Source organism: Rhodococcus sp. IEGM 1366 (assembly GCF_033142425.1).
GTDB classification, from domain to species: Bacteria; Actinomycetota; Actinomycetes; order Mycobacteriales; family Mycobacteriaceae; genus Rhodococcus_F; species Rhodococcus_F globerula.
Genome location: NZ_JAWLRZ010000007.1, coordinates 1 through 114,410, shown reverse-complemented (window position 1 = coordinate 114,410; position 114,410 = coordinate 1). Strand labels below are relative to the sequence as shown.

At 61.0% G+C, this 114,410-nt stretch carries 108 protein-coding genes, 2 pseudogenes and 1 riboswitch (1 of these 111 running past the window's edge); of the genes and pseudogenes, 50 read left to right on the top strand and 60 right to left on the bottom strand.

Annotated features, from left to right (window positions below; genetic code table 11):
* Together R4P64_RS21640 and R4P64_RS21635 are read right to left on the bottom strand one after the other, a co-directional pair.
* On the bottom strand, positions 1-2,033 hold the 5' portion of the coding sequence (locus R4P64_RS21640) for an FAD-dependent monooxygenase (RefSeq protein WP_317822664.1). It extends 121 nt beyond the left edge of the window; 2,033 of the gene's 2,154 nt are visible here — the first part of the coding sequence; its start codon is at positions 2,031-2,033; the stop codon falls past the left edge of the window.
* Positions 2,026-3,777 carry a carbon-nitrogen hydrolase family protein gene (locus tag R4P64_RS21635; protein WP_317822662.1) on the bottom strand — a complete coding sequence of 584 codons (1,752 nt, stop codon included), beginning with the start codon at positions 3,775-3,777 and terminating at the stop codon, positions 2,026-2,028. Before R4P64_RS21635 ends, R4P64_RS21640 begins: the two co-directional genes overlap by 8 nt.
* A gap of 153 nt (positions 3,778-3,930) precedes the next feature.
* Between R4P64_RS21635 and R4P64_RS21630 the strand changes: the two genes are divergently transcribed.
* Positions 3,931-4,701, top strand: coding sequence for an IclR family transcriptional regulator (locus tag R4P64_RS21630; RefSeq protein ID WP_084702421.1), 771 nt, complete (start codon positions 3,931-3,933; stop codon positions 4,699-4,701).
* 19 nt (positions 4,702-4,720) lie between these two features.
* Here R4P64_RS21630 and R4P64_RS21625 read toward each other — a convergent pair whose 3' ends face one another.
* From R4P64_RS21625 to R4P64_RS21565, 13 genes are all read right to left on the bottom strand, one after another.
* The gene (locus R4P64_RS21625) at positions 4,721-6,181 is read right to left on the bottom strand and encodes an aldehyde dehydrogenase family protein (RefSeq protein WP_317822659.1); all 1,461 of its coding nucleotides are present in this window, start codon (positions 6,179-6,181) and stop codon (positions 4,721-4,723) included.
* A 69-nt stretch (positions 6,182-6,250) separates the two neighbouring features.
* Positions 6,251-7,216, bottom strand: coding sequence for an ABC transporter permease (locus R4P64_RS21620; RefSeq protein ID WP_116103530.1), 966 nt, complete (start codon positions 7,214-7,216; stop codon positions 6,251-6,253).
* The gene (locus R4P64_RS21615) at positions 7,213-8,145 is read right to left on the bottom strand and encodes an ABC transporter permease (protein ID WP_045064474.1); all 933 of its coding nucleotides are present in this window, start codon (positions 8,143-8,145) and stop codon (positions 7,213-7,215) included. The genes R4P64_RS21620 and R4P64_RS21615 overlap by 4 nt, the downstream gene beginning before the upstream one ends.
* On the bottom strand, positions 8,142-8,429 hold the full coding sequence (locus tag R4P64_RS21610) for a hypothetical protein (protein ID WP_045064472.1): 288 nt from the start codon (positions 8,427-8,429) through the stop codon (positions 8,142-8,144). The genes R4P64_RS21615 and R4P64_RS21610 overlap by 4 nt, the downstream gene beginning before the upstream one ends.
* A 9-nt stretch (positions 8,430-8,438) precedes the next feature.
* On the bottom strand, positions 8,439-9,506 hold the full coding sequence (locus tag R4P64_RS21605; RefSeq protein WP_233364608.1) for an ABC transporter ATP-binding protein: 1,068 nt from the start codon (positions 9,504-9,506) through the stop codon (positions 8,439-8,441).
* Positions 9,503-10,567 carry an ABC transporter ATP-binding protein gene (locus R4P64_RS21600; protein ID WP_317541066.1) on the bottom strand — a complete coding sequence of 355 codons (1,065 nt, stop codon included), beginning with the start codon at positions 10,565-10,567 and terminating at the stop codon, positions 9,503-9,505. Before R4P64_RS21600 ends, R4P64_RS21605 begins: the two co-directional genes overlap by 4 nt.
* An 11-nt stretch (positions 10,568-10,578) precedes the next feature.
* A complete protein-coding gene (locus R4P64_RS21595) occupies positions 10,579-11,628 on the bottom strand; it encodes a class I SAM-dependent methyltransferase (protein WP_317822654.1) in 1,050 nt (349 codons plus the stop codon).
* Positions 11,629-11,713: 85 nt separating this feature from the next.
* On the bottom strand, positions 11,714-13,264 hold the full coding sequence (locus R4P64_RS21590) for an ABC transporter substrate-binding protein (RefSeq protein ID WP_317822653.1): 1,551 nt from the start codon (positions 13,262-13,264) through the stop codon (positions 11,714-11,716).
* A gap of 75 nt (positions 13,265-13,339) precedes the next feature.
* Positions 13,340-13,636, bottom strand: coding sequence for a hypothetical protein (locus R4P64_RS21585; protein WP_116103525.1), 297 nt, complete (start codon positions 13,634-13,636; stop codon positions 13,340-13,342).
* 62 nt (positions 13,637-13,698) lie between these two features.
* Positions 13,699-14,748, bottom strand: a complete 1,050-nt coding sequence (locus R4P64_RS21580) for a class I SAM-dependent methyltransferase (RefSeq protein ID WP_052683334.1) — start codon at positions 14,746-14,748, stop codon at positions 13,699-13,701.
* A gap of 346 nt (positions 14,749-15,094) precedes the next feature.
* Positions 15,095-16,303, bottom strand: coding sequence for a CoA transferase (locus R4P64_RS21575; RefSeq protein ID WP_317822652.1), 1,209 nt, complete (start codon positions 16,301-16,303; stop codon positions 15,095-15,097).
* A 107-nt stretch (positions 16,304-16,410) separates the two neighbouring features.
* Positions 16,411-17,880: a dihydroorotase gene (locus R4P64_RS21570; RefSeq protein ID WP_045064466.1), complete on the bottom strand. Its 1,470-nt coding sequence runs from the start codon at positions 17,878-17,880 to the stop codon at positions 16,411-16,413.
* A gap of 67 nt (positions 17,881-17,947) precedes the next feature.
* Positions 17,948-19,333: an FAD-binding protein gene (locus tag R4P64_RS21565; protein WP_317822651.1), complete on the bottom strand. Its 1,386-nt coding sequence runs from the start codon at positions 19,331-19,333 to the stop codon at positions 17,948-17,950.
* 304 nt (positions 19,334-19,637) lie between these two features.
* Between R4P64_RS21565 and R4P64_RS21560 the strand changes: the two genes are divergently transcribed.
* The 6 genes from R4P64_RS21560 to R4P64_RS21535 all read left to right on the top strand — a co-directional run bounded on the left by R4P64_RS21560 (position 19,638) and on the right by R4P64_RS21535 (position 25,007).
* The gene (locus R4P64_RS21560) at positions 19,638-20,426 is read left to right on the top strand and encodes an IclR family transcriptional regulator (RefSeq protein ID WP_045064464.1); all 789 of its coding nucleotides are present in this window, start codon (positions 19,638-19,640) and stop codon (positions 20,424-20,426) included.
* A gap of 2 nt (positions 20,427-20,428) precedes the next feature.
* A complete protein-coding gene (locus R4P64_RS21555; RefSeq protein ID WP_317822650.1) occupies positions 20,429-21,271 on the top strand; it encodes a CoA ester lyase in 843 nt (280 codons plus the stop codon).
* A 72-nt stretch (positions 21,272-21,343) separates the two neighbouring features.
* Positions 21,344-22,171: a cyclase family protein gene (locus tag R4P64_RS21550; protein ID WP_317541062.1), complete on the top strand. Its 828-nt coding sequence runs from the start codon at positions 21,344-21,346 to the stop codon at positions 22,169-22,171.
* A complete protein-coding gene (locus R4P64_RS21545; protein ID WP_317822649.1) occupies positions 22,168-23,589 on the top strand; it encodes an MmgE/PrpD family protein in 1,422 nt (473 codons plus the stop codon). Before R4P64_RS21550 ends, R4P64_RS21545 begins: the two co-directional genes overlap by 4 nt.
* A gap of 56 nt (positions 23,590-23,645) precedes the next feature.
* On the top strand, positions 23,646-24,710 hold the full coding sequence (locus R4P64_RS21540; RefSeq protein ID WP_045064456.1) for a class I SAM-dependent methyltransferase: 1,065 nt from the start codon (positions 23,646-23,648) through the stop codon (positions 24,708-24,710).
* 42 nt (positions 24,711-24,752) lie between these two features.
* Positions 24,753-25,007: a hypothetical protein gene (locus R4P64_RS21535; RefSeq protein ID WP_045064453.1), complete on the top strand. Its 255-nt coding sequence runs from the start codon at positions 24,753-24,755 to the stop codon at positions 25,005-25,007.
* A 251-nt stretch (positions 25,008-25,258) separates the two neighbouring features.
* Here R4P64_RS21535 and R4P64_RS21530 read toward each other — a convergent pair whose 3' ends face one another.
* The 3 genes from R4P64_RS21530 to R4P64_RS21520 all read right to left on the bottom strand — a co-directional run bounded on the left by R4P64_RS21530 (position 25,259) and on the right by R4P64_RS21520 (position 28,068).
* Positions 25,259-26,599: an HNH endonuclease signature motif containing protein gene (locus tag R4P64_RS21530; protein ID WP_317822647.1), complete on the bottom strand. Its 1,341-nt coding sequence runs from the start codon at positions 26,597-26,599 to the stop codon at positions 25,259-25,261.
* 139 nt (positions 26,600-26,738) lie between these two features.
* The gene (locus R4P64_RS21525) at positions 26,739-27,062 is read right to left on the bottom strand and encodes a DUF1330 domain-containing protein (protein WP_317822645.1); all 324 of its coding nucleotides are present in this window, start codon (positions 27,060-27,062) and stop codon (positions 26,739-26,741) included.
* 166 nt (positions 27,063-27,228) lie between these two features.
* Entirely contained in the window at positions 27,229-28,068 is an 840-nt protein-coding gene (locus R4P64_RS21520) for a helix-turn-helix transcriptional regulator (RefSeq protein WP_317822643.1), read from the bottom strand.
* 102 nt (positions 28,069-28,170) lie between these two features.
* On the opposite strand from R4P64_RS21520, the gene R4P64_RS21515 reads away from it, so the two are divergent.
* Positions 28,171-28,851, top strand: a complete 681-nt coding sequence (locus R4P64_RS21515; RefSeq protein WP_317822641.1) for an SDR family NAD(P)-dependent oxidoreductase — start codon at positions 28,171-28,173, stop codon at positions 28,849-28,851.
* Positions 28,852-28,876: 25 nt separating this feature from the next.
* Here R4P64_RS21515 and R4P64_RS21510 read toward each other — a convergent pair whose 3' ends face one another.
* The 4 genes from R4P64_RS21510 to R4P64_RS21495 form a co-directional block, all read right to left on the bottom strand.
* Positions 28,877-29,851 carry an HAD family hydrolase gene (locus R4P64_RS21510; protein WP_317822639.1) on the bottom strand — a complete coding sequence of 325 codons (975 nt, stop codon included), beginning with the start codon at positions 29,849-29,851 and terminating at the stop codon, positions 28,877-28,879.
* Between the two features lie 42 nt (positions 29,852-29,893).
* Complete coding sequence (locus R4P64_RS21505) at positions 29,894-32,251, bottom strand: arylsulfatase (RefSeq protein ID WP_317541056.1); 2,358 nt, start codon at positions 32,249-32,251, stop codon at positions 29,894-29,896.
* A gap of 370 nt (positions 32,252-32,621) precedes the next feature.
* Positions 32,622-33,542, bottom strand: a complete 921-nt coding sequence (locus tag R4P64_RS21500) for a DUF6226 family protein (RefSeq protein WP_317822637.1) — start codon at positions 33,540-33,542, stop codon at positions 32,622-32,624.
* A 36-nt stretch (positions 33,543-33,578) separates the two neighbouring features.
* The gene (locus R4P64_RS21495; protein ID WP_317822636.1) at positions 33,579-34,064 is read right to left on the bottom strand and encodes a nuclear transport factor 2 family protein; all 486 of its coding nucleotides are present in this window, start codon (positions 34,062-34,064) and stop codon (positions 33,579-33,581) included.
* Positions 34,065-34,181: 117 nt separating this feature from the next.
* On the opposite strand from R4P64_RS21495, the gene R4P64_RS21490 reads away from it, so the two are divergent.
* A complete protein-coding gene (locus tag R4P64_RS21490; RefSeq protein ID WP_187328513.1) occupies positions 34,182-34,355 on the top strand; it encodes a hypothetical protein in 174 nt (57 codons plus the stop codon).
* Positions 34,356-34,419: 64 nt separating this feature from the next.
* On the opposite strand, the gene R4P64_RS21485 is transcribed toward R4P64_RS21490, so the two are convergent.
* Positions 34,420-35,616, bottom strand: coding sequence for a PrsW family intramembrane metalloprotease (locus R4P64_RS21485; protein WP_317822635.1), 1,197 nt, complete (start codon positions 35,614-35,616; stop codon positions 34,420-34,422).
* Entirely contained in the window at positions 35,613-36,269 is a 657-nt protein-coding gene (locus R4P64_RS21480; protein ID WP_317822634.1) for a hypothetical protein, read from the bottom strand. Before R4P64_RS21480 ends, R4P64_RS21485 begins: the two co-directional genes overlap by 4 nt.
* A 282-nt stretch (positions 36,270-36,551) precedes the next feature.
* On the opposite strand from R4P64_RS21480, the gene R4P64_RS21475 reads away from it, so the two are divergent.
* Positions 36,552-37,460: a hypothetical protein gene (locus R4P64_RS21475; protein ID WP_317822633.1), complete on the top strand. Its 909-nt coding sequence runs from the start codon at positions 36,552-36,554 to the stop codon at positions 37,458-37,460.
* A gap of 32 nt (positions 37,461-37,492) precedes the next feature.
* Here R4P64_RS21475 and R4P64_RS21470 read toward each other — a convergent pair whose 3' ends face one another.
* Positions 37,493-37,951 carry a hypothetical protein gene (locus R4P64_RS21470; RefSeq protein WP_052683332.1) on the bottom strand — a complete coding sequence of 153 codons (459 nt, stop codon included), beginning with the start codon at positions 37,949-37,951 and terminating at the stop codon, positions 37,493-37,495.
* Between the two features lie 167 nt (positions 37,952-38,118).
* On the opposite strand from R4P64_RS21470, the gene R4P64_RS21465 reads away from it, so the two are divergent.
* Positions 38,119-40,077, top strand: coding sequence for an ABC1 kinase family protein (locus R4P64_RS21465; protein WP_317822630.1), 1,959 nt, complete (start codon positions 38,119-38,121; stop codon positions 40,075-40,077).
* A 63-nt stretch (positions 40,078-40,140) separates the two neighbouring features.
* Here the strand turns inward: R4P64_RS21465 and R4P64_RS21460 are convergent, their stop codons facing one another.
* Entirely contained in the window at positions 40,141-40,395 is a 255-nt protein-coding gene (locus R4P64_RS21460) for a hypothetical protein (protein WP_106939700.1), read from the bottom strand.
* A 263-nt stretch (positions 40,396-40,658) separates the two neighbouring features.
* Between R4P64_RS21460 and R4P64_RS21455 the strand changes: the two genes are divergently transcribed.
* From R4P64_RS21455 to R4P64_RS21445, 3 genes are all read left to right on the top strand, one after another.
* A complete protein-coding gene (locus R4P64_RS21455) occupies positions 40,659-42,095 on the top strand; it encodes an MFS transporter (protein WP_106939699.1) in 1,437 nt (478 codons plus the stop codon).
* A 143-nt stretch (positions 42,096-42,238) separates the two neighbouring features.
* Complete coding sequence (locus R4P64_RS21450; protein ID WP_033231617.1) at positions 42,239-43,936, top strand: 3-ketosteroid-delta-1-dehydrogenase; 1,698 nt, start codon at positions 42,239-42,241, stop codon at positions 43,934-43,936.
* Positions 43,937-44,261: 325 nt separating this feature from the next.
* A complete protein-coding gene (locus R4P64_RS21445) occupies positions 44,262-44,714 on the top strand; it encodes an SPW repeat protein (protein WP_174557321.1) in 453 nt (150 codons plus the stop codon).
* A 687-nt stretch (positions 44,715-45,401) separates the two neighbouring features.
* On the opposite strand, the gene R4P64_RS21440 is transcribed toward R4P64_RS21445, so the two are convergent.
* Positions 45,402-45,608, bottom strand: coding sequence for a hypothetical protein (locus tag R4P64_RS21440; protein WP_033231614.1), 207 nt, complete (start codon positions 45,606-45,608; stop codon positions 45,402-45,404).
* Positions 45,609-45,972: 364 nt separating this feature from the next.
* Between R4P64_RS21440 and R4P64_RS21435 the strand changes: the two genes are divergently transcribed.
* The 4 genes from R4P64_RS21435 to R4P64_RS21420 all read left to right on the top strand — a co-directional run bounded on the left by R4P64_RS21435 (position 45,973) and on the right by R4P64_RS21420 (position 49,810).
* Complete coding sequence (locus tag R4P64_RS21435; RefSeq protein WP_033231811.1) at positions 45,973-46,167, top strand: CsbD family protein; 195 nt, start codon at positions 45,973-45,975, stop codon at positions 46,165-46,167.
* A 188-nt stretch (positions 46,168-46,355) separates the two neighbouring features.
* Positions 46,356-46,526, top strand: a complete 171-nt coding sequence (locus R4P64_RS21430; RefSeq protein ID WP_317822626.1) for a hypothetical protein — start codon at positions 46,356-46,358, stop codon at positions 46,524-46,526.
* Between the two features lie 569 nt (positions 46,527-47,095).
* Entirely contained in the window at positions 47,096-47,527 is a 432-nt protein-coding gene (locus tag R4P64_RS21425; protein WP_411742696.1) for a MerR family transcriptional regulator, read from the top strand.
* 1,368 nt (positions 47,528-48,895) lie between these two features.
* On the top strand, positions 48,896-49,810 hold the full coding sequence (locus tag R4P64_RS21420) for a M23 family metallopeptidase (protein WP_317822625.1): 915 nt from the start codon (positions 48,896-48,898) through the stop codon (positions 49,808-49,810).
* Positions 49,811-49,934: 124 nt separating this feature from the next.
* Here R4P64_RS21420 and R4P64_RS21415 read toward each other — a convergent pair whose 3' ends face one another.
* Positions 49,935-50,438 carry a hypothetical protein gene (locus R4P64_RS21415; protein WP_317822623.1) on the bottom strand — a complete coding sequence of 168 codons (504 nt, stop codon included), beginning with the start codon at positions 50,436-50,438 and terminating at the stop codon, positions 49,935-49,937.
* 96 nt (positions 50,439-50,534) lie between these two features.
* On the opposite strand from R4P64_RS21415, the gene R4P64_RS21410 reads away from it, so the two are divergent.
* Positions 50,535-51,755 carry a DUF6461 domain-containing protein gene (locus R4P64_RS21410; protein WP_219112448.1) on the top strand — a complete coding sequence of 407 codons (1,221 nt, stop codon included), beginning with the start codon at positions 50,535-50,537 and terminating at the stop codon, positions 51,753-51,755.
* 147 nt (positions 51,756-51,902) lie between these two features.
* Here R4P64_RS21410 and R4P64_RS21405 read toward each other — a convergent pair whose 3' ends face one another.
* Positions 51,903-52,538, bottom strand: coding sequence for an isochorismatase family protein (locus R4P64_RS21405; protein ID WP_317822622.1), 636 nt, complete (start codon positions 52,536-52,538; stop codon positions 51,903-51,905).
* 145 nt (positions 52,539-52,683) lie between these two features.
* Between R4P64_RS21405 and R4P64_RS21400 the strand changes: the two genes are divergently transcribed.
* Positions 52,684-53,682, top strand: coding sequence for a GlxA family transcriptional regulator (locus tag R4P64_RS21400; protein ID WP_317822620.1), 999 nt, complete (start codon positions 52,684-52,686; stop codon positions 53,680-53,682).
* Positions 53,683-54,189: 507 nt separating this feature from the next.
* On the opposite strand, the gene R4P64_RS21395 is transcribed toward R4P64_RS21400, so the two are convergent.
* The 4 genes from R4P64_RS21395 to R4P64_RS21380 form a co-directional block, all read right to left on the bottom strand.
* Positions 54,190-55,086: an SDR family oxidoreductase gene (locus tag R4P64_RS21395; protein ID WP_317822619.1), complete on the bottom strand. Its 897-nt coding sequence runs from the start codon at positions 55,084-55,086 to the stop codon at positions 54,190-54,192.
* Between the two features lie 87 nt (positions 55,087-55,173).
* Positions 55,174-56,664, bottom strand: coding sequence for a trehalose-6-phosphate synthase (locus tag R4P64_RS21390; protein ID WP_317822618.1), 1,491 nt, complete (start codon positions 56,662-56,664; stop codon positions 55,174-55,176).
* Positions 56,661-57,173, bottom strand: a complete 513-nt coding sequence (locus R4P64_RS21385) for an STAS domain-containing protein (RefSeq protein WP_317822616.1) — start codon at positions 57,171-57,173, stop codon at positions 56,661-56,663. The genes R4P64_RS21390 and R4P64_RS21385 overlap by 4 nt, the downstream gene beginning before the upstream one ends.
* A 68-nt stretch (positions 57,174-57,241) precedes the next feature.
* Positions 57,242-57,733, bottom strand: coding sequence for a hypothetical protein (locus R4P64_RS21380; RefSeq protein ID WP_051730259.1), 492 nt, complete (start codon positions 57,731-57,733; stop codon positions 57,242-57,244).
* 442 nt (positions 57,734-58,175) lie between these two features.
* Between R4P64_RS21380 and R4P64_RS21375 the strand changes: the two genes are divergently transcribed.
* Entirely contained in the window at positions 58,176-59,174 is a 999-nt protein-coding gene (locus R4P64_RS21375; RefSeq protein WP_045064418.1) for a DoxX family protein, read from the top strand.
* A 64-nt stretch (positions 59,175-59,238) separates the two neighbouring features.
* Here the strand turns inward: R4P64_RS21375 and R4P64_RS21370 are convergent, their stop codons facing one another.
* The 4 genes from R4P64_RS21370 to R4P64_RS21355 all read right to left on the bottom strand — a co-directional run bounded on the left by R4P64_RS21370 (position 59,239) and on the right by R4P64_RS21355 (position 64,810).
* Positions 59,239-60,618, bottom strand: coding sequence for a glutamate decarboxylase (locus tag R4P64_RS21370; RefSeq protein ID WP_033231603.1), 1,380 nt, complete (start codon positions 60,616-60,618; stop codon positions 59,239-59,241).
* 84 nt (positions 60,619-60,702) lie between these two features.
* Complete coding sequence (locus R4P64_RS21365; protein WP_317822614.1) at positions 60,703-62,688, bottom strand: YhgE/Pip domain-containing protein; 1,986 nt, start codon at positions 62,686-62,688, stop codon at positions 60,703-60,705.
* Between the two features lie 3 nt (positions 62,689-62,691).
* The gene (locus R4P64_RS21360; RefSeq protein ID WP_230589996.1) at positions 62,692-63,429 is read right to left on the bottom strand and encodes a hypothetical protein; all 738 of its coding nucleotides are present in this window, start codon (positions 63,427-63,429) and stop codon (positions 62,692-62,694) included.
* A 100-nt stretch (positions 63,430-63,529) separates the two neighbouring features.
* Positions 63,530-64,810: a metal-dependent hydrolase family protein gene (locus R4P64_RS21355; RefSeq protein WP_045064413.1), complete on the bottom strand. Its 1,281-nt coding sequence runs from the start codon at positions 64,808-64,810 to the stop codon at positions 63,530-63,532.
* A 178-nt stretch (positions 64,811-64,988) separates the two neighbouring features.
* Between R4P64_RS21355 and R4P64_RS21350 the strand changes: the two genes are divergently transcribed.
* Positions 64,989-65,630 (top strand): hypothetical protein, encoded by a 642-nt coding sequence (locus R4P64_RS21350; protein ID WP_033231599.1) that lies wholly within the window; start codon positions 64,989-64,991, stop codon positions 65,628-65,630.
* Between the two features lie 165 nt (positions 65,631-65,795).
* Here R4P64_RS21350 and R4P64_RS21345 read toward each other — a convergent pair whose 3' ends face one another.
* Positions 65,796-66,785 carry a linear amide C-N hydrolase gene (locus tag R4P64_RS21345; RefSeq protein ID WP_317822609.1) on the bottom strand — a complete coding sequence of 330 codons (990 nt, stop codon included), beginning with the start codon at positions 66,783-66,785 and terminating at the stop codon, positions 65,796-65,798.
* Between the two features lie 874 nt (positions 66,786-67,659).
* Here R4P64_RS21345 and R4P64_RS21340 point away from each other — a divergent pair.
* The 4 genes from R4P64_RS21340 to R4P64_RS21325 all read left to right on the top strand — a co-directional run bounded on the left by R4P64_RS21340 (position 67,660) and on the right by R4P64_RS21325 (position 71,584).
* Positions 67,660-67,827 carry a DUF1049 domain-containing protein gene (locus R4P64_RS21340; protein WP_230589995.1) on the top strand — a complete coding sequence of 56 codons (168 nt, stop codon included), beginning with the start codon at positions 67,660-67,662 and terminating at the stop codon, positions 67,825-67,827.
* A 125-nt stretch (positions 67,828-67,952) separates the two neighbouring features.
* Positions 67,953-68,942, top strand: coding sequence for a linear amide C-N hydrolase (locus tag R4P64_RS21335; protein WP_033231596.1), 990 nt, complete (start codon positions 67,953-67,955; stop codon positions 68,940-68,942).
* A gap of 91 nt (positions 68,943-69,033) precedes the next feature.
* Positions 69,034-70,665: an MFS transporter gene (locus R4P64_RS21330; RefSeq protein ID WP_317822608.1), complete on the top strand. Its 1,632-nt coding sequence runs from the start codon at positions 69,034-69,036 to the stop codon at positions 70,663-70,665.
* Positions 70,666-70,813: 148 nt separating this feature from the next.
* Complete coding sequence (locus R4P64_RS21325; RefSeq protein WP_317822607.1) at positions 70,814-71,584, top strand: pentapeptide repeat-containing protein; 771 nt, start codon at positions 70,814-70,816, stop codon at positions 71,582-71,584.
* Positions 71,585-71,842: 258 nt separating this feature from the next.
* Here R4P64_RS21325 and R4P64_RS21320 read toward each other — a convergent pair whose 3' ends face one another.
* On the bottom strand, positions 71,843-72,469 hold the full coding sequence (locus R4P64_RS21320; RefSeq protein WP_317822606.1) for an NAD(P)-dependent oxidoreductase: 627 nt from the start codon (positions 72,467-72,469) through the stop codon (positions 71,843-71,845).
* A 112-nt stretch (positions 72,470-72,581) separates the two neighbouring features.
* Here R4P64_RS21320 and R4P64_RS21315 point away from each other — a divergent pair, with 112 nt between their 5' ends.
* Positions 72,582-72,950 carry a winged helix-turn-helix transcriptional regulator gene (locus R4P64_RS21315; RefSeq protein ID WP_033231804.1) on the top strand — a complete coding sequence of 123 codons (369 nt, stop codon included), beginning with the start codon at positions 72,582-72,584 and terminating at the stop codon, positions 72,948-72,950.
* Positions 72,951-72,974: 24 nt separating this feature from the next.
* Here the strand turns inward: R4P64_RS21315 and R4P64_RS21310 are convergent, their stop codons facing one another.
* The 3 genes from R4P64_RS21310 to R4P64_RS21300 all read right to left on the bottom strand — a co-directional run bounded on the left by R4P64_RS21310 (position 72,975) and on the right by R4P64_RS21300 (position 77,984).
* Positions 72,975-74,639 (bottom strand): hypothetical protein, encoded by a 1,665-nt coding sequence (locus tag R4P64_RS21310; RefSeq protein ID WP_317822604.1) that lies wholly within the window; start codon positions 74,637-74,639, stop codon positions 72,975-72,977.
* 148 nt (positions 74,640-74,787) lie between these two features.
* Positions 74,788-75,399, bottom strand: a complete 612-nt coding sequence (locus tag R4P64_RS21305) for a TetR/AcrR family transcriptional regulator (RefSeq protein ID WP_033231589.1) — start codon at positions 75,397-75,399, stop codon at positions 74,788-74,790.
* A 143-nt stretch (positions 75,400-75,542) separates the two neighbouring features.
* Positions 75,543-77,984 (bottom strand): glycoside hydrolase family 3 protein, encoded by a 2,442-nt coding sequence (locus tag R4P64_RS21300; protein ID WP_317822601.1) that lies wholly within the window; start codon positions 77,982-77,984, stop codon positions 75,543-75,545.
* A 211-nt stretch (positions 77,985-78,195) separates the two neighbouring features.
* On the opposite strand from R4P64_RS21300, the gene R4P64_RS21295 reads away from it, so the two are divergent.
* Positions 78,196-79,194, top strand: coding sequence for a hypothetical protein (locus tag R4P64_RS21295; RefSeq protein WP_317822599.1), 999 nt, complete (start codon positions 78,196-78,198; stop codon positions 79,192-79,194).
* A gap of 25 nt (positions 79,195-79,219) precedes the next feature.
* On the opposite strand, the gene R4P64_RS21290 is transcribed toward R4P64_RS21295, so the two are convergent.
* The 4 genes from R4P64_RS21290 to R4P64_RS21275 are packed head-to-tail and all read right to left on the bottom strand — an operon-like array spanning position 79,220 to position 81,691.
* Positions 79,220-79,624 carry a nuclear transport factor 2 family protein gene (locus tag R4P64_RS21290; protein WP_317822597.1) on the bottom strand — a complete coding sequence of 135 codons (405 nt, stop codon included), beginning with the start codon at positions 79,622-79,624 and terminating at the stop codon, positions 79,220-79,222.
* A gap of 35 nt (positions 79,625-79,659) precedes the next feature.
* Positions 79,660-80,400 (bottom strand): ABC transporter permease, encoded by a 741-nt coding sequence (locus tag R4P64_RS21285; RefSeq protein WP_095886942.1) that lies wholly within the window; start codon positions 80,398-80,400, stop codon positions 79,660-79,662.
* Positions 80,397-81,332, bottom strand: a complete 936-nt coding sequence (locus R4P64_RS21280; protein ID WP_317822595.1) for an ABC transporter ATP-binding protein — start codon at positions 81,330-81,332, stop codon at positions 80,397-80,399. The genes R4P64_RS21285 and R4P64_RS21280 overlap by 4 nt, the downstream gene beginning before the upstream one ends.
* Positions 81,329-81,691, bottom strand: coding sequence for a GntR family transcriptional regulator (locus R4P64_RS21275; RefSeq protein WP_095886940.1), 363 nt, complete (start codon positions 81,689-81,691; stop codon positions 81,329-81,331). Before R4P64_RS21275 ends, R4P64_RS21280 begins: the two co-directional genes overlap by 4 nt.
* A 192-nt stretch (positions 81,692-81,883) precedes the next feature.
* Between R4P64_RS21275 and R4P64_RS21270 the strand changes: the two genes are divergently transcribed.
* Positions 81,884-82,585, top strand: a complete 702-nt coding sequence (locus R4P64_RS21270; protein ID WP_317822593.1) for a hypothetical protein — start codon at positions 81,884-81,886, stop codon at positions 82,583-82,585.
* A gap of 502 nt (positions 82,586-83,087) precedes the next feature.
* Here the strand turns inward: R4P64_RS21270 and R4P64_RS21265 are convergent.
* The 3 genes from R4P64_RS21265 to R4P64_RS21255 all read right to left on the bottom strand — a co-directional run bounded on the left by R4P64_RS21265 (position 83,088) and on the right by R4P64_RS21255 (position 86,881).
* Positions 83,088-84,458: an NtaA/DmoA family FMN-dependent monooxygenase gene (locus tag R4P64_RS21265; protein ID WP_317822591.1), complete on the bottom strand. Its 1,371-nt coding sequence runs from the start codon at positions 84,456-84,458 to the stop codon at positions 83,088-83,090.
* Between the two features lie 23 nt (positions 84,459-84,481).
* The gene (locus R4P64_RS21260) at positions 84,482-85,567 is read right to left on the bottom strand and encodes an LLM class flavin-dependent oxidoreductase (protein ID WP_317822589.1); all 1,086 of its coding nucleotides are present in this window, start codon (positions 85,565-85,567) and stop codon (positions 84,482-84,484) included.
* Between the two features lie 51 nt (positions 85,568-85,618).
* A riboswitch (SAM riboswitch) is annotated at positions 85,619-85,732 on the bottom strand.
* Positions 85,733-86,182: 450 nt separating this feature from the next.
* A complete protein-coding gene (locus R4P64_RS21255) occupies positions 86,183-86,881 on the bottom strand; it encodes a type 1 glutamine amidotransferase domain-containing protein (RefSeq protein WP_317822588.1) in 699 nt (232 codons plus the stop codon).
* A gap of 447 nt (positions 86,882-87,328) precedes the next feature.
* Between R4P64_RS21255 and R4P64_RS21250 the strand changes: the two genes are divergently transcribed.
* Positions 87,329-87,760 carry a hypothetical protein gene (locus R4P64_RS21250; protein WP_317822587.1) on the top strand — a complete coding sequence of 144 codons (432 nt, stop codon included), beginning with the start codon at positions 87,329-87,331 and terminating at the stop codon, positions 87,758-87,760.
* Positions 87,761-87,993: 233 nt separating this feature from the next.
* Here the strand turns inward: R4P64_RS21250 and R4P64_RS21245 are convergent, their stop codons facing one another.
* The 3 genes from R4P64_RS21245 to R4P64_RS21235 form a co-directional block, all read right to left on the bottom strand.
* Entirely contained in the window at positions 87,994-88,380 is a 387-nt protein-coding gene (locus R4P64_RS21245; RefSeq protein WP_317822585.1) for a hypothetical protein, read from the bottom strand.
* Positions 88,381-88,789: 409 nt separating this feature from the next.
* Positions 88,790-90,277 (bottom strand): APC family permease, encoded by a 1,488-nt coding sequence (locus R4P64_RS21240; RefSeq protein ID WP_317822583.1) that lies wholly within the window; start codon positions 90,275-90,277, stop codon positions 88,790-88,792.
* Between the two features lie 9 nt (positions 90,278-90,286).
* On the bottom strand, positions 90,287-91,195 hold the full coding sequence (locus R4P64_RS21235; protein ID WP_317822581.1) for a phytanoyl-CoA dioxygenase family protein: 909 nt from the start codon (positions 91,193-91,195) through the stop codon (positions 90,287-90,289).
* Between the two features lie 499 nt (positions 91,196-91,694).
* On the opposite strand from R4P64_RS21235, the gene R4P64_RS21230 reads away from it, so the two are divergent.
* Positions 91,695-92,882 (top strand): NAD(P)/FAD-dependent oxidoreductase, encoded by a 1,188-nt coding sequence (locus R4P64_RS21230; protein ID WP_317822579.1) that lies wholly within the window; start codon positions 91,695-91,697, stop codon positions 92,880-92,882.
* Between the two features lie 123 nt (positions 92,883-93,005).
* Here the strand turns inward: R4P64_RS21230 and R4P64_RS21225 are convergent, their stop codons facing one another.
* Positions 93,006-93,578 carry a hypothetical protein gene (locus R4P64_RS21225; RefSeq protein ID WP_033231571.1) on the bottom strand — a complete coding sequence of 191 codons (573 nt, stop codon included), beginning with the start codon at positions 93,576-93,578 and terminating at the stop codon, positions 93,006-93,008.
* Positions 93,579-94,316: 738 nt separating this feature from the next.
* Here R4P64_RS21225 and R4P64_RS21220 point away from each other — a divergent pair.
* On the top strand, positions 94,317-94,763 hold the full coding sequence (locus R4P64_RS21220; protein ID WP_092802797.1) for a hypothetical protein: 447 nt from the start codon (positions 94,317-94,319) through the stop codon (positions 94,761-94,763).
* Positions 94,764-94,822: 59 nt separating this feature from the next.
* Here R4P64_RS21220 and R4P64_RS21215 read toward each other — a convergent pair whose 3' ends face one another.
* Complete coding sequence (locus R4P64_RS21215; protein WP_141484974.1) at positions 94,823-95,548, bottom strand: alpha/beta hydrolase; 726 nt, start codon at positions 95,546-95,548, stop codon at positions 94,823-94,825.
* Between the two features lie 170 nt (positions 95,549-95,718).
* A pseudogene (locus R4P64_RS21210) lies at positions 95,719-95,889 on the bottom strand (CorA family divalent cation transporter); the annotation flags it as partial.
* Between the two features lie 18 nt (positions 95,890-95,907).
* Here R4P64_RS21210 and R4P64_RS21205 point away from each other — a divergent pair.
* The 4 genes and pseudogenes from R4P64_RS21205 (at position 95,908) to R4P64_RS21190 (ending at position 101,109) form a co-directional block, all read left to right on the top strand.
* Positions 95,908-96,048 (top strand): hypothetical protein, encoded by a 141-nt coding sequence (locus R4P64_RS21205; protein WP_317822904.1) that lies wholly within the window; start codon positions 95,908-95,910, stop codon positions 96,046-96,048.
* A 329-nt stretch (positions 96,049-96,377) separates the two neighbouring features.
* On the top strand, positions 96,378-98,033 hold the full coding sequence (locus tag R4P64_RS21200; RefSeq protein WP_317541023.1) for an ABC-F family ATP-binding cassette domain-containing protein: 1,656 nt from the start codon (positions 96,378-96,380) through the stop codon (positions 98,031-98,033).
* A 592-nt stretch (positions 98,034-98,625) separates the two neighbouring features.
* A pseudogene (locus R4P64_RS21195) lies at positions 98,626-98,849 on the top strand (CsbD family protein).
* 91 nt (positions 98,850-98,940) lie between these two features.
* Positions 98,941-101,109, top strand: a complete 2,169-nt coding sequence (locus tag R4P64_RS21190) for a catalase (protein WP_317822576.1) — start codon at positions 98,941-98,943, stop codon at positions 101,107-101,109.
* A gap of 761 nt (positions 101,110-101,870) precedes the next feature.
* On the opposite strand, the gene R4P64_RS21185 is transcribed toward R4P64_RS21190, so the two are convergent.
* A complete protein-coding gene (locus R4P64_RS21185; RefSeq protein ID WP_155276674.1) occupies positions 101,871-102,029 on the bottom strand; it encodes a hypothetical protein in 159 nt (52 codons plus the stop codon).
* Between the two features lie 68 nt (positions 102,030-102,097).
* Between R4P64_RS21185 and R4P64_RS21180 the strand changes: the two genes are divergently transcribed.
* The 12 genes from R4P64_RS21180 to R4P64_RS21125 all read left to right on the top strand — a co-directional run bounded on the left by R4P64_RS21180 (position 102,098) and on the right by R4P64_RS21125 (position 108,711).
* Positions 102,098-102,292 (top strand): CsbD family protein, encoded by a 195-nt coding sequence (locus R4P64_RS21180; protein ID WP_033231564.1) that lies wholly within the window; start codon positions 102,098-102,100, stop codon positions 102,290-102,292.
* Between the two features lie 103 nt (positions 102,293-102,395).
* Positions 102,396-103,145: a hypothetical protein gene (locus tag R4P64_RS21175; protein WP_317822574.1), complete on the top strand. Its 750-nt coding sequence runs from the start codon at positions 102,396-102,398 to the stop codon at positions 103,143-103,145.
* Positions 103,146-103,443: 298 nt separating this feature from the next.
* Complete coding sequence (locus R4P64_RS21170) at positions 103,444-104,067, top strand: hypothetical protein (protein ID WP_317822572.1); 624 nt, start codon at positions 103,444-103,446, stop codon at positions 104,065-104,067.
* Positions 104,064-105,239, top strand: a complete 1,176-nt coding sequence (locus tag R4P64_RS21165; protein ID WP_411742695.1) for an SRPBCC family protein — start codon at positions 104,064-104,066, stop codon at positions 105,237-105,239. Before R4P64_RS21170 ends, R4P64_RS21165 begins: the two co-directional genes overlap by 4 nt.
* Positions 105,236-105,643, top strand: a complete 408-nt coding sequence (gvpJ, locus tag R4P64_RS21160; protein ID WP_045064366.1) for a gas vesicle protein GvpJ — start codon at positions 105,236-105,238, stop codon at positions 105,641-105,643. The genes R4P64_RS21165 and gvpJ (R4P64_RS21160) overlap by 4 nt, the downstream gene beginning before the upstream one ends.
* Positions 105,644-105,645: 2 nt before the next feature.
* Entirely contained in the window at positions 105,646-106,449 is an 804-nt protein-coding gene (locus tag R4P64_RS21155) for a GvpL/GvpF family gas vesicle protein (protein WP_045064364.1), read from the top strand.
* Positions 106,450-106,452: 3 nt separating this feature from the next.
* Positions 106,453-106,704, top strand: coding sequence for a gas vesicle protein GvpG (locus tag R4P64_RS21150; protein ID WP_033231558.1), 252 nt, complete (start codon positions 106,453-106,455; stop codon positions 106,702-106,704).
* Positions 106,705-106,710: 6 nt separating this feature from the next.
* Complete coding sequence (locus tag R4P64_RS21145; protein WP_045064361.1) at positions 106,711-107,001, top strand: gas vesicle protein; 291 nt, start codon at positions 106,711-106,713, stop codon at positions 106,999-107,001.
* Positions 106,998-107,405 (top strand): gas vesicle protein, encoded by a 408-nt coding sequence (gvpJ, locus tag R4P64_RS21140; protein WP_095886923.1) that lies wholly within the window; start codon positions 106,998-107,000, stop codon positions 107,403-107,405. Before R4P64_RS21145 ends, gvpJ (R4P64_RS21140) begins: the two co-directional genes overlap by 4 nt.
* Positions 107,392-108,180 carry a GvpL/GvpF family gas vesicle protein gene (locus tag R4P64_RS21135; RefSeq protein WP_095886922.1) on the top strand — a complete coding sequence of 263 codons (789 nt, stop codon included), beginning with the start codon at positions 107,392-107,394 and terminating at the stop codon, positions 108,178-108,180. Before gvpJ (R4P64_RS21140) ends, R4P64_RS21135 begins: the two co-directional genes overlap by 14 nt.
* Positions 108,177-108,386 (top strand): gas vesicle protein GvpJ, encoded by a 210-nt coding sequence (gvpJ, locus tag R4P64_RS21130; RefSeq protein WP_033231554.1) that lies wholly within the window; start codon positions 108,177-108,179, stop codon positions 108,384-108,386. The genes R4P64_RS21135 and gvpJ (R4P64_RS21130) overlap by 4 nt, the downstream gene beginning before the upstream one ends.
* A complete protein-coding gene (locus R4P64_RS21125; protein WP_045064356.1) occupies positions 108,379-108,711 on the top strand; it encodes a gas vesicle protein K in 333 nt (110 codons plus the stop codon). The genes gvpJ (R4P64_RS21130) and R4P64_RS21125 overlap by 8 nt, the downstream gene beginning before the upstream one ends.
* Positions 108,712-108,789: 78 nt before the next feature.
* Here R4P64_RS21125 and R4P64_RS21120 read toward each other — a convergent pair whose 3' ends face one another.
* Positions 108,790-109,515 (bottom strand): TetR/AcrR family transcriptional regulator C-terminal domain-containing protein, encoded by a 726-nt coding sequence (locus R4P64_RS21120; protein WP_033231553.1) that lies wholly within the window; start codon positions 109,513-109,515, stop codon positions 108,790-108,792.
* 351 nt (positions 109,516-109,866) lie between these two features.
* Here R4P64_RS21120 and R4P64_RS21115 point away from each other — a divergent pair, with 351 nt between their 5' ends.
* Positions 109,867-110,022, top strand: a complete 156-nt coding sequence (locus R4P64_RS21115) for a DUF6131 family protein (RefSeq protein ID WP_092802765.1) — start codon at positions 109,867-109,869, stop codon at positions 110,020-110,022.
* 66 nt (positions 110,023-110,088) lie between these two features.
* Positions 110,089-111,342 (top strand): fatty acid desaturase family protein, encoded by a 1,254-nt coding sequence (locus R4P64_RS21110; protein ID WP_033231552.1) that lies wholly within the window; start codon positions 110,089-110,091, stop codon positions 111,340-111,342.
* Between the two features lie 164 nt (positions 111,343-111,506).
* On the opposite strand, the gene R4P64_RS21105 is transcribed toward R4P64_RS21110, so the two are convergent.
* The 3 genes from R4P64_RS21105 to R4P64_RS21095 all read right to left on the bottom strand — a co-directional run.
* Complete coding sequence (locus R4P64_RS21105; RefSeq protein ID WP_165826239.1) at positions 111,507-111,656, bottom strand: hypothetical protein; 150 nt, start codon at positions 111,654-111,656, stop codon at positions 111,507-111,509.
* Between the two features lie 109 nt (positions 111,657-111,765).
* Entirely contained in the window at positions 111,766-113,112 is a 1,347-nt protein-coding gene (locus R4P64_RS21100; protein ID WP_051730248.1) for an amino acid permease, read from the bottom strand.
* Between the two features lie 245 nt (positions 113,113-113,357).
* The coding region (locus R4P64_RS21095) for a catalase (RefSeq protein ID WP_317822563.1) at positions 113,358-114,410 on the bottom strand (1,053 nt) is incomplete at its 5' end.

The window sequence follows — 114,410 nt, the reverse complement described above, 5'->3', positions numbered from 1 at the left end:
TGCGAGAGGCCAGAGGATCGGGTGGCGCGGATCTGTGTGTACATGGCCGTGATCGACTCGGCGGACGCAAGGATCGGTGCTACGGGGTAGATCATCAGTGCAACACCGAGTTCGCGAAGAATCCGCGGATGGGGCAGTGCGGAGTGGTCGCCGGCTTCGCTGACGTTGATCACCAGTGGAGTGCCGGGGATCGCGTCATGGATGGCGCGTAGCAACTCCTCGCTGTAGGCGCCTTCGACGAACACCAGGTCGGCGCCGGCCGCGGCATAGGCGCGCACTCGGGTGAGTGCCGCGTCGATACCGTCGACCGAGAGTGCATCGGTGCGGGCGATGATCAGCGCAGATCTTCTGCGACTGGAGGCGATCTCGATCTTGGCGACCATTTCCTCGATCGGCACCACCTGGCGACCGGTCAGATGTCCACAACGTTTGGGCGCGACCTGATCCTCGAATTGGATGGCCGCGGCACCGGCACGTTCGAGACGGGTGACGGCCTCACCGACCTGAAGTACTCCGCCGTAACCGGTGTCACCGTCCACGATCAGAGCGATGTCACTGACCGCGGTCATGCGACGCACCTGTTCGGCCATCTCGGCAAGTCCGAGGTATCCCAGGTCGGGTTGGCCTAGTGCCGCCGCGGACACCGCTGCACCAGAGACGTAACCGGCCGTGAAACCGGATGCGTCGAGGGCCTTGGCCGAGACACCGTCGTACGCGCCGGGGGCTAGAACTGTTTCGTAGCAAAGCATTTCGGAGAGTCGTCGTCCGGCAGGCCTGGTTGCGGCGGGGACGGCACGCAGTTCGCGGGCGAGGCGGCCCATGGTGATGCGCAGTGACGTGAACATGGCGGCCGTACGCAGGTGATCGCGTTTGTCGAGCAGATCGCGGTCCATCGCGGAGAGCATGTCCGCGCGGGCCTCGCGTTCGGCATCGTCATCTTCGCTCATCGAGTCGTAGTTCTTCTGCGCTTGTGCCTGAACGTGATTGAGAGCGGCGTCGCGACGCAGTTCACTGTAGAGAGATGCGGCATGAGTGGAATCTGTGCCGGTCAGCGCGGCATCGATGACCTCTGCTGCGGCCCAGGCGTCGTGGATGCCACTGTTCATCCCCATCCCGCCGAGCGGGTTGTTGACGTGTGCTGCATCGCCGGCGAGCAGGATGTGTCCCGAGGCGAATGTGGCAGCTGCGCGCATGTTGACCTTGTAGATCGAAGCGTGCGGTACGTCGTATCGGCTGGGCTGCGGCGCAATTCGCTGTAAACGAGCTTCCATCGCGTCGGGGGACAGGGCGGACTCGTCACTTTCGTCGTCCTGGACCGGAAACAGCGCTCGCCAGTGATTCGGTGTCCGCAGCAGCACACCCCACTCTTCCGGGTCGGAAATATACGAGACATATGCCAGGTCCGGGAAGTCGTCCCGGAATTCGTGAGTCGTCGAGATAACCAGGAAACGCTCGTCGTAGGTCCGACCCTCGAATGAAATTCCCAGGCTCTTACGGATATTCGACTGGGCACCATCGGCAGCGACTACCCAGCGCGCCCGTATCGGGTGGTCGCGGTCGGTGTCGGGTAGGAATATGCGCACATGCTCGAATCCCTGCTCGACGCGACCGACCGGGCTGGAGAATTGAAGCGTGACATTCGGCATCGTTTCCAGATGACGGCGGATGATGTGGGTGAGATTGTTCTGCTCGCTCTGGAGTCGGAACGGGTACTTCGTTTCTCCGGCAAGCAGACTCATGTCCATCTCGGAGAGCACGGCGCCAGCGCGTTCGCGGTACTGGAATACCGGTGCTTCGAGGCCGACGGCGCGAAGTTCGTCGACCACGCCGAGTTCCTCGAGCAGTTCGAGCGAAGACGGATGAAACGTGGAGGCACGGGATTCCTCGGCGAGATCGTCGCCGGCCTCGAGGACGAGGACCTGGTACCCGAGCTTTCCGAGTTTGAGCGCGGCGACCATGCCGACCGGGCCCATACCGACCACGACGACGGTGTTCATGTCGGCGTCGGCGGCGGTAAGTGTGGAATCAGACATCAACCGACGTCCTTTCAACGAGAAGGGGGCCGTAGAGGTTCGGCTGGCGCGTGCCGACGGGATCGAGGTAGTGCCCCATCATCTTGCTGTGCGATTCGCGAAGGTCGAGTCGCTGTATCAGCTGCTCTTCGAAGCCGTACCGGGTCCACTGCGCCGAGGGGTATCTCATGAGTGCAATGGGCTGACCGGGGATGAAGAGATCGGAGCGCACGATTTGGCTACCGACCTTTGCCGGGCTGTCGAGCCGATTGACGGAGACAAGGTGTACGCGGTTTTCCTCAGTGCGCTCGGTGGCCGCCATGTCGGGGGCTTCCTGCCGATCCCAACTGGTGGGGTGCAGGACCAGTTCGGCGCCTCGAAGCGTCAGCAGTCGCATGACTTCGGGGACCCATACTTCGTTACCGATCATCAAAGCGATGGAACCGAGTGCGGTGTGTGCGACCGGGAGCTCGTCGCCGGCAGTGGCCCACAGGCTTTCTGCGGTATCGAGGTGCGTCTTGCGATACTCGAGTGCGATCTCGCCGTCCGCGTCGATCAGGTACGCGGTGGAATAGAACTCGTCACCGTCCCGCGCGACGAGATGTACGGCTACCCAGAAGGAATGCTCGGTGGCTGCGGCGCGAATCCGGCTGAGTACCTCGGCGGAGGTGGTTGCCGCAGCAGCGGGGTCGGTATCGACTTCGCCGGGCTTGAAGCAGAACAGTTCAGGCAGTACGCCCAACTGTGCGCCTTGCTTGGCTGCGTGGGCAATCTGCCCGATGGCCCTCTGAATCGTCCATTCCTGGTTGTGGAACCAGGAGACCTGCAAGGTGGCGACATCGACAGGCTTGGCAGGCATGTCGGGTGAGAGCGCACCGAGCATGTCGGCGACGGGCAACTCGTCGTGGGGGACCATCAAGTCGCCGTAGAGATCGGGGCGGCGCCACCCGAAGACGTCGGTGAAGCCGGGCACGTTCTTGTCGTCGGCAGCGTCGACGTCGATGTCGGCCCAGATGAGGCCCTCGGATTCCTCGCCGGCGCAGGCCAAGATCTCTCCACGAGGGGAGACGACCTGGGATCCACCCATCCACGGCCAACCGTCGGCTGGGCCGCCGACGGTATTGGAGGAGATATGCCAGACATGGTTTTCCAGGGTGCGGAGTGGTACATGGACCCGTACCTCGTCCGGCCCACGGGAATTGAGCGAATTGCAGAAGATCTGGGCGCCGAGGAGACCGAGAACCCGGGGAACGTCGGGGACGATGCCGTCCGCACACATCAGCAGGCCGATGCGGCCGATGGGGGTGTCGATCACCTTCAGGGGTTTGGTGCCGGGAACGAAGAGGGTGTATTCGTAATCCCAGAAAACAGTCTTGTGATGTACATGTTCGATGTCGCCGTACGGCCCGATCAGAACCGAGGCGATACGGACGTTCGGCTTGATCTCGTCGCTCAGGTCGACGCCCACCACCGCGTACATACCGAGTTCGGCGCAGGCGGCCGAAATGGTGGTGACGAACTCGCCGTCCAACCTCTCGGACTTCTCCCAGCATTCTTCGCGGTCGGTGTAATCACGAACGCGGTTGCTGTTCTCGGGAAAGACTACAAGTTTTGCGCCCGCATCGTGCGCGGCGCGTAAGTAGTTCACGACAATCTGCGCATTCGCGGCCACGTCGGTTCCGGAGAAGAACTGTGCGGACGCCACTCGGAGTGTGGGTCCAGCGGAAGAGATGTCCTGAGGTGCTGAATCAAGAATTTCCATCATGTGGTTTCATTCCTTCCATATTATGGATATGAGATTAATGGCAAGTCGCGGTGCGTGCAAGCGGGCCGGTGACGAATTCGTCGTATTGTGGGTACGCTTCTTCATATTCTGGGAGAAGCTGGTTTTGTACTGTGAGAAAGAGTAGGCCTCGAATTGCCCATTCCGAGTAGTCATAACAAGGTCAGTGGTGCCGGCAGTAGCCGAAAGCTGTTGTCTGCCTTGCTCTGTTTCACGGAGGAACGGCCGACGTGGACGGTGGCCGATCTCGCCACCGAACTCGACCTCTCGGTCACCTCGACGTACCGGTACGTGGCACTGCTTCGCGAGGTCGGCCTGCTCGACAGTGCCGCCCAGAACTCGTACCGGGTAACGGATCTCGTGCTGAGTCTCGCTAGGGCATGTGAGGCGGCGCAGGCACCGCTCGCCGAGATCGGGCTGCCGATCATGACCCGCGTCCGAGACGAGATCGATGAGACGGTTCTCATCGCTCGCCGCGGCGGAGACGCGGCGTACTGCGTCGACCGGGTGGAATCCCGCCGCCCGGTGCGACTTCAGTTCGACAAGGGGCAAGCGATGTCGCTGCACGCCGGTTCGCTGTCGCGCATCCTGCTGGCATCGATGTCGCGTTCCGAACGTGCCGCCCATCTGGCCGCGATTCTGCCGACCCTGCCCTCTGCGCGGATCACGATGCTCACCGACGAGGCGTTGGATCGGACGCAGGCAGAGGGATGGACAGAAAGCTTCGAAGAGGTTGACGAAGGTATCTGGGGTTGCGCTGCCGCGATTACGTCTCACGGCGCCGTTGTGGCATCCATCGGAACGGCCGCGCCGATCTTCCGGTCGGATCAGACGCGTCGGGACCGGATGATCGAGTTGATCCGAGACGCGGCGGCGGAAATCTCGGAGTTGCTGGACCAGTACTGATATCGGATGATCAACAGGCTCAGGGGCGGAGGACATTGACGACCATGGGTTGGCTGTGCTCGTGGACTCCGAGCCCGCCGTAGTCGATTCCGATTCCCGATGCCTTGGCAAATGGCATCGGGACTGCGGGTTCGAAAGCGCCGTGCTGGTTCACCCACGCGGTACCGACATCGAGTTGCACGGCCAACGACTCTGCGCGCTCGATGTCGGCGCTCCAGACGGAGCCTCCCAGGCCGTACGGGCCGCTGTTCGCTTCGATCACTGCCTCTGCGGGATCGTCGAACGCGATGATCGGGAGCAGAGGGCCGAACTGTTCTTCCTGAACAAGTGGATGACTGCGTGAGAGCCCGGTGACTGCCGCAGGGGCGAGGAAAAGTCCGCGGTCGGGGATCGGGCCGACGCTCTCATGCAGCGTTGCGCCGGATTTGACTGCCGCATTGCGCAGTCCCAGAACACGTTCGAATTGTGGACGATTCTGGATGGGGCCCATGTCGGTTGCCGGTTCGAAAGCGTCCCCCAGGACGACATCACGTAGGCGCGCAGCATATCGATCGACGAGTTCGTCGTGAATCGAGCGCTCCACGTATACCCGCTTCACTCCGGCGCAAAAAGCGCCACAGTTCAAAAGCCCGATCTGCGATGAGAACTCGACAAACGTGTCGAGGTTTGCGTCGGCCAGCACGATGGCGGCGTCGTTTCCGCCAAGTTCGAGGGTCAGCCGTTTGAGTTGCCGGGCGGCAGAGGCGGCGATGAGCTTGCCGGTTGCGGTCGAGCCGGTAAACGAGATCTTGGCGACGCGAGGATCGTTGACCAACGCCGCCCCTGCGACGCCGTCGCCGTTGACGACGTTGAGGACACCGGCTGGAAAGATCGACCGAGCCAGTTGGCCGAACCGGAGAGCGGCAAGCGGTGTGAACGGAGAAGCCTTCAATACCAGTGTATTTCCCGACAGGAGTGCGTTGGCGACTTTGACCACCGCTAGTAGTACCGGGGAATTCCAGGGGGCGATGGCACCGACCACGCCCAGCGGACGTCCGATTCGGCGGACCGATGACCGGTCGTGCAGAATCTGCTCCACGTCGGGGCCGGTCGCAGCGATTGTCCGGACGAAGCGTCCCGCGCTCAATACTTCGCTCCGGCAGCGGCGAAGGGTGCGCCCGGTCTCGGCGGTCAGAATCAGTGACAACGTGGTTACGTCCGCTTCCAGTGCTGCGGCGAACTTTTCGAGTGCTTCGCGGCGCTGCTCCCATGAAGTACGGGACCAGGCCGGGAATGACGAATGCGCGGCCAGGACAGCAGCAGCGATGGTTGCCGCGTCACCGAACGGTGCAGTGGTGATCGTTTCCTCCGTGGCCGGGTACGGCACGTCCACGGTTGACGCGGGCGGACAGTCCTCGCCGCCTACAGTCTGTTGAAGACCGAGCCCGGCCAACCACTGCGCTGGATCGACGGGTACATCCTGGTACATCGGTTCAGTCATGTTTTCTCCGTCGATGGAAAGCGCGCAGGTGTCGGCCTGGCGCGAGGAACGCGTGGTCGGAAGGGGAACTCAGGTGAGTTCGGGGTTGTGCGGCTTGGCAGCGGCGCTGGGGTTGAAACCGTCGCGCAGAGCGTCACCGATCATGTTGAACGCCAGAACGATCAGGAGCAGTGCCAAGCCGGGGAACGCCACCGACCACCACGACAGACGCAAGGCCGTCTGGCCGTCGGCGAGCATTGAACCGAGGGAGAAGTCCGGTGCCTGGACGCCGAGGCCGAGCAAGCTCAGTCCACTCTCGGCCAGTACGGTGACGCCGACGCTGGTCGACCACAGGACAACGATCGGCCCCACGACGCTGGGTGCGATGTGGCGCAGCATGATGCGAGGTGTGGAAGCGCCGAGGGTGCGTGCAGCGGTGACGAAGTCGAGACGGCGAACCTGGGAGACGGAGTTGACGATTGTTCTCGCGTATAGGGTCCAGGCCCAGACTGCCAGAACGGCAACAAGATTGACGATGCCAGGACCGAGCACTGCGGTCAGTGCGATACCGACGGCGATGAACGGGATCGCGAATTGGATATCGGCGATGCGGAGCAGGAAGCTGCCGAGGAATCGCTCGTAGTAACCGGCCAGAATACCGAGGATCAGACCGAGGGCGGCGCTGATCGTGGCCGTGATGATGCCGACCGCCAGGCTCAGTCGCAGCCCGTACAGCACGCGACTGTAGACGTCGCGGCCCAGCGAGTCGGTTCCGAACAGGTATCCGCCGTCGCCGCCGAGCCAGAAGGGTTTGGTGTTGGCATCGGAGAGAGTCTGAAGTGCGGGATCCTGGGATGCGAGCACAGGTGCGAAGACTGCTGCGATAACCAGGATTCCGAGAATCACGAACCCGATCTTGCCGGTCGGATTCGACCAAGCCTTACCGAAGACCTCGCGAGTGCGCCCGGGGGAGCGCTGTTCAGCCTTGGCAGCCGGCTTTGTGCCGGTGGCTTGATCGGTGATCGGTGCTTTCTTGGTGGGGCCTGTCGACGTCATGCGGACACCTTCGTTCGGAGTCGGGGGTCGAGAATGCGCACAACCGCGTCCATCGCGATGTTGACGATCGTGATCAGAACCGCCATGACGAACACGCAGGCCTGGACCGTCGGGAAGTCACGGGACGAAACGCTGCGAACCAGCAACTGGCCGAGTCCGGCGTAATTGAGGAGCGGCTCGAGAATCAGCAGTGAACCCATCATCAGCGAGAACAGAATGCCGAGAAACGCGACGAGCGGCGGAATGGCGAGTGGGACTGCATGCTTGACCAGTACGGTGCGCGACGAGAGGCCTTTCGACTTGGCCATGGTGACTGGCCCCTGGCCCAGTGCGTCGATCAACTGACCGCGGGTCAGACGTGTCATCGTCGAAAAGCCTTGCACGGTGAGAACTGCGATCGGAATGACCAGGCTGATCGCACCTTTGGATCCGGTGGCGGGAAGCCAGCCGAGGGTGATGGCAAAGATCAGGACCAGCAACAGAGCCAGGATGAAGTAGGGGATACCGTCGAGGATGAAGGCGGCGGCCATGATTCCGCGGCCGCGCTTGTTCGCCTGGTTCAGAGCCGCGTAGGTGCCGATGCAGGCCGCCAGCAGAGCGGCAAGAAGAATGCTGGGGACAACGATGGAAAGGCTCGGGACGAGACGATCCATCGCCAACGTCCCAGAATCGACCTTCGATACGAAAGAGATGCCGAAGTCGAAGGTAAAGGCGCCCTTGATCGAATCGAAGTACTGCACGATCAGTGGGGCGTCGAGGCCGAGGCGTTCGCGAGTGGCGTCGATGACGTCTTGCGTGGCTTCGGGTGGCGACATGAGCACCGCCGGGTCACCGGACATCCGGGAAATCACAAACAGGAATGTCGTCACACCGACGATGACGGTGGCAAGAAGAACCAATTTGCGCCAGAGGTAATCGAGTACTTTCATGACGTCGCCGGCACTACGTAGTGCTTCGATGCTGCGGAAAAGATCCGTAGAATCATCTCTTCGCGTTCGGTTTTGAGCTTCTCGCGCAGTTCCGGATCGGTGATCGGGGCATCCAACTCGTCAACCCCGAGTGCGTCGTGCTTGCGGAGCGCATTCTCGAGCAGGATCTGTCGGTCGCGAAGTACCCACACCTCGGAAGCAAGTTCGAGGAGCATGCGCATCAGCGCGTCGTTGTCGGTATCACCGTTGAGGTACCGGGGGTCGTCCAGTGCGAATCCTGGCATGGGTTCGTCCTAACTACGGGTGGAGGTGAGGAGTGCGTCAGAGCGCGTTTCGAGGGTCAGCGGCAAAGGCGACCGCGGCGCGGTGGTGCGGTGCGCGCTCGAGTTCAGGGTGAGTTCGCCGGGGAAGTGGCAGGCGACCTGACGGCTCTCTCCTCCGGTGGTGCTGGGGACTGTGGTCAGTGCCGGCTCGTTCACCGCGCAGGTGTCGCGGGCGATAGCGCATCGTGTGTGGAACGGGCAGCCTGACGGTGGATTACTGGGCGACGGGAGGTCGCCGCTGGGCAGGATACGGTTCTCGGGGCTGAGCTGCATCGACGCCAGCGAAGCGGCGTACGGGTGCAGCGGCTCGTCGAAAACCTCATCCGACGTTCCGGTTTCGACGATCCGGCCCAGGTACATCACGGCGATTCGGTGGCTAAGGTGTCTGACCAGCGACAGGTCGTGACTGATGAACAGGTACGACAGTCCACGTTCGGCCTGAATGTCCTGAAGGAGATTCACCACCTGCGCCTGAACCGACACGTCGAGTGACGCAGTGGGCTCGTCGGCGACGATGAGGGTGGGATCGAGCATGAGAGCGCGGGCGATGCCCACACGCTGACGCTGACCACCGGAGAGTTCATGGGGATAGCGGCCACCCATCTCGCTGCCCAGTCCCACACGATCGAGCATGTCCGCTGCGGCGCGGCGCCTGGCGTCCTTGTTCCCGATTCCATGCACGGTCAGTGGCTCGGTCAATACATCCTCGAGCTTGAGGAACGGGTTGAGTGAGGTGGACGGGTTCTGGAACACCATCGCCGAACGCCGACGTAGGATCTGGGACAGCTTGCGGCCCTTGACTTTACTGACATCCTGACCCTCGAACAGAATTTGTCCGGAGGTAGGCGTGTACAGGCGCAGCGCGGTGCGGCCGACGGTGGTCTTGCCACTGCCGGACTCGCCGACCAAGCCCACAGTCTCACCCTTGCGGACTGTCAGTGAGACACCGTTGACGGCCTTGACGGTTTGGCGCCCCGGACCGGGGAAGTGCTGATGGACATCCTGGAGTTCGAGGATGGTTTCGGATTGGGAGGTCATCGCTGTGCACTCGCTTCCAGTATCGGATCGGTGTCGAACGGATCGGCGACGGTATGGGCGTCTTGCACGCGCAGGCAGGCCGTCATCCGGTCGCCAGTGGGATCGAGGGCGGTCAACTGGGGCCGGTGTGTTCGGCATTCGTCGGCAGCGAAGTCACACCGAGGTGCAAACGAGCAACCGGCGGGCAGTTTGTCGAGTGCCGGCGGGCGGCCTTCGATGGTGCGTAGGCGGGCTCCCGAGTTGTGCTCGGGTGCCGTCTGCAGTAACGCCCAGGTGTACGGGTGTTGCGGGTTGCTCATGACCTCGGCGACCGGACCCTGTTCGACCACCGCGCCGGCATACATCACGACCAATCGATCCGCGATACCGGCGATCACATCCAGATCGTGCGTGGCGATGATGATGGTCAAGCCCATTTCGCGGTTCAGCTCACGTAACAGTTCGAGAATTTGGGCCTGAGTGGTGACATCGAGGGCAGTGGTCGGCTCGTCGCAGAGCAACAGAGAAGGCTTGGCCACCAAGGCCATTGCGATGACCACTCGTTGCAGCTGGCCACCGGACATCTGGTGTGGATAACTCTTCAGGCGCGACTCGGCGTCAGGAATTCCGACGCGCGCGAGAGTTTCCGCAGCGAGGACACGGGCGTCGGCTTTGGACAGCTTCGGGTCTCCCGAGCGCGCCGATTCGATCAGCTGTGACCCGATACTGTGCATGGGGTGCAGTGAACTCCACGGGTCCTGCAGGATGACACGTGCTTTGCGCGAACGGAATTCGCGTAGTTCAGCTTTGGTCATCTGCGCGACGTCCTTGTCGCCGGCGATGATCGATCCGCCGATCCGGGCGCCCCAAGGCAGTAAGCGCATGGCACCGAGCATTGCGGTGGACTTCCCTGAACCGGATTCGCCTGCCAGAGCCACTACCTGTCCGGCCGGTACCTCGAAGCTGACGCCGTGCAGAATCTGCAGCTCGTCGTTGGCGCGGGGCAGGTGGACTGTGACATCGCGAAACGAGAGCGCGAGGGGCTCGGCCGACGAGGTCGGGGTGCTGGTTGGCGTGGTCACGTCAGGGATCCTCATTCGGGCTTGCGGGCGGTCGTCACCCAGGGATACGACTGGGGACCGTGGGCTGCTTGGTTGATGTCGACGAATCCGGCGTCGGCGGCTGCCTTGACCAGGTCGATGGTTGCGGCGGTACGCCACCAGGGTTCGTTTCCGTGGGCGGCATCCCAGTCGTCGAGCCAGGCTTGGTACGGCGAGCGTTGCGAGTACGGGGCGACGTCGGAGAAGTGAACGTGTCCACCGGGTTTCAAAAGTCGAAGTGCTTCGACGAATAACTTGCGAATCGTGTGCGGCGGGACCTCGTGCAGAAGGATGAACGACGTCACGAGATCTGCTTCACCGGCGGGAAGTCCAGTGTCCTCGGCAGCAGCATGAACGCCGGTGATAGTGACTCCGGCGTCTTCGGCGCGGCGCAATGCGTATTGGACCTGAGTGCGGGAGAGATCGACGGCAGTGATCTTTGCGCCGGGGTAGGTCTCGGCGAGTTTGAGCGTGTACTGTCCTGTGCCACAACCGAGATCGACAATATTCGTGTACGAGTCCGCAGGGGCAGCGGCGGCGATGACGCCGCGCTGGGCGAAGAGGTCGCCGGGGAAGATCTTCTCGAGCAGGTAGTGGTAGATCATCTCGTGATGAATGAAGCCCATGTGGGGGTGACCGTCCCAACCGCCGGCCGTGCCGTGGAACTCGTAATCCCAATAGCGGGGAACGTCGTCACCGATGTGGTCGATCACTGTTGCGATCGGCGTGGCGAGCGGTTCGAGCTCGCCGCGCCTGCGTTCGAATGCGGCAGCTGCGCGCGGCGTTGCCACTCCGCGACTCCATGACAGCGCCGCACCGATAAGGCGTTGCACCTGAACGCTTTCGAGCTCATTGTCGACGCGGTTGCGCAGTTCTGAGATGTCCTCGTAGGGAGTTTCGAGAATGCCCGTTGCATCGAGTCGCTCCCGGACCTGAGTGCGCAGTGGGGCTAGACCGACTCGGAGTGCTTGCAAGAATTCCAGCTCGGAGCGCCCGCGCTGGTCGATCAGTTCGCCCTTGGGCAGTGGCGTGGTTGTGGTCACCGGAACTCCTTCTCCGAACATCTCGAGCTGGTCAATCGTGGGAGTGCGGGGCCACCCCTCATGTGTGGCCCCGCACCGGTCGGAATCACGCGGTGGTGGTTGCCTGATCGAACTGGAGCATGATGCCGGTGGAGAAGTCGATGCCCTTCGTTCCCGCAGTCACGCCGCCGACGGACGGACGAGCGTACGTGTAGAGGATGTAGGACTGTTCCTTGATGTACTCGCTGCACTCGATGAGCTTCTTCTCGCGTGCGTCGCGATCGAGTTCGCGGCGGCTCGCCGCGTACAGTTCGGTCCACTTGGGATCGGACACCATCGGACGGTTGCCGGAAGAGACGAACGAGAATGGTCGATCGGCGTCGAACACGCCGGTGTATGACGCGCCGCGGAAGAACAGATCCGCGTCGGTGCCCTCACGGAACTGGCTGATCCAGACGGCAGCTTCGTTGGATTGGATAGTCGGCTTGAAACCGACCGCGGCGAGCTGCCCACCGATGGCTTCCAGCAGAGGCTTGTACAGGTTCAAACCCGAAATCGTGATCGCGGCACCTGTGGCACCGGCCTCGGCGAGGAGCTTGCGTGCCTTGTCCTGATCGGTCTTGGGCGTAGTGATCGTATCGGTGTAGCCGAAGACGGACTTGATCGGGAGCTGACCGTCTTCCTTCGTGCCGGCGCCGTAGGTGAGTGCATCGATCAGACCCTGGGAATCGATGGCTGCGTTTGCGGCCTGGCGAACTCGTATGTCGTTGAACGGGGCCTTTGCGGTGTTGAACTGCATCATGTTCTGGCTACCGCTGAATGCGGCCGAGACCTCGAAGTCGCTGTTTCCGGCGAGTGTCTGCAGAGCGCTGCCCGGCAATTCGTGGGCGACACTGAGCTGGCCTGACTCGAAAGCTGCTGCCATTGCACTGGAATCGGAGAAGTAGCGCAGTTCGACCGTGGGGGTGGCCGCTGGGGTGCCCCAGAAATCGGTGAAGGCCTCGAACGTCACCGACGTATCGATGTCGAATCCGGAAGCGATCTTGTACGGGCCACTGCCGATCGGGTTCATGGCAAAGCCGTCAGCTCCGCCCGCTGCAACAAATGCAGCCTTGGGGACGATGAAGACCTGCGCGACGATGTTCATCAAGAGCGGCTCGGGTGTCTTCGTGACAACGCGCACGGTCCTGGGATCGATCGCAGTCACACTCACGATGTTGGTAAGAATCGATGCAGTGACGAACTTCTTCTCGATGCTCTCGGTGAACGAGAACGCTACATCCTCGGCGGTCAGGGTAGTTCCGTCGTGAAACTTGACGCCGTCCCGGATCGTGAAGTCGGTGGTGACATCGTCGATGCTGGTCCAACTGGTGGCGATTCGAGCTACGGGTTCAGTCGCGTCGGCAAGCATGCGAACCAACGAATCGAACGCGTTGTACTGGTACGTCTGGTAGGACGAGTTCAGACCGGTCAGGGGGTTGATCGACGTCGTGGTGCCGATGATCAGGCTGCTGGCAACGGTGCCAGTGGATGCGGCGTCGGCGGAGCACGCGGTCAGTGCGCTACCGGCAAGGAGGAAGCCCGCGCCCATGGCGCCGAACTGCAGGAAGCGTCGGCGGTCGACGGAGACGCCGGAGAGAGGGTTGCGGGGGGCCACGAGAACTCCTTGAGTGAATGATCTGTGCGAGTGAGGTTTTCGAGAGTGATGTAGGGCAGCGTTCGTGCCGCTGGGTCAGTGTGTGAGGGCCCGGGCGACGCGCTCGTCGGACGGCGAAATCGCTCCGAAGATGCGCTCGGCCAGTGCACGACGCTCGTCGAGAAGTGTTGCTGAGAGTGCCGCGTCGGGCTGGTATTCATCGACCGCGCTGCCTGTCAGCACACCGTTGTCTTCGAGGATCTTTTCCAGAATCATGTTGCGGTCCTTGAGAATCCACAGCTCGGAGGTCAGCTCGGTGACCATCCGGGCGAGATCGTCCAATCTCGCTGATTCCAAGTACTGCGGACGTTCGGGGGTGGCTACTGCGGACATGTCGTACTCCTGTATCGGCGCTCGTGTCGGCGGGTGAAGCTGTGTCGTCGGGTGAGGCTGGATCAGAAAGGCTTGGTAGCCCGGGTCACCCACGGGTACACCCCACCGCCAACGCCGTAGGCTTCAATGTCGGTGAAGCCTGCTTCGGCAAGGGCTGCAGACCAATCCGTCGCCATTACTTCGCGCCAATACGGTTCGCCGCGATTCTCGGTTTCCCAGTCGAGTACAACCGCGCGGAATGCCGATTGTTTGTCATACGGTGCGATTTCGCTGATGAGCAGGTTCCCGCCGGGCTCGAGCACGCGGAAGGCCTCGGCGATAATCGATTTGTTCGCGGCGACCGGTACCTCGTGCATCAGGGTGTAGAACGCGACCAGGTCTGCTGATTCGGATTCGAGGGGGGTCTGCTCTGCGGACGCGTGTATCCATTCGATATCCATCTGCTGCTGCGAAGCAAGAGCGAAGGCGTGTCGTAGGGCCGACTGGGACAGTTCGATACCGGTGATACGGGCGTTCGGGAAGGCTCTGCGCAGTGCGAACGTGAATCTACCGGTGCCGGCGCCGAAGTCGACGATGTGCTTGTAAGTATCGCGGGGTGCTTCGCCGGCGACCAGCGCACGCTGATCGAGCGGGTTCGACCCGGTGCGCACTGCGCCCACGCCGCCGGGGGCTAGAACATAGTTGAAGACGAGTTCCGAGATGGCCGGACCCATCAGGTCGTGGCCGTCCCAACCTCCCGGGGTGAGATGGAATCCATGTTCCCAGTATGTGGGGGCTTCGATTTCCAAGTTGAGGGTCAGCGAACCACTGGGTTCCTTGACGTCGAGCCAGGCTTCAACTGCGGGGCGAACCTTCTCGATTGCAGGCAATGCGCGAATGTAGATCTCTTCGGCGACCCAGCGAGTGAGAAGGCGATCGAATTTCCACGATGCGGACGTATCCAACGTGGAGTTTACGGATTCGCGACGAGCGTCCAGGTCAAGCGGAGGGTTCGGCACTGCGGCGATGTATTCGGCCTCGGCGGCCGATTGGAGGGTCTTTCCGGAAAACTCCTGCACAGCGCCGAGAAACTGTAGTCCCGCACGTCCTCGTTGCTTTAGTTCGACCTTCATGACTGTCCATTTCGCTATGTGGTGAGATGATTGCCACAGTGTGGATATGCAGACTGTAGGCGGTAGCTGAACCCTGCGTCAAGGCCGTATTTGTGCTGCCTGGCAGGGAATCTCGGCAGATTCGGGAGTGATGTTTCCGTTGTGTAAAAACAAGAGGGCGTAATGCGGGTTATGGCCGGTCATTGAGATTCCAGAGGGCTCGTATTGCCGCAAAATCTGGAAATTTGAATCGCCTAATACGGAATTTGTCGACGATCCGGTGTCGAGAGACTCTTGCGCGCCTGAAACGCGGCGTTCTGTTACTTTGCGGTAAATCTCGAGATCTGCGTACGCGACGCGGGCGTTGTCAGACCACGTTGCGCGCGTGTAGCGCAGCAATACCGGCCTCGTCGAAACCCAAGTCGTGAAGGATGTCGGCGGTGTCGGCACCATGAGCGCGTCCGGTGTGCCGGATGTTGCCGGGTGTCTCACTCATTCGCCACATGACGTTCTGCATGCGCATCGGTCCCAGATCAGCATCGTCCACGGTGGTGGTCATACCGATGGACTCAACTTGGGGGTCGGTGAGCAGATCGCTGGGTTTGTACACGGGCGCCACCGCGGCTCCGGCTGCCTCGAATGCCGCGATGACCTCGTCCCGGGTGCGGGCTCGAATCCAGTCGCCTACGTAGCGGTCGAGGAGATCCGCGTGTTTGGCGCGTTCACGGCCGGTGGCGAACCATGGCTCCGCGATGACCTCGGGATGCCCGACGAGTTCGAGTACACGTTCGGCGATCGAGTTGGCGCTGGTAGAAATCGCCAGCCAGTGATCATCTGACGTGAGATACAGGTTACGAGGGGAATTGTTGCTTGATCGGTTGCCGGAACGCTTCTGGTCGATACCGAGTTGATCTGCGTAAATGATGCCCGGGCCGACCGCGGTCATGATGGGGCTCAGGAGGTCCAGATCGATGACCTGCCCTTTGCCCGCGTTACGGGTCCGATTGAAGAGCGCCATGGACACCGCAGAAGATCCGGCTACTCCGGCGATCGAATCCGCCAACCCGAAAGCCGGCAGGGTAGGAGGACCGTCGGCCGATCCGGTGAGGTGCGCGAATCCACTCATCGATTCCACCAATGTGCCGAAGGCAGGACGCTTAGAGTAAGGCCCGCTCTGACCGAAGCCGGTGACACGCAACATGATCAGACCTGGATTGAGTTTTGACAGCACGTCGTATCCGAGTCCCCATTTTTCGAACGTGCCGGGACGAAAGTTCTCGATCACAACATCCACGTCGACGATGAGTTTCTTGAAAATCTCGGCACCCTCCTCGGAGCCCAGATGCAGCGTGAGCGTCTTCTTGTTGCGCGACAGCATCTTCCACCACAGCGGCTGGCCGTCTTTCTCCAAACCGTGGCCGCGCATACCGTCTGGCCGAGTCGGATGCTCGATCTTGACGACGTCTGCACCAAAATCTCCGAGGATTTGGGCGACCAAGGGTCCGGCAAGAATCGTCGAGGCATCGAGAACTCTGATGCCTTTCAGTGGGCCGGTGGGTTCAGATGAAGTGGTCACGGTTCCTCGAGATCTGTGGGGCGCAGTTACAGGCAGAAAGCTGGGTGAAGCACCGGCAGGGCAGGGCTTGAAGCACGACCGCCCCGCCGGGCAACTGGGGGCAGGGATCAGTACGGGCGGTGCAGGTAGCGGCCGACCGGATCTCCCGAGACGGCACCGTCTGCGAATACGTGGTTGCCGCGAACAAATGTGTCGGTGACCTTGGCACTCAATTCGAAGCCCTCGAACGGGGTGTATTCCTGTGCTGATTCGGAATCCTCTGCACGCACCGTATAGGTGTGTTCGGGATCGACGAGGGCGATATCAGCGTCGAAGCCGACTTCGATGCGTCCCTTGCCTGGCAGTCCGTACCGTTCGGCCGGGTTGGATGCAGTCAGTTCCGCGATGCGGCGCAGGCTCAGGCCGCGCTTGCGTCCTTCGGTGAGGAGGCCGGGAAGCAGGTACTCGGCGCCACCGAAGCCGGACTTGGCAGCAAAGATGTCACCCCGGTCCTCGGCGAACTTCTTCTCGTCCTTGCAGCACGCGTGATCGGAGACGACCCAGTCGATATCGCCGGCAACAAGGTGCTCCCACAGCGCTTCGACGTCTTCGCGGGGACGCAGTGGCGGGTTGACCTTGCCACCGAGGCCGTATGCCGTGTCGATGTCGGCGAGCAGGTGTCCGATGGTGACCTCACGGCGGAAGTTGATGTGCGGGAATGCCTTTGCCATGCGCATTGCGGCTGTCAGCGCCTTGCGTGAGGTCAGGTGCAGAAGGTTGATGTTTGGGAGCTGCGTCTCGTCGGCCAGGAAGGAGGCGATAGTGACGGCCAGGCCTTCGGAGTGCGGCGGGCGGGATGCACTGTACGCGGCCAGCCCGGTCAGGGTGCCTTCTTCTTCGACGATCTTGGTGTAGGCGCTCATGATCTCGGCGGTCTCGCAATGAAGTGAGAGCGAAATGTGATCAGCTTTGTCGCCGAGTTGCTCCCGTGCAGCCTGAATACCGCGCATCACGAATTCGAAGTGAGCGATGTCGTAGCGCTCTTCTTTCGGGATCATGAGGAATTCGCTTTGGTCGCTCGAACGACCGTGTAGGCCGTGGCTGCCGTAGAACATGAAGATCTTGAACGACGTGACGCCGTGATCGGTTATCAGCGAAGGAATTTCGCCGATCTGTTCTTTGGACATCGGAGCCAAGTGGTACGCGTAGTCGACGTACGGCTTGCCCTCGGTCTCCGCGAGAACCTCGGGGAACACGTCGGCATACGCGCCGCCCTTGTTCATGTAGTACTGCCCGGTGCGCATGTACGACAGTGACGTCGTGACGCCGCCCTGAGCGCACGCGCGGGACTCGATCGAGGCGTCCTCACCGAGCGGGTTGTAGATGCCCCAATGCTGGTGACCGTCAACAACACCTGGGAACGCGACCTTGCCGGCTGCGTCGATGACCTTCTCGGCTCCTTCAACCGCGATATCTGCTTCGAGGCGGGTGATTTTGCCATCGACGATGGCGATGTCGAGCAGTTCGCCGTTCTCGGGGGCGTCGGCGCCCGGGCGCACGACCAGAGCGTTCTTGATCAGGAGCGAGATGCTCGTCATGAGAATCCTTTCGTCGTCGGCCGATTTCGGCCGCCGGAGCAGTTCAGGTGATTGAGGTTTAGTGGAGTTAGCGGTTTTGTGCCGCAATGTTATTGGCGGCTAGGTAGGCCAGGCCCAACGCGGGCAGCAAGCCGTTGCCCGCCAGGTATCCGGAGGCGCCGTGTCCGGAAATGCCCATTGCCGCGCCACCTGAGGCGTAGAGACCGGTGATGGGGGAGCCGTTGGGGCGTAGTACGCGGGCGTGCTCGTCGACGACCAGTCCGCCCTGGGTGTGGAACAGTGCGGGGACAATCTTGACTGCCGCATACGGCGCGACAAGTGGATTGGCGAAGTAGGTTCGGCCGTGCGAATCAATGGACTCACCGCGCGAGATGGCGTCGATATCAGAAAGTTCCAGTGTGACGGCTTCGGCAGGGAGCCCGGTGACCTGCGCCAGATCATCGGCGGTGTCTGCCCAGACGATTGCTCCGGAGTCGACTGTCTGCTGAAAGTCGGTGAAGGCCAAACACTTGTCGAAGATGGCCTGGTCGATGACGATCCAACCTTCGGAACCGGGTTGCGCAGCCAATGTGGCGGCGTATTCGGAGTATCCGGTGGTTTCGTCGCCGAAGCGTCGACCGTCCTGTCCGAGAACGATACCGCCGTGCATGATCGTGGCCCATCCGACCAGGGTGGTCGCCTTCTTCGACAGTGCCGCGTGTCCTTGGTATGCATCGAGGAATGCAGAGTCCGCGCCGAGTTCAGCTCCGATCCGCAGCGCGTCACCGAGCGAGGTTTCACTGCCGTGGTATCGGGCGTCGGCGATCTCGGGAATCAGTTCACGAACAAGTTCGGGGCTTCCGCCATAGCCGTTTGTCGCCAGAACTACTGCACGAGTAGTGATTTCCTCGGTGCTTCCGTCGGGCATCTGTATGACCACTGCGCGCACAGCTTGATCGTCGTCGAGCAGGACTTCAGTCAACCTGCCAGGAGCGAGGAGGTCGATCTTGTCGTTCGTCGAGACCGCCTGTGCAAGATGATCCAGGAGGATCGAGCCGTGACGGCCTTCGACGGTGTGGCAGCGAAATGCCGAGTGGCCGGGGTAAGAGAAGTCGGTGACCAGGGTCAGAGGAATGGCCAGGTGGTCGGCCATCCATTCCACCAACGGGGCGCTGACTTCGGCCATGGCTTTGGTCAAGCGTGCATCTGCGGAGCCTTTTGTCTTCCGCATGATGTCGGCAACGAACTGCTCTGGGGAATCGTCTATGCCCTCGGTTGCCTGCCAGCGTGATCCGGCCCCGGGGATCATCGCTGTGGACATCGATGTGTTGTTACCGCGACGGAAATGTTCGCTGGCTTCTACGACAAGAACGTCGAGTCCGAGTTGGGCGGCCCGGAGTGCTGCGGCCAGTCCACCGCCGGCGCCCGCTACGACGAGATCGGGCCCTTCGGAATTCGATGCTGGTGCGTTCATGGCGGGACCATGCCTCCTTTTACCGTGCTGCATGCGGCGCAGCGTAGACGTGCCGTGAAAGCGTTGAACCTTCGCCTCAATCAGATGTTCCGCTGAGAGAAACGATACCGCGGAATCGATGCTCAGACTCTTTCACAGTACTTCACTGCAGGTCAACGTTGATCTTACAAAACGAATGTTACGTGCGGGTTAGCGATGCGATCGAGCGGATCGACATCTGAGCGTGTCAGTGTTCCGCTGATGGAAACGGTGCTATACATTGAAGTGCACAATCGGTCGAGCACAGTTGAAAGGCGGCAGCCCAGTGGTTACCCAGGGCACTACCTCGGCGGATCGAGCCGCCGACATTCTCTTGCTCTTCGTCGATGGCGAAGAAACCCTCGGCGTTTCCAAGATCGCTCGCGATTTGGATTTGTCGAAGGCGGTGGTGCATCGTGTGCTCACCAGCTTTGTCGACCGGGGCCTACTTGTCGCCGGTGGCGCTGACCGTGGCTATTCGCTGGGGCCGGCCGCCGCCGCCCTCGGAGCCCGTGCACTTCGCACCTCGCCGCTACGCGAAGTGGCGCGTCCGGTGCTCGAGGACATTGCCCGGCTCACCGATGAAACGGCGACACTGTCAGCGCTGGTCGGGGGTGGACGCGTATACCTCGACCAGATCGAAAGTCAGCGTGATATCAAGATGTCGGTGGAACTGGGGCGCCGCTTCCCGCTTCACAGTGGTAGCTCAGGACGTTGTATCCTGGCCTTCTTGCCGCCCGAACAGATCGAAGAAGTTCTTGCACAGGAACTTTCGGCACTGACCTCGCAGACGATTACCGACCCGGCCGTTCTCGGTGACGTATTGACACAGATACAACGCTTCGGATACTCGCAGTCGACCGGCGAGCGACAGGAAGATGCCGCGTCGATGGCAGCCCCGGTTTTCGACCTGGACGGACGAGTTGTCGGCGCGCTCTCGGTCTGCGGCCCGGCGCTGAGAATGACCGAGGAATTCCGCCAGTCCCACCGGGACATGATCATCGCGGCATCCGACCGCGTTTCCCGCGCACTCGGATGGCGAGGTGGTCTCCCTGACCCGATCGCGAGAAAGTAACTATGAGAGCACCCGCACGTTCCTGGCTGTATGTCCCCGGGCATAAGGCGGGATTGATACCGAAGGCGCTCGGCAGCGGTGCCGACGCCGTGATCATCGACCTCGAGGATGCAGTCCCGGCCGAGTCGAAGGACCAGGCCAGAGTCAATGCAGTCACGATCGCGAAAGATCGTGGGAATGCTGTTGATGCGCCGGAGATTTGGGTCCGGATCAACCAAGCGGGAAGTCCGTGGCATGATGACGACGTCGCCGCTCTAGCTGGTTCTGCAATTGCCGGGCTGCGTGTGCCCAAAGCGGAATCGGTAGAGTCGGTGCGCGCAATCGCGGAAGCGTCTCGGCTCCCGATTCAATTGATTCTCGAGACAGCACTCGGACTGCTCGAAGCGCCGGTGCTTGCCCGTGCTCATCCTTCCGTCGTGGGAATCAGTCTCGGCGAAGCCGATCTGTCGGCGGATCTTCGCGTCGGCCCCGGCGGCTTGGACTGGGCGAGGGGTTGGCTCGTAACTGCCGCGCGCGCAGCGGGATTACCCTCACCTGCCCAAAGCGTGTGGACGCACGTGCGAGATCTGGATGGACTTCGCGCATCGAGTATTCGCTCACGGGAGTGTGGTTTTCACGGCCGCACCGTTATTCATCCCACTCAGATCCCGATCGTCAACGATGTTTTCACCCCTACCGACGCCGAGGTTGCCGCCGCGCAGGCCATCGTCGATGCAGCACAGCAGGCCGCCGAGGACGGTTCGTCCGCCTTGCTTGACGCAAATGGTCGATTTATCGATCCTGCCGTCGTTGAACAAGCGCGCGTCGTTCTCTCGCTCGCCCGGCACGATCACGTCTCATCCTGACCTTGTCACCGGCCGAGTCGACATTCAGACTCGGCGAATCACATTTCCTCCCAGAATCTCTCAGGAGTTGTCATGACAGCACCCACCACCACAGATCCGTTGCTCGGGGTGGTTTCCACCGGCGTGCGTTCGATCGAGTTGGGACACCCCTATTTCACCGGGATGCCGTGCTCTCCGAATCATCCGGGCTTCCGGATGACGCTGATTCGTCGTCACGGCGACATGGTTCGCCCAGATGGGGGTTCCGCTGCTAATGAAATCATTGTGACCGGCGGCCACGTCGGTACCCATGTCGATGCGCTTTCGCATGTCAGCGACTGCGGAAAGCTCAACGGAGACGTCGACGCGTTCGAGGCTCAGGCCGGTGGACGTTTCAAAGACAAAGGCGCCGAGCAGATTCCGTTCATGATGACGCGCGGCCTGCTTCTGGATGTAGCAAAGCTGCATGGCGTCGATACTCTGCCTGCCGGATATGCGATCACGGCGGAGGACCTCGAGGGCGCTGCTGAGGCAGCCGGTGTGGTTCCGCAGAAGGGCGACGTGGTGCTGGTGCGCAGCGGTTGGGCACGGCACTTCGGAGACCAGGACGTCTATCTCGGGCAGACCGACGGTGTGCCGGGACCCAATGTCGAAGCCGCGCAGTGGTTGGCAAGCTTCGGCATCGTAGCCACCGGTTCCGATACCACTGCATATGAGCATATTCCGGCCGGCTCGGGGCACAGCGTTCTTCCCGTGCACCGAATCCTTCTGGTGGTAAATGGTATTCATATCATCGAGCACCTCAACATGGAAGATGCGTCCGAACAGGGTCTGACGGAGTTCACCTTCGTGATGGCGCCGCTGCGTATTGTCGGCGGTACCGGCTCCCCGGTCCGTCCCGTCGCGGTCCTGAGCGCATGAGCGTCGCGATCGACACGGAGTTGACCGTTGTCCAGCAGCTGGCGGCCTTGGCGTTCGGCGTGTCCGAGTCCGGATTGTCGAAAGACCTGCGTGAAGATGTAGCCCGGCGCGTGCTGGATCTGCTCGGCAACAGCGTCGCCGCTCGTGACGAAACACCGGCCAAGGCCGTGACAGCCGTCGTCAAGAACTGGGGCGGCCACGAGTTCGCGACCGGCATCGGTACCGGCGCCAAATTCCCAGCCGCAGCAGCAGCTTTGGTCAACGGCACGTTGGCACACTCGATGGACTCGGACGACACACATCTTCCCTCCGTCCTGCATCCTTCGGCCTCGGTCATTCCCGCAGCGCTCGCCGTCGCGGAAGCGATCGGCGCCTCTGCCGAGGCGATGCTCGACGCCTCCGGTGTCGGTATCGAGGTGGCTGTTCGTCTCGGAATGGGCGGATATGACGAGGAATTGGGCAACTCCGAGTTCTTCGAGCGTGGCCTGCACGCCACCTCGATCTGTGGCGCCATTGGTGCGGCAGTTGCAGCCGCCATGGTTTACCGTCTTACTGCCGATCAGATCGCCCATGCGGCGGGCATCGCCGCCAGCATGGGTGCCGGCCTCATCGAAGCCAACAGGACTGGTGGCACTGTCAAGCGCGCACACTGTGGGTGGGCGGCGCACTCGGGTGTGAGCGCTGCAGAATTGGCCAAGAATGGACTGACGGGGCCGCCAACGGTGATCGAAGGTCGCTTCGGATTCCTTTACGCCTACTGCGGCGAGCGATCGAATGCCGCTGCGGTAGTCGATCGTCTTGGTGAGCATTGGGAATTGCCCGGTGTTTTCTTCAAGCCGTACCCGTGCAACCACTTCACGCACGCAGGTATTGATGCCGCTCTCGAAATTCGCGCACAGGGAGTGTTGCCTGAGCAGATAGAGTCGATCGAACTCGGTGTTTCCGGTCCCATCCTGCGCACGATCGCGCAGCCGGTCGAGGAGAAGGCCCGTCCCAGGTCGGGTTACCACGCCGCCTTCAGCGGGCCGTACACCGTCGCGGCAGCACTGTCGGGCGGTAGCGGTCTGGGAGTCGGCCACCACGATTTCACTGATGAAGCGGCACAAGACGAGCAGCGACTGGCGCTTGCAGCCAAAGTCACCTGCGTCGAGGACGAGCGCTGCAACAAAATCTACCCTTACCAGTTTCCGGCTGTGCTGCGCGTGGTCACCACGGATGGAAGCCGTCACGAAGTCCGAGTGGACTTCAATCGTGGTGGTCCCGGAAACCCGCTCTCCGCAGAGGAACTCGTCACCAAATTCAAGCTCAACGCCGATTCCAAGCTCGGCGCGGAGCAGGCCTCGATCATCGCGGAGCAGGCCATCGCGCTTGCGCATGGTGGCAGCCTGACCGAGTTGATGAACCAACTGCGCGGGTAATCCCACCACCGTTCGACTATTGCCCACAACATATTTCGAAGGGAAGGTCTGAGCCGATGGCAACAGGACTCAAACAACGTGGCCGCGCCAATTTCAACTTCCTTGCCGACCTCGCCGCGTGGAGCGGGAAGGAACTGCAAGCCAAAGCGGCGCACGACCTCGACGTCCTCCTCGACGGCGTCGAACTCCCTGGCGGTGAACAGCAACGGATCCGCGCCGCCGCCGCACTGCTCGAGCAGTCGCAGAACTACACCTGGGACCGCTTCTACACCCGGTTCTCCGGCGAACGACAGTTCCTCGCCGCTCGAGAAGCGTACGACGACGGCTGTGACATCGTCGAAGCCGAATACGCCGCGAACGCGGACAAGGGTGGAACGATCGTGTTCGATCCCAGGCTCGTGCCACCAAAGTACTGGAGCGAGACCGAGTTCCACCTCGCGCCCGGCGGCTGGGAAGGCCACGAGCGCATGGGCTTCATGATCCACGACTACGTGTACGACCTGCTCTTCGCCACCGGTGGTATCGGTGCGGTCAAACCGGGTGAGTCGTTCGCTGATCAGCGGTTCACCGCCGCTCAGCAGGGCCGCGCTGAGCACTACGATCGCATCCTGGAAATGGGAATCGGCACCGGACGCTACGCCTGCGCCATCCAAAATGCCTACCCGGACGCAAAGATCTCCGGTGTCGACCTCGGCCGCACCGAACTCGAGCATGCGAAGTTGATCGCTGCCCGCAACGGCTTCGAATGGGACCTGCGGCAAGCAGCGTGCGAGGCCACCCCGTACGAGGACAACACCTTCGACCTGACCACGGCGTTCATCCTGCTGCACGAGGTACCGGTACCCGCCGCGAAGGACATCCTCGCCGAATCGTTCCGAGTCACCAAGGCAGGCGGGGAAATTCTCATCGCCGATGTCGCCCCCTACCGCTACCAGGATTCGTTGTTCCGGTGCGTGGTCCTGGATTGGGAAACCGAAAACCGGGACGAGCCGTTCTGGCGCGGTGCACTCCTGCAGGATCGGGCTCAGTTGCTGCGCGACGCCGGTTTCGTCGACGTCGAAGAGTTCGGCGTCGGCCCCGGCAACTACCCGTGGGTCACCCGCGGGGTCAAACCGGCCTGAGCATTCCTCTTCCGAGAACCACTCCTAAAGAAGGACTTTCCCATGGCCAGCCCGTCCTACCTTCACAACACCACCAACGACGAACTCGCCCGTATGGTCACCGCCCTCACCGAAGAACTATGGATCCTGCGCGATCGAGTCATGACTCTCGAACAAGTCCTCGACGACACGAAAGTGATCACCGTCGAGGACATCGACCTACACGAACCTGCCACCGCACTCGACACCCGCCTACGCCGTGAACGCCAACGCCTGATTCACAAAGTCCTCGGCGCACCCCTGGCCATAGCTCGATGACCACACACCGTGCAGTAGTACTGCACTGCCGGGCAGAGTTTCAGGCTAACGATGGCGTGCACCGGAATTTCGATACAGCTCGGAGCATGACGATTGTATTGTCACGAGTGCAAGCGGCGCGGTCGGCTTTGACACTCCTGCTGCGAATGCGCTAGCGATGATCGTAGGGGCGGGACATGCGTGTGGGCTTCGCATCGGCATTCTGGTGATGCGAAGCAAACGCGCAGTGTTCAGTTCCGGCAGGGCCGGATTCAGTCTCGATGGACTGGCCCTTGGCGGGTGGTGGAGCGGCGGCGTCGTTGTTTCGGATCGATCGCAGCTGGTGGGATGAACCACGGTTGATGGTCGTCGCCCATTTTGATTTCCCAGATTCCGCGGAATCCGCTGGTGCTGTGGATCAATCGGTGGTGGCTGCGGCAGAGGAGGGTGAGGTTGTCCATTACCGTCAGACCGCCCACCGACCACGGCTTTATATGGTGCGCATCGCACCAAGCAGGTACGGCGTCGCAATTAGGGAAGGCGCAGCCTTTGTCCCGGGCAATCAACGCGGTGCGCTGTTCGGGTGTGACGAGGCGTTTGTGCGGGGTCGCATCGAGCGGTGCGCCGTTGCCGTCCATCAGGACGGTGGAGAGCACGCAGTCGCAGGCGAGCATCCGGGTCAGGCTCACACTGAGCGGTCCCATCCAGGGCATGTACCCGACATCAAGATCCTCGACATCAGGCTCACCGAAATCCACCGCGACATCGCTGCGCATGGCGGCGCATTCCCGATGCTCGGCAAGATCTTTCGCAGTGATATGCACATTCACATGCGGACGCTGACCACCATCCACCCCGGTCACAGCATTATCCAGATAGCGGCGAATCAACTCCGTGAAGGCGTCGGCGGTGCGTTTGGCTGCCGACCGCTGATCCGGAGTTCCGTCGGCAGCCGGTTTCGGCATCGACAAACCCGACAGCGCCGACAACAACATTTCACCAGTCAACGCATCGAAATCGCCCTTGATCGCGACCCGACCGTTGAGCGTCGGAGCAATCCGTAACACATTGAGATCATCGTCCTCACCGGGTGGTGTGTCGTCGGATTCGAAAATCCGCTCCAGGACCGCAATCGCGTAGCGGAGTTTAGTGGTGGTCGCCTCCACCCCCGACGCCGCAGCGAGAAGAGTCTTCATGCAGGACGGTAAAGCAGTCGTAGGCATACCTTTTGGTGGGGATTCACAGAAGGCGACGATTATTGCCGCATGATCGAGCGAGAGGTCACCGGCCTCGAACTGCGCAGCAATATCCGGGAAGGACCGCAGTGCGGCACCGAGTGCGGCGATCTTGTTGCCGGCCGCGTTCTGCAGCATCGTATTCGCCGCCAACCAGCGCCCCACACCGCGGTAGCAGAGCACCTGCTCATCAGGATTGAGCGCCAACTCATCTACTGCGGCAACCCGAATCGCCTCCAGCCGAAGGATTTCCGCAGAAACGGAGACAGCAACATCCCGAACCTCGGCCGGTCGCAATCGCCACAGCCTGCCCCGCACACCCGTCGCGGAACCAGCGACAACATCCCCCACCGAAACAAAATCGTTCACCGTAGTCATCAAGGCCTCCCCACCCGTGACCTCAATTATACTCGAACACCTATTCGAATCAAGAGACATATCGGGCACATTCGATTTGCATCGTGTGCGACTTGAGGAACCTCGAGTAAGTCTGCGGGGGAATGGGTTTGAGATTCAGTCAGAAGAGAATGTCGGTTGCTCGGTGGTTTTGGTTTACGCCTTCGAAAAAAGCCACCGTGCCAGTCGAGTTATTGATTCGAAGCGGAGCGATAGCTTGGTAGGCGTCCGATGTATACCAGTGTTGGGCCGCAGCGGACGTGGGGAATCGGAGGATGATGAGATCGCCCGACCATTGTCCCTCGCGGACGTCAGGCAAGCCTCCGTGGATGATGAAGCGGCCCTCGAACGGTGTGAGGGTGCTGTCGATGCGCTGGAGGTATTCGGTGATGTCGTCTCCCATGGCGACGTTGTTGAGGATGCCAACTACGTAGCTTTCACTCATGTCTGGTTCCTGCCTCTCGGAGGAGCGCGTGTATAACTAATCGGTTGTCTCTCAGTAACATTCAGCTAGATTCGCTCTGGAATCGAGTGTTGCAGGAGCAACGGCGCTGCGTCGATTACCTCAGGGGTAATGTGCTGCCCTACGTATGAGTGTGTCGCCGTGTTCGTCAGTGATGCGTCAGGTCCTGCAATCCGGCGACACGAAGCAGATCAAGCTTGGCTGCGTCGGCGGATCCGGGCGCGACTGTGTAGACGACGATCCGCAGGTCGCCGCTACCGGGCGCGCTGAGCACATCGCAGTCAACGGTGATGTCGCCAACAGCTCGGGTGTGTACGATCTTTCGGCTGGACCGGTGCACGGCCACGTGCGCTTGCTCCCAATGCGCTGCAAACTCGTCGGATTCGGAAAGGAGGCGGTCGACGAGGTCCCTGAGCGGTGCGTCGTCGGGGTAGCGCCCCACTGCGGATCTCAAGTCCGCGACCAGATCTGCTCTGAATTCGTCTTCTCCGACGGCGGTATGAGTGACACGTGTGTTCTCCTCGGTGAAAACCCGCCAGACAAGATTGTGCTGAAACCCGGCCAACAGTGAGGGATCGCCGAGCAGTGCTGCCCAGAGCGGATTCCACAACAGGAGGTCATGCGCGGCGCTGAAGACGCCGACCGGCACGTCACCGAGACGGTCCACGATCCGCTGGACGCTCGGACCCACGTGGCGCGGCAATGAGGCAGGCGTCGGAGTAGCGACTCCGGCGACTCGATACAGGTGGTCGCGCTCTTCGTCGGTCAGGCGCAATGCCCGCGCGAGCGCACCGAGCAGTTGCGCCGAAGGGTTGGTCGCACGGCCCTGCTCGAGCCGCACGATGTAGTCGACGCTGATTCCGGCGAGCATCGCGAGCTCTTCCCGGCGAAGCCCTCTGGATCGACGGCCTGTACCTGGTGGCAGACCGACGTGCTCAGGCTGCACACGGTCACGCCAGGCGCGCAGCACACTTGCGAACTCGTCCATGCCCTCATCCTGCTCGCTGTGGGCGCGCAGTGGGTAGTACTGCTGGTCCCACCGTCGATCGGTGCCTGGTGCGCGCACCGAAGTTGAGCGAGCGTTGTGGACATGACTACGACACTTATTTCAGGAGCCAACCGCAGCCTCGGACTGGAGACCGCGCGACGGCTCATCGACGCCGGCCACACCGTCTACGCCGGGATGCGGGACCTGGCTTCAGCTGCCGAGGTGCAGAACCTCGGCGCTCACCCCGTCCAACTCGACGTCACGGATCAGCGCAGCATCGAGGCGACGCTCGCGCAGCTGCCCGAGCTCGACGTTCTGGTAAACAACGCTGGCGTCCTCGGCAGGTCTTTCAGCGTCGACGACCTCGACGTCGACGCCATGCAGGAAGTATTCGACACGAATGTCCTTGGTGTCGTGCGTCTTACGCAGGCCGCGCTTCCGTTGTTGCGACGCTCGTCGAATCCGGTGATCGTCAATGTCGCCTCCGGAGTCGGCTTCGCCCGCTCGCTGGCCACCCCCGGTACCGATGAGCACTTTGTGCGGGCCGTGCCGTACGCGAGCTCGAAGGCGGCTGTGATCGCTTTGACTCTCCAATACGCGAAGAACCTGCCGGAATTTCGGATCAATGCCAGCGATCCGGGCTACACCAGTACCGACTTCAACGGCCACAGTGGACACCAGACCATCACCGAAGGCACTGATGCGACGGTGATGTTGGCCCAACTAGGCACCGGTGGACCCACCGGAAAGTTCTTCAACCGCAACGGCGATATCGACTACTGAACTGTTGCCGTTGAGCGCCCTACGGTCAGCTCGGGAACACGACACTCCAGTCGTTTTCGATGCTTACTGTGGTCCAAGCCCGGGCATCCGCGAGTTCGAATGCCTGCTCGGCACCCTCCCGATAGTCGAACTCGCGACGTGAATCATCGTGCTGTACAAGTATTTGCAACGATGGAAGGTCCGCTCGCTCCGAGAACTGCAACATCGGGATATCGCCGTTGCTGTTCCCTGCGGCGAGGATGGGCCGTCTCCCGACACGGCTCCAGATTCGGACCGGCTTCTCTGGGCCGTCGACCAACACGTCCAATGCAGGTTTATGGACGAGCGTGCCGCCGCGGCCGTCGGCTTTCCATACCAGCGACGCACTGCTGCCGATGACTCGCTGACGGGGAACCCCGTACATGCCCTGGCTGATCGGCCGCATGAAGTCACGCCCACCGCCGGAGACGATGTAATTGTGGAACTTGTTCGCGTCGAGGTACCGGAGCAACTCGATCATCGGCACGTAGCCACACGTCAGATAGGTACGTCCTAGGGTGGGATGGTCTGTCGTGCACAAGAATTGGTCAGCCAGGGCCTCGAACTTTTCCACGGTGATATCGGCGTACGCCATCAACACCCCTTTGGCGAACACCTTCACCCCGCTATTGTTGCCGCGGTAGTGATCGGCGATGACAGCGCTGAACCAGCCGTAGTCACGGGTGGCGGCCGCGAGCCAGGGTTGGCGGGTGCCTAGAGCTGGGTCCTCCTCAGTCATGGCCACGAGACGGCGCAGGATGAAGTCGAGCTGAATGGGCATCGGTTTCTCGCACCACAGCGTTCCGTCGTTGTCGAACACCGCGATTCGCTCTTCGGCGGAGACACCTCCTGGCCCGCCGGCATCTGTCACCCGGCCGACGAACTCCAGGATTGCTTGCTTACTCGGACCGTCGTGCCAACTGGGGAGCGGATCACCGATCTGTCCGCCGGTGTCCAGATCGGATCGAACGTGTTCGGGCATAACCTGATTCCTCCTCGATGTTGCCACTCCACGACGGTCCTGCTATTCGCGGGAGAGCATGGCGGCGGCTTCGCGTTCGAGGTCGACGTAGGGTTCTCCACTGACGTCTACGACGATCCGGTTCAGGGAGCCTCCGGTGAACGCCCACGGTGCGGTGCCCGGGTAGTCGTCGGTGACGGGTTCCCCGATGGCGCGGCCGGCACTGAGACCTTCGCCTGCGATGCTGAACTTGCCTGGTTGAGTTCGGATTCGACCCTCGCCGACCTTCCGGTCACCGTAGAACAGGCCGAGGGTGCCGTGGGCCGTGCCGGGCGGATCCTCACCGTCTTTGTCGAAGGTGGCGGCCAGGATCAGGTTCTCGCCGGTCGGCAGATCCTCGCCGGCGACAATCCGCTGCTGTTCGCTGCCGAGGAAGTTGTAGACGTAGTGCAGGCGGTTGTCCTTGACATAGAGGGAGTGGCCGCCGAAGCGGCTGCCGTGCGAGAAGAGCACCCCGGATGCCCCTGGGTTCGGGAGATCGACCAACGCGCCGATCGAGTAGGAGCGGTTGCGAATGTTGACGGCAACGGACTCGGGGACCTCGGCGCCACCCGCCCGGTAGACGTAGCGGTTGCGCGGCGCCGCGAGCTGCGGGCGAGGGGTGGTGAGGATCTCGACAGCCGAGCGGTCGTCGAGCGGAAATGCCTGGTTGGCGCCGGCTTCGTGGAACCACAGGCCCACCAGCTCGGCGAGCCTCCCGGGCTCCTCGGCGGCGAGGTCGTGCAGCTCGGATCTGTCGATCTGGGTGTGGTAGAGCTCCCAGGTGTCCTCGGGGAACCGGGCCCAGCCACTGATCGCCGGGTGGGTGGTGACGGCCTTCCAGCCGTCGTGCCAGATGCCTCGGGTGCCTAGCATCGAGTAGAACTGGGTGTGTTTGGCTGTCGGGATCGTGGCCGCGTCGAAGCTGTAGCGCATGCTCACGCCCTGCAACGGATGCTGGGTGTAACCCTTCACGGCGTCGGGCAGCTCGAGTCCGAGGCAGTCCAACACGGTCGGAACCAGATCGATGGCGTGGTGGTACTGATCACGGGTTTCCCCTCGGGCGGCAATCCCGGCCGGCCACGAGATGATGCACGGGTCGCAGGTTCCGCCGTTGAACGAGTATCGCTTCCACATCTTGAACGGGGCATTGAAGCCCATCGCCCACCCGTTCGGGTAGTGGTTGTAGGTCTTGGTACTGCCGAGTTCGTCCAGCATGGAGAGGTTTTCAGCAAGATCGTCCGGCACGCCATTAGCGATTTTGTTCTCGTTTACCGAGCCGTTCGGACCTCCCTCGCCACTGGCGCCGTTGTCGGAGACCAGCATGATGATGGTGTTGTCGAGTTGCTCGACCTGTTCGAGGTAGTCCAGTAGTCGGCCGATCTGGTTGTCGCAGTGCGACAGGAACCCCGCATATACCTCTGCCATCCGGGCGAACAGTCGCTTCTCGTCGGCGGAGAGGGTATCCCAGGGGCGGGTGAAATCCAGTGGTGGGAATGGCTGTCCGTCCGGACCGGTGCGCGAGTCGGGAGTGCCGATCGGATTGAGGGGCGGTAGCTCGGTGTCGGCGGGGACAAGGCCCATTTCCTTCTGCCGGGCCAGGATCTGCTCGCGCATCGCCTCGTAGCCGTCGTCGAACCGGCCCCGATAGCGGTCGGCCCACTCACGCGGTACTTGGTGCGGGGCGTGCGCACACCCCGGGGCGTAGTAGAGGAAAACCGGCCGTTCGGGAGCGATTGCCTTGACGTCGTCGAAGTACTGAATAGCTTTGTCGGTGATGTCGACGCTGAAGTGGTAGCCCTCCTCCGGTGTGGCCGGTTGCTGGACGGGGTGGTTGTCGTGGATCAGGTCGGGATACCACTGGTTGGTCTCGGCGCCGAGGAAGCCGTAGAAGCGGTCGAAGCCGCGGCCGATCGGCCAATTATGTTTGGTGGAAGCGAGATTCATCTCATCCTCGGCGCACAGGTGCCACTTGCCTACCATTGCAGTGCTGAAACCCTGCTCGACGAGGACCTCGGCGAGGGTGGCGCACTGCGGTGGAATGTGCCCGTTTGCGCTCGGAAATCCGATGGCCGCTTCACTGATGCAGGCCATCCCGTTGGTTGTGTGATTACGGCCCGTCAGTAGGCAGGACCGAGTCGGCGAGCACAGGGCTGTGGTGTGCCACTGCCCGTAGCGCAGTCCGCGTGCTGCGATCTTGTCGATGTTCGGCGTCTCAATCGGGCCTCCGTAACAGCCGAGCGCGCCGAATCCGACGTCGTCGAGGACGATGTACAGCACGTTCGGCGAGCCTGGCGGTGCTTTAGGTTGCTCGTACGGGCCCCAGTCCGGGACGGAGTCTCGTATGTCGAGGTTGACCACGCCCCTGAATGCCTTGGCGATTGTCTGCTCCTCATGTCGGGTTCCCCCACCTATCCACTACACCACCATCACCCCGACGTGAACAGGGCTTGTAATCTCCCGTTACTTGAACAGCCTGCCCGCCGTGAGTCGCGTGGAGCGAGACGGATCTTCGTCAGCCGCGATTCATGCTGGGCTGCATGCGAATTGGTCAAGCCACTAGGGATGCTGGTTTCGCTTTCTCGGCTGACGATGAAACCTGCGCCGCGCAGGCTTCCCAGGCGCGCGTGAAGTTCGCGATTGGACCATGCTTCTGTGGACTGGCCGAAGTGTTCGATATCCGGGCGCATGCAATAACCCTGATTCGGGCCGGGGCCAGAGCCCCGAACTCGAGGTGGGTCATCTTCCTTTTCTATTCGTCTGTGCGCCAGTAGATTTGCGACGCACCCGCAACGCCAGGCTTGCGTAACAGTCGACGGAAGCCCTCCCGGGCAGCAGTTCCGAACACCGTTCGCGGGAATGGGGGTTCGGGGTGCGCAGTCCTGATCTGGGACGCCAGCGGGCGTGCCGTCCAGTTCGCGGGCCACGGTGCGGCTGTGAATTCTGTAGGTTCGTCGAGATTCTGGACCGTGCTGCCTCGGGTACCAAAGGATGTGCGAACTGAGGAGTAATTACCGGCAACGTCGACGTGGAGCGAGCCGTCGACGACAGACAGCACCCATGTGTCGATTTCCTCGAGCAGTGTGGCGGACCCGCTGTCACACCCGTCGCAGGCACAGTCGGGAATCGATGCCAAGCACACCGCCGGATCGCCTGCGCTGATCGAGATGTTGAACGGATGGTTGGAGTCCACCGGAGTGTGCGTAGTCAAAATCAGTGGGACGGCGCCGTCGGCGGTAGGTTCGAGAACGGTGTCGGCTCCGCCGGAATCGAAAGGGCGAAGCGCCCACCGCACAGGTGATGCTTCTCGCGCCCAGTCCCGGTCGAGGAGAACCGTTGTCCACGCCTGCACTCTCGCGACCACGATCAGGTACTTCTCCGGGTTGGTGGAACGCTCGTAGTCTGCCTCGGCCCGATCGGGGCCATCCTTGTACGGGTTCGGCCACTCAGGAGTGTGTGCGCCGGTGAGGGCGAATTGCTCGTCGACATCGTCGAGTAGTTCGCAGATCTCTCGCGAGAGCACCGAAGTGCTCTCGCCCCAGCCGGTTTCGTGCATGCTGCGGACGCCGTCGTTGCATCGCTCCCACCATGACCTTGCCGGATCTGTAGCCATCGCATGGACATTACCCGTCGGCAGCCTTTTCACGCGCCCGCTCAGCGCGGTGCCAGTCATTGTGGCGACGCTATCTTTGACAGCCGAGAATTTTGATCAGTTGCCGGCTCGGGCAAGCAGGTCGCGCGCGGGAGAACTTCCGTCGAGTAGCCGGGTCGTGCGCTGCTTGATCTTCCACTCGCCCTCCGTCTTGACGAGATCGAACCGGTTCGCCGCGACACGCCACACGCGGAAGGAATCCTCGCCTTCGTTGCGCCGTAGCAATTGGGAATGGCCCGTCGCAGTAGCCTTGTCTCCGTCGACGACGATGTTGAGCGGGGCGAGAATATGGCCGCAACCGGTGTTGATGTAGTCCTGGTGTGGTGTGGTGCGGACCATCTCGGCGATCTCGGCGCGACCGTTCAGGGTACGAATATCGATGTCGTACACCGCATCCTCAGTCCACATCGCACCGACCCTGTCCGCCTCTCCGGCGTCGACGGCGGGACCGTATGCCGTCACGAGTTTCTGGATCGCAATCTCGTCTTCGAGTATTTGCACTCGTTCGAGGAGTGAGTGGACCAGCGCGGTGATATCGGTCATCGGGTCTCCTTGGTGTGGTTAGTGTTGCGGCCGACCTCGGGTAGTACATGCACGCGTGTCAGCGAATTCGATGTTGCGGTCCGGACAGTAGCAAGGCAGCGCTCGACTGTGGGGTCGATGTCGGAGACCGGGACGGGGTCGGAGTCGATGGCCTATCTCGACGAGTATTTGTCTTTCTACGTCCCGGTGAATGGACAAGGTATTACCGAGCCGCCGAGTTCGGTGTACGTCGGAGCTATCCACTTGGTAGGGAACATCATTGAGAACATCAGTGGTCCTGCCTGCGGATAGAGCTGGGCGCCTGATCAATGTGATCGATCAGGCGCCCAGATTGTTGCGGCACAACCCGCCGTTCTTACGCGGAGCTAGTCCCCACCGAGGACTGCGAGCCTGAGGCAATTCCGTGTCGGAGGCGAGTGATCTCGTTGCGTGCTTCGACAACTTCGGGACTGTCGAGGCCCTTGGTGACAGCGAGGTCCCCACACAGGTCCAATGCAGCGCGAACGATATGACGTCGTTGGCGTCGCTCGGGGCGGGTCTGTGCGGCTCTGACGTAAGCGCGCTGTTGTCGCCACCCACCGGCAGCAGTAACTTCGTCCTCGGTCAACACTCCGGATTCGATTTCCGGAGCGAGAACATCACGGACGAAATGGGACTCGCGTGGGTGCGCCCAGACAAATGCGATCCACAATGCCGTCAAGGCGAAGATGATGTCGCCGACCATGACGACCAACACGATGGATGAGTTGCCGCCGGCGAGTGCCAGCATCGAGTCCCATACGCCGTGAATCAGAATCGGGGCCACGATCAACGCCAGCCCGCGTCTGATTCTGCGAGGTTGTGCCGGGGTGCCGATCAGATAAATGACTCCGGCACAGAACAGTGCGGTGAAGAGAGGATGCGAAACGATGTCGGAGTATGCGCGAAGCGCAATGGAACCGATCAGCCCGTCGGTCTGGTGCGCGCCGAAACCTTGCGTCGCACCGACAACCGAGTACAAGAAGTCCTCGCTGGTTTGAAATCCCAGGCCGATGAACGCGCCGAGTAGCAGTCCGTCGGTTGCGGTGCGGACCAGTCGCGGCGCAAGAGCGAGGAGGACAACAATGCCGATGCCTTTCGCGGTTTCCTCCACGAACGGCGCCGAGAGTCCGGCATGCCAATCCTCCGCCCAAACCTGTCCGAACAGCTTCGAGTAGAGCGAACCGAGTGCGGAGTTACCGGAGATCGCGATGGTGAACGTCGCCGCGGAGGCTCCCCAGACGAAGCCGGTGAGTACCAATCCCACGGGTTGGCGTTCGTACCGGTCGATGTGCCGGAACCACCATGTCCACACCGCAGCACTGATGACGGAGACGACGCCGGCGACAAGGAGTGCTTGCCCGAAGTATCCCGAATAGGGCGCGAACATCTGCCAGGCTTTGACCACGCCGACGCCGCACATCCACAGGTATATCCAGAACACGACGTTGCGCGGCTGGATAAACCGGAACTTCTCGCCCCACGCCGTCGCCTCTAGTGCTTGGGAGCGTGTCTCGAGCAGGTCGGCGCTCACTTGGTATCTCCCTCAGTGGTGCCGAATGACGCGATCATATCGGCGATTTCTTGACTGTGACTTGCAATCTGGTCGGGCGGACCGACCACTTGCACCCGAATTCCCTTGTCACCGACGACAAAAGTCGCCATCGAACCCGCGGCGCGGGGCGTATCGAAGCGAATCTGGACGCCGGTCAAGCCACCATCGGTGGTGACTGGCTGCGGTGGGCTGGAGATGGCGAGCACAGAGCTTCCGTTTGTCGCAAGACTTACGGCGTCGACCTGTGAGAGAAGTTCGTCGGCGGTGCCGGTGAAGTCGTCAGCGTCGACGACGAAACTCACGCTGCCACCGGTCAATTCCACCCTCGGCACGGAACCGGACGCGCTGCGTTGGTCGATGAGGAAGCCGCTATTGATATTCCAGCCCGCGGGCACAGTGAACGACACCGACTCGGTCACGGCCAGGCGGTCACCGGCAACTGTCGGATCTTCCGAAGACACAGCGGAATCGATGGCCGGTACGATCACAACCCACAGCAGCCACACGGCCAGAATTGCGGCTGCGTGCGGAAACACGCGTGTGTCGAGTCCGAGGAAGCGGTGATCGGCTGGTGGCCGTCGTCGATGCGTCGGGTATTCGTGTTTCGACGGGATACTCCCGATAATGCTCAAAATTCCTCGTTCCAATTGTGCCGAATGTGTATTGACTATCCCAGAAATGGGACGAATGGCGGGAACGGAGTGCGTGCCGTCACCTACCGCCGACCGAGAACGGCGGCACAGCGGGCAGTCCGGGTTATGCGATCGCGCATCTTGCGTGAGTCGACGTGCAACTTGACGACGTGGTCCTTGACACAGCGTCAGTCGCGGCGTTTCACTGAGACGCACGCTCGTGTTGAATCGCCCGAAGGTATTCTGGGAGGTCGTCGCATGCATGGCACAGGTTTAACGAGTATGCATGGCATAGGTTTAACGAGTTCGGGACATCGATGCGGAGTGCGAGCCCGCCGCAAGGGCGTCTCGGTGCTGGCACTGGTCGGAGCCTGCCTCGTTTCTCTGGCAGTTCCCCAGACTGCCAGCAGCGAACCGGCCGCAGGAACCGTCGACACCGGGTTCACGATCCCGTTTTCCGGGGCCCCTGGCTACGAGCACCTGGCACCGCCGCAGATGACCAGCCCGGATCAGCTCAACCAGCCACTCGGTCAGCAAGCGGCGGACGAGATTGCCGCCCAGATCGGGCTCGACAGCGAGGATGCGTTGTCCGAGCAGCAATATAGCGATCTCGTCACGGGCGGTGGGGTCGGCGGCAGTCGCGAGGCCGCCGAGATTATCGACGAATGCGCCCGGATCCTCACCAATACAAACGGGCGTCCGCTCTATTCCACAGACGACGGCAACGTCACGTCGTCGGTTCTGGCCAGCTACGGGCTGTACGTGAATTCCATTGGGCTGCTGGAGAGTCCGGCCAACGCGGACGCGCCGACGAGGCAGGTGAACTCCTTGATCGCTCCAGGCGGATTTGTGGGCACATGGATGAGGAACAACGGCGCAACACAAACCCTGGTTGCGCTCTATCAGTCGGCGTACACAGTGCAAGCGGTCTATGGCTTTGCATCGCAACAGATGTCGGGCACAGCGCAACTGGTGACCAACACCAAGGGCGGTGCGAGTTCAGAGGTCGGTATGTCGATGGCGCCGCCGCTCTGGATAGTGAACTTTGCGCTGCTCTACATATTGAAGCCCTCCCTGGCGGCTGCGATGCCTGCCCAGTGGGCTCCCATTCCTTCGGCGGTTGCCGACGCGATAACGTCGAGCCCTACCGGCCAGGTTCCTTTCAGCGACTATGCGTCCTATTTCGAGTGAACGCCAACTTTTTCCGACGTTCCGAGTCGCCCTCAGGATTCGACAGTTACCTTGACGACGTTGTCGTCGCCGTTGAATCGGACCGCCGGCCAGTATCCGTCCATGAAGTGTGAACCGCACGTATCTGCCAGATCAAGGACGACTTCGTTGTCGGGAAATACCTCCACTGCGTCGAGTGCCAGGTCTCGTAGTGCGTCGTCGAGTTCTTCCGTGGAAGTAGGGTCCTCGCTGAACTCGTAGACGACCGCTTCGGCGGCCTGGCGATGGAGGCGTTGGAGTTGATCGAAGACATGGTGCAAGCGGGGGAGCATGCCGCGTACGGCGTCGGAGTCGACGGAGTGGGCGATGAATCCAACGTCCCGCCCGTCGATGTTGCGGGTCAGACTGAAGTAGTCGTCGTCCAATCGCACGCCGTCGGACAAGATGTGATGCCCGCGGACAAAAGTGCCGAGCGTTTCGTCAACGATTGCGGAGCCGGAGTGTGTCGTCACGAGATCAGCTTAAAGTGCCCGTGTCGCAGTGAGGCCGATCGATTCGGTACCCGAGCCTTCCGGTATTGGCGCGGGTGGAATCGACGGCGCCGGCACCTTAATTCGAACTTGGTGGACTCGGGGTTTTCCCGGATGAAACGCAGGTGGTGAACCTCTACGCTACCGCCATGGACTTGATCGTCTGGATTATCGCGACGCCGATTCTTGCCGCAGCACTCGCGGTCGCCATGCGACGAACGCTGGGGGCGAAAGTCGGGTGGCCGCGAACACTGGTGGTCTCGGTGATAGCGCTCTCGGTGGGTGTTTCGCTGGCGAGCTACGTCGCAACGCTCGCCGGAATTGCGAGCCCGGACGGTCAACTACTGGTGAGCGAGGGAATTGCGCTCACCTTCTTCGGAGTCGCCGCGCTCTGGGTTTTCGCGGCGTGCCTGGCTGCGTTGGTCTTCCTTGAAGTTGTCATTCCTACGGGGTCCGTACCCGGTGTGCCAGAAACGCTGCGGCGCAGCCGAAAATCGTGGCGCCGAACGAAGCGGTACGTCCAGATCATGAGTATCTTCATGCGAGCGGGAGGCGGGTCAGCTCTCCGCGCCGGACCGTCCGCACCTCAGTTCGGGAACGCGTTGGTGGAGATCGTCAGCCGATGCGGTGTCACTTTCGTCAAGTTGGGACAGATCCTCGGCACACGAGACGACCTGGTACCACCCGAGCTGGCTCGGGCTCTCTCGACGCTCCAAAGTTCGGCTCGGCCGGCTGATCCTGACCGCATTGCAGAGCTGCTGGCATCGGAACTTGGAGACGTCCCCGAAGCGGTGTTCGCGTGGTTCGAAGTGGAACCATTCGCCGCTGCCTCTGTCGCACAGGTACATTCCGCGCGCACCACTGAAGGCGTCGATGTCGTGGTGAAGGTTCAACGCCCCGATGCGAGCGCACAAGTGAGCGTGGATTGCGATATCTTCCTTCGCGTTTCATCCCTCGCGGAGACCCGTTTTCCCTGGGCACGCGATATCGGCGTTCACCGACTCGCCGGCGGGCTCGTCACGTCGCTGCTCGAAGAGCTCGACTACCGTACCGAGGCAGCGAATACCAGCGCGATTGCTTCCACCATGTCGAACCGCCCGGATATCGTCGTTCCGCACGTCTACCTCGACCTCAGTAGCGGAAGGGTGCTCGTGATGGAACGTCTTCACGGCACACCACTTTCCGACGGTGAGGCCGCGCTCACCGGCCTCGATCGCGACACCCGCAGCAGCATTGCCAACGAACTTCTTGCGTCACTGCTCGACGGGATCTTTGTCCACGGGGTGTTCCACGCGGACCTGCACCCCGGAAACATCATGATCCTCGATGACGGCCGGGTCGGGCTCCTCGACTTCGGCGCAGTGGGCGTGCTGGACGGGGAGACACGGATACTGTTCGCCGTACTCCTGAACGCTGCCCTGGCCGGAGACCCGGTGGCGACCGTCGACGCGATGTTGATGGCATTCGACGTACCCGTCGATGTGGAACGCGGAGCGCTGCGACACCAGGTGGGCCGCGAGATCACTCTGCTCAGTGTTCAACCCAATGTCTCCATGGCATCGTTCGCGCGAATGTTCACCGTGCTTCGAGATCATCGAATAGGAGTGCCGGGAGACGTCGCCGCCGCATTCCGTTCACTCGCGTCATTGGAGCGCGCCCTGCGACTCCTGGATCCGCAGATCGACCTCGTCGCCGCTGTTCGCGCCGAAGTTCCCCGACTGTTGACCCAGGTCGCCAGCCCGACTGCAGCCGCGCAGGCGATCCTGTCGACGACGGCGGTCACAACCGCGGTAGCCAGGCGTCTTCCTGGTCAGCTCGACCAGATCGCAACCTCGCTCGCGTCGGGAAGTTTCACTCTCCGCACCCGTTCTGTCGCACACCCCGACGACAGGCGATGGCTCCGACGGTCGGCGAACAACGCCCTGGGGATGGCGGCTGGAGTTACCGCGCTGATTGTCGCGGCGATCCTGCTGTTCGTACCTGGCGGACCACAACTCACACCTCAGCTGTCGGGCTACGCACTCGTGAGTGCGGTACTGGGCTTCGTAGGCGTCGTTCTGTGCATGCGGACCGTGTTCCGTTTGTTCACCCTCGACGGCAGGCGGTGAAAACCTCACCTCCCGACTTAACGTTGCCCAATTTCCCCGCAGGGCGAATGTGTTGCGGCGGAGTCAGTCCGGTGCCTTGTCATCGGGATCGGTCCGTGTCGTGCGTTTCCGTTCGGCGGCATTGCCCGGCACCGCCGCCGCCTCGCGCTCGGCGGCAATACGTTCTTCGAGACCGTCCACCAATTCGGACAGTTCACGGTCACGTTTGGTGGGCGTGATTACCTCGCCGGATGAATGTTCGTCAGCAGGATTATGCGACTGTGACTCGTTGTCGGGATTGGTCGTCGTCTCGTCATCGAACTGTGCGCTCAACGTCATCGCCTCCTTGATCTCTGCCCGCGACTCTACGACTCCTACGACGCGTGAGCATCGGTGCTGGTCGGTGCTAGCGCGAAGGGATCGGGTAATGCCGCCGACCGAACTCTGCGACACATCCGAGCGGTTGTTCCGCTGCAGAATGGGTACGTTCGCGCACGAGACGTATACACCTTCGAGGCAGTCTCACTGATCGGAATGGAAAAGTTGTATCAAGAGTCACATTGTTACCGTTTTCGAGCGATATCGACCCAAGAGGAGCATGAATGCGGACAACGGTGAGACCAACTAGGCCGCTGGCAGGCTACGCCGAACGTCGATACGAACGGTCCCGGCCGGTTTGGCTCATACTGACCGTGCTGATCACGGTCGAGGTGATCAGCGCATTCGAGACTTCGATGATGTATGCGGCGCTGCCGACTTTCGCCGAGATCTTCGACGCCGACGCTTCGGCTGTGGGATGGTCCGTCACCGCGTTCCTGCTGGTCGCGGCATCCTCTGCTGCGGTATGCGGCAGGCTCGGAGATATGTACGGGCGCGAACGCGTGCTGATGGTCGTACTGGCATTCGCCACAGTCGGCTCGATTGTGAGCATGGCGGTCGGAACGCTCGAGGGCATCATTATCGGGCGTGCCATCCAAGGCGTCGCGGGGGCGATTCTGCCGCTGTGCATCGGTTTGGCCCGCGAGCATCTGCCCGTGGAGAAGGTTGCGATGGCTGTTGCGCTGATCGCCGGATCTGCCATTGCCGCCGGTGCGGCATCGCTGGTCGTTGCGGGTGTGATCATCGACCTCGGCGATTGGCGGTACATCTTTGTCGTCACTGCCGCCTACGCCGTCGTCTGCATCATCTTGGTCGAAGTTGTATTGCCGTGGCGCCGTCGGACTTACCATCGACAGCCCGTTGATTTCGCTGGGGCAGTGGCGCTAGCCGTCGCAGTGGCGTCAATCTTGTTGGGGCTCACGCAAGGAAAGTCGTGGGGCTGGGACGATCTTCGGGTACTCAGCCTCTTGCTCGTCGGCGCCGTCATCTTTGCCTGGTGGGTGAGGTGGGAGTTGAACTGCGCATCCCCAATTGTCAACTTGCGCTTGCTTGCTGAACGCAACATCGCTTTGACCATGCTCAGCACGATCGCTCTCGGGCTCGGTCCCATCGGTGTGGTCACCATGCTCATTCCGATCATCATGCAATCTCCGAAAACCTCACCGTTCGGGCTCGGGCTTTCACCCACCACCGCCGGTCTCCTGTCGTTCATCGGCGCGATGGTCGGCATGTTGTTCACACCGCTCGCCGGAAAATTGGCAGCGTCGGTCGGCGCCCGCACCGCGTTGCTGATCGGAACCGCGTTGTTCCTCGGGGCATGTTCCGGTTTTCTCGTGTTCCACGGTTCAGTAGTCGGAATGACAATGCTGATCGTGGTCGTCTCGATCGCAACGGCCTTTGCATACACGGCGTTGTCGAATCTCCTCGTGGAATTCGTTCCCGAACACAGCACCAGCGAGACCGTCGGTAGTCAGTCGGTTGTGCGAACTGCAGCGATGGCCGTCGGAACGTCGATTACGACAGTTCTGCTCGCATCTCTCGTGGTTCCCGGAACGTCGACACCGACAGTTGCCGCGCTCGGTGCTGTCTGCGCGATGCTCGTGGCTATGTGTGTCGTCACGATCATTCTTGCTCTCGGGATCAGGTACGAAAAGCGCTGACATGCAGGTCATGATTCGGCTGTGACGGCCGCAACGCACTAACAATCCGCGCAAAAAATCCCGCTGACTGGGCATCCGGACCATCTTGCGCTGCGCCTGCCCTAGCGTTCTACCTCGATAAACCACGTGAAGGGATTTGTTCAATGGCTAAGAATCAGGCACCCCCCGCGACACGGGCCGACGACATCACAGTCGACCTGCTGGTAATCGGGTCCGGTACCGGCATGGCTGCCGCCCTCACCGCAAACGAGCTCGGCTTGTCCACGCTGATCGTGGAGAAGACGCAGTACGTGGGCGGTTCGACGGCGCGGTCCGGTGGGGCGTTCTGGATGCCTGCCAACCCGGTACTTGCAGCTGCCAATGCGGGCGACACCGTTGAGCGCGCGAAGACGTATGTGCGTGCGGTGGTCGGTGATACGGCACCAGCCGAACGTGGCGAGGCATTTGTCGACCATGGTGGCGCCACGATCGACATGCTCTCCCGCACGACGCCCATGAAGTTCTTCTGGGCCAAGGAATACTCCGACTACCACCCCGAACTGCCGGGCGGTAGCGCTGCAGGCCGCACCTGCGAGTGCCAGCCGTTCGACGCTTCGGTGCTGGGAGAGGAACGCGGCCGCCTGCGCCCCGGTTTGATGGAAGCCGGGCTGCCGATGCCGGTGACCGGTGCGGACTACAAGTGGATGAACCTGATGGCGAAGAAGCCCACCAAGGCTTTCCCGCGCATCATCCGCCGCTTGTCGCAGGGCGTTTTCGGTAAGTACGTCCTCAAGCGTGAATACATTGCGGGCGGTCAGGCGCTGGCCGCCGGCCTGTTTGCCGGTGTGGTTCAGGCAGGCATTCCGGTGTGGACGGAAACGTCGTTGGTTCGGCTGATCACGGAAGGTGACCGCGTAACCGGTGCAGTAGTCGTGCAAGACGGACGTGAGGTGACTGTGACGGCCCGGCGCGGTGTCGTGCTGGCCGCCGGCGGCTTCGATCACAACATGGAGTGGCGCCACAAGTACCAGTCGGAGAGCCTCGGTGAGCACGAGAGCCTCGGCGCCGAGGGCAACACCGGCGAGGCTATCGAGGTCGCGCAGGAACTGGGCGCAGACATCGGCTTGATGGACCAGTCGTGGTGGTTCCCGGCGGTCGCGAGCATCAAGGGACGCCCACCGATGGTGATGCTCGCCGAGCGTGCGCTGCCTGGCTCGTTCATCGTCGACCACACCGGTCGACGCTTCGTCAACGAGGCCACCGACTACATGACGTTCGGTCAGTGTGTGCTCGACCGGGAGAAGGCGGGCGACCCCGCAGAATCCATGTGGATCGTCTTCGACCAGGAGTACCGCAACAGCTACGTGTTCGCCGGCGGCATCTTCCCGCGCCAGCCCCTTCCGCCGTCGTTCTTCGAGGAGGGTATCGCGCATCAGGCGAGCAGCCCGACCGAACTCGCCCGTAAGGCCGGTCTGCCCGAAGATGCGTTCGCTGAGGCGTTCCAGAAGTTCAACGATGCCGCAGCAGCCGGTAGTGACGGCGAATTCGGCCGCGGCGGAAGCGCATACGACCGGTACTACGGTGACCCGACAGTGTCCCCGAACCCGAACCTGAGGCCGCTCGACAAGAACGCCCTCTACGCGGTGAAGATGACATTGAGTGACCTCGGCACGTGCGGCGGCGTGCGCGCCGACGACCATGCGCGAGTCCTGCGCGAGGACGGCAGCTCCATCGACGGGCTGTACGCGATCGGCAACACCGCCGCGAATGCGTTCGGCCACTCCTACCCGGGCGCGGGCGCGACGATCGGCCAGGGACTGGTTTACGGCTACATCGCAGCGCATCACGCAGCGAAGCGGTAGTCCGACCAAGCAATAGCACCACCGAACGGGAGATCAGCGCACGTTTCCGACGCCGGAACGTGCCCTGGTCTCCCGTTCGGCATGCAAGGCTCAGAGCACTGTCATCTTCTCGATTATTTGCTTCGATTGTTGCTTGGCAGACGCCCGATTGGGTACGTATGTGGTGGTCCAGTGCACTCACCGATTTCGGCGGCACCGACAATGCTCGAACTCGCCAGGCAATCCGGTGACGACCGAATCGGAAAGCGTCTGTACCCCTGCCATACATACATACGGATCGGAAGGGCAACCTTTGCCCTCCGCTCCGGTCGAGGAGATGAATCACATGTCATCATCTACCCACGCACCGATGCACACTCACCCTGACATCATTGCACTGCGCGAGCGCTACGATCAGGCCGCCGAACAACCAACCGCCCAAGTTGTCGAAGGGCTGATGTTGTTGTCCGGACTGTACGCAGCGGCGTCCGCGTGGATCATCGGTTTCACCGCTCAAACCAACCTCAGTGTCACCAACTTGATCTGTGGTGCTGCGATCGGGTTGCTTGCGGTGGCTTTCGGATCCGCTTACGGCCGCACCCACGGCATGACATTCGTTGCACCGTTACTCGGGATTTGGCTGATCGTCTCGCCTTGGATCGTTGCGGGTGTCGATACCAGCACTTCCATGATCTGGTCCAATGTGGTTGTGGGAGCGCTTGTCTGCGTTCTAGGTCTCGCCACAGCTGCACTGGGAATGGGGCGCGGTCTTGCGCGACGCGAACCGAAACCGCAGTGACTACCGACACGGGTATTTCGCCAGGGCGAGAGTCACGAAGTGCGGTGTCGTCGATTGGTTGAACGACGAACACGGGTTCGGGTCTATTTCGCACACCCACCACAGGCTCGGAATGTCCGTATCACTGACGTTGCCGGCTCGGGTAATGGTCGTCACCCGAGCCGGGAGCGCAGGATCGAAGGGAGTACGGGTGTAGGTCGTCCAGGTGTCGGAAGTGATCTCCCTGGGCGTTGATGCAAGCGGCAGGTCGAAATGCCAAGGGGCCGTTGCTGTTGATCGGGCAAGCACGTCTACCGATGTGGTGGCCGGATGTGATGTTCAGGCAGGCGTCGCGAGTGCCCATCTGACCTTCTCCCCGGCCTTGGCGTCGGGCATCGAGCTGTTCAGTCGGGCATAAGCTGTCCATAGCGATGAACGACCGTATGTTGCACCCCGGAAGTCGGATATTATTGGTGCACAGTCTGATTGGTGGGTAGTTTGGTCTCGCGGTCGCTGGTTACGTGCCGTCGACATCGGCGGACGTGGGAGTAGGCATGAATCCAGACCCTTTCTCCCTTTTCCGCGCTCCTCTGAACCTGACAACTTCATGCGGTGGTTGCCTGTTGCCGAGATGATTCGGTGATGATTCGGTGATGATCCCGGGATCGCACAGGATGAACACAATTTGTGGAAATCGTGTGGGCAAACCTACGGAAGGTGCATCAGCTGCCTCGCAAGAGTGAAGAGTCGGCGACCGAGCCTGATGACGGGGATCCCCAGAGGAATCAGAATCACCGTCACGCACAGTACGGCACCGACAAGCCACACCACGGTCGCAAGGATTCCGAGCACTGTGCCGAGCACAGCCATGACGATCCCTAGCAGCGCGTCGAACAAACCACGGAGCACACGCATGATGACCTCCTGTCTCCAGTCTCCGCTTTTCCGGACCTGGACGCACTGTCGCCGCAGGTTCTTTTGTCAGCCAACTGGATTGGACGCGATCTCGCCGCGAAGTCAACCCAATCGCGTATGTAAGCGCGCACCTTCGAGTGGTCGGGCCGTCGTCATTCGCTCGTGTCGCGAGCTTGTCACCTATGGCCCACCGTTCTCGGTTCATTGCTTCGATCTACGGTGTTGACGCGCAACGGAATGCCGCGTTGACTGGGCATTACTCTCTGGCCGGGAGGCCAACATGATCATTGTCTTCATGTACGTTCCGGCGGAGGCGCCTGGCGAAACCCGTTCGACCGACGATCATCGAGAAGAAGGAACCGCCATGAGCATCGTGAAGAGAATCAGGCACAAGGCAGAAACCGCCGAGGGGGTCATCAAGAAGACCGTCGGCAAGAGCTTGGGAAACGAAAAGATGGAGGCCGAGGGAAGGTCTGAACAGGCCAAAGGCCAGGCAAAACAGACCGGCGACAAGCTCAAACAGGCGGGACGAAAGTTCAGGGACGCCTTCAAACATTGACCCACCCCTCTTTCGAAGTTTGCTACCGGGGTACATCAGTGGTGCGAAGGTGAGGCGACTGGTGCGAGTACCTGTGAGTGGGCGAAAAGTATGAGTGGACAGCAGAATACGAGCAGCCGAATCGCTACCAGTGCAACACGAGACGCACCTCCTCGTTCAGCGGTGCGGTCTCGCGACAAACGCGACATGTGCAACGGAGAGATGCACATCCGTTGCGGCGCGGACTGAGCGCAAAAACGAAAGTCACTCTCATCGTCCTGCTTGTCCTTGCGCTCATCCTCGGGCCAGTGCTGCTCGTCGTTCTCTTGCTGGCACTCATTGTTACGGGGTTGGTCGCGGCGGTTCGCGCCGATGGATAAAGGGTGATGTTCGAGATCCATGGGCGGAGGTGATCGCCGATGCCAACACCCCTGCCGCAGAGCGATACCGGACATCAATCCTGTCGTGGGTGCAAGGCCTCGTTCATGTTCTCCACCCCGCGCGCATGCGTCGACAGATCCGCCCGTGCGGTACGCACCGTAGTACCGCGACTTCGCGATCCTGGCCCCGTGAAGTCCTCATCCGACCTCGATACGTCACGGTCGAGACCCTCCTGAGACGCTTCGAACTCCTCCCTGTCCAACTGGGCGCGGAGCAAGGAGTCGGATTTCGGGGTATTTCGCATAGGAGCATTGTTCCAGACGCCACTGGAAAATTTCTGTAGCGACGAGGGTAGACATTTGGTTCAAGTCGTTGTAAGTTTTCTCTTGCAAGGAAGAAAGAACCAAGAAGTGCGGGAGAAATGAACTACCCGCAAGCGGTACCGCAGGGCAGGGTCGCGTCGAGGCCGTTGGTTGTGTTGTCAGTGTGTACGACCTCGGCAGCCCCTTGAGAGCGGCTACCGGACAGCATGTTTGGGTCCGGGAGCTCGAAAGAGTGCAGTTGTGTAATGGAAGTTCAACCCCGACCCCCGGCGGCCTCTACGGCGCCGGGGGTCCCGTCCGTTAACAGAAAGAGGCCACTCATTCCGGCTGAGCTCCCTGACAGTGCGCTGTCCGACAAGTTCGACGACGAGGACTATCCGGCCTACAGCATGGGCCAGGCCGCAGATATCCTCGGTGTCAGGCAAGCTTTCCTACGCAGTCTCGACGCCGCTAAGCTCCTCGCTCCGCAACGGTCCGAGGGAGGGCATCGCCGTTACTCTCGCTACCAACTCCGGATCGCTGCGCGCGCTCACGAGCTTGTCGCCAATGGCACTGCTCTGGACTCGGCGTGCCGCATCATCATCCTCGAAGATCAACTTGCCGAAGCGCGTCGTATCAATGCCGAACTCCAGCAAGCCCGCCATACCGAGAACGACGCCGGCACTGCGCCCGAATAACACCGCGCCGGACTGCCGCCGGTCAGCTCGCGGCGATGTCCGAGATCTGGCCGTGCCGTGGTTGCCGGTCGCTAACGTGGATGTGTTCACGCCCACTCTGCTACAGCTTTTGTGTCGAGGTCGGGAGCGTTGCGCTGCCGTCGATTCGTTCTTTGTACCCGTCCTCTGACGTTCATCCACGCATTCCGTCACGTTGGTGCAGGGTTTCAGGAATTGTGGGATGGGTAACAGTGGGGAAGGTGGGTTGAATAATAGGAGTGACATGGATCCAGTTGTTTGGACGGAATCCGACGAACGCGAGTCTTGGTGGCGTGAAGTTCTGGGAATCGACAGATATGGACAGGATTAAGCGATCACGGGCAGGTCCAGCGACCGGCGCGCGGCACACGACCTTTAGCTGGAGACCGCGCACGAACCGTGCCTCTGCGTCCCAGTCGTGCGAGATAAGTGCAGTTGACAGCACTATTCGAGAAAAAACCGATTGTCCGCACTGGTTCCTCCATGGCCGTGCAACGCGCATCGGCAAAACTGAAAACGGGTACCGAAACGGGTAATTCAACCGGTACGGGTAGGTACCCGGTGCTGCGGTGAAGTGGCAACGAAACCAAACAGCGGGTTTTAATCGGCGTCTTCGCTTGACTTCCGAACTCGGGGCACTCGCCGAGCCTTCCGAGGGTGCAGTCTTTGGAGCAGAACGCGTTGCTCGCCGCGAGTAGCATCTATGTCGCGGCGTCGCTGCCCGGTGTCATCCGAATTGAATTGGCACGCATCAGATTTGGATTCTGTTATGAACGAGCCCAGCTGATGGAGCTTTCGTTATCGGATTGGTATCACGGTGAGCTGGAGCAGTGGTAAAGGCCTCCCGGCATTGCGTATTCCGATCGCACGGATTTGCCTAGAAATCGTGCTCAGTTCGAGGTCGTGAGCGATCGTTGAGTCGCGATATCGACCGGTCGGGTCGAAATCACCAAGTCAGGTATGCGCCTGGGTAATTCAGCCGTCGCACGCAGCTTCTGGACGCGGCATCGTATGAAGTGCTTCAGTCCGCAACGCAAGGATCTGCATGTTTCACCCCGTGATTCCCGACAACTTGGGTAGGCACCCGCCCCGTTGAACAAGCGTCGAAAAGCTATCGGTTCGGTGACGAAAAGCTATCGGTTCGGTGACGTAGCTTCGACGCCCCCCGACGAGGGTTCGCGGTATCGCAAAGCGTCCACAGGATGGGCGCACCACTGGGCGAGGCCTGCGCCAATTCGGCGCATCTTTACAAGTTCATTCCAACGAGGTTGGTGCTGAAGGCCGCGCAGCTCAGCACGCACTGAGTGCCGCCTGCATGCACCTGCTCCGACCACATCAGTCAAGGAAAATATGAGTAAGCACAACAAACGCAAGACCTCCACCACAATTCGTTTCATCGCCGTAACTGCAGGAGTGGGCTCTCTCGTGGGCGCCGGGGCAGTAGTGAATTCCGGTATGGCCGGTGCACAAAGCTGGTCGGCGAGCTGTAACTGGGAGTGGCCGGTAAATGGCTCACTCTCGCAGGGCTACCACGGAGGGCACGACGGCGTCGACTTCGCCGTTAACGTCGGCACGGTGCTCCATGCGCCTACGTCGGGCACGATCTCTGTTGCCGGACCGAACGATCCAGGTGGATACGGCACGTACATCCAGTTGGAAGCAGATTCGGGCGAGCAGATCCAGATGGGTCACCTCTCCGAAACGTGGGTCGGTGTCGGAGAGCGCGTTGCGGTCGGCGACCAGATCGGCGCAACGGGCAACACCGGTAGCTCCACCGGGCCACACTTGCATCTCCGCATTCACAGTGGCGGGGCCGTCGATCCCATGTCCTTCCTGAGTTCGGTCGGCGCGTGTGAAACTGGCGTGAGCAGTGCACCTGCACCTGCACCCGAACCTGCACCTGCACCTGCACCCGAACCTGAACTTGCGCCTGCACCCGCACCAGAACCGGAACCGGAACTCGCGGCCGCGCCTGCACCGGAACTCGCGGCCGCGCCTGCACCGGAACTCGCGCCTGCACCGGAACCCGTGCCCGCCGCTGATCCGGCTCCGGTTGTCGAGTCTGAGGTATCCGAACCCGCACCGGTAGAAAGCATTCCGGAGGTAGAGGCTCCCGTATCGGGCGAATCGGTGGTTGTTGCAGCCGGCGATACTTTGTTCGAGATCGGTGCAGAGCGAGGCCTCACCTGGCAGGCGGTCTGGGACATGAACCCACAGATCGTTGATCCTGACCAGATCTTCGTTGGTGACGTAATCAACCTGTAAGTCCATCGCGTCCATCTGGTTCAGCAGCGAGGCGAATTCAGAGTTCCAGTAGATGCGCGTGAGTGCTGCAGCCGGGCCGTACATTACGGCCCGGCTGCTGTCGTGCTCGGCGGCGAAACGTAGTTCAGATATTGCTGAAATCGGAGATCACTTGATCAAATGCGCCCGTGCGCCCGGGTGTCACGACTTTTTCGAAAATCGTCAGTACGCACTCGTCGAGAGCATCCACTACCGCGAGCGATTTTCGGGTGACGGTGTTTCTGCGGGACCAGCGTCCACGTTCCATGCGCGCCAAAGGGATTCCGTCACGCAGCGCCGTTGCCTTTCGACCTGATGTGTGTGCGAAGAGATACGTCCGGTCTGCGATCGCGACTTCACATCGTTTGTTTCTCCGGCGCATCGCCTTTGGCTTCTGATCGAGGAATGTGCCGATCGTGCCGTCGGGCAAGCGGAGTACGGCAGGATGGCCTTTGCGGAGCGTCAGCGTGTCGCGCTCGATTCCGTCGACGGGAGTCGGAAACAACTCGCCGCGCAGAATCCCCGTGGGGTCGAATATCGTTATTATCGAGTCTTCTTCGGCAACTTTGACGAACCACCCGGTTTCTGTGGGCCTGTAATTCCAATTCATGCGGGGGATTATTCCTTCTCCCTTCAGGCCTGCCCCGGGTTGGTGACGTTGCCGAAACCGTACGTCGTTTGACGGGCGTTGTGGCAGCGTGTGACTGTGCCTACTTATCACGACTATTTATGGCTTCAGCCATACCTGGACAAGCGATTCGCCTTCGGATACTGCGTTGCCGTCATCCCCGGTCGCTCTCCGGCGGAGGTGCTGAGTCTCCTTGGTGCCGCGAGTTCGGAATCGGACTCGGACATGCAATCGGAGGCAGTTGGCGTTGCCGAGGTCGGCGAGGTGGAACTAGATCTCGCGGACCAGGCCGTCGCCGTCGGGTTCGGTGGTGTACACGTGATCGCGGTTGCAGCGATAGACGGCGATGACACGTTGTTGATCCAGCTCAACGGCGGGTCCTTCGCTGTCACCGAAGCGCTGATGCGGCCGCTGCTACCCGATCGCGAGGTGGTAGCGCACTCTCTCAGCGTCAATGCCGACAGTCAGTTCATCTGGTGGTCGAACTGCGAACGTGTGGCCGCGTTCGAACTGTTCGGATCCGGCCCGGTGATCGGGGACGAGCGAGTCGTGGATCTGATCTGGGAAGTCGGTGGAATCGGAATCGACGACGATGCGCTCAACGAACCGGGCGAGCATGCCATGGAAGGCGCTTTTGCTTTGGCCGAGCGGATCACCGGTGTGGCTGTAACCGCCGAATTGTTTGAGGCAGGACCATTTACGGTCGCAGTTGTACCCGGCGAGGGGCGGACCCTCCAGGTGGATCGTCGCGCTGCCCCGATACAGAACCCACCCTCGCAGTGGCGCGAGGTAGCGCGACACTACAAGGCTGCGGAGCGGATTCCGCTGCACGGAATGATGTTCAAGGAGAGGCCTCCTGGCGGTCGCCCCAGCGCGGAACTCGAATTCTGGTTCAAACCTCGCACCTGTATCCGTCTGGCTGACGACGAAGGAGTGCTCTTTCTGCAGAACCGGCAGAAGCAGACATGGTTCCGCACCGACGGTGTGCTCGAAGTACGAAGCGGTGGTTACAGTCTCGATATTCACATCACGCAACTTCTCCAGATACACAGGACTTGGCCGGACGCTCGATTCGCCGACCTTCTTCCGCCGGATACGGCCGGCCGTGCAGTAGAGGTCAATGGGCGGCGCGCGTGGGAGTTCGAGATGCCGCCGGACTGGGCGGGTCTTGATTCCACTGTTGCGTTCGACGAGGAAACCGGAATTCCGTTGCGGTGGAAAAATAAAACGTGCACCCATGAGATATCGGAGCTGGAAACCGGGATCGACATGGGCGACGGCTTTTTCACCGGTCCGTGACAGCATAAGTTGGCGAGCATAGAGGGCGAGGGACGTATACCGTGTCTGGCGAGCAATCAACAACTGAACCGGTGCCGACCTGGTTTCGGTCGGCACCGGTGCGGAGTCGAAACACCGATCCGATTGCCGCCCTGTGCTATTGGGATGTCAGCTTGTCACGGACTCGCGCCCTTGGATCGCCGAGACCACAAGATTGCTCTTGGGTAGACTCGTCCCGGAATGTACGGCGCCGGCCCACTCGGTTGTCGTCGTGACCGCTGCGAAGTTCGATTGCAAAAGAACCATGAGTGTCTCGTGCAGTGACTGGGCCGACACCTGCCCCGCCTCGTTTGCCAGATGGATCGATCCGCTGGCGTCGGAAAGAATCTCTGCGGAGAACCCGAGAGCCTCAGCCTCCACGGCGGTGCCGAGGTCGCAGTTGTTGGTCATGTAACCGACGATCGTGATGGTGTCGATGTCTTTCGCGCGCAGCCATTCCGCTACATCTGTGCCGGCGAATACGCTCGCGTACTGCTTGTGCACTCGCTTGGTTGCCGGATCGATATTGCCCTCGAGCTCCGGGTGGAGTGACCATCCGGGCGTACCTTCGACAAAGACCGGGGCGCCTTCGGGCATCTTGTGCTGAACGACGACGACGGGAACGTCGTTCGCACCGGCAATCTTGACGGCGCGAAGGATGTTGGCCAGCGATTCTTCACGCGGTGGGTACTGGATCTGCAGAGGCCCGTCGAAGTACTCCTGCTGGACGTCGACGACAATAAGGGCACGGCGGGGTGTAGGCACGGTTCATCACTCCTGAAGGCGGGTCGATTTCAGTTCCGGATCGGTTATCCGTGTTGTTCGTCTTCCATTCTTCGGTAGGTTCGTATGCACCGTGAGTGGCACGGGTGCATACTTTCGATGATTTTGCGCCAACGTTGGGAGATCCATGCGAATCGCGGTGTACGCGTTTGACGATGTCACGATGTTTCACCTTGCGGCACCGATGATGGTGTTCGGTGAGGTGGGTCGCCTCGGACTTGCACACGGCTGGGAAACCCGGCTTTGGTCCGACCTAGCGGGCGCGGTTCGGACCACCGAGGGGTACTCGATCGGCGAGGTAGCGGGACTGCGGACGCTCGACTGGGCCGACATCGTGATCATTCCCTCATGGCCGCTACCACTTTCGCCGATCAGCAAGCTCTTGCGAGCCGAACTTTCCCGAGCGCACTCCCGCGGTACACCGATCGTAGGTCTGTGCCTCGGCGCTTTCGCTCTCGCTGACGCCGGACTCCTCGACGGTCGCTCGGCTGTCACGCACTGGGACATGATGCCCACGCTTGCCGAACGCCACCCCAGCATCCGCTTGGACGAATCGGTGCTTTACATCGATCATGGCGACGTTATGACGTCCGCCGGGACGGTGTCCTCGGTCGATGCGTGCTTGCATCTTGTGCGGAAACACCTCGGATCCGCAGCGGCCACCCGCGTGGCGCGAAACCTTGTTGTTGCGCCGCATCGAGAGGGTGGCCAGGCTCAGTACATCGAGAGACCACTTGCGGAATCTGCCGGCGACACAGCTGTTGCAGACGTGCTGGAATGGGCGCTCGGTCGGCTTGGTGAGCCGCTTTCCGTCGAACGCCTCGCGGGTCAGGCGCGGATGAGTCGGCGAAACTTCATCCGTCAGTTTCGTCTTGCCACAGGGACTACGCCGGCACGGTGGGTTCAAGAACAACGACTGGGTGAGGCTCGAGTTCTCCTGGAGACGACAGACTGGAGTATCGATGCCATTGCAGGCGCGTGTGGGTTCGGGAGCGCTGTCACCTTCCGGCAGAACTTCGTATCCGCGTTCGCAACCACTCCTTCCTCGTACCGGAAGCAGTTCGCCGACCACTCTGGCAATGGTCGTGTCGACGCACTCTCGACGTCGGCTAGGCGAAATGAGTAACTGTCGCGGTCAATTACGACAGCCGTCACGGACAGGCTGGAACTGCGCCGGTAAAACAGTTTCAGTTCCTGGTAGGCGCTGTCGGCACATCGCTCGGATGTGAACTAGACCACTCTGCGTTTACGTTCAGGCACGGTGGGGCGGTTACGGTTTGGTCCGCCGACGAGATGTTCACACCTGAGGTCGGCGGACCACCTGAGTTGCGCATTGGCCTACGTTCCCTGCAGTCCGCTCGCTCGAATGTCTGAACGCTTTCGGCCTATATGCGGGACCAAGGTCTTCAACTCGGGTTGGTTGTGGCACACTTCCAGCTATGTGGTGGATTGTCGGAATTGTCGTAGTTTGGATCGTCCTGGGAGCATTAGTGGGGCTCTGGATAGGTCGGTCGATCAGCCACACCGATCTCGAGGAATCGGCCGCCGAACTGCGCCGTACAGCGAATCACGACAAGCAACCGAATCGTTGCGGGGACTAGAGGGGGCAGGTGAGTGCGAACGGCGGCGGTCGTCAGGTAAGTGGCTTACCGCCGGTAACTCCGATGACTTCACCTGTGGTGTAACTGGATTCGCCGGACGCGAGGAACACGTAGGCCGGTGCGAGTTCGGCCGGCTGGCCGGCTCGCCCGAGCGGTACGTCGTCCCCGAATGTCTCGAACTTCTCCTTGGGCATCGTCGCCGGAATCAACGGGGTCCAGATCGGCCCTGGAGCAACGGCATTGACTCTGATCCCTTTCTTGGCGACGTCGCCGGCTAGTCCTTTCGTGAAGTCGATGATGCCGGCTTTGGTGGTGGCGTAGTCAAGGAGCTCAGGCGAGGGAGCGGCGCCTTGGATGGATGATGTATTGACGATCGTTGATCCTGGCTTCATCACGGCAATCGCATTTTTGCAAAGCCAGAAGAGTGCGTAGAGGTTCGTTTTCATCACGCGATCGAATTGTTCGGTGGTGATGTCGGCGATCCCGCCGAGCTGCACCATCTGAAAGGCCGCATTGTTCACCAGGATATCGAGGCCGCCGAGTTCGCGGACGGCAGTCTCCACAAGTGCAGCGCAGTGCTCTTCGGATCGGAGATCGCCTGGGACTCCCACCGCTTTCCGGCCCGCCCGCTCGACCCAGTGGGCTGTTTCCCGCGCATCTGCTTCTTCCTCGTCGAGATAACTCAGCACCACATCTGCACCTTCACGAGCGAAGGCGATCGCTACTGCTCGCCCGATTCCGGAATCTGAGCCCGTGATGATCGCGCGGCGCCCCTCGAGACGTCCGGTACCGCGGTAGGTGTGTTCGCCGTGGTCGGGGGTAGTGACCACCTCAGCCGTGAGGCCGGGGTGCGTTATCTCCGGCTGCCGGTCGCGTATCGGCGCGGAATATTGAGTGGTGGGATCCTGCATTGCGTACTGGTCAGGCATGTTGAACCTCCGCGTGCTTTCCGGTTAATCAGGCTCTGGATCGAGAGCCCTGCCTTTCGTCGATGTCGTCGGATGGTCGTTCGCCCGTCATGCATTGACGGCGAGGTCGTGTTCGGTGTCGGTGAGATCGCGGACGGTGCCGTTGGCCGCAGAATCTGTGAGCGTAGTGAGAAATGAGTGGGCCCACCTGTGGACGTCGTGGGACATGACTTGACGGTGCAGGGCGGACATGCGGCGTCGTCCTGATTCTGCATCTTGGTGGAGCGCCGTCATGATCATATTCTTCACACCGTCGAGATCATGAGGGTTTACCAAGTAGGATTGTCGCAATTCCATTGCAGCGCCGGTGAACTCACTCAAAACGAGTGCACCGCCAAGGTCGCCGCGGCAGGCTACGTACTCCTTGGCAACCAAGTTCATTCCGTCGCGTTTCGGCGTGACAAGCATGACGTCGGCAGCCACGAACAGTGCGATCAGCTCGTCTCGTGAGACCGGTTGATACAGATAGTGCACGATCGGGTGACCGATCTGAGCATGGTCACCGTTGATATGCCCCACGTGTTCCTCGATGACACCGCGGAGATCGATGTAGTGCTGCACGCGTTCGCGACTGGGGGTGGCCAGTTGCACCATGACCGTGTGCTCGGCATCGAGACGTCCTTCGTCGAGTAATTCTTTGATCGCTTCGAGTCGAAGGTCGATGCCTTTGGTGTAGTCCAGCCGGTCCACGCCGAGAAGGATTTTGTCGGGGTTTCCGAGTTCCCGCCGGAGCTCGATGGCGCGAGCAACAATCGTGTCGTCCTTGGCTGCGGCTTCGAGTTCGCGTGAATCCACGGAGATGGGGAAGGCGCCTATATTGACGATTCGATCGTGGGTGTGGACCTGTCCCAGAACGCTCCCTACTTCCGTTCGGGTGGTCTCCAATTCGAGAAGTCGGTGTGCGAGAAAAAGGAAGTTGTTGGCGCCGCCGGGTAGATGAAAACCGATGAGGTCGGCACCGAGCATGCCTTCGATAATTTCTCGGCGCCACGGCAGCTGCATGAACAGTTCGACTGGTGGGAAGGGGATGTGCAGGAAGAACCCGATCTCGAGATCGGGGCGCAATTCGCGCAGTATCTTCGGTACGAGTTGCAGCTGATAATCCTGTATCCAGACCGTCGCTCCGGGAGCGGCGCATCGTGCAGCTTCCTCGGCAAATCTGCGGTTGACTGCAGAGTACGAACCCCACCAGTTTCGATCGTAGGTAGGCGGTACCAACACGTCGTGATACAGAGGCCAAAGGGTGTCATTCGAGAAACCTTCGTAGTATTCCGCAACCTCCTGCGACGACAACGAGACTGGGTACAGCGCCAAGCCGTCTTCCGTGAAGTGCTCGACGTGTTCGTCCGGCACTCCGGGCCAGCCCACCCACGCACCACTTTTTGCTCGCAAAATCGGTTCCAAAGCCGTCACCAAACCGCCAGGACTTCGTCTCCATGATGTGGTGCCGTCGGGACGGCGTTCCAAATCGACAGGTAGGCGGTTGGCGACCACGACGAAGTCCGCGTGGCCCTCGCCATTTTGGCGAATGTTGTTCATGAGGAAGTTCTTTCCGTTGCGGAAGCGGATACGAAAGCTCCAGCTTCCGATAGGGAGCTGAAGACATCGATCCTGGTATCGAATTCCATCAGTTCGAGTAACCGTATGGTCCTGTGATCGGTTGCGAGCGCCCAGGTGATGCCGAGTCTGTTCACGCGCGCTGCCAGAGCGCTCAGGATGGACAGTTCAGCAGTGCTGCGAAAGTGGCAGTTGGTGCAGTCGATGACAAAGGGGCGTCCTTCATCGCTGATGTCTTGCAGGTGAGCGCCTAACGAAGCCAGGGACGTTGCGTCGATTTCGCCGCGAACGCAGAGGGCGGTGACCCCGTTGATCTCGGACAAACTGGCAAACAACACGTCAGAGGGGTATGCCGGGTCATGTGAATTTCCAAGCGCACCGGCAAGGCTTGTCAGCTCTGGGCGATGCGTAGCATCAGCTCGATCGTCCGAGGCTCGGCTTGCGGTGTCGCGCCCGCCATCGTGTCCGGATGAATTGTCTGTGGTTGTCATGCTGCCCCCGAGGTGAGAGTGTGTCACCGCATTCGTGTGCATTTCACCCCTGCGGTGGCATCGACGCTTCAGTTCTGTTCACTCTTCTCTTGCCATTCTTCGACGGGAACGCCGAGATGGTCGGCTAGACGGTTCATCGTTGCGGCAATCTGCTCCTCCGTGACCCTTGGGAATTGCGCCGCTTGGCGGAACTCCGCGTCCTTGACGCCGGACCAGTCGTATACCTGGGTGAGGCCGGTACTGCCTTCCGATACGACGTCGAGCCGCCACGACCAACGCGTGCCGCGAGGCTTCATGCCTTGGCGGTTCGGAATCCAGCCGATCTCTTCGTTGACGCGGTATACGAATACGGTGTTCTCCATGACGTACTCACCGAGTGCCGGCTGATACATCTGCATCGTGAACGTGTCGCCGACACCGTTCAGCGGCTTCGGATCGATTGCTCCTCTGAGCATGTCGGAGCCATCGATCGTTGCCTGTACCTCGGGGTTCGCCAGCGCGGCGAATATAGACGAGGTGGGTGCGCCGATGACGCGCCGGACGATGAGTTCGTCGGGCATGTGGGACTCGCTTTCATTGATAGACAAAGGTTTTCGTGCTCCATCGCCAGCCGAGGCGTACGGCTCCTTCGTGAAGTGGGTGCCGATTTTTTCGCGGTTGTGTCCTCCAGCTTCCCGCCACCCGCACGCGTCGTCTTTCTGTCTGTCTGTCAACTACCAAAATCTATACCAGCAAGCATAGATAATTGGCAATACTGCGATCGTAAATAACCATCTGAACTGGCCTCGAAACGCCGAACTGAGCGGAAAATGTCCACTGGAACGCCCAGTGATGGCTCGACTGCCCAACTTCTTCGCACAAAATCTGTATTGTGGCGGTTAGATTTACTGTGCGCGACGAACCGAGCGGTCGACGACGAGAGCCTGGCGAGTACGTAGTCGGATCGAATTCTTTCGTTGATCGCTGTGGTGAATTACGAATCTATATCGGGAGGCTTGAAACATGTTGGTACGCAGAATCGCTCGTCCGTTGCTCTCTACGTTTTTCATCGCAGGAGGAATCGATGCGCTGCGTGATCCTGCCCAGCGAGCAGTTCAAGCGGCGCCATTGATCGACAAATGTGTCGGGACGTTGCCCGAAGCGGTCAAGCAGAAGATCCCTGCTGATCCGGAAACGCTCGTCAAGATCAACTCTGCAATCCAGATCGGGGGTGGTGTGTTGCTGGCCAGCGGCAAAGCGCCCCGCCTTGCGTCGATAGCCCTCGCTGGCAGCCTGGTGCCCACCACGCTCGTCGGTCACGATTTTTGGAACGAGACCGATCCCTCGGTACGCGCGATGCAGCGTACGCAGTTTCTCAAGAATGTCAGCTTGCTCGGTGGGTTGATAATCGCATCCGTCGACACCGAAGGAAAACCATCTCTGGGGTGGCGCGGACGTCGCGCCGCAAAAAAGGCGCGGGCATCGGTTGTCGCTGCACTTCCGCTGGTCGCGGCACAGGGCCATAACGCTGGTTCTCGTGTCGAACATGCAATGGCTGTGGCATCGGAGCGTGGCTCCGAACTCGGCGACACTGCCAAAGCGCACGGTACGGATTGGATCGAACTGGCCAAGGAACGGGGTTCGGGGATTGCGGAGATCGCAAGCAAACGAGCAGCGGAACTTGGCGAAGCTACAAAGGAGCGTGGGCCGGATCTCTTGGAGGTCGCGCAGAAGCGTGGCTCCGAACTGGCAGAGATGGCGCGCGAGCGAGGCTCCGAACTCGCCGATTCGGCTTTGGAGCGTGGCACCGAACTCGCCGAGACCGCGCGCGAGCGTCGGGCTGAACTGGCAGACTTGACGCGCAAACACAGTGCCGAGATCGCAGAACTTGCACGCGCGAAGAGCAACGACTGGGCCGAGGTTGTATCCGAACAAACCGAGGTGCAGGGAAAGCGCGCACGTAAACGTGCGGAGGCAGCACTCGAAAAGGTTCGCGCCAAGAAGGACGAATTGGCACACTGAATATGTTGAAGAATAGGTCAGGCCACCTTCGGCCGGCCTGACCTATTCAGGGTGCATGTGGCGGTCAGTGTGCGAATGCCTTCCTCGCAGGTCGGTCGGCTGCGCTGTTCCTGAGTTGTTGGACGACTTCGTTGATCGCGGTTACCAGTTTGTATGCGAGGTCTTGACTGAAGCCTTCGCGTAACACGATGCGCAGGACGGCGACATCTTCGGCATCTGCGGGCATCGTGTACGCGGGAACTTGGAAGCCGCGTGCTCGCAGTTCGTGAGAGATGTCGAAGACGGTGAAGCCCGGGTCGTCGACGACTTCGAAGGACAAGACCGGGATGGCGGTGCCGTCGGTGATGATGTGCATGTTGTCTATTTTCGAGATCGCCGCGGACAGCATCAGTGCGGTATCGCGTAGAGATTCCATGATCTGGGTGTAACCAGCTACTCCGAGGCGGATGAAGTTGTAGTACTGCCCGACGACCTGATTACCTGATCGGGAGAAGTTCAGGGTGAAGGTCGGCATGTCTCCGCCAAGGTAGTTGACGCGGAATACCAGATCTTCGGGTAGATATTCCTTTGAGCGCCAGACCACGAACCCGATGCCCGGATAGGTCATGCCGTACTTGTGGCCGCTGACGTTGATCGATACAACACGTGGAATCTTGAAGTCCCACTTCAGTTCCGGGTGCAGGAACGGGACCACGAAGCCGCCACTTGCCGCGTCGACATGCAGCGGTACGTCTGGGCCGCCGTTGGCCGCGATGTCGTCGAGTGCTGCGGCGATCTCGGCAACGGGTTCGAGTTCGCCGGTAAACGTGGTGCCGAGAATCGCGACCACACCGATGGTGTTCTCGTCGACAGCGTCGCGGACCTGTTCGGGGGTGATCACGTAGCGGCCCTTGGCCATTGGCAGGTATTTGGGTTCGACGTCGAAGTATCGGCAGAACTTTTCCCATACAACCTGGACGTTGCTACCGAGGATGAGATTCGGTTTCGTAGCGTCTTTGCCTTCCTGCTCGCGGCGTTGCCGCCAGCGCCACTTGAGGGCGAGTCCACCGAGCATGACGGCTTCGGAGGATCCGACTGTGGAGACCCCGGTCGCGGAGGCAGGGTCGGATGTCAGTCCTTCTGCGTGAAAGAGGTCGGCAACCATGTTGACGCAACGAGTTTCGATTTCCGCTGTTGCTGGATATTCGTCCTTGTCGATCATGTTCTTGTCGAACGTTTCGGCCATCAGACGATCAGCCTGAGGGTCCATCCACGTGGTGACAAAAGTGGCGAGATTCAGTCGTGAACTACCGTCGAGCATCAACTCGTCGTGGATGAACCGGTATGCCGCTTCGGGATCGGATTCGGCTTTGGGTAGTCGTAGCGCGGGAATCGGATCCGTGCCGAGCCTGCCGGTGTACGCAGGTGCGAGGGTTTCGGTGGGAGCTGCAAAAATATCTGACATCTTTCTCCTCCAATAGTCGAACGAGCGATTGCGGATCAGTCGGACAGTCCAGAATCGAGTCGGAAGTTGTAGCGCCGCAGCGCTCTACACTTCGATCGACGGGTACAGACGTTCCATCGTGTAGCGGCGGTTGCGGCGTACCGAGAGTGCGCTGATCGTCATCGATACGAGCAGAATGCCGGAAAGGACGGCGATTGCTGTCCAGAGTCGCGAATCGACGTGTTCGGCGGTGATGAGTTGCCGGAGTCCGTTGACGGTATACGTCATCGGGTCGAACGGATGGATGTATTGAAATGGCGTGGCTGTCGTCGGTACCGGATAGATTCCGCCGGCGGAGACCAACTGCAGCATCAGGAAGGCCAAGGTCACCACTCGGCCGACTGCAACTCCGAAGAGAGCATTGAACATCTGAATCATCGCCAGATAGGTCGCCGAGACCAGCATCAGGAACAGGATCGTTCCTGGAACGTGTTTGACGTCCAGGCCCACTCCGATGTGTACCACTGCGTACATGGTGATCACTTGGAGGATACCGATGAGCAGTGCCGGCCAGTACGAGGCCAGAACTGTTCGATACAGGCCAAGATTGCTGATGGTTGCGCGGGATTGTAACGGGGTCAACAACATCCAGGTGATAATGCAGCCGACGAACAGGGCCAACGACAGGAAGAAGGGTGCGAATCCCGTACCGAACGTTGGCGCCTCGTTCGTGTAGTCCTGCTTGAGTGCGACTGGAGTGGACAGGGTGTCCGCGGTAGCTGTGCGTTGATCGTCAGTCCAACTCGGTACCTGCCCGGCGCCCTTTGCGAGTGCGTCGGCCAGTTCATCCGAGCCCGATTGCAGTTCCACCATTCCCGAAGCGAGCTGATCGGCTCCGCTCGCGAGCGCGAAACTGCCATCGGTCAATTGGATCAGTCCGGAGTTCAAAGTCGTGGCTCCGGAACTGAGCTGGTCGGCGCCGTTGCGTAGTTGCCGCACGTCTGAAGCCAGTCCACCGTTTTGCAGGAGTGCGAGTCCGGATTGCAGGGGACTGGTTGGATCCGTCAACTGGTATTCGAGTGCGCGTGCGTCTTCGCTGAGGCGACTGATTTCCGCTTGTAGTGCGGCAGTGTCACTTTGGGGTTGTGCTGCAGCGAGTGGGGTGAGTGCTGCAACGGCCTGTTGTGCGAGAGGATCTGTGCTGGGCCCGAGAAGGTCGAGCACCCGCTGGACCGCTGGTGAGACGGTGACTTGTGGCGGCTGGGGGAGGCGATCGCCGAGAGCAGTGAGGGACTGCCTCAGCTGTGCCGCTTGGGCTCCGAGGTCGGGCACGTTGCCGGCGTCGAGGGCGTTGAGCAATGGATCCGCGACACCGTCGATCGCCGTGGCGAGTTGCCCGGCGCCGGCTGCGAGCTGCGCAGACCCATCGCGTGCGGTAACCATGTTCGTGGAGAGCTCGTCGGCACCGGAGCTGAGTTGATCCGCTCCGGCCTTGGCTGTGTCGATACCGGTCGCGAGGGTCTTTGCTCCGTCGGCAGCCTGGCCCAGGCCCGAACCGGCGGTCTGCAGACCTGTCAGGACCTGGCCGACGCCTTGGGCGCCGATGGTCGAGTTGACCTGGTTGATGACCTGTTCGGAGGCGTCTTGACCGATGATGGTGGCCAGATAATTATTGGCGTCGTTGAAGGTGAAGGTGAGATCGGCCTTCTCGGGGTTGTCGCCGTTGGGTGATTCGACAGCGTCGCTGAAGTTCTCGGGCAAGGTGATCGTGAAATAGTACTTGCCGCTGGAGAGCCCGGCTTGGGCTTCTTGATCCGAGACCTCCGCCAAATCAAGTTGTCCGGAGGCGATGAGCGATTTGACGACTTGATCGCCGGCGTCGACTTGTTGTCCTGTCGATGTTCGTCCTGAGTCGTTGTTGACAATCGCAGCGGGTATTTTGTTCACCTCGCCGAAGGGGTTCCAGAAGGCCCACAAGTACATCGCGCCGTACAGCAACGGCAACAAGATGATGGTGACGATCGCGATTCGTGGCAGGGTGCCGCGGGAATAGCGTTTGACATCGCTGCCCAGAGATATACCTGCGAGCATCAGTCACCTTCCTTCGGTCATAACGCCGATATCGCCGGCTCCGAGCAATCCGTGCATGTTCACCACGGCGTGGACGCCGGTATCAGGCGGGAGTGCGTTGACATCTGCAGTGATCACCGACTGGTGCTCGCCGAGTGCAACAAGCCGTTGCAGCAAGGCGGCTCTCTCGAGGTCGTCGGCGATTTTGTCGATGCGCCCGACAACGAGCAATGGCGGGCGTTTGGTGTTCGCGACGGCGATCCGCAACAACAATTGTTGGATTTCGGGAAGGTCGTCGACGAAGGCATTGAGCGGGGGTAATTCGATGTCACCGAACGTGTCTGCGCACATGTTCGCGACTTCCACCTCGCTCGCGCGGGGAACGATTTTGTACCACGGAGAATTCCATCGCAGTTGTTCGGTCACCATGTCACGTACGGTCACCGACGGTCGGACGTCGTCGAGTTCGTTCAGACATGCGATCGCCGAGATGGCCAAGATTCTTGTCGGATTGTCGTAGCCGAGTACGGCTAATGTCCCCGCGGACAATCGCATTCGTCCGCACAGTGTCATCAGCAAGGCGGTTCGCGCGGCGCCGGCCTGCGCGGCCAGCACCGTCACACCGCCTGCGTCGATATCCATATCGAGTGGACCGAACACGTGGCCCCACGGTCCGTGTAATTCGATGCCCCGAGCGGAGACCAATGTCCCCGCCGCTGCTTCGGCGGGTAATTGCCAACTCTCTGAACTGGTTTCAACCAATTTGAGGCCTCCCGACCTTGGTGCGGCACGGCGGCGCGGAGCTACGCGAGAGGTCCCCGGTGGGTTCGTCTCGTGGAGGATCACGCATCGACGAGAGATGTCACAAAGTGTCTTTCACTACCTGGCCGTTCTTGACGATGACCCTTAGGCTCTTGCCTGGATCTGCGAGCAGGTTGAGGTCCTCGAGTGGATTTCCGTCGACGAGTAGGACATCCGCCCACGCGCCCTCGGTGATCACTCCGAGTGGTGCCTGCCTGTAGGGATCCCGCTCGCCGGCGAGCCGGAAGAGCTCGGCATTTCCGGAGGTGAGCATCCGAAGGGCGTCGACATTGCTGTAATGGTCGCCGAGTCGGGCGGCCATCTCGCTCTGCCGGGGTGCGATCTGCGGTTCGAGCAAAAGATCTGTGCCCCAGGCTGTTTTGACGCCGTGTTTGCGGGCCCAGCTGTAGACGTCATCGGTACCGGTACAGATCTCGCGGTCCTTTTCTGCACGGCTAGGGTCGGGGTAGTGATGGTCGCCCAAGGCGAAGGGCTGCATCGAAAGCCAAATGTCCTTCTCGGCCATCAGCGCGATCGTCGCCTCGTCGGCGAGATGGCCGTGTTCGATGGATTTCACGCCGGCATCGATCGCGCGGCGAATGCCGGTGACGTTGTAGACGTGGGTAGCGACGTAGGTTCCGTAGTCGGTGGCGGCATTCACCGCTGCACGAAGTTCGGGATCGGTGAACTGGACTGTGTAGAGAGGGTCGTACATCGACGCTGCGCCGCCGCCGACCATCATCTTGATTTGTGAGGCACCCTTTTTGAGTTGTTCGCGAACTGCGGCCAATACCCGCTCCGGACCGTCTGCGACGCGCATGAAGCCGATTTCTTCGGCCCGACTTTGCTTTCCGCCCAAAGCGGTGGGGCATTCGTAGACGAATCCGAAGTCGCCGTGCCCGCTGGTCTGCGAAATAGCGGCCTGGGAGGGATAGATTCGAGGCCCCTCGAACAGTCCCCGGTCGATCACCGATTTGATGCTGCTGGTGTCGCCGGCCATGTCCCGGACCGTGGTGAACCCGCGGTGGAGCATGTTCTTTGCCTCGGCGAGGCCATTGAGCGCGATATGCGCTTCGCTGCCCATCACCATATCCATGTATGAATTGGCGTTGCCGACCAGATGCACGTGAGCGTCGCTCATACCCGGCATCAAGACTCGATTTCCACCGTCGATGACGGTGGTCTCTCGGCTCGGGTCGTCTCCGATCGGGGATTGCGAGACTCCCGCAATCGTCTCTCCGTCAATCAGCACGTCACCCGAAACTACTGTCGCAGCGACGCCGTCGAAGATACGAACATTGCGGAACAGTAAACGATGTCCAGCTTTTGAAGGGGCTGTCATAACTCGCACGCTAACAGTGAAATTCGGACATTGAGGGCAAATAACGAAAAATCACCCTATTGATTCGGTAACGATCAGACCTGGCGAACCGATCCGGAGATGCCGTCGTAGACGGGGGGTATGCGCAAAATCTCGGATCCTCGAAATAATATGTCGGAGTTGAACTACACTGCGGCGCATGCTGATTCACCCGACATTACGGATGCAGTCCTGGGGCTTCGTGATCGGATCGACTCTCTTCGCGCTCGGTTCGGCACCCTTCCTTTCGTCGCTCTTCGGTGCCGCCCTCGCGAACGTTTTCTTTTTCGCCGGGTCCTGGTTTTTCACCGGCGCCGCGTTTATCCAGTTGATACTCAGTGGATCGGCCACTACTTCCGACTCCGGTAAGCCTGCAATCCGTGCCGTGTGGTTATCGGCAGCAGTGCAGCTTCTCGGCACGATACTGTTCAACATCAGTACCGGATCAGCTCTGCACGACCTCAACGTGCAAGGAGAAATGCACCTCGTCTGGAATCCCAACGCGGAGGGCTCTATCGCATTCCTCGTTTCGAGCGGTCTTGCTGTGCTTATCCTGTGGCGCGCGAAGACGTACTGGGCGCCGCGATCGACGGAATGGCAAAGCGTCTGGCTCAACACATTCGGATCCATTGCTTTCGGCGTATCTGCCGTCGGATCGTTCATACTCCGTGACGGAAATACACTTGATCCCAATATGGCCAATATCGGCACCTTCGTCGGTGCGTTGTTCTTCCTGTTCGCCTCCGCGGTATTCCTGGGAAAAAGCACCCGGCCAGTGTCGGCAATGGCAGAAGCGGTCTGAGTGCACCAGTTTCATCATCGTGAGGAAACAGCGGTGCGTACGTGAGGAATCGTGAGACACGATCTAGCAATGTTTATCGCGCGATATGATCGCGCGAATACCGGCGGTTATGTGCGCTGCCCATATCTTGCAAGCGCATATAACCACCGATAATTCGGGTACCGATCAGGACGGTAGGGCGAGGAACTTCAAAGGTGCGGTCTCATCGAAGCGGCCGGTGACATTTCCGGCCAGCCCACCCTCGAGAGCGGTGTCCCCGATCAGGTCGAGCTTGCCGGCGGGAGCGCCCTCCTCGAAGTTCAATTCACTCAATTCGACCCAGACGACATTGGGTCGAGTTGTCGACTCGAAGACGTATCGCTTGTTGGTGAGGTCGGAGACGGTCTGCCAAATCGTCTGCGACGCGTTCGGCTTGTCGGGATCAGGGATGCGGAACGGTTGCGCGGTGTTACGGATGACGCTGAACATGCCGGCGATTGCCTCGAGTTGGGTCTTGGGTTCGGGAAGGCGTCCGACGTAATACGCTGCGCGCGCGAACCTATCGGAGGCCACTGTGGTTCCGGGAAGTGGCCTGTCTCCACCGAACCCTTGGACCTGCTTCAATAGTTCGATCTGCTTGTCGTAGGTGGGGGAGTTGGTCATCACGCGGTAGTCACGGCTGTGCCACACGTTGGGCTTTCCGTCGATGTACTCGATGACTACGGAGTCGCCGTTCCCATCGTCCAACGCGAGGTGCACCGCGGGTACTTCACCGGTGCTCGGGTCTCCCAGTGGGACGACTTGGACACTGGTGTCCTCGATCCAGGCCACTGCTTCGTCGACGGTTGCGAAGTTGTCGAGGAAGTACTGCATCCAGACCGCCATGCTCAAGGCGGGTTTGCTTTTGTCGTGCTCGCCGTACGTTGATTCGGAGAGCCAGAGGATATGCCCGGCGAGGCCGACTTCGTTCATCCCGTCGACGGTCATCATGTCGTACGCGCCTGCCACGACGCTGCCGTATCGGGCTACCCAGGACAGTTGGCCGCCGACGCCGTCGTCTCGTTTGATCCCCCGAGGCATAACCCACAGGTTCGTGGCGGTATCCCGGTGGTAGTCCATGTTTCGACCGACGAGAACCGCTCCGCCGGGTTCATTCCAGATGACGCGAGTGCACATACTTTCACCTTTCCTGGATCAGATGTGGGACGAATCAACTGCTCAGGCAATGGTTATTGGAATGCCCTCCGATTATGGCGCACGAGGTCCGCAACTCGGCAGGCGAGCGCACGATTCATCTGCGTTATCGGTGGATAGTCCGTAGTCGCTGTGAACAATCGAGTCCAATGACCAGCAGCGCGAATTACCCCGCCGGTCTTCATGAGGTATCTGCTTTTCACCTCCGTGTACAGGCGCCTCGCTGCCGTTTTCGACGTATGTCGCGGATCAACGCGTTCCAAGAATTGCCGTCTGACAAAGGGTCTGAAAGAAGATGTGTGCAGGCAACTCTCCTTTGTTTTGTATCACGAGTCACGTGTTTGCATGGGCATACGGCACATTGGCTAGGGGTGAAATCGTGGGTGAATTTCGCGATTTAGTGCGTGATGTACACGCATGATGTGTCAGGCGAACGGCACCTGCCGCATGTAGCAAGTGGTCGATCGGCCGGCCGGACAAAGGCAGTGACAAGGAGGGTGGTTAGTCTAAGAATTCGCCCTAATCGACCATCGCGCTGCGTCTCACGTGTTAGATTTCGATTGTTCCAATCTTTGTCGTAGCGCCCGCCGAGTCCGGCTCGGATTTCTCGGGCAAGTTTTTGTGACTGTGCCGACCAGCCGTCCTCGTAGACACGGATGTCTGGATCAATTCCTCAATGGTCGGCGAACCGTAACCGCGGGCAGTCTCACGCACGCGAAGTTTCCCGCTCGGAAAGCACGCATCCTCGCAGACCGATTACTCACCGACTGCGGCGACGAAAGGTAGCTCCCATGAGTTCAGGCGCCCAGATCGACTCCGCCCCATCGTTACTCACCCACGTAACATCCTCGCTGCGGTGTTGGTGGTTCTGACCCTGATCTTCATCTTCCAGAACCGGAGCGAAACCACGATCAAACTGTTCTGGGTATCCGTGCAGTCACCGCTCTGGCTCACCCTCGTCGTGATCCTCCTACTCGGCTGGATCGCCGGCCTTCTCACCCGCCGTAAAAAGCCAACCAACTGAATTCGCAAACGAATAGCTGTCGGTGGCCGGGATCGGCTGTCGCGGAAAGGTCTTCATAGTTCAGGTGCGTAGCAGAAGAATATCGGCAAACACTGGTTCTCTCGAAATCTACAGAAGGTGAAACGATGTGTACCAGAGTAATTTGGCCTGATGCCGCGGGGTCTGTTCTCGTCGGCCGCAACATGGACTATCACCGCGACACCGGGACAAATCTGTGGTTGCTTCCCCAGGGGGTTGAACGCAACGATGGCGTCGGCGGTTCCCTCAGTTGGACAGCCGAATACGGCAGCGTCGTGGCTGGCGCATTCGACATGATGTCGGTGGACGGCATGAACGAGGCTGGACTGGCGGGCCATATCTTGTGGCTCGCGGAATCGGATTACGGTAGTCGTGACACATCGAAGCCAAGTCTGAGCATGGCGATCTGGCTGCAGTACTTCCTGGACAACTTTGCCACTGTTGCGGATGCCGCCGCCTGGATCGTCGATTCCGACGTCCAGGTTGTACCGCTGGGCGATCCGGCGACTGGCGAGGTGCCCGCCGTTCACCTTGCGTTGGACGACGCGACCGGCGATTCGGCGATCATCGAGTACCTCGACGGCAAGGCGACCGTCTGGCACGACCGTGACTACCGTGTGATGACCAATTCCCCGTCCTTCGACAAGCAAATCGAACTTCTCAAAGAGGTCGACGGGTTCGGTGGCACCAAGCCGCTACCGGGGACCACGCTTGCGTCCGACCGGTTCGCTCGCGCAGCATATTACGTGGGCCGGCTGCCTGAGCCGAAGAGCGAGGTCGAGGCGGTGGCGGGAATGTTCAGCGTCATCCGCAATGCTGCGCAACCCTTCAGGATCCCTGATCCCGACAAACCCTATGCCTCGCAGACGATTTGGCAGACCGTCTCCGATTTGACCAACAAGCGGTACGTCTTCGACTCGACTACGCGACCCAATGTCTTGTGGGTGGACTTCGACAAGCTGGACTTCAGTGTGGGCGCGCAGGCAGGCAAGCTCGACCTGATGGGCGACACGTCCCTCGAAGGCGGACTCGCCGGTAACGTCTCTCGCCGCTTCGAGGAAACACCGCCTATGCAATTTCTGACTCTGCCGGCCTGATCGACAGCAGCCGGCTCTCCCTGCGTGGGTGGTCAGCTCACCGTCGGTTATGCCATCGCCGCGACATCATCGATCCCTGAGGGGTGTACATATGGATACTGCGGATCAGCTGCCTTCCGTTCCTGTGGCAACCGAGCGTGCGGTCGACGCTCAACTCAGGGCGAGTTGGTTGCCGCTCGTGCTCGTGTGCTGCACCGGTTTGGTCTCGGTATTCAACGCTACGGTGTTGCCAATGGCGATCAGTCGGATCGTCGACGGGCTGGACACCACGATCTCAAACGTGCAGTTGGCCATCGTCGCGTACGGCGTGTTCGTCGCAGCCTTCACGATCACGGGCGGCAAGATCAGCGGGGTGCTGGGTGCTAGAAACACTCAGATGCTCGGCTTGAGTGTCTACGCCGCGGGAATGCTGTCTTGCGTTCTGGCACAGAATGTCTCGGTTCTTATCGCAGGTGAGGCGATCGCCGGACTCGGCGGTGCTCTTCTTGTGCCCAACGCGCTGGCGATTCTCGGTCAGACATATTCCGGCACGCAGCGCACCGTTGCGGTGTCGGTGCTGGCGGGTACAACCGGAATCGGTGCGGCGCTCGCTTTGCTGGTCGGTGGATTCCTCGTGCAGGCCTGGGGTTGGCGAGCACCCTTCGTGCTGCTGCTCGTCGTAATTGCAGGAACGAGCGTCGTCGCGTCCCGTCTACGGCTACCCCGGACTACGTTCCGAGGGACCATCGACAAGACGAGTATCGCGCTTTCGGCCGTGGGCGTGCTGATGTTGGTCGCCGCCATCAATCAGATCGGATCGTGGGGGCTTGTCCTCGCCGCCGAGGGTGCTCCCTTGAGTGTGCTCGGCCTCTCTCCCGTGCTCGCGTTGGTAGTGATCGGCGGCCTGGTGCTCCACACGTTTGTCGCGCGCCAACACGAGTTGCTCGACGCTGACAGGACACCCCTGCTCGCCCCTCAGGTGTTCGGCTCTGGGCTCAACCGTGCGTGCCTGAGTGGGCTGGTCGCGGTGAACCTGTTGATGGCCGGAGTGAGCTACCTGCTGCCGCTCTATACGCAGATGGTGCTTGGCAAGAGTCCGCTGGGGACGGCACTGATGCTGATACCGATCTCCCTTGCCGCACTCGCCTCCGCTGCTGCCACACCAGTTCTGATGCGAATGATAGCGTGCCGTTGGCTGTTGACAGCAGCCCACGTGCTGGCTGCCGCGTCGGTGATACTGCTGGCAATGACCATCTCCAACCAATGGTCAGGTGCGTGGACTTTGATCAGTGAGGTCGCCTTGGGCCTCGGTATCGGAGTGGGACTGAGTGCGGGCAGTGCATTGCTCATGGAGACCAGCCCACCGTCTCTCTCCGGAGAGATCGGCAGCGCTCGGGGAATGGCGAACTTTCTCGGCCTGTGCACGGGTACCGCCGTCGCGGGGGCCGTGCTGATGTCCGTGCTTGCGCAGTCCGCCTCGGTCCGTGTCGCCGACGGATCGGATCTACTGTCGGACAGCAGAATTGAAGTGACCACCAGTTCGGTCAGTTTCGTCGAAAACGACGACCTCCGAAGCCGCCTCGCGGGAATGGAGTTGACCTCGGCGCAGCTCGACCGGGCGGTGGAGATCAATGTCGAATCCAGGTTGGTTGCGCTGCGTGCGAGCCTCTGCGTGCTCGGGTTGGCGGCGCTACTCCCGATCGTGACGTTCAGGCACCTGCCATCCCGGCGGGAATTGGATTGATTTGTCGCCGACTCGATGCGCGCTTGGTGTGGTGAGTTGGAATGCCTTCATGGTTGCGGTCGGGCCTGTCATGGAGTCGAAGGAGCGTTGTTTGGCTCTTCGGCAGCCACAACCAGTTTCCGAGTATCTCGGCGATAGTATTGAGACCGTGAAGAGGTCCGAGATCAGCGCTCTGCGCCGCCGTTGGTCCAGCGAGGATGTCGAGAATCTACGGGAACAGTTGCTCAATCAGTCGCGGATTGTCAAGCCGCCTCACACACTCACTTCTCGGTGGCCGGCGACCCATGAACGGCTGGTGGATTTGCGTGGTCTGACGGTGGGTCGCTATGGATTGGACATCAGATTCGTCACGCTGGAACGTATCGATCTTAGTTTCATGCGGGGTGCGCTCACCGCGTTCGAAGCCGAATTGTTCGACTGTCGCTTCGATTTCGCTGCATTGACCGGCCAACCACGCTTGAACCGCAGATTCGAACAATGCAGTTTCCGCGGCGCCACCCTCTCTCGTCTGGCGCTCGGGCCGAAGATTGTCGATTGCGATTTCACTGGAGCGAAAGCCCACAAGCTACGTTCCGTGCCCAACACCGTGTTCGATCGGTGCACATTCGACGACTCGGACCTCACAGGTGCGCAGTTCTCCGACACCTCGTTCGTCGATTGCAACTTCGGTGCAGTGCGGTTCTCCGCGTCGACGAACTTCGTGCGGTGCTCGTTCACCCGTACCATCATCGATTTCGGCATGGCACAGGTCTCGCGAACGACGAGTGACGGCACTGCTGTGCCGGACCAATGGGAAGGCGAAGCCGAGGCAACCGTCGCACTGGAGCGCTTTGCCGCACGCCACACCCGAGCGATTCTCGCGGACGATGAGGATGGGCCGGCCCTCAACTCGGCGATTCAGGATCGGCAATTCGAGTAGGGATCGGTGTGGTGACGAGCGCCGAATGGGCGATCAGTCCGGCAGGAAGTTGCAGTGATCAAGGTGAACCAGGTCGTCTCGACCTCAGAAGTGGAGAAGTCAGGTGACGTCGACCTCGTCGTGGTCTGCCCGGGTGATCCGGTCTGGTCTCGAATTTGTGATCATCACCGCGTGAACATGGAGATGCTCAGGACCGAGTAATGCCCTGGGGCGCAATGATTATCGCGTGAGAACGGCCAATAGTTTCCTAATGGGGATTCAGTTTCTGACCACGGCGATCTGTGTTCGGTGGTGCGTCGGATTGTCGATCTCGTCAACCGTCGCGACAGCGAGGTCGGTATAGGTGAATGTCGGATCGGATGAATGCAAGAGTTCCGGGCCGGCGCTGACTAGCAGTGGGCCGGTTTCGGCGTGCTCTGCGATGACCACAGGAGGGGGAGTGATTACCACCCAGTCGAGTTCGCTCGGGCTCTGCTGGAGGAGTTCGAGTTCGAGGGCATGACCGACGGTGAACGGCTTCGCGTCGTCGGGGAAGTCAGGGGTATCCACCAGTCGTATTCCCGGGGTCGGTTCGAGGGTTGTTCCGATCCCGATCACGAGTAGACGCCTGGTCTGCAGTCCTCCGATCAATGCATGCGTGGATGCGGAAAAGAACTGGTCCGGTGGTGCATCCATGCTAGCGCCGGCATTGATCACCGCATCGGCCCCTGCCGTGAGTCGGCGTACGTCAGCGACATCGGTGACGTCGCCCGTGACGCCGTCGATGTCGGGGTGCGCATGTGGGTGGCGCATCACGGCTAGTACGTCGTGGCCCCGGGCGCGGGCCTGTGCCAAGATTCGACGACCCGCGCGGCCGCCAGCTCCGAACAACACAATCCGGCTCATGCTTTCCTCCGTTCACTGCGTCACCGAGATGGCGACGGGGACGAGTTCACGGTAGAACGCGCCCCCTCGGTTACCGCAACGTAAGCGACTCGACATCCGTAGTGTGGATTGCATGACTGGACCTCTGGATTCAGAACTATTCGCCTCGTGCGGGACGGTTCGTCCTCCGGTGCAGGTAGGCGGTAAATGGGATGCTCAGATCATCTTCTGCCTCCTCGGTGGGGCCCGGCGGTTCTCCGAGATACAAGTCCCGATGCGGCACGTTGCGCCGAAAGTCCTCACCGAATCTCTGCGAACTATGGAGCGTGACGGGTTCGTCAGTCGGACAGTGCATTCGGAATCACCGCGTCACGTCACCTACGCTTTGACCACACTCGGATACACGCTCACGCAGCCGCTGCAGGCTGCTTGTGAGTGGTCTCAAAAACACCTTCCGGAGGTGATCGAGTCGCGTCGTCAGCACGAAGCTGGGCTCGCTTGACGGGTCGCGCGGCGGGGTTTCGTGTCAGCGAATAACTAGGTCATGGTCGGTGGCGCTGAGAGTGATCGCTGCAATGTGGTTTCCGCGCATCCAGTCTCGGACGAACGCGTCCAGTGCGGGGTTCGATTCCCGAGTCGCGTACGCGTCCGCCGGGATTTCGATTGCCCCGACGAGGTGGCGTGGGTTGGCGTCGAGGCCGGGCCCGCGGGGTGTCATTCGGAGTCCGTCGGCGGTGTGCAGGATGACTGGAATGTAGGTGCCGTCCGGTGCGGTGACTGTCGCGGTCCGGGTAGTGGCGACGGGGTCGAAGTGGTCCACGTCCAACCGGTAGCCAGAAGGCTGTGCGTGCTGGCCGATCGCGTCGAGCATGCGCGGGTCCACCACGGTGTACGGAAAACCGATGTCGATCAGTGTCTGACCGTCGATGGCGCCGTCGCGGGCGGGCAGCGTTGTGGACAGGTCCCAAGGGGCGGCGGGGGCCAGGGTATCTGTCGAGCGGTCTGTCGGCGTGTTCTCGATCGGCGAGCCGAGGAGGTCCGCGCCCGTTGGTGTGAACTCCCACAGGCCGCCTACGAGATCCTTGTGCCAGAAACCGGATTCGGTGCCGTTGCGGCCCTCCACGCGCAACTCGCGCCGATTCGGGCCGGGGCCGAGGGAGTGCACACTGATCGCGGATGTGATCTCGCCGGGAATCTTGGGTTGGTGCACCCAGTCCGGAGCCGGCAGTTGGATTGCGGCGGTGCTGCGGTCGAGCGTTTCGGCGACGAGGTTGGGCGCGGACGGTTTATCCGACTGGTCGTCCCAGCTGTAGCGGAAGAAGATCGAGTCCGATCCCGACGAGTCGAAATCGAATGTGCGGGTGTACATGTCGCCGTACTTGTTCATCACGAAGGTGGTCGATCCGGCCGCCGACAACGAGTCGGCCTGGAACCGCCCGCCGAGCGGCCCGCCGATCTCGTAGCTGTCGTCGTTGGGTAGCCACGGGTCCGCGTACGTGATGCGGCTGCCGTCCCCGGTCAGCGCGGGGAGCATTGTCATCTTGCCAAATCCGACGAAGTGGATTCGTCCGGCGATGTCGGTGAAGGTTTGGTTGTCCCACGGCGACGACACGCTCAGCGCCCATCCGTTCGGACGGTCTCCTGGCAGTTGCCGGCCGGGAGCGCTCCACAGGGGTGCCCCCCACGCGGAAGTCCAGTTCCACGCCAGCGGGTGCTGGGACGCGTTGTCCATCGTGTAGATCCAGCCGTTGTCGTCGACCGCGACGAGTTCGTCGTCGTCCAGCGATATCCCGACCAACCGGCCGCGCAGGCATTCGGGCATCGGTACGAATCGCCAGGGTTCGGCGGTAGGCGCGCCGGCTTCCCTGGGCCGAGTGAGCAGGTCGTGGCCGACAAGCGCGAAGTCCCAGAATCGGTTGAATTGAGTGGTCGGAGTGCGAACCTCGACGGACGTGGGGGCGGTCGAGCCGGTAAACGTCGGCAGTTCGGCCAGACCGATACGGCCTCCGCCCGATGGAGCGCCCGGCGGCAGCTGGGCGGTCCCGAACGGTACGCAGCTCGCTGGTCCGGCCTCGGCGGGTGCGGCCGCGGCGAGGGGAGTGGGCCACAGCAAGCCTGCGGCGAAGAGGACGCCGACACACAGAAGTCGCGTTGGGCGCGGGTGCAACACTCTACGGCTGGTGTCGATCATTGTCCGATTCTCGCATGCATCGACATGTCCACCGCGTTGCTGGTGAGGACGGTCCATCCGTGTCGAATGCGGCGCAGCGTGCTGATTGTGGCCTTGGACGTAGGTAGCGGATGCGTCGCTGCTCCACAGTGACCAGGAGTCCGTCCAGTCAGGCGGTCGGGTGCTCGGAAGGCGTCATCGCGGTCAGTAGCGCGAGGAAGTTTCGGAATGCGGCAGGCATGTCCACCTCGTCCGGCGCCAAGAGCCACTGGATCTGTATGCCGTCGATGACAGCTATGAGTAGTGGTGCAGCTTGCTCGGGTGTGAGCCCGCCGGCCAATCGGTCCCCGAGCTCCGCGCGCAGCAATTCGGCCATGCCCTCTCGCACGGACGCATAGCGCTCGGTGAAGAACTCACGCGCTGGGTGCTGCCCGGTCGCGCTTTCGGCGGCGAGTGCGGTGAAGGTTTGGACGACTCCGGGCCGGTCGGCATTGAATTCCACGATTTGTTCGAGGTGAGACAGTCGCACATCCGTCGAGTTCGCGAGAAGGGCTGCGGCGTCCCATCGGTCGCGAGCGTCGAGCACTCCGATCAGGAGGTGTTCCTTGCTGGGAAAGTGGTGCAGCAGTCCGGGTTGCGTCAGGCCGACGCGCTCGGCGACGGCAGCGAGAGTGGTGCCGCGGTATCCGCGCTCCGCGATCTCGGCCATTGTCGCGTCGAGAATGGCCTCGCGCCGGGCCTCGGCCTTGACCGCCCGGCCACCCCGTTGTCGCTCAGTCATGCAATGAGCCTATCGACGGAAGCGTTTCTCATCGCGCCTGGGTGAGGATGACGGCCATCAGTCCCGCGTCCTGGCTCTGGGTCGGCGCCAGAGCATTGCCAAGGTGACGGCCCCCGCGATGACGCGAACGGTGTTCAAGGACTTCAATTTTGAGTCTCGATGCGCAGGGTGAGAGGGCAGTCGGCCGACGAGGCACCGACGTGGAGATCATACGAACCGGGTCGGTAGCACCAACTACGGCTCTGCTCGTCCCAGACCTCGAACGCACGACGCGGCAGAGTGATTGTTGCCGTTGCGGTTTCGCCGGCCTCTGCCACCACGCTCGCGAAGCCGGCAAGCGCACGGGCGGGTCTGGACGGGTCGATGTCGGCGGCAGCGAGATACACCTGCACAACCTCGCGTCCCTGCCTAGATCCAGTGTTGTGGATACGAACCGTGACGGTGTCGCCTTGCCATTCGACGCTCTCGTATTCCCACGTGGTGTAGCCGAGACCGTGTCCGAACGCGAACGCGGGTGCGACATCTGTTCGGTCCCAGGCGCGGTAGCCGATGAACAGGCCCTCGGTGTACGTGAGCTTGCCGTCGACGGGTGTGACATCCGTGACCGGGCAATCCGCAAGTGTTGCGGGCCAGGTGGTCGGTAGCCGGCCACCCGGCTCAGTCAGTCCGACCAGAACATCGGCCAGTGCGGCGCCGGCTTCCTGGCCGGGGAACCAGCTCAGCAATACCGCCGAGACATCGTTCCGCCAGGCCATCTCCACCGGCGAACCCGAGTTCACGACAACGACAGTTCGCGGGTTAGCGGCAGCTACGCGGGAGACCAATTCGTCTTGACGCCCCGGCAATTTCAGTGTGCTGCGGTCGAAGCCCTCGGACTCGACCTGGTCAGTTGTCGCGACGACAACGACGGCGACGTCCGCCGACTTCGCGGCATCGACCGCCTCGGCCATCAGCTCTTCCGGGTCTCGTTGCGGCTCCTGGTGTCCCAGACTGAAACTGAGGATGTCGATCGGCGAACCCTCCATTTTCATCGGAGTGTGCTTCAGTACCACTTCGACAGGTTCTCCGGCAGTCAGTTCGACGGAGCCGCGGTCCTTCGGAGCACCGAAGAACAGCTCGAACGGATCGAAGCTTTCCAGGGGTTGGTCACCGTCGAACAGAGTTTCACCGCCGACTGTCAGGGTAAACATGCCGAGTCCCTTGGTGCCGAAGCGATGTGAACCACTCTCGCGCGGAGTGAATGTGCCGAGGACCTCGACAGTGTGCAGCGCTTGGAAGTCGAGGCCTTCCGGGAGGATTCCCATCCACGTGATCATTCCGTTGGGTAGGTCCAGTTCTCGAAGCAGGGTTCCCACAGCGTCGTAGCACCGGGCGCGCAACTCGAATCCTCTTTCGGCCGTGCCTATCTGGTCGGTCAACGTTGTGCCGATGCTGTAGCTGAGCGAGCCCTCGGGCAGTGCTGCCGTCAGTCCGTCGAGTGGGGACACGACGGACTCGGGAAAGACCATTGCGGAGCCGCCACCGAGGACGCGGGCGTCGCGGGCGGCCAGTCCGATCAGTGCGACGGTGGTAGTGCTCGGGTCGATCGGCAGGATCGTCTCACCGCCGATGGGAGCATTGCGGGTCAGTACGAAGGAACGGCTGGCGATCTCGTGGGCCAGAGCGCGGCCGTCCACCGGCGCGGGGAGTTCGGTCACCGCAGGATTGGCGTCCTCGAGGAGGCCCGCGCGCGCCGCGAGCAGTAGGACTCGGCGCACTGCGTCGTCGACTACCGACTCGTCGACCTCGTCATTCCTGACTGCCTCGGCCAGTAGTTCTCCGTAGACGGAGCGGGGACCGGGCATCGCGATGTCGAGGCCACCCAGAATCGCGCCAAGGGTCGAGCGCGTTCCCATCCAATCCGAGACTACGCAGCCGTCAAATCCCCACTCGCCCCGCAATACTCCGTTCAGAAGTTCGTTGTGCTCGCTCATGGTGGTGCCGTTGACGCTGTTGTACGCGGACATGATTGCCCAGGGTCGGGAGTTCTTCACGATGTCCTCGAAGGGCGCAAGGTAGATCTCGCGCAGCGCATTCGGGGACACAATGTTGTCGACGGACATGCGGTCCGTCTCGGCGTCATTGGCTACAAAATGCTTGACGGTGGCGCCGACGCCACCGGACTGCACCCCGCGGACGTAGCCGGAACCGATTGCGCCGGTGAGCAAAGGGTCCTCGGAGTAGGCCTCGAAGTGTCGGCCGCCGACCGGGGTGCGGTGCATGTTCACGGTCGGAGCGAGCAACAGGTGCACGCCCTTGCGCCTGGCTTCCTGCGCGAGCAGAACTCCCGCACGCGCGATCAGGTCAGGATCCCAGGTCGCGGCCATTGCGGTGGGCGAGGCCAGCAGAATTGACGGATCGTCCGGTCCCCAGAAGACGCCTCGCACGCCTACTGGTCCGTCGGACATCACCAGCGATCCCAACCCGATTTGCGGAAGGGCAGGCAGGGTCCACATGTCCTGACCTTGGAGGAGCCGTGCCTTCGCATCCAGGTCGAGCTTGGTGAGTGCTGATTCGACGGCCTCGTAAGTTGCTTCGTCCCGCAATGTGCACTCCTTCGACATGGTGTGGGTTGGTTGCCCGTCCGATGGAAGCTCATCGTGCCATCAAACTTAATGAATGATAGGTGTTGTTACTAAAACGTTATATAATGGCTTGTCCATACCGAAGGTGCTTCTCCGGCAAGCGAACTCGAAGTAGTAACGATTAGATTACAAAGCCTTAGTTGGATTAGGTCTCGTCGCTAGGGTGCATCACATGAAAAGTCTGATGAGCAAAAGTGTCCCGCTCCTCGCTGCTGCAACTCTGGTGCTGCTGGGATCCGGCGCCACAGCGCAGGCGGGTGGAACCAGTGGGCCTGTCGCGAACGGCAGAACCGTCGACGCCACGTACTCCGAGCGAGGTCCGTGGGAGGTGACCAGTCAGCAAGGTTTCGGTTGTTGCGATTCCTCCGGTAACAAGTTCGACGTCTGGTATCCCACTGACTTGGGCGCGAACGGAGATCGGCACCCGATCATCACCTGGGGTGACGGGACGTGGGCGCACCCCTTCCAATACGACTATCTGCTCTCCCATCTGGCATCGTGGGGGTTCGTGGTGATCGCGGCCGACAACACCAATACCGGCACAGGTCAGGAAATGCTGGAGGCAGTGGATTTCCTCCGACATGAGGACAGCGATCCGTCGAGCATTTTCTATCAGAGTTTGGATACCGGCAATGTCGGTGCGATGGGGCACTCTCAGGGGGCGGTCGGTGCCCTCAACGCGGCGATCAGCTCCGGCGGCGAACTGAAAACCGCTGTCCCCATAGAGCTTCCGGGCCAGTACATGTGTGGCCTGCCCAAGGCTGATGCGGCGATGAACGTCTGCACGGATCCGCGGGCGCTGACCACAGGTTCTGTGCTGTACGTGAACGGCTCCAACAGCCCCATTTCGCAGTCGATCCAGCCGTTGCCGTGGGACTTGATCGGAGCGCAGTCCGCGGAGGGCTATTTCGGTGCCACCCCGGACTCTGTTCCGAAGGTGCGCGCGACTCTGAACGGTCCCAACCACAACGACATTCAAGGTCAACCCGGTTGCCCAGCAAACGATCCGGGCTGCGTCGACGGAGTGCAGGGGTTCCTTGGTGTTCTCACTGCGTGGAACATGGACAATTTGCGCGGAGACGCGCATGCGCACAGTGCCTTCATCTCCGGGGCCGGTGAGCTGTTCAGTCTGCCGGCGTGGAGTAACCAAGCTAGCAACATCATCAGCTGACGCCGACGACCTGCACGAGCGAAAGTCAGGGAGTGGCAGCTGCGGTGATATGGCTCAACACGCACAGCCAGCGGCCATTCCGTCGAACGAAGACATCGGTAGTCCACTCGTCGGCGTCGAATTGTCGGCCGTGGTAGTGCGCCGTGTTCGTCAACCGCGCTGTCAGAACCGCGGTGTCACCGTAGGTGCGGACTCTGGCGTCGTTGACCCGGTCGAACGTCGAGTGGGTGAGCTCGCCAGACTGGATAATAGACAGGAATTGTTCTTTGGACGTGAGGCCCGAATCGGACACGATCACCCAGTCGTCCGCCATGAATCTGCCGATTCGTTCGGCATCGTTCGAGACGATCGCCGTGGACCACTGCTCATGGATCGCGAGTATGTCTGCCTGCACGTCATCACCCGTGCCTGTTGTGACGTCCTTGCCCATCATCGCTCCTCGGCTCCTCTAATTGATCGTGGCCGTCACGGCGTTGCGCGCCGCAGTGTCGCCCAGGCGCCGGCGATGCACGCGATGGTCAGGACGAGAGGGAGCACCGCCATCGGCACCACCCGTGGGACATCGACAAACCACGAACCGATCGCCGGCCACCAGCGGGCCCAGGTGATTACGATCGCTGACAGGCCGAGCGCGCCGAAGAGTCCGGTGAGGGAGGCAAGCAGACCGGTGATCCGCCACCGCTGGTAGATCGCACCCGTCAGCATCGCGATCGAACTGGTCAGCAGCAGCGTTGTGAACAGCGCCAACAGTTGCACGGCCGTGCTGTCGGTGAAATAGCGTGCGATGCCGAACATGCGCATGTGCACACCCCAGCCGTTGGTAGCGGACTCCACCACTGACAGCAGCTGCAGCGCGATTGCGAAGACCGCGGACTGTGCCAGCGCCATCACCGTTGTGGCGGTGAAGAACTCGCGGCGAGTCACGCTCAGTCCGAGTGCGAACGGGAATGTCTGGGCCATCGACTGGAGGTAGAAAGCGAGCACGAAACCGTAGACGGAGAACACGCTGCCGGTGAAGCCCTCGCCCTGCTCGTTCCCGACGATCGCGTAGATGGTGAAGCTGATCAGGAACGAGACCAGCAGAATGCCGACCGGCCAGGCGATCAGCAGCGGCCATGCGACCGTATGCAATTGGAGGACGGAACCGATCCGGGACCGGGTGGGCGCCTTCGGAATCGTCCGGGGCGCGGTCGTTGTGATGCTCATACGGTGGTCTCCCTGCGCTGTGTGGTGGTCGCGATGACAAGTTCCTGCAAAGATGCCGGCTCCAGTTCGACCCCAGCCTCCCGTAAACGGTTCCGCTCGGTATCGGTCACGCCGGCCTGCACCGTGATTCGGGCGTGGGTGCCGAGGGACTCACGGTGCAGCACCGTGCCGGACGCGGCAAAAGCATCTACAGCAGCGAGGGGACCGGTTGCCACTACTGCGCGGCTGCGCAGTGTGTCCGCGTCCTCGTCGAGCACGATTCGGCCGTGGTCGACGACGATCACGTGCTCGAGCAGATTGGCTACCTCGTCGATCAGGTGAGTCGAAAGCACTACGGTACGTGGATGTTCGGCGTAGTCGGCAAGAAGTCGGTCGTAAAACAGTTGGCGTGCAACGGCATCGAGACCGAGGTACGGCTCGTCGAAGAGCGTCAGCGGCGCGCGGGATGCGAGCCCGATTATTACCCCCAGTGCCGACCGCATACCGCGCGAAAGCTTCTTTACCTTGCGGCCCAGAGGAAGTTGGAAGTCGTCGAGCAGTGCCTCGGCGAACGTGTGGTCCCACTTCGGCAACAGATGGCTCGCGGCGGTGAGTACGTGCTTGACCCGGAGGTCTTCGGGGTATGTCTGGCTTTCCTTGACGAAGCACACGTTCGCCAGCACGTCAGAATTTTCGAACGGGGCGGCGCCGAATACCTCGACCTCGCCGCTGGTGTGCAGGTCCTGCCCGGTCAGGATCTGCATGATCGTCGTCTTGCCCGCGCCGTTACGGCCGAGCAGGCCATAGATCTTGTTGTGCTCGATCTCGAACGTGACGTCGGAGAGCGCGTCGACATCCCCGTATCTTCTGTTCACCGAGCGCATCGAGGCGACGAGTTCTGATTCGGTGAAACGCCTGACGTCGGTCCCGGTCGTTGTCATGCTCGCGTTCATCGGGCCACCTTCCTGTCGTCCAGCATGGATTTGAGTTCGTCGAGGGGAATCTGGAGTCGTTCGGCTTCTGCGACGAGCGGTTCGATGTACTGACGTGAGAATGCTTCTCGGCGTCTGAACCTGAGTGCGTCGCGCGCACCGAGAGTGACGAACATTCCGATTCCTCGTTTCTTGTAGAGGATCCCCTCGGATACGAGCTGATTGAGGCCCTTGGCTGCTGTCGCCGGGTTGATCCGGTGGAACGCCGCAAGTTCATTGGTCGAGGGCACCTGCCCGTCTTCGGGCAGTGAGCCGTCGATGATCGAGCTTTCGATCTGCTCGGCGATCTGCTGGAACAGTGGTCGTCCGTCGTCGATCACGATGATCCACGCCCGGGGCTCACTGGTTCATTACTCATGTAATGAACCATAGAACTTGGGGAGGTGTGTTGGCAACCCCGAGGCCTCATGCCCGACCAGTTCGGTGAAGCGGCACGAGCGTCATAGCGTCGAAGAATCCGGTGGTGCTGCATAGTGAGTCGAATCGGTACGCGATTTCTCGGGAGGTTGGCTGTGAGTCTTCGGATTGTCCCGGCACTAGCCGGAATGGTCGTCGTTCTCGCCGGACTTGTTGCGGTTGCATGCACTCCTGACCAGAATTCGCGCGATGTCGCCGGAATCGAGCAGACGCCGAATCCCCGATACTTTGCCGAACGGCCCTCCGATGCACCGATGAACCCGTCCGTACATTGCCTCGATGCAGACTTCGCGAACATGAGCGTCGACGAATCGGTTATCTATTGGCAGAACATTTTCGACGACCAACGCAACCACTACCCGGAGCAGTCGTTTCCCTCTCGCGAGGACCTGGAGAATCAGAAGCGGGCCGAATGGTCACACGTGGTGAACGACTCGGTGCCGACTGGGGGTGACGCAGCCTTTGCTCGGGACGTGTGTGGGTTACCGCAATTGGACGGCGCCCTGTACAACGGGATCGCTCTGAGGGAGCTTCGTGGTCACGCCGCCGAATTAGGCCGCCGGGCGTGTACCTCGATCGCGGAGCAGGGAACCGCCGGACTGTGGCAATCAGTGCAGGCTCTGGAATTCGATCGTTCGGACATCGCCGCCCACGAATACTTGATCCATTCCGCGATTGTCCATGTGTGTCCGCAGCTTTCGGATTTCGCAACGGGATCGGCTGGTATCGAGCGGTGTGCCGACTTGATTGCCGATCCGTCAGCGCGGCCTGAGGAGGGTGTTTTCTGCGTCAACTAGTGATACCCCCGCTCCGGCCGGAATCCACAGAGCATCCAAGTTGGGCGACAACATCCGACGGACACCGTAGTGGAAAGGAATCGACCGTCGAGGTCATGATCCATGGAATGGATGTCGGCACCGGCAGAATTCGATCAACCCCGTGTAGTAGTCCATGACGACGATCTCGGCGCACCGAGCGGGCTGCGGTTTGAGTTTGAGGCAGCGTTCGATCAACCCTCGTCCCAGGGAGGGAGAGGGGTGAGTGCAGTTTGCACATTGACCGGGGCGATCCGCGACGCGGACGGCGGCTGGGTGTATCGCAGGCATAGAGCCATGGTGACAACACGCGGTTATGCGAACAATGATTTGACTCTTGCGGAAATTATGTGGTGGTCGTTGCAGTGCCCGCTGAACGTTCCTTCGCGTTGTTCGATCTTCGCCTGCATCCTCGAACGCGCCAACTGCGCCAATACTTTCGGTTCATCAAGGCGACCACTAGGCCGGGCGGAGACGACATCCCCTATGCCGCAGGTAGATCGAGGTGCTCGCGGAGTGTGTCGGTCGTGTATTCGGTGCGGTACACGCCACGGTCCTGTAGCGCAGGGACGAGCTTGTCGACCAGGTCGTCGATCGAATCCGTCAGATGGTAGGGGTTGATGTTGAATCCGTCGACCACTCGGTGTCGGACCCAATACGCCCAGCGGTCTGCGATCTCGCCGGCGGTCCCGGCGAGGTACCGAGAGTTCGGGGCGACCTCGAGGACCAGTTGCCGGATGGAGAGGCCCTTCTCGTCGGCGAGCGCACGCCAACGAGAGATCTGGTCGAGCTTGCCGGTGCGGTCCGCGATCTTAATCGTGCCGCGAGACGGATCGAGTTCGCCGTCGATAGGGTCGATGTCCGGCAGGGGGCCGTCGGGGTCGTACGCCGAGAGGTCTTGCCCCCAATAGTGTTCGAGGTAGGCGATGGCACGATGCGGGTTGTACGCGTTCTCGCGGAGCCAGCGGGCCTTCTCATCGGCTTCCTCCGGGGTGTCGCCGATGATCACGGTGACGCCGGGCAGGATGCGGAGCGAATCCGCGGACCGGCCGTGCGCGGCGAGCCGAGACCGCAGATCGCGGGCGTAAGCGGCGGCGTCGTCGAACTCGCTGTTTGCCGAGAACACGACGTCGGCGTGGCGCGCCGCCAGTTCCCGGCCACCGTCCGAGTCGCCGGCCTGGAACAGCACCGGCCGCCCCTGCCTACTGCCCGGAACGGTTGATATTGCGCTGGCGCGCAACAGGTCGGAAGTCCGGGTGAGATTCCCGGCGTGGCCGTCCGGCAGCCATGCGTCGGAGGCGGCGCTCGATGCGACGTCGCCGAGAGACCATGCGGCCCAGTACTCCTTGGCCAGTTCTACGAGTTGGGTGGCTCGTTCGTAGCGGCGCTCGTGGGGGAGCCACCCGCCTCGCCGGAAGTTCTCACCGGTCCAGGCGTTGTCGGTCGTGACGATGTTCCAGCCGGCTCGTCCGTCGGACAGGAAATCCAGGCTTGCGAGCCTGCGAATCAGATCGATCGGCAGACTGTATGTGGTGTTCTGCGTGGCGACCAGGCCGATCCTGTCGGTTGCGCCCGCGAGCGCAGCCAGTTGTGTGATGGCGTCGGGTCGGCCGGCGATGTCGGTGGACAGCACCGCACCCCGGTTCTCCCGTACTCGCTGGCCGTCCCCGAGGAAAAAGGCGTCGAACAGCCCGCGCTCGAGAGTCTGGGCGACCTTCACGAAAGTGTCGGGGGAGACTTGATCTGCGGCCTTCGGGTCCTCCCATACGGTCTGCGGTCCGATCCCCGGATAGAACACACCGAGGTGAACCTGCGCCTCGGCGTCGTAGGGCGCTCCGGTGTTCGGAGTGGTCATGGCGAAACTCCTCTGGCTCTGAACTAGCGGGTTGTGGACGATGCGTAGCGGCTGACGGGACGCTCGAGCCCCAGCGTTTCGCGCAGGGTTGCGCCGATCCGAGGGGCGCGGTGCACCGATAACTCCTGCAGCGTAGGAACGACGCTCTCGCGCAGGACTTTCAGATCGGTTGTGACGACGGCGGGGTGGATCCGGACGCCATCGACGATGCCGGCAAGGGAACTCAGCAGATCGACGAGGTCGGGTGCCGAACCGGTGAAACGGAGCCGTCCACGGTCGGGCCACGGCGAATGCTCGTCGAGCGCGGCGAGCCGCGACTGTGCCGTCTGGTCGGGGGTGTCGAGAACTACCTCGATGTCGGCGAAGGTGAGACCCTGTTGCCGGGCCGCCTCTTCGGCGATCGCGGACGTGTCATGGCCCGACACCAGCACGACGTCGAGGAGGTCCGACACGCCGAGATCGGCGTCTCCTACGACGACTATCTGGCCCTGCGGGGACCGTGGAGTGATCAGCGGGCCGACGACGTCGAAGAACTCGCCGGAGAACCGGACGTGGTGGACCTTGTCCGGATCGAGGTAGCGGCCGGTCGCGGGGTCGCGGACGACAGCGTCGTCCTCCCACGAATCCCACAGTCGGCGCGCGAGGTCCACGACGTCCCGGACTTCGCGGCTCGCGGCCTTGGCGCTTCGGGGCTCGAAGCCGACGGCTTCGTTGACGTCGACGGAGTTGTCCGCACCGACTACCCAGGCAGCGCGGCCTCTCGACGCGTGGTCGAGGCTGGCGAGTTGGGTGGCGAGGTGGAACGGTTCGGTTGTCAGGGCCTGCACTGTCGGGGCGAGCCCAACCTGCCCTGTCGTCGAGGCGAGGTACGCCGCGCGAGCCCCAGCATCCAACCTGCCCAACGGGTGCAGTGTGCCCTCCGGCACCACCCTGTCGTCGAAGGTGACGCATGAGAATCCGGCTGCCTCTGCGGTCGCTGCGCTAGACCGAAGAATCCGAGGCGATAGTAGCTCGGCGGGTGGGTGACCCCACACCCGCCATGCAGCGGGATGGCTTCCCGCGCCGTCCAACTCGATTGCCAAGTGCAAGAAACCAGGTGATCCAACCACGACCGGGGACCTTTCGAATGAGTGCGGACACGCGCCGGGCTCTACCCTCACCCTGCGCGCTTGCGGAATCAATTGCAGATGCCGCCGGGTCGTCACCTGGAGCACCCCACCGCGCGGGAGGGTTGCCGACCAGCAAGCCAGGGCTTGATGCTGGTGCTCATGACCGTGGCTCAAATCTAACACGGACAATCATCGCCGAAAACCTTTGCACCCCAACATAGAACGCTGCTTTTCCGGTTTTGCGGGTGGTGTCCAGCATTGAGATCCGGCTGATTCGAAGATGTGCGGTGCTCGGGTCTTCCTGGTTGCGTATCTGGCTCGACGGTTCGACCTCGTCCACCGGTACCAGCTCGAACTGGAAACGCATCATGACTCGATGTAACTTTATCGCCGCATATTCCGTCCACAGGCTTTCGCGCGAGAGCATCTGAGAAGGTGGGTATCTCGGTGGTCGGCATCGAGGGATAATGAAGGCGAAGTCGGTTTATGCCCAGACCTGGATCATTCTGCACCGACGGAAAAGCACTCCCGGACAGAACGATTCCCTAAGCGGGTACGTGTAGCACTCCGTTTAGGGGATTCGCTCCGTCGTTGAGATCTACAAACTTCGACAGCTCAGCTCAAGTCCGCGATGATTCGCTCCGCGAGGGGCTTGGACGACGCCGGGTTTTGTCCGGTGTACAGCTTGCGGTCCACTACGACGTAGGGGGACCACGCCTCGGCGTTCGAGAACCTGCCGCCCTGCTCGCGTAGCTTCGTTTCGAGCAGCCACGGCGCCTTGTCCGCCAAACCTGCCTGGCTCTCCTCTTCGTTGGTGAAGGAGGTCAGGTTGTAACCGTCGAACAGCCAGCTTCCATCGGATCTGCGCGCGGGGAGCAACGCTGCCGGTGCGTGACAGACTGCCGAGACAACCTTGCCTGCGTCCAAGAATTTCACCAGAAGCTCGCCGAAGGCTGTGGACACTGCGAGATCCTCCATCGGCCCGTGCCCGCCCGGAACAAAGACCACGTCGAAGGTGTCGGCGTCGATATCTTCGAGAATGTGGGGCGAGTTCAGCGCCGGCTGCAGATCGGCAATGTACTTGCGCATACGGTCGGCGCCCTCCTGACCTCCATTGACCTCGGGGGCAAGGCTTCCTTCATCCACAACCGGGACCTTGCCGCTGGGTGTTGCAATCACGATGTCGTACCCGGCATCGACGAACGCCTTATGAGATTCGACCAGCTCCTCGGCCCAGTATCCGGTGGGGTGGGCGGTCCCGTCGTTGAGCGTCCAGTGATCTGCAGAGGTGACGGCAAACAGCAACTTGGTCATTGCACAACCTTTCGTTGGAGACAGGACCCGAAGACAGGCCCAATCGGCAAAACAGCGTCAGTCAATGCAACACACTGGTCCGGAGAGAATTCCGCATCGGCCGTCTTCGGTGAGATGTGTCATGTCTACTCCGCAGTTGCGGAGCAGCTTTGTGCGCAGAGAATCCTTAATGTGTTTCTGCTGCAATATGTTTGATCGGCGAGCGATTCCACGATGTCCGAATGTTACAGTCGGGTCTCAATTTTAACCGGCGGAAAGTGCGTATACCTGCGCAAACCTCGATGTAAACCCTGCTAGGCATCGAAACTTCGGTTCACAGCGGCCGGCATTCGTGATTGCATGGGTCGTGATCCAAGGAACGCAATAGAGGTACACAGCAATAGAGGTACACCGGTGCCTCGACAAATGCGCAAGTGCAAGGAAACGAAGAGAGCGAACGCGATCGAAATGACCATGCCGCAAAAAAGTATCGACCCCGACCTCGAAGTCGATTGGGTATGGGAAGACGGGCAACTACGAGGCGTGGCGGCCGACGGCGCCGTGAGGCTGACTGCGAATCTCCAACGTGCCCAATGGTCATGGGGTTCGTACACACTCTTTGCCGAGCAATTGGGAGACCAAGTGTGGCTCACATTCGACAAGGTTGTCGATGAAATCGGACGCCTCGGTATCACGGACACGACTGCTGTCGAGGTGTTCGCCCCGTGGATGGGGCAAGCCGCGACACCACTTCGGGCGCTCAATTCTCCGTTGACGAAGGAAAAGCTGTCAGCCCTGCCGGCTGAAGCTGAAGTTCCGGATTTTGCCTACGCCGTTGTTGCAGAAGCTGTTCGGATCTTCGAGAATCCCCAAAACCTAGATCTCACTGCAAGGTTCTGAGCGGAAACTCGTGGGTAGTGGCGGCCCACTGCGTTTGACTCAAAGCGGTGCTCGATCGTCTTATGGCGCTCACGGGTGTGAGACCTGTTGCTGTATAACGCTTGCTGAACTCAGTCGCGGAAGTAGACGCGAAATGCATTGCGCGCAAGACGGATTCTCCGCGAAGGGGTGAAGCGCCGGAACCTGGTCGTCGTGTTGATTCGTGCGCGTAGACCGACTCGTACGCGTGGTACCTATTCAAAGGATGAAAAGTACTCGCGAAGTACGTCGTGCGACTCGGCCAGGACCGTCTCGTCGCCGGACGGGTTGGTCCGGAAGGCGTACTGAGCAAGTCGCTCGATAATTTCGACGGCAATGGCGCACTGTAGGTGTGACAAGCGGTTGAAGCGTGGCGCGTGAATTTCGAACTGCTCGAAGACGAGAACAGCTATCTCGTCGCACCAGATCTGGTCGAGACTACGGATGCTCGCATTCAGATGTTGCCCGACCCACAGTTCGCGAATCAGTGGAATTGCGTACTGCTGTCTGTAGTGACCGACCAGGATGTCGACAATCTCGGTCCACGTCGTTCGCGAACGATTGGTGAACTGACGGGTGATCAGCCCATACGAGTCGATCATGCATCTCCGTGCGAGTTCGTCCAGAACCCGCTCAGGAGAGTCGAAGAACGCGTACAAAGACCCGCGGCTGACTCCTGATCGTTCCAGCAGGATCGTCGGGGAACTCGATAAAGCACTAGTGCCCTGTTCGAGGACGATCTCGCTGGCAGTGTCGAGTAGGTGTTCGACAGCGAGTCTGGATCGTTCTTGCAACGGTTGCTTGCGTAGAACACTGGGTAAGTTTGGGCGTCCCGTACTCACCGGATCCCTCGAGAGTTCGCCCTATTCACAGGCATGAGTATAGGGCGCGGCGCCCTCCCGTCTGGGGGTGCCTGTCTACCTCATGGCAATGAACGACGGATTGACAACGCAGCAGATCTCGTCCTCATCGCCGTTGGTGAGTACGAGATCTGCGGGCGAGCCCGGCAATTTATGTCGTGCCTGGAATTTCTTCGGGTGAGGCTTGCAGAAACCGTAGCGGATTTCGGTGTCGTTCTGTTGTCTTCCGTTTTGCGACGGCGACGCCGACGAGTGCTGCGATGGGGAAGATCCCGAGCAATGTGTACGCGAGCGCCCGTGAACCTCCGACGAGCATGGGAAAGTTCTGCACCAGTAGGAACAGAGAAATGCCGAGGCCGAGCACGCTGAGTGTCGGCACTCCCACGCATGTCCATATTGTGGAGTCGGCGCGATTCTTGGCGAAGTACACCAGCACCGCGATTCCAGTGGCAATCATGAGAATGATTACTCCCACCGTGATCAGACTGCTGAACCAGGAAAACACCTGTGTGACGGGATCGAGCCCCAGAATCACTGCCACCAGCAAGAATGCGATGCTCACCCCGGTGACGATCAGTGAACTCTGCGCCGGCGATCCATGTACTTCGTGGATGGAATTGATCTTTCGTGGCAGCATTCCGTCTCCGGCCAGGGCGTGCAGGTACCGTGCGGTGACGTTGTGGAACGCCAGGATGCACGCCAAGATGCTGGTGATCAGTAGTGCCTGCGCCGCGACCACTCCGACTGCTCCGAGATAGCGATCGGTGGTCCCGACCAACATTCCGGCAGGATCGGATATTGCTTGGGAAACCACATTGTCAGGCCCCCACGCAACGATCATCACGTAGGCGGCAAAGGTGTAGAACAGCCCGATGACGGTGACGGAAATGTAGGTGGCGCGCGGGACCGTGCGCACTGGATCGCGGGCCTCGTCGCGGAAGACCGCTGTCGCCTCGAATCCGATAAATCCGGTAATGGCGAACATCATGGCAAGTCCGATGTTGCCCGACAGCAAGTTGGACGGTTCGAAGGGCTTGGACGTCATACCCGCATCACCACCGACCGCGAGGACTACCGCCGCCAGTACTGCGACCACTAAGACTTCGCCGACCAGTAGGACACCGAGCACCCTGGAGGTGAGGTCGATGCTTCGGTACCCGATGACTCCGATTATTGCGATGGTCGCGAGACTGTATATCCACCAAGGAATTTCAGGTCCCCCTAGGCTGCTTACGGCTAGATTGAGCTGGACCCCGGCGTATGCGGAGGTGGCGAGGGGAACGACTATGTAGGACACGACGGCCACAAAGGCAGCTGCGGTGCCCGCGGTGTTTCCCAAGCCCTCCCTGATGTACGTGTAAAACGCGCCTGGTTTCGACACCACCCGCGACATTCGCGAAAGTCCCACGGTGAACAAGCACAGGATTACAGCTGCGATGACGAACGTGACCGGTAAGCCCAGCCCGTTCCCGAGCCCGAATCCGAGGGGCATCGTTCCACCCACCACGGTGAGCGGTGCGGCAGCAGCAACGACCATGAACACGATGGCGGTAACGCCAAGGTTTCCGGTCAATCGTTTCGGGGTGGTGGTGGCGCTCGTACCGACTGGGCCCGCTGAGGATATGGCGTCATTGGACATGGCTACTCCTCACTTGCTGCTCTCGATGAAGTAGGAGAAGGAGGAGGAAGACGAGTCGGCGAGCGTGCTCTCATCGAAGCCGTACTCGACGTAGTCGTCGCCGCGGACGGCGCGCAAGGGGTTCTCGAAGTCCCGGAAATATCCCATCGCGAAAGCGCCTTCTTGATATCCCATGAGCCCGAGCAGTTCGTCATCGAGAGTGCGGGCGACCTCCAGGGGAACGGACAGGTATTGGTTCTCCTCTTGTCGAACCCAACCGACGGAGTAGTTGATGTTGATGGCGGCGCGGGTGTCGACGGATCGGTTGGCGCCGCCGCTGTGGACGATCTTGCCGCTGTACAGCAGGACAGAGCCACGTTCCATCTCTGCCTGCACGCATTCTTCGTCGGAGTACTGATTCTGGGGCCGTGATCCTGGCAGGTGGCTGCCCGGAACGATTCGGGTGGCTCCCATCTCTGCCGTGTAGTCGCTCATTGCCCACAGGGTGTTGCACTGGACCTGGTAGTCCTCGGGGAAGGGGAAGAAATCCCACGCCGACTGATCACGGTGCAGCGCTTGGGCGCTTTCCCCCGGATCGATGGAGATAACCTGCGTGAGGTTGAGTTGAACGGCGCTGGCGTGGCCCAAGAAAGATCGGGCAACTCCGAGGGCCAGCGGGTGCTGAATCAGGTTGCGGCACTCCGGCGAACGAGCGATCAGCGCTCCGGTACGACGCGTTTTCTTTCCGATCATCGGGTTATAGCCACTTGGAGTGGCGTCCAGGTAAGGCGCCAGTTCGGACTGCACTGTGTCCATCGTCTCCGGGGAAACAACGTTGTCGACGATGACGTATCCGTCGCGACGCAGGTACTCGACGATTGTTTCGATCGGAGTCGTGGATGGAACGTGGTGCAGTTCTGTAGCAACGCGCGCGGTCATGTGATCCTCCGTCAGGTGTCATTAATGCGACTGGAGTCGCGACTGCAATCCTGCTTTGAAGGAATGATCGCCGTGTTACATGCGATTACGAGATGGTGAACAAACCCTCTCGCTTCTGCGTGAGACTCGACTTCGCCGAAATTTCGTCGGCAGTCGGCAGTAGTTGCCTAAGTGGGAGGACTTGTCAGATTCTGTGCGGCAGTTTCGGACAACGTTGATTGTCGATGGAGGGCGTTCGCGCCCATCGTGATTCGTGCGGAACTGCGCGCGGGCCGGTGGGGCTGGACGCGATTATCGGTGTTCGTGCGGCTGGGTGGCTCTGGTGTTGACGTGCTGGGTGCGTCGGGTGCTAACCTGTCCACGTTAATTGGAACGCGCAAAAAATAGCTCCAGAATGGTCCTTCAGAGCTGCGCCCTTGTGGCGTCATTCCCTCCGTGGAATCCAGTGCTTCCTTCGTGAGAAAGAAACGAAGGCAGGACTATGCAAAAAAATCGTGTCATGATTATCGGCGCCGGACTCGGTGGTCTCGTGCTCGCACACGGCCTGATCAGGTGCGGCTTTGATGTCGCAGTGTACGAACGAGACTCGCATCCGGGTGCCCGTTCGCAGGGATACCGCATCCAGCTCGACGAGCCCGGTCTGAGCGGCTTGCAGGACTGTTTGCCCCCGTATCTGTTCGAGTTGTCGCTGGCCACCGCGGGATCTCCGCCACCGCGAGTTACTGTTCGAAATCGCCATCTCGATGTGCTGTCCGATCCTGCTGCAGCCGCACAGAGTCGCTCCGCAGGCGCTACTGGTCCTCTGTCGTTCAATCGCTCCACTCTGAGGCAGATCCTGTTGTCGAGCCTTGCCGAGAGCGTGCATTACGGGGCACGCATGGTGAGCTATCAGGAATCGGATGACACTGTCACTGCCCGGTTTGCTGATGGCCGGGTCGCGAGTGCCGATCTGTTGGTCGGGGCCGATGGTGTCGGATCTTCGGTGCGCAAGCTTCTGCTCCCGGATGCCGAAGTCGAGGACGCTGGGCTGCGCCTGATCTACGGCAAGATACCGTTGAACGCTGATATGTCGGATATGTTGCCCCAGTGGGTATTCGAGAGCATCTTCACTGTGGTCACCGGAGGGCCGGGCCAACCCCACATCGGGATGGGGCCGGTGCAATTTCAACAGCGGCCTGATGTGGCGGGGATGAACAGCAACCCGCCCGTCGAACTGACCTCCGTCGACGACTACCTCGCATTCATGGTCGGCGCTCCCGCAGATCATCCCGCCATGCCGACGGCCACTGCGCTACGCCAACTTGACCACCGAGCCCTGCGCAATGTGGCCGAACAGTTGATCGACAACAATTGGCACCCGGAAATACACCAGCTCCTGGCGCTCTGGGAAACCGAATCGCTTCTGCCTCTTCGGATCTCCACCGCGGCGCCTGTACGCGACTGGGAACCGAGTCGCGTCACGCTAATCGGCGATGCGATCCACGCGATGAGTCCGGTACTTGCGATGGGAGCAAACACCGCGATGCGGGACGCGTCCGAGTTGACCCGGACGCTCTGTGAAGCCAGGAGCCCTCACGCGTCGCTGGTTGAAGCGGTCGCTGATTATCAAGCCGAAATGGCAGCATATGCGTTTCCGCTTGTGGCCAACTCCCGGGAAACGGGCCGAACCCGCGTCGGGCAAGCATGATTTGCCTTCGCTGCTGACTTGACTCAGGTTCGCTGTACGAGAATCTGCGGGCTACGGCGTCAACCATATCGAGGAAGGGCTGGAAAGACCTGCGCCGTAAACAAATACCTCCGGATAGGATCTCTAGTCGCGTTGTCGGTTTACCCAGATACCACGCAGGAGCATGAGCACGCTTAGGCAAGCGCCCCATCCAAGCGCGGACAGCACCACGCCTACGCCTGCTTGGCCGGTGGCATCAGTACTGGCTGCAACGCTGAATGCGGTCGTGAATCCTGCTGTCGTACCTACAGCGGCGGCGAAACCACCTGCCGTGGTCCAACGCGAGAAATGTGCAGCGACGAAACATGCCAGAATCACGGTTATTCCGCAGGCGACCACCTGCCAAGTGGGGAACTGGGTCGGTGCCGGCAGGCCGGGCCGACGGAACTCGCCCCGATAGTCGACGGACCAGCTCAGCCAGCCCACACAGGACAGAAGTCCCAGCAAGAACGCGACCAGGCCGGTAGTCCACAGCCCCAGCGGACCCCCGCCGGCTGGCTGCGTAGCTGCGGATCGGTTCGACGATTGCTCGGGTCTAGTTCGCTCTGATCGCCAGATTGACGAGATGATGCCTGCACTGATCATCGTGGGCACTCCGACGAAGATGAGCACCATCCAAAGAAACTGCGGTAGAGCAAATTCGGAATCGACGGTCATTATAGGAGTATGCACCTGGCATGGTTATTGTCGTGGGAACGTGACTCCGATGCGTACGTGAAGTTCTCTTGATGCGTTAGTCGATCTGCATGACAATCGTGCGAGCGCGTCCTGCGACATTCAGCGGGTTCATGCCGACGACGCTACCCAGTGCCCGCCCCGGCCTGTTACTGCCTGGATCTCTCTGTGTTGGGCGGAGTCTGCAGAACTCTAGGCTTTAGTTTGTGGCCGCGCACGAAGGGGCCCGTTGTGTGCAACGGTACCGATCAGTGCGGGAACCACAATGGCTGATACCGCGAGGACTGCACAGAGAAGCGATCCAAGTAGGGGCCGATCGAACCAAAGTTCTTGTGCCAGTATCAATGCACCTAGTATCGAAACACCGGCACCGACGCCTCGAAGAGCGGATACACGCAGAGGCGGCCTGATGGGGTATTGCCCCGTGACGATCGGCAGCCGACGCCCGGCATTGATCGTCGACAACCGCACTGCGTACAGCCAGTTCAAACCTGTTGCAACGATCAGTAAGATCACACCAAGCACTATCATCTCTGGACCATACCGAATGGCTCGCTGGGGCAGCCGACTTCACCTGATCTGCGATTGTTCCGACTCTGGGCTGTCCGCCCGTCTTGGTCTATGGAGGCGGGCAATAACATGGTTCGATGCGACATGGCCGGAGTGCCAGGGTGTCCACGCTAAAGCGTCGTCCATGACGGAGACCGGTACAACTGACCGATGGGAATATTTCACTCGCAGCGACTCCGCCCGGTACTGCTGGCGCTCATCGCTGTTGTGGTAGTCGTCTTCGGACTTCTCTGGTGGACAAAGGCGATCACCTTCACGAAGACCGCGTTCGTAGAGTTCAGTGTTCCTCCTCCGTCTGCGCATGTAGTCGATACGTATCAATCCAGATACATTGCCTACGAGAGCTTCGACTCTTCGGAACTGGTTGGGATGATGAGTAATCGGCTCGCGGCCGCACACGGTGGCACAGTATCCGACTACTCGAAAGCATTGACCGTGACTCGGGCACCTGATCGCTCTGGAATGACCTTGACAGCTCGCGGGCGAACACCCGATGCCGCAGAATTGCTGTTGATTGACGCTACCGACACACTCAATGGGATTCTCCGCCAACTCGCTGTTCGAGTGCCCACACTCACGGTCGATCCCGACAACTGAATTGAGCAGCGAGACGGTTTTCGAGATCGGGCGGTGTACTCGCGTAGGCACTTCAGGCCTCACTGGAGGTGGCGGAGGAAGAACCGGCCGGCATCGTCCCCCGCGAACTGCGGGACGCCAGTATGCCCACCCATGTTGGCCTGCAGCGTTTTCTCTTGGGATCCGAAGGCGTCGAACAAGTCCAGTGCCAACTGTCGGTCGTTTCCTTCGTCGTCCCACTGCAACAGAACGTGCAGCGGAATCGTGACCTGACGGGCTTCGTCGAACATGACGCGGGGCACGAAACTCCCGGCGAAGAGACCGGCGGCCACGATTCGCGGTTCGACCACCGCCAGCCGGATACCGATAGCGATCACCCCACCCGAGTACCCGACCGGGCCACTGATCTCGGGTAGTGCAAGCAGGGCGTCCAGGGTGGTCTGCCACTCCGGGACCGCCTTCTCGACCAGCGGGAGGACCAGTCGGTCGATGATCTTCTCGTCAACCGGCTCGCCGGCCGTCAGCGCCCGATGTAGATCGGCGCGGGCCTGCTCGGCTTCGGTTGATCGGGGCCGGGCACCGCTCCCGGGGAGCTCGATGGTGGCCGCGGCGAAGCCGTTCGCCACGCAGTGCTGGGCTCGTCCCGCCAGCCGGGGGTACATTTTGCGGAGTCCGCCGGGGTGTCCGAGCAGGATCAGTGGCGCCGGCGAAGAGGTGGGCGTCCACAGGGTGCCGGGGATCTCGCCGAGGGTGAAATCGCGTTCGAGGCTGCCGTTTTCGAGGCGCCGTTCGGTAGTGAAGTGCATGGTCGTGCCTTTCGGGAGTGCTCGTTGAACGGCGCTCCCGGACGACCTATCGCCCGACCGTGACCCTGAGAAGGAGCACCCACGTCGATACGTTCACGGGTACCACCTCCTCGTTCTCTCGCACGGCTTCGAGGAGAGAATAGCAGTGGCCGTCGTCTTCGCCAACAGATTTATCGGTGTTCACCGAGGCCGAGATTTCCACTCGGGGCGACGAGCAGCATCAGACCGAAGGCGAGCGGGTATCCGAACGTCCAGTGCAGCTCTGGCATGGTGTCGAAGTTCATGCAGTAGATGGCGCAGATCAAGGTGGGTGTGAATAGTATTGCGGCCCAAGCATCCAGGATTTCAGGTGGTACCCGTTGCCACTCGGACCCGACCAACCGATCAGAGCGGACGAGGTCAAGCTTTTCGCCGTGCACATTCCACATCTACCCATCGATGCCGAACTCGACTTGCACTCACAGGTATTCACCACGGCCGCAGCCGAGGAGTTCGATTGACACGCAAAGCGATTCGAGGCAGAAACCTCGGTTTGCACTCTGTCCTTGGGACGGTGCTCGTTCGGTCGAGTGGAATAGACGACATCCAGCCGCCGGCGTCCCCTTGTGCCCAAGCCGGAACCGCCTAAATCGTTTGCAAAAGGTTCTTAATACATTTACCTTTGGGACGTGCATTTGTACTTTCTCTAAGACGGCTGAGTAAGGCCTTCCGCGCTCGTCGAGTCATCCGAGCTTGCGGCGGCCGCTCGTTATCGACCCCTGCGTGGGGTCGCCGTCTTCGGCGTACCTGTTTGCCATTGGCAGCCGGTGGGCCTTCTCTAAGGATCCGAATGCTCACTTCTACGAACCCTCAATCCATGCGCCAACGCGCCCAGCTGATCGCTTCCGACGTATCGGTGATGCGCGGTGCGAACCCGGTCTTGAACCACGTCGACCTCAATGTCACTCCTACATCGCGTATCGCCATTGTGGGAGAGAACGGGCGAGGGAAATCCACCCTCCTCCACGTGCTCGACGGAACCCTCACTCCTGACTCCGGCACGGTGCAACGCATCGGAACACTTGGTGTCGCGGAGCAGGAGATGCCGGCACACGACGATCGAACAGTCGGTCAAGCCGTCGCGGAGGCGATAGCCGAATCGATCGCGGCGCTGGCGTCACTCGACGCCGCCATACTCGCGATATCCGATGGAACCGCCGACGGCGCGCAGCGATACTCGGCCGCATTGGAATATGCCGAAGTGCTGAACGCTTGGGATGCCGAGCGACGGGTGCACATAGCCCTCGAAGCGCTCGACGCAGAAACCGATCCTGACCGGTTGCTTGACACTCTCTCCGTTGGGCAGCGATACCGCGTACGTTTGGCCTGCCTTCTGGGTGCCGATGACGATTTTCTGCTACTCGACGAGCCCACAAACCACCTCGACCGAAGTGGTCTCGAATTCCTGACTGTACGGCTCCGAGAGCGCCAGGGAGGCGTCGTTGTCGTCACCCACGATCGCGCACTGCTCTCCGATGTTGCGGAGACCATCGTGGACCTCGACCCCTCACCCGATGACCGGATCCGCCTGTACGGCAACGGCTACGCCGGCTACCGCGAGGGCCGCCTCGCCGAACGTACACTCTGGGAACAGAAGTACGACCACCAACAAGCCGAACATGCCCGACTGAAAGACAGTCTCAGCTCAGCGCAGAACCGTCTCCAATCTGGATGGCGACCGGAGAAGGGAACGAACAAGCACGGTCGCGCGACGCGCGCGGGCGGGCTCGTGCAGAGCGTTCATCGCCGCCAGGAGCAGCTCGAAGCGCACGCGGTGACGGTGCCGGAACCACCCCAGCAATTTCGGTTCCCTGAACTAGCAGCAACAGCCGGTCAGGTGTTGGTGAGTGCGGATCGGGTCTGCGTAGCGGCGCGCTTGGGCTGCCAGGTTTCCTTTACACTCTCTCGCCGCGATCGCCTCGTCGTAGCCGGCCCCAACGGTGCCGGGAAGTCGACGCTGTTGAGCGTGATAGCCGGTGAACTGCAACCGAGTACGGGTTCCGTCCGGAGGTCGCAGGGCACCCGTCTCGGGTACCTCCGTCAGGAAACCGATCTGCCCCTGCACAGGCGGGCGGGTGAGGTATATGCCGCTCACCTCGACGCGCTCATTGCAGCGGGGACACTCGAGCCGTCCGATGCAATCGGGCTCTCGCACCTCGGCCTCCTGCGCGCGCGTGAGTCGAGCAAGCGGATCGGTGAACTGTCGATGGGACAACAACGTCGTCTCGACCTCGCGATGGTACTAGCCGGCAAGCCGCATGTGCTCCTACTCGACGAGCCGACGAACCACCTCTCAGTCGCCCTCGTCGACGAACTCACCGAGGCATTGGCCGCGACCTACGCCGCGGTCGTTCTCTCCACCCACGATCGCCAACTTCTTCGCGACGTCGACGACTGGCCCCCACTGCAATTGACTGAAACGGCCCTGAGCGGGGAATCGGTATGAGCAAACAATTCCGATACCAGCGATCTTCATCGTTGCGGGGCTGATCCCACCGTGTCGCAATGGGAAAGCTGATGTGTACGAATGCCTCTCGATGTTCTGAGATTGCTTCCCGTATGGAGATCCCGAACGTCCTGAACGTTCGCGGTGCCACCGCCCAACAACCGACCCCGCCCGCCACCCGCAAAACCGAACGCGCATCGAACCGCCGAGGCCGATCAATACCGACCCGATCGAGTCGAATGAGGCATTCTCGCACGTATCTACTTGGCCTCAGGCGATCCTCCATTGTGGCCGTTCGGCGATTAAGGAAAGCACGTCAAGCGTGGCTATCGTCTTGTCGAGTGACGTCAATCGGGCCGCATGGCGTGCACATTGGCGCACCATCAGCGTTTGAGGCGCCTATCTGGAGGTATGCCGATAACGCCGGATCTTGTGAGGCTCGTGCAATGGGAGTTCGTCATGATCATTCTTCAGAGAAGCCATCGGCGCCGATCCCTTGACTGACACCGATGTTTGTCAGATCGAGCTTCGGGTAGTGCCTTGAGTGTATGAATCGCAACATATGTCTCCGTACCGAAACTGGAGGATTCACATGCCGGAGGACAGGAGCAGTCCCTGCGTAGGCGTCGAAGGCGTCAAGGGCAAGGCGAAGGAAGCTTCTGGTGTGGTCAGCGGTAACGACAGCTTGTCTCGGGAAGGACGAGCCTAGCGGGAGAAGGCCGAGAGCCAGCGGAAGTCGCCGAGAATGAAGCAGCAGCCGAGAAAGCTCGCGCGGAAGCGGCCGCGGACCAAGCACGACAACGGTCCGAGCAATAGTCGAGGCCCACTCGTCACCCTCGGTTCGGGGCGTACCTGAGCCGAAGTGCTCGGTTGCTCGATCCATCCTGTAATCAAGAGGAGTTGTTCAATGCCGTCACCTGAATCCGTCCCAGGCGCACCATCCTCGCAAACGCCGGACCTGCGCGAGCCTGTCAAGCCCCGCCAACCGCTGCCTCCCAAGGACGACCAGAGACAGCCTGAGGTGCGCACTGTTGCGGGCGCAGAAGAGAAGGTGAAGGGTAACGGCCGCGGGCAGAGGGGTGAATATCTCACTACCGCAACGGGGACACGACTGTACGAGACCGACCACTCACTCACTGCAGGTGAGCGGGGGCCGACCCTCCTTCAAGACCACCACCTTCGCGAGAAGATCACTCACTTCGATCACGAGAGAATTCCTGAGAGGGTTGTGCATGCACGTGGTGCCGCTGCACACGGAACGTTCCTGGCTAATGGGGCAGCCGAAAGTATTTGCAAAGCAGCCATGTTCGCATCGGGCGCAAGGACCCCGGTATTCGTGAGATTCTCGACGGTGCTGGGTTCTCGAGGTTCTGCGGACACCGTGCGAGACACACGCGGCTTTGCCACTAAGTTCTACACCGACGAAGGTGTTTTCGACTTGGTAGGCAACAACATTCCGGTTTTCTTCATTCAAGACGGAATCAAGTTTCCCGACATCATTCATGCTGCGAAACCTCACCCGGATCGTGAGATCCCGCAAGCACAGAGCGCGCACGATACGTTCTGGGATTTCGTTTCCCTTCACACCGAGGCGACCGCTCACACGTTGTGGAATATGTCCGATCGAGGCATCCCCCGCTCGTATCGCATGATGGAGGGCTTCGGCATCCACACGTTCCGACTCGTGAACCCCGACGGTGAAACGAATTTGGTCAAGTTCCATTGGAAACCGGCGGCAGGCGTTCACTCGCTGGTGTGGGAGGAAGCTCAGATAGCAGGTGGGGTAGACCCGGACTTCCATCGCCGCGACCTCGCGGATGCCATCGAAGCCGGCGCGTATCCGTCCTGGGATCTCGGGGTTCAGGTGTTTCCGGATACCGAAGACGAAATGTTCGAAGGCATCGATCTGCTGGACCCCACGAAGATCGTTCCGGAGGAGATTGCGCCGGTTCAGATCATCGGAACGATGACACTCGACGCCAACCCCACCAATTTCTTCGCCGAGACCGAACAAGTTGCATTCCATCCGGGCCATTTGGTGCCAGGTATCGACATCACCAATGATTCTCTGCTGCAGGCACGTTTATTCTCGTATCTCGATACTCAGATCACGCGTCTCGGCGGTCCCAACTTCGATCAGATCCCGATCAACCGTCCTCATGTACCCGTCAACGACATGCTTCGCGACGGCTTCCACCAGGACGGGGTCCACACCGGGGTAGCGCCGTACCATCCCAATTCGCTCGATGGGGGTTGCCCGTTTCTGGCCTCGGCAGAGAGCGCCGCCTACATCGAAGTGCCCGAAGAAGTTTCAGGCCGTAAGGTGCGTCAGGCACCGGCGACGTTCGACGATCACTTCTCGCAGGCGCGTCTGTTCTACCGCAGTCTGTCTCCGATCGAGCAGGAGCACGTCGCAGGGGCATATACCTTCGAATTGGGGAAGTGCTTCGAGGAGAACATCAAGATTCGGAATCTGGAGATTTTGGCGAACATCGACCCAGTGCTCGCCAAGACGGTGGCGAGGGGGCTCGGGCTCGAGGTCCCCGAACCTACAGAGCCACTGGAGGATTCGGAGCCGAGCCCAGCGCTCTCGCAAGTGGGCGCGGAATGGCCCGTCGACGGCAGGATTATCGCGCTGGCCGTCGACGAGAACTCCGATCTGGATACCGTCGCCTCTGTGCGCGAGAAGATCGTCGACGCCGGTATGGTGCCGCTTGTCCTCGGACCGCACGGAGGGACGATCGGAGAGGGGAAGCACGCGGTGACCGTGCAGAGGACGTATCTCACAGCGCGTTCGATCGAGTTCGACGCAATCCTGTTGAGCGGTGACGCGTTCAGGATCGACGAAGACAAGCTGGATCCCCGTGTTGACACGCTTCTCAACGAAATGTACAGACATTGCAAGGCGATTGGCGTTTGGGGTGAGAACACGGGTGTGCTCGCTGCTGCCGGTATCGACGAGGCTGCACCAGGCGTCGGAGTTGATGCGGATGCAGAAGCGGCTCTGGCCGCAGTCGCCCAGCTCTTGAAGACGCACCGGGTATGGGAGCGCTTCGAGGTACCACCGACCGCCTGACACGGGACGGTCCGTCGAAGCGGGATGATACTGGTCAGCCTATCCAGGAAAGCAGTCGAACCCATATATACGTTGTGACGCATGGTTTAGCTGCTTCCTGGGTTTACCGGGGCGCCGGGCGGGGGACCTCTCGTTGTGAAGCCACCGAGACGTACGGCGAGCGCAGCCCCTGTCAGGATCGACAATCCGCCCGGTGCAGGGGTCGACAACATCATCGTGAAGATCCTGTCGCAATGTCGAGGTGCATGCCGGCACCTTCCGGAAACGCCGCAGGTATTTCGCGACTAGATTGATATCATATTGTAGTGCAGTAACTTTCGCGTCTCATGCTGGTGTATGCTCCTGAGGCCGGAAACGCCCCCCGGGTGAGTCTGTGAGGCGGGCGAATGCCGCACACAGTGACCACCTACTGCGCGACCTATCTCGACGCGCGTCCGCCGCGGGCGCGTTCCGGATCGCGCGTACGGAAGCTGTGAGCACTCGCGGCGGAGATGGGAGAACCCGAAACCTTTCGTCTGGACCAAGACTTCCGAGGCGATCCTCGCTGCGTTCGCAAAATGTAGCGAACGAAATTTCACGCGTAGCAAACTTGGGGCGCTTCATACGGAGGGTCCGCGCATTGTTGCGCGCTCCGGACAAATGACGGAATCGCGCTGCTGATCAACGTAATTGAGTGACCTGGTGTCGCGGACGGTTCACCCCGGGGCCATCAGCGAGACCTACGGTGTTGACGCGCTGCAGAATGCGGCGTTGACTAGGCATTACGCCATGGCCGGGAGGCCGTCATGCTCATCGTCTTCGGACTGGTCGTCCTGGTTTTCGCGGCGACCGCTGCAGTCGCGCGCCCGTTGAGCAACTGCAGTCATGCACATCCGATAGCGGGCAACTTCGGAGTCTGCAGTTACGACGTCGATCACCATGGGCGATCCAGGGGAAGACGACTGGGCAAAACCGTTCGGCCGCCGATCGCCGTAGAGAAAGAAACGCCATGAGCATCGTGAAGAAGATCCGACACAAGGCCGAAACTGCCGGGGGCGCTACCAAGAAGACTGTCGGAAAAAGCCTGGGAAATGAAAGGATGGAGGCCGAGGGAAGCGCAGACCAGGCCAAGGGCCAGGCCAAACAAGCCGGCGACAAGCTCAAGGAGGCGGGCCAGAAGGTCAAACACATCTTCAAGCACTGACTTGGTCCCGCACCGTCATTAGTTGGGGTAATAAGCAATCAATCCTGGTGCACGTCAGGATCGCGCTGCGAGGTGCCTGTGCACGCGAGAGTAGGCGAGAAGTATGAGTGCACAACAGAATACGAGAGGACGGGCTGCACCGGCCGCGACGCGACGTACGGGCGCGACACCCACTACAGGCACGGCACGCAGCAGTAGAGCCGGTGGCAGTGCCACGCGAGGTGTGTCCGCCACGTCGCGTTCGGCGCGGACGTCGAAGGCTTCACCAAGGTTGGGGTGGGGATCTTCGCAAGCCCTGGCGGCGCGGCAGGCGACTGCGGATTCGACCACCGTCGCATCTCGTCGCGGCTTACCACGGCGCGAAGAGCCGACACGACGATCAAAGCGCGCGGAGCCGACACGACGATCAAAGCCGCGGCAATCACAGCAAGGTGCCACGGTTGCCCCCGAAGACGTCTCGACCGGCACTGATCGTGGTCCGGTGTGGCGGTCGGTCGAGGCCGCTCTCGAGTGGTTGAAAACCCAGACTCACCTTGCTGATTCGGTGCGGGATCGGGTAGGGGCGGTGACGAGCAAGCTCCAGGAGAGGACGAAGACCTTTGTCGAAGGGGCAACACCCCACGGGCCGGGCGTATCAGCGGGGCTCGCAGGTGTCCAGGCAGTTCTGACGGGTAAGAATCCAGTATTGCCCGCGGTCAAAGGCATGGTGTCGGGACTGAGCCTAAAGACGAAAGCCATGGTCATCCTCCTGTTTGTCCTCGCGCTCCTGCTCGGGCCGGTGCTGCTCGTCGTCCTCCTGCTGGCGCTCATTGTCGCGGGGGTGATCGCAGCGGTGCGAGCCGCCGCCAAATAGGCCACTACCGTCGAAAGCTGTTGAACAACAACGCACCCGTCAGTCCCATCGGCACAATCGCGGAGGTGATCACGCACGACTCACATATTTCGGCGATGGCCGCCTAGTGCAGAAACGGGAAGCAACAATCGGCCGAATCCAGTGTTCTGCTGATGATTGAGTGTCCTACGGGCAGGGTAGTCGAAAAGCGCACCTTTGCCGCACACGGTTGTGCAGCCCACCCCGAGGACCGTCCTGCGACACATTGCCGACGATTGGCAAGAGGTGCGCTATGACTACTCGGCGAAGGGGTTCGACAATGAAAGCTAAAGGCCAAGTGGCATTGGCGGTTGGTGCGGGGTACATGCTAGGCCGCACCCGCAGAATGAAGATGGCGTTGATGCTCGCGGCCGCGGGCGCGACTGGCCGCTTCCCCGGCGGACCGCGTGACTTGCTGGAACGCGGCACCAAGATGCTGGCAAAATCGCCGGAGGCCGCCAAGATCGGCGGCGTGGTCAAGGAAGAATTGGTCAGCGCAGCGAAGGCCGCAGCAGTCACGGCGGCCAGTCAACGCATCGATTCTCTGAGTAACCGGTTGTTGGCCGGCGGCAACCCTGTATCGGGCACTGTCAATGATGTTTCCGACACTGTCGGTGACGTCGCCGGGGTACGGAGGCTCGGCCGCAAGAAAAGCGCTCACTCGCACGACGACACGCGTGACGATGAAGAAGACGAGGCACCTGACGAAGAGGAGTCGACTCCACGCAAGCGTCCGGCGACGCGCCGCCGCACCTCGAGCACCAGCAGCACCCGATCCAGTAGTACGGCGCGGAAGACCAAGTCCGACAAGGACGAGGAAGGTGACGAGGCTACCGAAAGCAGTCAGAGAACACGAGCTAAAACCGCAACGGACGCTGCGCCCGTCCGACGCTCACGGAGATGATGACGATGACGAACGCCGCGAACAAACTACAAGAAGCTATACCGGGTGACGGACACAGTGCGTCGAGCGTGTTGCAGGACTCGTTCCAGAAGCTACTCGGTGCGGTGGCTGAACGTGCCTTGTCGTCGGTCTCGGAAACTGTGTCGAACACCTCGGAAAGGCTCAACGACTACGCCGAGGGCGGTGGCGGCGGGTTGCTCGCCGCTGTTACCGGTTCCGAGAAATCGGATGACGGTGAGTCACCCCTCAAGTCTGCCGTGAGCGGTGGTTGGGAGGGCGCCAAGCAGATGGTCAAGGACAGGGCTTCCGACGTCAAGGACGCGGTCACCGGCGGGGGTGACGGTGGAGGCAAGGACGGCGCAAAGAGCGGAGGCAAGGGCAAGAAGCTCAAGTTGACCAACATCATCGAATCGATCGATGTCGGGGTCCCTATTGAACTGGCTTACAACCAATGGACTCAGTTCACCGACTTTCCGTCGTTCATGAAGAAGGTCGAACGAGTGGAGCAGGAATCGGACGAGAAACTCGAGTGGAAGGCCCAGGTCTTCCTGTCGCACCGAACGTGGGAATCGACGATCCTCGAACAGGTTCCCGACGAACGGATCGTGTGGCGTTCGAAGGGTGCCAAAGGTTACGTCGACGGTGCGGTGACGTTCCACGAGGTAACGCCCGATCTCACCCGCATCCTCGTGATCCTCGAATATCAACCGAAGGGTTTCTTCGAGAAGACGGGAAATCTGTGGCGCGCACCTGGACGGCGAGCACGGTTGGAACTCAAGCACTTTCAACGTCACGTCATGACGCAGGCCATTCTCCATCCCGATGATATCGAGGGCTGGCGCGGAGAAATCCGGGACGGCCAGGTCGTGGAGGCCGAGGAGGACGAAACACAACTGGATGAGGGCGAGGAGCCCGACGAAACAGACGAGTACGAGGAGCCCGAGGAAACAGACGAGGACGAGGAACCTGAGGAAGAGCCCGAGGACGAGGAACCTGAGGAAACAGACGAGGACGAGGAACCTGAGGAGGAGCCACCGTCTCCGCCGGTACGCCGAGGACGCCCCCGCAAAACTGCGCCCGCGAGTGAGGACAAGGCGCCGGCACGGAGAGGCCGCCCACGCAAGACCGCGGCAGCAAAGTCCCCGGGCGCGAAGCAGGGAGCACGGCGATGACGTCGATACAACCCGCGGGAGGTGGTGGCGGCGCAGTCGGCGGCGGGCCTAGTTCGAGTAGCCTCGCCGACGTCATCGACACCATCCTCGACAAGGGCCTGGTCATCGACGCCTACGTGCGTGTCTCCCTGGTCGGTATCGAACTGCTGACCATTGATGCACGCGTAGTCGTCGCCAGTGTCGATACCTACCTGCGGTTCGCGGAGGCGGTGAATCGGCTCGAGATCGGCGACGAACCCAAGGGACTGACGGATTTGGTTGGGGATGTCACCGAGAGCGGTGCCAAATCGAAAACCAAGGGCGCGCTCGAAGCAGCTGGCGAGAAGCTCGGCGGAATCCTCGGCGGTGGCGAGGAAGAGCCTGAGCGCGAACGAGTTTCACGCAAGTCGAGCCGAGGTGACTGATGATGTCCACGTCGAATACGTCTACGTCGAACCAAGCTGCCGACACGCGCCAGGAGCCTCGAACCAGTGGGATCTACGTGTACGGCATCGTGCCTGCGGATGTGGAGGCCGGAGAGGACGCAGTCGGCGTGTGTGACGAAGCGGTCAGCATAGTCACACACGGCGACATTGCCGCGCTCGTCAGCGAAATCTCGGTAGACAGACGGCTGGGTAAGCCCGAGGACCTACAAGCCCACGCGAATTTGTTGAACGGAACTGCTCGCGTGGCACCCGTTCTTCCCCTGAGGTTCGGGGCGGTCCTCACCGACACGGACGCGGTGAAGGACGAATTACTCACAGCACACGCCGACGAGTTCGCCGCAGCATTGGCAGAACTCGAAGGACTCGCGCAGTACATCGTGAAGGGGCGCTACGTCGAAAAGGCGATCCTACGGGAAGTTATCGAAGAGAACGAACAGGCGAGCAGGCTGCGGGACACTATCCGTGATCAGCCCGAAGAGGTCACTCGTGACGCGCGGATGGCCCTCGGTGAGATCGTGAGCAACGCCATCGTGGCCAAGCGAGAGGAAGACACTCGCGCGGTGGTCGATGCGCTCACAGCGCTGACCGACTTCCTCAATGTGCGGGAACCCACGCACGAGGAGGAAGCCGCGCAAGTGGCGGTGCTCGTCGAGGTCGCACGACAAGACGAACTCGAGAACATTGTCGGCGAGTTGGCGCAGCAATGGGACGGCCGGGTCGAGATGCGGTTGCTCGGCCCGCTCGCGGCCTACGACTTTGTGGTGACACAGAAACCGGAGGGCTGACCGATGGGTTTGCTCTCCTTCATCGTCACGTTGCCACTCGCCCCGGTGCGCGGGGTGATCTCGCTGGCCGAGTTGATTCAACAACAGGTCGAGGACGAACTGCACAATCCCGCCAGCGCACGCCGCGCTCTCGAGGAGTTGGAGGAAGCGCGGGCTGCGGGCGAGATCACGGCGGAAGAGGAACAACAAGCGCAGCAGGTCATCCTCGACGACATGGCTGCAACTCGACAGACGATCACTCAGGAGGAGGAGTGATGCGCAATGGTGGAAGAGGAGCCACCGCCCCTGCCTGCACATGACGTCGCCGAACTCGCATTGCGCGACATCACGCAGTTGACTGGAAAGAAGCCGTTGGGTGCGACGTCGGTGATGCCGACCGACGAAGGCTGGACTGTGGAAGTGGAGGTGGTCGAGGATCGGCGCGTCCCGTCGTCGACGGACATGCTCGCACTATATGAGGTGGTGTTGGATATGGACGGAGAGTTGCTGTCCTATCGCAGAACCCGCCGCTATGCCCGCGGTGCGGGTGACGGTATGGGCGGACGGTCATGACCGTCGCCGGCGGCGGTTCGAGCAACCTGCCACAGGTCTCAGGTGGCGGCATGGGCGGTGGGCGCCAGTCGACCAACCTTGGGGACATTCTCGAACGGGTGCTCGACAAAGGTCTGGTGATCGCCGGGGACATTCAGGTAAACCTGCTCGACATCGAATTACTGACGATCAAGGTGCGACTCGTGATCGCTTCGCTGGAAACGGCGAAGGAGGTGGGCATCGATTGGTGGGAGCACGATCCCTGGCTTACCGGAAAGAACAACAACGTCGAACTGGAGAACACACGCTTGCGGGAACGGATCGCCGAACTCGAGGCCGACAGGTCAGTGAAGTCCGCACTTACCTCGGACGAGCCGATCGAGGTGGAGACGCGGCGCTGGGACGAAGACGATGACAGGAAATGAAGGCGTGTGGCTCTACGCCATCACGTCCGAGAGTCTCGACGGCGTGTCCCTGAGCGGGGTCCTCGGCGTGGCGGGTGAGGCTGTGCGGGTGGTGCATTCGACCGACCTGGCGGCGGTAGTGGGCTCGGTTGATCTCGACGAATTCGGCGAGGTTCCACTGCGACGGCACCTCGAAGATCTCGACTGGCTGGCAGCAACCGCGCGAGCCCATGAGCGCGTCGTGTCTGCCGTGCTGCGCTGCGGTCCCACGATTCCGCTGCGCTTGGCCACCCTGTACCTAGACGACGACCGAATTCGCAGTTTGCTCGAGGTCGGGCGTGAAAAGTTCTGCGCCGCATTACGTTCCGTGGCCGGGCGAAGCGAATGGGGAGTCAAGGGTTATGGCGATGCACGTGCGCTGGCGCAGACATCACCCGAGAAACAACCCGAGCCCAGTCCGACTGGAAAGGGAACAGCTTATCTGCTTCGACGCCGGGCCGAGTTGACTGCGCAACAGAACGTGGAACGCCGCGCAGCGGCCGAGGCAGACGACTTACATGCTGCGCTACTCCAACGCGCCGTCGACGGTCTCCGGCGGCCTGTCACCGATCCTGTCCTGTCCGGAAAACGCGCCTGGATGATCTTCAACGGTACCTACCTTGTGGACGACGATCGGGTCGACGACTTCACAACCTTCGTTGCGACGCTCGACGCCGAACGTGAGGGCATCACAGTGGAACTGACCGGACCGTGGCCCCCGTACTCATTTTCCGGGATCGACATGGTGACTCGATGAGCGAGATGGTCCCGGCCGACGATACTCGTCGCATCGCTCTCGTAGACCTGCTCGACCGGGTGCTCGGCGGGGGAGTTGTCGTCACCGGCGAGATCACTCTCTCGCTGGCAGATGTCGACATGGTGCGGATCTCGCTTCGAACCCTGATCGCGTCGGTTAGCGCGCTCGTTCCTGATCCAACAGAACCGGACATCACCGATGACTGAACCGGGGGCCTTCGACTCGGATGCGAACCCAGACCTCGGCCGCCGCGTTCTACCGCAGCGGATCGACGCAGACCCCGAATCAGTCGAACGTGGTTTGGTCACCCTGGTTCTCACGCTCGTCGAACTCCTGCGTCAACTCATGGAGCGCCAGGCGCTGCGCCGTGTCGAGCACGGAGATCTCAGCGACGAACAGATCGAGCGCATCGGCACGACTTTGATGCTGCTCGAGGATCGAATGGCCGAATTGAGGGAGCATTTCGGTCTCACACCCGAAGACCTCAACATCGACCTCGGACCGCTGGGACCGCTGCTGTCCAACGAATAGCCAGTCCAACGACACCTGAGGTCAGGAGTCATAGGACAGGAATTCCGATGCGCGGGCCGCGCATCGAACCACTGTCGATTAATTGGTATCTGTCCGTCCTTCCGGGGAGGTCAGTGTGGAGGTCAGACCGGAGAAGAGGATATCGAGGCCCCGTTCGAGTTCGGCGGCGCCGTCGTAGGACGCAAGAACCGGTGCGAGTGCACGCACCAACGGGAATTCCCCGATCGGTAGCCGATTCAGCCCCAGGCGAAGTAAGTTGTCGGTTTCGTCGGGTCGTTCGACGAGCTCCTGCAGCTCTTGGAGGATATGTCCGAAAAGGAAACCGAACAACGCCCGGTAGACGCGTAACGCGTCGGTAGCGCTGAAACCCGCTCGGCTGAGCAAACTCAGGATGTCTTCGAATGGACGCAGGGTTCCTGGCGGTCGCATTCCCAGAGGTGTCGCAAGGGGCCGGGTGACCAGTAAGGGGACCACGTGAGGATGCGCGAGCGCCAAGCGACGAAAGTGCCGGGCGATCGAGCGAAGCTGGGTCATCCAGTCGTTGTCGTCGGTGTCGACGACAAGCTGTTCGAGGACCTTCTCGGCAACCCCGTCGAGGAGTGCTGCTTTGTTGGGTGCATGTCGGTACAGAGTCATCGGATCCCGTCCGAGTGCCTTTCCGAGGCGTCGCATCGAAAGTCCGTCGATGCCGTCACGATCGAGAATTTCGAGTGCCGACACCAGGATTCGCTCTTTGGTGAGTGCGCTACCGTCTGAGCCGTCGTCGACGGAACGGCTGCTGCCACGTGCAGGGGACTTCGCCATCGCCGTCTCCTTTCGACTACCTAACACTGTAGGCCGGAAGCGTAGATATACAGCGTTGACAGCTGGGGAAACACGGCGTTCACTGGACATTGAACGTAGTGGCCAGGAGGGCCCCGGTGAGCCTTGAAAGACCACCTGTGGTCTCTTTCGACCGTCGAATTCCTTTTGGCCGTCGAACATCTGGGGCTACGGCTAGGCGCAGCATCACACAATGATCGGACGGCACGTCATCGAATCATCGACAACGCGCTGTGTCGGCACCGACGAAGCGCCCTAGAGGAAGAAGATTCCCGCCGTGCATGTCGTGCAGAGCACCGTACCTTCCTTCAACTCCGAAATCAGGTAATCATCATGATTATTCTCGGTATCATCCTCGCCATCGTCGGCGTGGTGATCAGCGTCCCTGTCCTGTTGTATGTCGGGATCGCACTCGTCGTCATCGGAGCGGTGCTGGAGATTATGGGCTCGATGGGCCACGCAGTGGCCGGTCGGCGCCACTACTACTGACAGCCTCCCCGTATGCGGCTGTGTCACGACAGCAACACCCGCGGGAACCACTGCAGGAACACACTGATGGCCATTTCCGACATCAAGGAATACGCGCACCTCGCCGCAGCAGACGTCGAGTCGCTCAGCGACGAACTGAACGACATCCGCCGAGCAGTCGCCGAATCGCTCGGCGGAGCGGACGCCTCATACATCCGCCGCACCATCGCGTTTCAGCGAGTACTCGATGTCATTGCACGGCTGTTGATCCACGGCACCAGAACCACGCCGGCGTGGGTAATCGGGGCAACGGCTCTCGGGGTGGCCAAGAGCGTCGAGAACATGGAGATCGGGCACAACGTCTCCCACGGTCAATGGGACTGGATGAACGACCCTGAAATTCACTCCGGCACATGGGAGTGGGACATGGTTGGGCTCTCCTCGCAGTGGCGCTATTCCCACAACTATCGCCACCACGTGTTCAGCAACGTCGTGGGGATGGACGATGACCTCGGCTACGGCGTGCTTCGCATCACCCGGGACCAGCCGTGGCGTCCGGGGAATCTCTTTCAGCCGCTGCGGAATCTGTTGCTAGCGGCGACGTTCGAATGGGGTATCGCCCTGCACAGCCTGTATTCCGAACAGGACCACGCCGACACCGACTCCGAAAAATCTGCCGATACACGAGCCTTGGTCGGCAAGATCGCCCGGCAAATGGGCAAGGACTATTTGTTCTTCCCCGCCCTCAGCGGACGTCGGTGGCGACGGACTTTGACGGCGAATCTGGCCGCGAATCTGCTTAGGAACGTATGGGCATATGTGGTGATTTTCTGCGGGCATTTCCCCGACGGCGCCGAGAAGTTCACCGTCGCCGAACTCGAGAACGAGACTCGCGGGGAATGGTACCTGCGACAGATGCTCGGCTCAGCTAACTTCCGTGCCGGGACGGTGATGGCGTTCCTGAGCGGCAACCTCTGCTACCAGATCGAACATCACCTATTTCCAGACCTGCCCAGCAACCGCTACGCGGAAATCTCCACCCAGGTCCGTGCGCTGTGCGAAAAATATGATCTGCCCTACACCACGGGTTCCCTTGCACGGCAGTATCTTCTAACCCTACGCACCATTCACAAACTGTCTCTGCCCGACCGATTTCTCCGTGCGACAGCCGACGACGCCCCTGAGACTGCTTCCGAACTGAAATTCCGCACCATCTTGTCCAAGTCCGAGACGTCGGCCCCACGACTGCGGACCGGGCTTCGAACGGCGCTACGATCGATGCCCAGCAGCCGCCATAGGCAGAGAAACGCACTATTCGAACGGCGCGATTACCACGCCTGATCAACCCACTCCGGGCGCTCAACGAATTCTTCGTGGGAGTTGTACGACAACTCGACGATCAATCATGTACCTCGCATTTTCGCGCGCGACATCGGTTACAGTCGACGGTTCGTTGGGCACCGACTCAGGGAAAGTCCTGATCCAAAGCGATTGATCAATCAGGACTATGACTGACGCTTTTTCTTTTCATCAGTTGAGTTCGGAGCAGACTCCGCGGCTTGCTCGCGCGTAGCCATACCACCGCCCTCGCCCTTGTCTTTGGGGCCGGGATGTCCAGCCTTCGGGGTTTTGTCGCTGCGATCCGTCTTCGCCATTTAAACTCCTCGGTCGGAATATTCGTCGTTCCTGTAGTTGCCAGGACCCGCTACACCAATCTAGCCTCCTCGCGGGAGCGCGGCGGTAGCAGAAAACCTCGTCCTATGGTTACGCGTTGGAGCTCGTTGTGTCATTTTTCGTGGCGCGGTGTGAGAGGGCGTAGAGAACTATCCCGACCGCCAGTAGCGCTGCGGCGCGTAGCCAAGTCGCCGCGCTCTGCTGCGTGAGCAACGCGACGCAGGTGAGAAGAGCAAGGATCGGGAAGATGGTCGGCGCTCGGAAGTGGCTGTGCTTCACCACATCACGACGCAAAACGAGTACGGCGATATTTGTGCTGATAAAGACGACCAGCAATAGCAACACCACCGTCTCAGCCAATGCAGACAGCGACCCGGTCAGACACAAACCCATGGCGACAACAGTGGTGGCGACAATTGCCAACCACGGGGTGCGTCGCTGCGGAAGTACTTTCGCAAACGATGAGGGAAGCAACCCTTCGGATGCCATTCCATAAGTGAGCCGACTAGCCATGATCATCGTCAGCAGCGCACCGTTGGCGACGGCGACGAGCGCTATCAGGCTGAACAGTCGAGGTGGAAAACCGACGTCGGCCGCCGACACTACTGCCAGCAGCGGGCCGGACGACTCGGCCAGTTCATCGGCGGGCAGAACTACCGAAGCCGAGAATCCCACGAGCACGTAGGCGACGCCTGCCGTCACCAAAGCTCCGAACAGGGCACGGGGGTAGACCTTGCTCACGTTCTTCACCTCTTCGGCAACGTTCGCGGACGTTTCGAAGCCGACAAACGAGTAGTACGCAAGCAGCGCAGCAGCCAGCACCCCTAATGCCGGGGAACGGCTGTCGTCGAACTCGACGAGGCGAGTCAAGTTTCCGTCACCGCGCCCCAGCACGACGCACGCGAGGACGACGACCAGCACCAGACCGGTGACCTCGACGACTGTCATGACAACATTTGCGCGCATCGACTCCTTGATGCCTCGCGCGTTGAGAAGGCCCACGAGTAACAGGAACACGAGTGCAGCCGGAACAGTGGGCACGTCAACGAAGGCTTTGAGATAGTCGCCGGAGAATGCCAGTGCAAGTCCCGCTGCGCTCGTCACTCCCGCCGCCAACATCGAGAAGCCGACGAGAAACGAGACGAGAGGTTTACGGAACGCTCGTTGCGCGAACACCGCGGCACCGCCCGCGCGCGGATACTTCGTCACCAATTCGGCATACGACGTCGCTGTCAGCAACGCCATCGCCAGGGCTACCAGGAGCGGCACCCAGACCGCGCCCCCGACCTCACCGGCGATGACACCGACCAGTGCATAGATTCCGGCGCCCAGAACGTCGCCGAGTATGAAGATGAAAAGAAGTGGCCCAGTTATGGCCCGGGCGAGAATGTTTCGCTGTCCGTTCTTGTCGGACTGTTCAGTCTCGTTCAGGTTCACCGACTGTGAGGCGCGTCGCTTCTGCAAGGGTCATCCTGTCTTCACTGTGGCTGTGCCGCTACTCAGAACTGTGGCCGTGCCGCCACTCAGATTCAGTCACTTACCCATCGATCGTGACTTCGAGCTGAAATCTTGACGCTTTCGACTTTTGTTCGCTGGCCCGCGACGACACCGTCGCGGGCGCGGTGAGTGGGTAGTTTCCAGTCCGCGGTGCCGATCGGAACTGCCCACTCACCGGCCGTTGCTCAGAGGCGACTCCAGACTCGATGCGATGCGAGCAGCGTCACTACCTGTTCGAGCGCCGACGGTCCGTCCTCCCCGGTCACGACGCCGTCCGAATCAGCGATGCCAGCGTTGCCGAGTAGTGTTATCCCGTCGTTCCAGCCCCCGATGGCCTTGCCGTGCCGGAACATTTCCGACAGGAGGATATTCACTCGTGGGTCTGCCGGTGCCCCGGCGAGCAGGAGAGCGTCGAATTCGATCGATCGTGCGGTATCGAAGGTGCGCGAGACGGGAACAGTGACCGAGTCCGAGACCAATTCACCGCCGTGGGGGCCGATCACCAATGGCACCATTGCGTCGGCTGCTATAGCTGACACCGCTGCGGTGACCGCGGCGAGATCGGAGTTCTCATCGGCCACGATGCCGATCACCCGGCCGGCAACCGGCCACTGCGCGCCGATCTGGGACAGGGCAGAGCTAGGCATCGGTGCGTCGTCGAACGGGACGGACGGCTGCGGGGCCGGCAGGCCGAGCCCGGCGGCGACTCTCGCGCACAGGTCGGGATCGATGTTGGCGATCACACCGAGGGCTCGTTCTTTGATCGTTTGTTCGTAGCACTTTCCTAGTTCGAAGGTGTACGCCTGTGCCACATGGTCTTGTTCGATGACAGTGAGACTGCTGTAAAACAGACGCGCCTGCGAGTAATGGTCGTCAAAAGTGGCTGGCGCGCCGCGAAGTTTTGTACCGGCCTCGAGCGCTACCGGTACTTCGACGAACGCCCCGGACTCTGCGCCGGCCATGAAGGGACAACCCCCGTCGAGGGAGTTCGGCTTGTAGGGGGCGACACCGGAATGTACTGTGCTCTGGTGCATTCCGTCCCGGAACATGTCGTTGACCGGTGCATGTGGACGATTGATCGGGATCTGACCGAAGTTGGGCCCACCCAGCCGGCTGATCTGGGTGTCCAGGTAAGAGAACAGGCGGGCCTGCAGTAGCGGATCGTCGGTGACGTCGATACCGGGCACGAGGTGCCCTGGGTGGAAGGCGATCTGTTCGGTTTCGGCGAAGAAATTGGT

Excerpts from the sequence above, each read along its gene's own strand:
- R4P64_RS21175 (WP_317822574.1), top strand. The coding sequence starts at position 102,396 with ATGAGTGCACAACAGAATACGAGAGGACGGGCTGCACCGGCCGCGACG.
- R4P64_RS21345 (WP_317822609.1), bottom strand. The coding sequence starts at position 66,785 with ATGTGCACTCGCGTCATCTGGAATGAACCCGGCGGAGCGGTTCTCGTC.
- R4P64_RS21170 (WP_317822572.1), top strand. The coding sequence starts at position 103,444 with ATGAAAGCTAAAGGCCAAGTGGCATTGGCGGTTGGTGCGGGGTACATG.
- R4P64_RS21350 (WP_033231599.1), top strand. The coding sequence starts at position 64,989 with ATGCTGATTCACCCGACATTACGGATGCAGTCCTGGGGCTTCGTGATC.
- R4P64_RS21465 (WP_317822630.1), top strand. The coding sequence starts at position 38,119 with ATGGACTTGATCGTCTGGATTATCGCGACGCCGATTCTTGCCGCAGCA.
- R4P64_RS21420 (WP_317822625.1), top strand. The coding sequence starts at position 48,896 with ATGAGTAAGCACAACAAACGCAAGACCTCCACCACAATTCGTTTCATC.
- gvpJ (WP_033231554.1), top strand. The coding sequence starts at position 108,177 with ATGAGCGAGATGGTCCCGGCCGACGATACTCGTCGCATCGCTCTCGTA.
- R4P64_RS21545 (WP_317822649.1), top strand. The coding sequence starts at position 22,168 with ATGAGCGTCGCGATCGACACGGAGTTGACCGTTGTCCAGCAGCTGGCG.
- R4P64_RS21520 (WP_317822643.1), bottom strand. The coding sequence starts at position 28,068 with ATGGACGAGTTCGCAAGTGTGCTGCGCGCCTGGCGTGACCGTGTGCAG.
- R4P64_RS21200 (WP_317541023.1), top strand. The coding sequence starts at position 96,378 with ATGCTCACTTCTACGAACCCTCAATCCATGCGCCAACGCGCCCAGCTG.
- R4P64_RS21240 (WP_317822583.1), bottom strand. The coding sequence starts at position 90,277 with ATGTCCAATGACGCCATATCCTCAGCGGGCCCAGTCGGTACGAGCGCC.
- R4P64_RS21495 (WP_317822636.1), bottom strand. The coding sequence starts at position 34,064 with ATGACCGATATCACCGCGCTGGTCCACTCACTCCTCGAACGAGTGCAA.
- R4P64_RS21510 (WP_317822639.1), bottom strand. The coding sequence starts at position 29,851 with ATGCCCGAACACGTTCGATCCGATCTGGACACCGGCGGACAGATCGGT.
- R4P64_RS21565 (WP_317822651.1), bottom strand. The coding sequence starts at position 19,333 with ATGAACGCACCAGCATCGAATTCCGAAGGGCCCGATCTCGTCGTAGCG.
- R4P64_RS21585 (WP_116103525.1), bottom strand. The coding sequence starts at position 13,636 with ATGTCCGCAGTAGCCACCCCCGAACGTCCGCAGTACTTGGAATCAGCG.
- R4P64_RS21525 (WP_317822645.1), bottom strand. The coding sequence starts at position 27,062 with ATGAGTGAAAGCTACGTAGTTGGCATCCTCAACAACGTCGCCATGGGA.
- R4P64_RS21455 (WP_106939699.1), top strand. The coding sequence starts at position 40,659 with ATGCGGACAACGGTGAGACCAACTAGGCCGCTGGCAGGCTACGCCGAA.
- R4P64_RS21155 (WP_045064364.1), top strand. The coding sequence starts at position 105,646 with ATGTCCACGTCGAATACGTCTACGTCGAACCAAGCTGCCGACACGCGC.
- R4P64_RS21285 (WP_095886942.1), bottom strand. The coding sequence starts at position 80,400 with ATGAGCATCACAACGACCGCGCCCCGGACGATTCCGAAGGCGCCCACC.
- R4P64_RS21450 (WP_033231617.1), top strand. The coding sequence starts at position 42,239 with ATGGCTAAGAATCAGGCACCCCCCGCGACACGGGCCGACGACATCACA.
- R4P64_RS21615 (WP_045064474.1), bottom strand. The coding sequence starts at position 8,145 with ATGAAAGTACTCGATTACCTCTGGCGCAAATTGGTTCTTCTTGCCACC.
- R4P64_RS21460 (WP_106939700.1), bottom strand. The coding sequence starts at position 40,395 with ATGACGTTGAGCGCACAGTTCGATGACGAGACGACGACCAATCCCGAC.
- R4P64_RS21120 (WP_033231553.1), bottom strand. The coding sequence starts at position 109,515 with ATGGCGAAGTCCCCTGCACGTGGCAGCAGCCGTTCCGTCGACGACGGC.
- R4P64_RS21635 (WP_317822662.1), bottom strand. The coding sequence starts at position 3,777 with ATGATGGAAATTCTTGATTCAGCACCTCAGGACATCTCTTCCGCTGGA.
- R4P64_RS21605 (WP_233364608.1), bottom strand. The coding sequence starts at position 9,506 with ATGACCTCCCAATCCGAAACCATCCTCGAACTCCAGGATGTCCATCAG.
- R4P64_RS21540 (WP_045064456.1), top strand. The coding sequence starts at position 23,646 with ATGGCAACAGGACTCAAACAACGTGGCCGCGCCAATTTCAACTTCCTT.
- R4P64_RS21370 (WP_033231603.1), bottom strand. The coding sequence starts at position 60,618 with ATGTCAGATATTTTTGCAGCTCCCACCGAAACCCTCGCACCTGCGTAC.
- R4P64_RS21580 (WP_052683334.1), bottom strand. The coding sequence starts at position 14,748 with ATGAAGGTCGAACTAAAGCAACGAGGACGTGCGGGACTACAGTTTCTC.
- gvpJ (WP_095886923.1), top strand. The coding sequence starts at position 106,998 with ATGACCGTCGCCGGCGGCGGTTCGAGCAACCTGCCACAGGTCTCAGGT.
- R4P64_RS21230 (WP_317822579.1), top strand. The coding sequence starts at position 91,695 with ATGATTATCGGCGCCGGACTCGGTGGTCTCGTGCTCGCACACGGCCTG.
- R4P64_RS21320 (WP_317822606.1), bottom strand. The coding sequence starts at position 72,469 with ATGAGCCGGATTGTGTTGTTCGGAGCTGGCGGCCGCGCGGGTCGTCGA.
- R4P64_RS21530 (WP_317822647.1), bottom strand. The coding sequence starts at position 26,599 with ATGACTACGGTGAACGATTTTGTTTCGGTGGGGGATGTTGTCGCTGGT.
- R4P64_RS21115 (WP_092802765.1), top strand. The coding sequence starts at position 109,867 with ATGATTATTCTCGGTATCATCCTCGCCATCGTCGGCGTGGTGATCAGC.
- R4P64_RS21365 (WP_317822614.1), bottom strand. The coding sequence starts at position 62,688 with ATGCTCGCAGGTATATCTCTGGGCAGCGATGTCAAACGCTATTCCCGC.
- R4P64_RS21265 (WP_317822591.1), bottom strand. The coding sequence starts at position 84,458 with ATGACCACTCCGAACACCGGAGCGCCCTACGACGCCGAGGCGCAGGTT.
- R4P64_RS21570 (WP_045064466.1), bottom strand. The coding sequence starts at position 17,880 with ATGACGAGCATCTCGCTCCTGATCAAGAACGCTCTGGTCGTGCGCCCG.
- R4P64_RS21440 (WP_033231614.1), bottom strand. The coding sequence starts at position 45,608 with ATGCGTGTGCTCCGTGGTTTGTTCGACGCGCTGCTAGGGATCGTCATG.
- gvpJ (WP_045064366.1), top strand. The coding sequence starts at position 105,236 with ATGACGTCGATACAACCCGCGGGAGGTGGTGGCGGCGCAGTCGGCGGC.
- R4P64_RS21245 (WP_317822585.1), bottom strand. The coding sequence starts at position 88,380 with ATGATCGACTCGTATGGGCTGATCACCCGTCAGTTCACCAATCGTTCG.
- R4P64_RS21620 (WP_116103530.1), bottom strand. The coding sequence starts at position 7,216 with ATGACGTCGACAGGCCCCACCAAGAAAGCACCGATCACCGATCAAGCC.
- R4P64_RS21305 (WP_033231589.1), bottom strand. The coding sequence starts at position 75,399 with ATGACTGAGCGACAACGGGGTGGCCGGGCGGTCAAGGCCGAGGCCCGG.
- R4P64_RS21135 (WP_095886922.1), top strand. The coding sequence starts at position 107,392 with ATGACAGGAAATGAAGGCGTGTGGCTCTACGCCATCACGTCCGAGAGT.
- R4P64_RS21445 (WP_174557321.1), top strand. The coding sequence starts at position 44,262 with ATGTCATCATCTACCCACGCACCGATGCACACTCACCCTGACATCATT.
- R4P64_RS21400 (WP_317822620.1), top strand. The coding sequence starts at position 52,684 with ATGCGAATCGCGGTGTACGCGTTTGACGATGTCACGATGTTTCACCTT.
- R4P64_RS21375 (WP_045064418.1), top strand. The coding sequence starts at position 58,176 with ATGTTGGTACGCAGAATCGCTCGTCCGTTGCTCTCTACGTTTTTCATC.
- R4P64_RS21335 (WP_033231596.1), top strand. The coding sequence starts at position 67,953 with ATGTGTACCAGAGTAATTTGGCCTGATGCCGCGGGGTCTGTTCTCGTC.
- R4P64_RS21225 (WP_033231571.1), bottom strand. The coding sequence starts at position 93,578 with ATGACCGTCGATTCCGAATTTGCTCTACCGCAGTTTCTTTGGATGGTG.
- R4P64_RS21390 (WP_317822618.1), bottom strand. The coding sequence starts at position 56,664 with ATGAACAACATTCGCCAAAATGGCGAGGGCCACGCGGACTTCGTCGTG.
- R4P64_RS21315 (WP_033231804.1), top strand. The coding sequence starts at position 72,582 with ATGACTGGACCTCTGGATTCAGAACTATTCGCCTCGTGCGGGACGGTT.
- R4P64_RS21150 (WP_033231558.1), top strand. The coding sequence starts at position 106,453 with ATGGGTTTGCTCTCCTTCATCGTCACGTTGCCACTCGCCCCGGTGCGC.
- R4P64_RS21280 (WP_317822595.1), bottom strand. The coding sequence starts at position 81,332 with ATGAACGCGAGCATGACAACGACCGGGACCGACGTCAGGCGTTTCACC.
- R4P64_RS21215 (WP_141484974.1), bottom strand. The coding sequence starts at position 95,548 with ATGCACTTCACTACCGAACGGCGCCTCGAAAACGGCAGCCTCGAACGC.
- R4P64_RS21435 (WP_033231811.1), top strand. The coding sequence starts at position 45,973 with ATGAGCATCGTGAAGAGAATCAGGCACAAGGCAGAAACCGCCGAGGGG.
- R4P64_RS21535 (WP_045064453.1), top strand. The coding sequence starts at position 24,753 with ATGGCCAGCCCGTCCTACCTTCACAACACCACCAACGACGAACTCGCC.
- R4P64_RS21165 (WP_411742695.1), top strand. The coding sequence starts at position 104,064 with ATGATGACGATGACGAACGCCGCGAACAAACTACAAGAAGCTATACCG.
- R4P64_RS21380 (WP_051730259.1), bottom strand. The coding sequence starts at position 57,733 with ATGCCCGACGAACTCATCGTCCGGCGCGTCATCGGCGCACCCACCTCG.
- R4P64_RS21185 (WP_155276674.1), bottom strand. The coding sequence starts at position 102,029 with ATGGTGATCGACGTCGTAACTGCAGACTCCGAAGTTGCCCGCTATCGG.
- R4P64_RS21310 (WP_317822604.1), bottom strand. The coding sequence starts at position 74,639 with ATGATCGACACCAGCCGTAGAGTGTTGCACCCGCGCCCAACGCGACTT.
- R4P64_RS21385 (WP_317822616.1), bottom strand. The coding sequence starts at position 57,173 with ATGACAACCACAGACAATTCATCCGGACACGATGGCGGGCGCGACACC.
- R4P64_RS21190 (WP_317822576.1), top strand. The coding sequence starts at position 98,941 with ATGCCGTCACCTGAATCCGTCCCAGGCGCACCATCCTCGCAAACGCCG.
- R4P64_RS21255 (WP_317822588.1), bottom strand. The coding sequence starts at position 86,881 with ATGACCAAGTTGCTGTTTGCCGTCACCTCTGCAGATCACTGGACGCTC.
- R4P64_RS21610 (WP_045064472.1), bottom strand. The coding sequence starts at position 8,429 with ATGCCAGGATTCGCACTGGACGACCCCCGGTACCTCAACGGTGATACC.
- R4P64_RS21180 (WP_033231564.1), top strand. The coding sequence starts at position 102,098 with ATGAGCATCGTGAAGAAGATCCGACACAAGGCCGAAACTGCCGGGGGC.
- R4P64_RS21145 (WP_045064361.1), top strand. The coding sequence starts at position 106,711 with ATGGTGGAAGAGGAGCCACCGCCCCTGCCTGCACATGACGTCGCCGAA.
- R4P64_RS21395 (WP_317822619.1), bottom strand. The coding sequence starts at position 55,086 with ATGCCTGACCAGTACGCAATGCAGGATCCCACCACTCAATATTCCGCG.
- R4P64_RS21355 (WP_045064413.1), bottom strand. The coding sequence starts at position 64,810 with ATGACAGCCCCTTCAAAAGCTGGACATCGTTTACTGTTCCGCAATGTT.
- R4P64_RS21330 (WP_317822608.1), top strand. The coding sequence starts at position 69,034 with ATGGATACTGCGGATCAGCTGCCTTCCGTTCCTGTGGCAACCGAGCGT.
- R4P64_RS21250 (WP_317822587.1), top strand. The coding sequence starts at position 87,329 with ATGACCATGCCGCAAAAAAGTATCGACCCCGACCTCGAAGTCGATTGG.
- R4P64_RS21110 (WP_033231552.1), top strand. The coding sequence starts at position 110,089 with ATGGCCATTTCCGACATCAAGGAATACGCGCACCTCGCCGCAGCAGAC.
- R4P64_RS21290 (WP_317822597.1), bottom strand. The coding sequence starts at position 79,624 with ATGGGCAAGGACGTCACAACAGGCACGGGTGATGACGTGCAGGCAGAC.
- R4P64_RS21515 (WP_317822641.1), top strand. The coding sequence starts at position 28,171 with ATGACTACGACACTTATTTCAGGAGCCAACCGCAGCCTCGGACTGGAG.
- R4P64_RS21490 (WP_187328513.1), top strand. The coding sequence starts at position 34,182 with ATGTCGGAGACCGGGACGGGGTCGGAGTCGATGGCCTATCTCGACGAG.
- R4P64_RS21550 (WP_317541062.1), top strand. The coding sequence starts at position 21,344 with ATGACAGCACCCACCACCACAGATCCGTTGCTCGGGGTGGTTTCCACC.
- R4P64_RS21220 (WP_092802797.1), top strand. The coding sequence starts at position 94,317 with ATGGGAATATTTCACTCGCAGCGACTCCGCCCGGTACTGCTGGCGCTC.
- R4P64_RS21425 (WP_411742696.1), top strand. The coding sequence starts at position 47,096 with ATGGAAGTTCAACCCCGACCCCCGGCGGCCTCTACGGCGCCGGGGGTC.
- R4P64_RS21235 (WP_317822581.1), bottom strand. The coding sequence starts at position 91,195 with ATGACCGCGCGCGTTGCTACAGAACTGCACCACGTTCCATCCACGACT.
- R4P64_RS21555 (WP_317822650.1), top strand. The coding sequence starts at position 20,429 with ATGAGAGCACCCGCACGTTCCTGGCTGTATGTCCCCGGGCATAAGGCG.
- R4P64_RS21500 (WP_317822637.1), bottom strand. The coding sequence starts at position 33,542 with ATGACTGGCACCGCGCTGAGCGGGCGCGTGAAAAGGCTGCCGACGGGT.
- R4P64_RS21125 (WP_045064356.1), top strand. The coding sequence starts at position 108,379 with ATGACTGAACCGGGGGCCTTCGACTCGGATGCGAACCCAGACCTCGGC.
- R4P64_RS21105 (WP_165826239.1), bottom strand. The coding sequence starts at position 111,656 with ATGGCGAAGACGGATCGCAGCGACAAAACCCCGAAGGCTGGACATCCC.
- R4P64_RS21475 (WP_317822633.1), top strand. The coding sequence starts at position 36,552 with ATGCATGGCATAGGTTTAACGAGTTCGGGACATCGATGCGGAGTGCGA.
- R4P64_RS21415 (WP_317822623.1), bottom strand. The coding sequence starts at position 50,438 with ATGAATTGGAATTACAGGCCCACAGAAACCGGGTGGTTCGTCAAAGTT.
- R4P64_RS21295 (WP_317822599.1), top strand. The coding sequence starts at position 78,196 with ATGAAAAGTCTGATGAGCAAAAGTGTCCCGCTCCTCGCTGCTGCAACT.
- R4P64_RS21625 (WP_317822659.1), bottom strand. The coding sequence starts at position 6,181 with ATGACTGAACCGATGTACCAGGATGTACCCGTCGATCCAGCGCAGTGG.